Below are 112,951 nucleotides of genomic sequence, written 5' to 3'. Positions count from 1 at the left end.
TGCCTCGGCCAGGACCACTGCGCGACGATCGACTGGTTCCCCGCCGACGTCGTGAAGCAGCTCGCGCCGGACTGGAGCTTCACGCACATCTTCGAGCGCGTGATCCCGCGGCTGCTCAACGGGGGCGTCACGCAGGAGCAGGTCGACGAGATGCTCGGCGCGAGCGTGCGCCGCTGGCTCGGCGCCTAGCGGGAGCCGCTGGCTCGGGGCCTGGCGGGAGCCACGCGCCGCGCCCAGGGCGCCCGCCATCGCCGGCGTGCGGTGTCGTGGGGGATATCCCCCCACAAGGCCGCACGCCGAGCCGGAGGGCTGCGCGCTACCCCCGCAGCGCGACCGCGTCGCCGCTCAGCGCGGTCATGCGCTCGAGGTCGGCGATGCGCTCGTCGATCTCGGGGCCGGTGAGGCGCTCGACGCGCTCGGTCCCGAACTCCTCGACGTTGAAGGACGCGAGCGCGGTGCCGTACGCCATCGCGCGCACGAGGACGTCGTGGGTGACCTCGCCGCCCGCGGCGGCGATCGAGCCGACGAAGCCGCCAGCGAACGTGTCGCCCGCGCCGGTCGGGTCGGCGACCGCGGCGAGGGGATAGGCCGGGAGGGCGAACGTGCCGTCGGCGGTGTAGAGCTGCGCGCCGTACTTGCCCTGCTTGGCGACGACGGCCTTCAGGCCCCAGCCCAGGATCTCGTTCGCGGCGGCGAGCGTCGTCGGCGCGCCCGTGAGCATCTCGAGCTCCTCGTCGTTGAGGATGAGGCAGTCGACCGCCTTGATCGTCCGCTCGAGCGACTCGCGGGCGATGTTGATCCACAGGTCCATCGAGTCCAGGGCGGTGAAGCGCGCGCTCCGGCACTGCTGCAGCACGCCGTACTGCAGGTCGGGCTGGATGTTCGCGAGGAAGAGGACGTCGCAGGCCTGGGCACCGGCCGAGAGCTTCGGGTCGAAGTGCTCGAAGACGTTGAGGTCGGTCTCGAGCGTCTCGCGCGAGTTGAGGTTGCTCGAATAGACGCCCTTCCAGAAGAACGTCTTGCCGCCGGCGACGTGCTCGACGTCGTCGGTGTTGACGCCGCGGGTGCGGAGGGTGGCCCACGAGGCCTCGTCGAAGTCGTCGCCGACCGGCCCGACGACCCGCACCTCATCGAAGAACGAGGCGGCCAGCGCGAAGTGCGTGGCGGCGCCGCCGAGCATGCGCTCGCGCTCGCCCGCGGGGGTCTTGACGCCGTCGTAGGCGATGGATCCGACAACCGTGAGGCTCATAAGGCGCGTGAGGCTATCGGCGCGCGCAGGGGGATGCGTGCAGGAGGCGGGTGGGCGGTGGCGCGCCGGACCCCTATCCTGTGTCTGAATGACATCATTCGCTGATCTCGGGTTGTCCGAGACCACGCTCGCAGCGCTGCAGTCCGTCGGCTACGAGCAGCCCAGCCCCATCCAGGAGCAGTCCATCCCCCACATGCTGCAGGGGAAGGACATCATCGGCCAGGCCCAGACGGGGTCCGGCAAGACCGCCGCCTTCGGGCTCCCGATCGTCGAGTACGTCGATCCGAGCATCCAGGAGGTGCAGGCGCTCGTCCTCACGCCCACGCGCGAGCTCTGCATCCAGGTGACGCAGGCGATCCGCTCGTACGCCACGACGAAGGGCATCGACGTCGTCGCGGTCTTCGGCGGCGCGCCGATCCGCACGCAGCAGGCGCAGCTCAAGGCGGGCGGCCACATCGTCGTCGGGACCGTCGGCCGCGTGAAGGACCTCATCTCCCGGCACTCGCTCGTCCTCCACGACTGCCGCTTCGTCGTCCTCGACGAGGCCGACGAGATGCTCGACCTCGGCTTCCTCGAGGACGTCGAGAAGATCCTCTCGCTCACGCCGAACTCCCGGCAGACCGCGCTGTTCAGCGCGACGATGCCGCCGCCGATCGCGAAGCTCGCGGACAACTACCTCTACGACCCCGTGCTCGTGAAGGTCAAGTCGGCGACGCTCACGGTCGACACCGTCGAGCAGTTCCGCCTCGAGGTGAAGACGGCCGACAAGCCGCAGGCGCTCGTCGACGTCCTCAAGGCCGAGCGCCCCGACCAGGCGATCGTCTTCGTCCGGACGAAGATCCGCTGCGACCAGCTCGGCCGCACGCTGAAGGACAAGGGCCTGAACGTGAAGGTCCTCCACGGCGACCTCTCGCAGGGCACCCGCGACGGCGTGATGCTGAGCTTCAAGGGCGGCCGCGTCCCGATCCTCGTCGCGACCGACGTCGCCGCCCGCGGCCTCGACATCTCGACGGTCACGCACGTCGTGAACTTCGACGTGCCGATCAGCCCCGACGTCTACGTCCACCGCATCGGCCGCACCGGCCGCGTCGGTCGTCAGGGCCGCGCCGTGACGTTCGTCGAGCCCAAGCAGCAGCGCGAGCTGCAGGCGATCGAGGAGCACATCTCCACCGAGCTCACCGAGTGGGCGCCGGGCGCGACGACGAAGGCCGCCAAGGTCGTCGAGGAGCCCAAGCGGCACACGAAGCCGCAGATCACCCGCAGCGCCGACGAGCCCTACCAGCGGCTCATCGCCGGGGTCGGCAGCGCGCAGGGGGTCGAGGTCGCCGACGTCATCGCCGCGGTGACGAAGGCGAGCGGGCTCGAGGGTGAGGCCGTCCGCGACGTGAAGGTCCTCAGCCAGTTCACGCTCCTCAGCGTCCCCGCCGGCGACGCCGCGCGCGTCGTCGAGGAGGTCGACGGTGTCGACGCGAACGGCGTGAAGCTCCACCTCGCCCTCGCCGGGAGCTGACCGCGCGGGCCGCGTCAGCGGCCCGACCTCCGGCGCCGGCCCCGCGGGTGGGTCCTTGAGGTGCCGGCGCGCGATATGCGACCCTGGAGCGGGAGTGCAGACCACCGTCGACCCACAGCAGGCAGGGACCGGACCGGCCCCCGACGACGCCGTCGTCGCGCCGCCGCGTGCCTGCGCCGTCTGCCAGGCCCCGATGCTGCCCGACCAGGACTGGTGCCTGAACTGCGGCACCGCCGCCGCCGGGCGCCTCGGCACGCGCCCGGGCTGGCAGAGCGTGAACACCGTCGCGGCGATCACGCTCATCCTCATCGTCGGTGCCGTCGCCGCCGCCTACGCCGCCCTGTCGGGGGACGCGAACCACGACGCCGGCAAGGCCGCGCCCGCCAGCGCGGTCCCCGTCCCGGGGCAGGTCGCCCAGGTTCCCGACGCCGCGCCGACGACGCCCCCCGTCACGAGCACGCCCGCGACGACGCCGCCGGTCACGCCGCCCGCCACGAAGCCCGGCGCGACCGTCCAGCCCGTCGTACCGGTCGTCCCGCGCGCGCCGGTCGTGCCGATCACGCCCGCGCCGGTGACCCCCGTCACCCCCTCGACCTCGGGCTCCACGACCTCGACGCCGTCGACCTCCACCTCCACCTCGACGACGCCCGCGTCCGTCGCCCTGACGACGATCGACCTCGGCGCCGACGCGATGAGCAAGTACGAGCCGTCGAAGCGCAGCACGTCCTCGACGGACCCGGCCGATGCCTACGACGGCGATCCGAAGACCGCCTGGTCGATCACGACGCCGGCCGACGGCTTCGACATGCAGGTCGGCCTGCTCATCGACCTCGACTCCGCGAAGAACGTCAAGGAGATCGACCTCGGCACGACGACCCCGGGCGGCCGCGTGGAGGTCTACGGGGCCGTCGGCAGCGCGCTGCCGCCCGACATCCTCGACACCCGCTGGGAGCACGTGCTCTCGCGGTCGAAGGTCGACGAGACGGCGAAGTACGGCAACGTGAAGGGCGACGGCGTCGAGAAGCTCCGCCTCCCCGGGCCGGGCGCGACCGGGAGCCGCTTCCGGTACGTCCTGCTCTGGTTCACCACCCCGCCGAAGGCCGGCCCGACGGTGAAGGTCACCGAGGTCACGCTCAAGGGTTGAACCCTGCGGGGTCACGGCGCCACTGCAGGCGCCTGGCATGGATTGCAAGAATTCATACCTTCTTGGTGGACAGAAGCTCGACTGTCGCCCTAAGCTCGTCCTACTACGACATCCCGCTGCGGATGTCGGCCGGCGTGGGGACGCCGGAGGCCGCGGGGACGCGGCCAGGGGACGCGCTCGCCGGGCTCCTGCTGGGGGCAGGAGCCGGCGGCGCGCACCGTCGCCGGTGGCCCGGTCCTGCGGGGGGCCGCGCGCAGGCGGCCGGGTCCGTTGCACTAGCCTCGGGCCGTACGCAACGCAGCCCCCGACCCGAAAGGCCCTGACATGTCCCAGGCCGTGATGAACACCACCGCCGGTCCGATCACCTTCGAGCTCTTCGACGCCGACGCGCCGAAGACCGTGCAGAACTTCAAGGACCTCGCGGGCAAGGGGTTCTACGACGGGCTCATCTTCCACCGGATCATCAAGGACTTCATGATCCAGGGCGGCTGCCCGACCGGCACCGGCACCGGCGGCCCGGGCTACACGTTCGAGGACGAGTTCAACAGCCACAAGGTCGTCCGCGGCGCGCTCGCGATGGCGAACGCCGGCCCGAACACGAACGGCTCGCAGTTCTTCATCGTCACGACGGACGCCGCGCCGTGGCTCGACGGCAAGCACACCGTCTTCGGCCAGGTCACCGACGGCATGGACGCGGTCGATGCGCTCGAGGCGCTGCCGACCGACGGCCGCGACAAGCCGAAGGAGCCGGCCGGCATCGAGTCGGTCACGATCACCGAGTAGCGACGCGGCGCCGCCCCGCCGGGGGCGCGCACGCGTGAGGACCGGGGGCTGGCCCGGGGCCACAGCCCCGGTCCGGCCCCTTGTTCGTGAACCACTAACGCCGGCGACCCCGCCTCCGTAGCGTCGGGGCATGAGTGATCTCGAACTGGAAGGGCGGCGGGCCCACGTCACCGGTGCCGCGAGCGGCATCGGCTGGGCCATCGCCCAACGCCTCGCCGCGGGCGGCGCCCGCGTCGCCATCAGCGACGTGGACGAGGAGGGCGCCAAGGCGCGCGCGGCGGAGCTCGGCTCCGGCCACGTCGGCCTCGGGTGCGACGTGCGGTCGATGAGTGAGGTCAGCGCCGCGATCGACGCGACCGTCGACGCCTTCGGCGGCCTGGACCTCCTCGTGAACAACGCGGGCGTCGAGATCGGCAAGCCGATGGTCGACACCGAAGAGGACGAGTTCATGACGCTCATGGACATCAACGTCAACGGCGTCTACCGCGCGAGCCGCGCGGCGACGGCGGCGCTCGCGGCCGCCGCGGCGGCCGGCAGCGACAGCGCAATCGTCAACATCGCCTCGGTCGCCGGCGTCGGCGGCTGCCCGCTGCTCAGCGCCTACTGCGCCTCGAAGGCGGCGGTCATCCGCTTCAGCGAGGTCTGCGCGATCGAGCTGCGCGAGGCGGGCGTCCGCGTCAACGCCGTCTGCCCGGCGTTCATCGACACGCCGATGGTCCAGCGCCTCGCGCCGGCCGTCGCCGCGATGACGGGTATGGAGTTCGGTGACGTCGTCGCCGTCAAGCAGGGCCGCTACGGCACGCTCGAGGAGGTCGCCGAGGTCGTGGCGTTCCTCGGGTCCAGCGAGGCCGCATGGACGACGGGCTCGCACTATGTCCTTGACGGTGGGATCTCGGGAGGGCTGCTCTGATGGCCGGCAAGCTGGAAGGGAAGATCGCGCTCATCACGGGCGCGGCGCAGGGCATCGGCCTCGCGGTCGCCACGCGGTACGCCGCGGAGGGCGCGACGGTCGTCCTCTCGGACATCGACGGTGACGCGGTGCAGGCCGCGGCCGAGGGCATCGGCGGCAGCGCCTCGGCGATGACCGCCGACGTCACGAGCGAGGAGCAGGTCGCCGCGCTCGTCGGGGAGGTCGTCGCCCAGCACGGCGGCCTCGACATCGCGGTCGCCAACGCCGGCATCGCGACGGTCCAGCCCGCCGTGGGCATGTCGCTCGCGGACTGGCGGAAGGTCACGTCCGTCAACCTCGACGGCGTCTTCCTCACGCTCACCCACGCGGCGGGCGCGATGGCGGCGAGCGGCGGGGGCGCGCTCGTGACGATCGCCTCGGTGACCGCGCAGGCGGGCAGCCCGCTCATCTCCTCGTACGCGGCGGCGAAGGCGGGCGCGGTGAACCTCACCCGGACGATCGCGATCGAGATGCGTGACCACGGCGTCCGGGCCAACGCGATCTGCCCGGGCTTCATCGACACCGAGCTCGTGAAGCCGCACAAGAAGACGTTCGCGGACGCCCTCGGCCTGGAGGCGATGGGCATCCCGGACTTCGACGCGTTCATCGCGATGAAGCAGGGCCGCTACGGCACCGAGGAGGAGGTCGCCGCGCTGGCGACGTTCCTCGCGAGCGACCGCGCGGGCTTCTGCACGGCCGGCGAGTACAACCTCGACGGCGGACTTCGCGCCTCGCTCCTCTAGGGGCGCGCGGGCAGGGCCTTCCGGTGCGCCGCGGCCGCGGCGCACCGGGCCCTGCGGCCGGCGGTCCGCGCGGTGCCGGGGACCGGCGGACGGCGTAACGGCGTCGCGTTTCCGGAGTAATGGGCGGTGAGGCGACGGGTGGCTCCGCTTCCCTCCGCCCCTGCCGCCGTGCAAGTCGTCTCCCATGCCCCCTGTCCGCAGGGGGCTTTCGTGTTGCACGCCGAACTCCCCCTCTGCCACCCCAAGGAGGACTTCAGCCCCATGCCCGGTTTCTGGTCTTTCACGCTCAAGGCTTCGCAGCTGCCCGCCGCCCATCGTCTGGTGTCCCTCACCACCCCCGCCGACGGGAGCCGCGGATGATCGCCTGCGACACCTGCCCCGCCGACCCGGTCGCCCACCCGGTCCTCGAGTTCCCGCGCGGTGCCGTGACGTACAAGGCGCCGGACTTCGCCCGCCGCGACGGCAGGAACTACGTCGCCGCCGGTGACGCGCTCGTCGTGCTCGAGACGAAGGGCAGCTTCGTCCGCGTCCGGGTGACGCGCGGCGACGGGCCGACCTATCGCCGCTGGGTGCTCGCGCGGGACGGGAACCCGGTCCACACGGCCTACTCGCTCGTCGTCCGTCGCAGGGCCCACGAGGTCCTCGTGTTCAAGGACGGCAAGCGGATCCAGCGGATCCAGGCCGCGGTCGGGAAGGGCTCGACCCCGACGCCCCCCGGCATCTTCACGATCTCCCGCAAGATCCACCTGAGCTCCGTCCGCGGCGGCGGGGAGTACCAGACCTACGGCTGCTGCGTCATGGCCCTCGACATCTCCGCGCGGGCGCCGTTCGCCGACCAGGTCTGGGGCACCGTCGCCCTGCACCGCAGCTTCGGCGGTGACCTCGGCCACGCCGTGAGCCACGGCTGCATCCGCCTGCCGCTCGACCGCGTGCGCTGGCTCTACGGCCACCTGCCCGCGGGCACGCTCGTCCGCATCGTCTGACGCGGCGGCGGGCGTCGCTCAGGCGCTGCCGCCGATCTCGTCCACGAGGCGGAGGAGATCGAGCGGCGAGAAGGGCTTCGTGAGGAAGAGGTCGGCGCCCGCGTCACGGGCGGCGCGCTCGCGCTCGGCCCCGGCGGCCGTGAGCATGACGATCGTCGTCGCCTCGGTGCCCGGGAGCGCGCGCAGCTGCGCGGCCGCCCCGATGCCGTCCAGCCGCGGCATGTTCACGTCGAGGAAGACGATCGCGGGCGGGTGCGCCGTCGCGTAGTCGACGGCCTCGACGCCGTCCGCCGCCTCGACGAGCTCGAAGCCGGCGACGTCCTCGAGGGTGGTCGCGATCAGCTTCCGGATGAACGGGTCGTCGTCGACGATGAGGACGCTGCGGCTCATCTAGCGGTGCCGCGCGGCGATCTCGGCGAGGACGGCGTCGTCGGTCGCGGCGAACGCGGCGGCCGCGGCCGGGTCGAACTGCGTGCCGGTGGCGTCGGCGATGATCGCGCGCGCCTCGGGCAGGGAGCGGCCGGGGCGGTACGGGCGGTCGGTCGTCAGGGCGTCGAGGGTGTCGGCGACGGCGAAGATCCGCGCCGCGACGGGGATGGCCTCGCCGGCGAGGCCGTCGGGGTAGCCGCGGCCGTCCCAGCGCTCGTGGTGGGAGCGGACGACGTCCTTCGCCTCGCCGAGGAAGCCGACGTCGCGAAGGATCTCCCACCCGACGAGCGGGTGCTGCTCCATGAGCGTGCGCTCGGCCGCGTTCAGCGGCTCCGGCTTGAAGAGGACGGCGTCGGGGACGGCGACCTTGCCGATGTCGTGGAGGAGGAAGCCGAACTCGGCCTGGGGGTCGTCGGCGAGCCGCAGGCCGGCCGTCCGCGCGATGGCGAGGCCGTAGGCGGAGACGCGCTCGGCGTGCTGCCCGGTGTAGGCGTCGCGGGCCTCGACGGCGTTCGCGAGCGCACGGACGGTCGCGACGTACGACTCGCGCAGCTCGGTGCTGCGGGCGCGCTCGCTCTTGAACGTCTCGCGCAGGTCGGCCGCGTAGCGCTCGAGCTGCTGCTCCTTGTCGTCCGCGAGGGCGTGCTGGGCCGCGAGATCGGCCCGCGCCGCCGCCAGCTCCGCGCGCAGCGCAGCGAGCTCCGCCTCCAGGTGCTGTGCCGCTGCCTCGGCCATCCGTGCGGTCAATCTATCCCGGAACCGGTCGGCCTGCCACGGTGGATCAACGGTTCGAGGAGCCCGAGGATCACCGCGCCGACGTCATCGAGCGTCACCTCGCGCCCCGCGACCGCCGCGGGCAGCGGCGGTCGCGGCCGCGTGTCGTCCACCGCGACGAGCACGCCACGGGTGTGGCGGCGCCCGCGCAGCTCCATCGCGCCGGCGGCGTCGGCGGCGTCGGGAAGGCCCGAGTCGACGACGCCGATCTCGTAGAAGCTCTCCGCGCAGCGGGCGGCGACGTCGGTCGCGTCGGACGCCCAGTCGCAGACGATGCCGACCTCGTCGAGCGCCGTCTCCAGGCGCCGGCGCACGTCGGGCCGGGCGGCGACGACGACGCTCACCCGGCTGGCGAGGAGGGCGGCGCCGAGCGTGTCGGCGAGCTCCTCGGGATCGAGCGGCTTGCCGACGACCCACTCGCCGCTGAGGGCCTCGCGGCCGCTGAACACCGACACGACGACGACGGGCAGGCCGGCGAGCGCCGGGTCCGACCGGATCGCGCGGAGGACCTCGAGGCCGCTCATGCCGGGCATGAGGATGTCGAGCGTGATGGCGTCGAACCGGTCCTCGCGCAGCCGCGCCAGGGCCTCCGCCCCGCTGAGCACCGACTCGGTCTGCACGTCGAGCGCGCCGAGGCGCTCGCTGACGAGCTCGGCGATCTCGGGCTCGTCGTCGACGATGAGGACGCGCTTGCCCCGCAGCGCGTCGCGGGCGGCGGCCGCCTGGCCGAGGACGATCGCGTAGGGGAGGACGACCGTGAAGGTCGTCCCCTCGCCGAGCGCGCTCTGCACGTCGATGTGGCCCCCGTGCAGGTCGACGAGCGACCGGACGATCGCGAGGCCGAGGCCGGTGCCCGCCCCGTCGTCGCCCCCGCCGGCGCGGTAGAAGCGGTCGAAGACGTGCTCGGCGTCCTCGGCCGACATGCCGCGCCCGGTGTCCTCGACGGCGATGCGGATCGTGTGGCGGTCGGCGCGCACGCGGACGGCGAGGCGGCCGCCGTCCGCGGTGTACAGATGGGCGTTGGTCAGGAGGTTCGTGAGGACCTGGCGCATGCGGGCGGGGTCGAGGAGGGCGCGCGGCAGGTCGGCCGGGACGTCGACCGTGAGCTCCTGGGCGCGCTGGTGCAGGCGCGGCTCGAGCAGGCGCGTGACCTCGCCGACGAGGTCCGCGAGGTCGGTCGGGCGGCGGTGGATCTCGACGGCCCCCGCCTCGACACGGGCGACGTCGAGCAGGTCGTTCACGAGGTCGACGAGACGGTCGGTCGAGACCTGCACGATGTCGAGGAAGGAGCGCTGGCGGTCGGTCAGGCCCTGTGTCTCGGCGAGCAGCTCGACGAAGCCCTTGATCGACGTGAGCGGGCTGCGGAGCTCGTGGGAGGCGGTGGCGACGAACTCGCTCTTCAGCCGCTCCAGGCGCGCGCGCTCGGACACGTCGCGGACGGTGAGCACGTGCCCGCCGCCGTCCTCGAGCGCGGCGGCGGTGACGGCGAGCGTGCGCCCGTCGGTCTCCGTCGTCACCTCCTCGCGCAGCGCGGCGTCGAGGGGCACCGGCAGGGCCGCGCCGGCGTCGTCGCCGGCGGTGCGCGTCCCGGGGACGAGCGCGGGGACGAGGACGGCCGCACGCGGGTTCGCCGCCGTCACGGTCCCGTCGCCGTCGAGCTGCACGAGGGCGTCCCCGAGCGAGCGGATCGTCAGGTCGAGGCGGCGGCGCTCGGACTCCAGGCGCTCGGTCGCCGCCTGGACGTCGGCCGCCATCGCGTTGAAGGACCGCGCGAGCAGCTGCAGCTCCTCCGGCCCGTCCTCGGGGACGTGGACGCCGCGGTCGCCGTCGGCGAGGCGCCGGGACGCGGCGACGAGCTCGTCGAGCGGGCTGCGCACCGCCCGGACGAGCGCGGCGACGAGCAGGATCGCGACGAGGACGGCGAGCCCGCCGCCGACGCCGATGGCGGTGAAGGCCCGGCGCGAGGCGTGGCGGGCACTCGCGCGGGCGGCGGCGATGCGGTCGTCCTGGCGCGAGGTGAGGAGGACGAGCGGGGCGCGGGCGGCGAGCGGGGCGTTGCGCGCGCCGGGCGCCCGGCGGAGGGCCGCCTGGGCGCGCGCGGCCTCGGCCAGCAGCGCGAGGCTGCGCCGGTCACCGCGGGCGAGGTCGCGGGCGGCGGCGACCGACTGCACGTAGGCGGCGCGGGCGCGGCGGCGGCGCTCGCGGCCCGCGGCGGTCGACACGGGGGAGAGCCGGAGCGTCGCCTCCTCGACGACGCCGGCCGCGAGGACCCGGCCCGCCGAGGTCTGCAGCTGCAGCGCGTCGGAGAGCCGGTTCTCGTAGTCCTGGCGCGAGCCGTAGAGGGCGGCGACCCCCAGCGCGGCGACGATCGCGAGCACGACGGTCAGGCCGAGGAGGGCGGCCCGGAACGACGTGGCGATGGAGAGGCGGGGCATCGCAGGCGCGACGCTACTGGGCGGGGCCGCGAGGGGGCGAGCGCGGCGGCGGTCCTGCACCACAGCCGGGCGTCCGGGAGTACGCTGCGGACATGTCGCGCGGCAGCTCCGTGGCGGGCCGGATCGTGGGTGCCTCGAGCGCCGCGATCGCCGTGCCCATCGGGTTGCTCGTGACGCTCGGCGTCGTCGCGGCGATCACCGGGAGCAGCGGGTTCGGCGGCCTGGACCAGCTGACCCGCGGGCCCGAGCTGCCCGGGGTCGAGGCGAGCGCGCCGGCGAGCGCGTCGCCGCTGGACGGCGGCCTGCCGGCGCTCCCGGCGGCGCCCGCTCGTCCCGCGACGGCCGCACGCCGCCCCGCGCGGACGGTGGCAGGCGCATCCGCCGAACGGACCGCCGCGCGCCGCCGCCCGGCCGCGCGCCGGCCCGCGACGAGCACGCCGCGCCGCCCGGCGCCGCCCACCGCGACGACCCCGGCCACGACGGCCCCCGCGCCGGCGACGACCCCGCCGGCGTCCGCGGCGGCGCCCCCGGCGAAGCCCGCGACGCGCCCGAACCCGCTGCGGGAGATCGTCCGCACGGTCCAGGGCGTCGTGACGACCGTCCCCGCCGTCGGGCCGCCCGTGGCCGACGCGGTCGGCACGGTGGCGGACCTCATCCTCCCGCCGCTGCCCGGGTCGCGCGTCTCGCAGGGCCAGTGAGCACGGGCGCGACCGTCCTCGGCGTCCTCGGCGGGACCCGGTTCGCCCCGCTCGAGCTCGGCCCGGCGACCCTCTCCGGCTGTCTCTACGCGCTCGGGTGCCACCGGCTCGCGCGGACCTCGCGGGCGGTCCCCGGCTGGCGGCAGGTGTCCTTCTACGCCGGCCTCGTCCTCATCGCGGGCACGCTCACCTCCCCGCTCGGGCGCCTCGCCGACGAGCTCTTCTGGCCGCACATGGCCGAGCACCTCCTGCTCGCCGACGTCGGCGGGCTGCTGCTCGTCCTCGGCCTCACGGGTCCGCTGCTCGCCCCGGTGCTGCGGATCGGCTGGGTCGACCGGCTGCGCGCGCTGTCGCACCCGCTCGTCGCGCTGCCGCTGTGGGCGGCCGACTTCTTCCTCTGGCACATCCCGTACTTCCACGAGGCGGCCGTCCGTCACGACGCCACCCACGCGATCCAGCACCTCTGCTTCATCACCTTCGGGGCGAACATGTGGATGGCGCTCTTCGGGCCCTTCCCGAAGCCCGCGTGGTTCGGGAACGGCTGGCAGTGCGGGTACATCCTCGGCGTCCGCATGCTCGGCGCGATCCTCGGCAACGTCTTCCTCTTCGGCGGGCACGCGTTCTACGGCGTCTACCGGGCGGGCGAGCTGAAGCACGGCATCTCCCCCGACGCCGACCAGAACGCGGCCGGCGCGATCATGATGGTCTGGGAGTCGGTCCTGACCCTGCTGCTCTTCGGCTGGGTCTTCCTCCAGGCCGCGCGGGAGTCGATCGAGCGGCAGGAGCTCATGGAGCTCGCGGCCGCGCGCGGCGTCGAGCTCACCCCCGAGCGGGCCCGCCGCGCGGTCGCCGCGGGGCGCGGCGCCGAGCTGCGCGCCCGGGTCGAGGCGGGAGCCCCGCCGGCCCCTCGGAAGCCTGAATGAAGGTTCACGGTGCTCAGGGCACCGTGAATCTGCATTCAGCTCCCGGTGGGTGGGTGAACGGGTGGTGCGTGGTGGGTGGCGGTCAGCCGCGGCGGAGGGCGGGGCCGAGGATCGCCTCGAGCTCCGCGAGCGTCGTGGCGTTGTCGCGGTGGAGGATCGTGTGGATCCCGAGGGCGCGGGCGGGCTTGAGGTTGCCCGGGAGGTCGTCGACGAAGACGAGCTCCTCGGGCGCCATGCCCATGCGCTCGACCGCCAGGGCGTAGATCCCCGGCTCGGGCTTGCGGATGCCGTGCTCGCCGGAGATGACGAGGACGTCGAAGAGCCGGTGCAGCTCGTCGAGCGGATAGGTCGACGTGCCCCACGAGTTCGACAGCAGGCCGGTGCGCACGCCGGCGCCGCGGAAGGCCGCGACGGCGTCGATGAGCTCCGTGTTGCCCGCGAGCCCGCCGAAGAGGCGGCCGATGAGCCCGGTGGGCTCGGGCACCTCGAGCACGGCGCCGAACCGCGTCTCGAACTCGGCGTCCGGCAGGCGGCCGGACTCGAACTCGGCGAGGAGCTCCCGGGCGCGCGGGTCCTTCATGAACGCGTGGCGCACCGAGTCCGGGCGCAGGCCCTCCGCCTCGCAGAACGCGGCGAAGGACGCGAAGACGTCGGTCGTCAGCACGCCGCCCCAGTCCATGAGCAGGCCGCGGCGCTCACTCACCGCGCGTCACCGCCTCGGCCCGCTGCGCGAGGTCGATGACGCCGTCGCCGAACGTCTTGAGGAACGGGTCGTCCGTCGCGCCGGAGATCGCGCGCTTGTAGTTGCCCTCCATGAAGACGATCGCCTTCCACAGGGCGAGCGCGAGGTACCAGCGCGCGTCCTGCATCGAGCGGCCGCTGCCCGCCTCGTAGCGGGCGACGAGCTCCTCGCGGGTGAGGAAGCCCTCGGCGCGCGTGACGCCGTTCAGCGCCGCCATGCCCTCCGTCGGGTCGCCCTGCTGCGACCACATCATGCAGAGGTAGCCGACGTCCGCGAGCGGGTCGCCGATCGTCGACATCTCCCAGTCGAAGATCGCGTTGCAGCGCGCCGGCGCGTCCTTCGCGAACATGACGTTGCCGAGGCGGAAGTCGCCGTGCACGATCGTCGCCGGGCCGCTGTCGGGGAGGTTCGCGGTGAGCCACGTCGCCACCCGCTCGACCTCCGGGATCTCGCGGGTCCTGTTGTGGTCCCAGAGGCCGAGGAAGCGGCGCACCTGGCGCTCGAGGTAGCCGGTCGGCTTGCCGAAGCCCTCCAGGCCCGCGGCCGCCCAGTCGACGGCGTGCAGCTCGACGAGCGCGTCCACGAGCTCCTCGCTCGTGCGGCGGCGCTCCTCCGGGGTGTCGAGAACGGACGGCATCTCGGTCGTGATGACGTGGCCGTCCATGTGCTCCATCACGAAGAACGGGGCGCCGATGATCGACGGGTCCTCCCCGACGGCGAGGACCCGCGGCGCGCGGACCGGCGTGTCCTGCACGGCGCGGATGACGCGCGCCTCGCGGAGCACGTCGTGCGCGGAGGGCGGCAGCGGGCCGCGCGGGGGACGGCGCAGGACGAACGCGTCGTCCCCGCGGGTCACGGCGTACGTGACGTTCGAGTGGCCGTCGCCGATCGGCGTGATGACCGGGTCCGGGTCACCGGCGCCCAGGCCCTTCGAGTCGAGGAAGGCGAGCAGCGGGTCGAGGACGAGCAGCGGCTCGCGGGCGCCGTCGGCGACCTCCTCGCGGCTGCGGACGATGTCGTCGGGGGCGATCTCGTGGCTCATGTCGCGCGGGTTATCCCAGATCGCCGGTGGCGGTGGTGGTGGACTGGCCCTGCATCGCGAGCTTCAGGCACTCGCGGGCGATGACCATGCGGTGGACCTCGGAGGCGCCGTCGTAGATCCGGGCGGCGCGCGCGTCCTGGTACCAGCGGGCGATCGGGAGGTCCATCGCGATCCCGGCGGCGCCGTGGATCTGGACGGCGCGGTCGACGATCCGGCCGAACGCCTCGGACACGAACGTCTTCGTCATCGCGACCTCCTGCCGGTAGGGCAGGCCGTTCTCGACCTTCCACGCGGTGTGGAGGACCATGAGCCGCGAGGCGTAGAGGTCCATCGCGGAGTCGGCGATCATGAACTGCAGCCCCTGGTGGCGCGCGAGCTCCTTGCCGAACGCCTTGCGCTCGAGCAGGCGCCGGGACGTCATGTCGAGCGCCCGCTGCGAGACGCCGATCCAGCGCATCGCGTGGGCCAGGCGGCCGCCGGCCAGCCGCTTCTGCGCGATGACGAAGCCCTCGCCCTCCTGCCCGAGGAGGTTCCCGAGCGGGACCCGGACGTCCTTCAGCGTGATGATCGGATGCCCGCCGGGCGAGTGGGAGCCCATCCACTCCGGGTGGCGCTCGATCTCCCAGCCGGGCGTGTCGCAGGGGACGAGGATGAGCGAGTAGTCGCGGTGTTTCGTCGGCTCCGACGTGCCGGTCTTCGCGACGACGATCGCGAAGGCCGCGCCCTCGGCGCCGGTGATGCACCATTTCGTCCCGTTCAGGACCCACTCGTCGCCATCGCGGACGGCGGTCGTCTGCAGGTTCGTCGGGTCCGACGACGCGACGTCCGGCTCGGTCATCGCGAAGCACGAGCGAGCGGCGCCCTCGGCGAGCGGCCGCAGGTACTCCTCGAGCTGCTCGGGCGTCGCCGCGATGAGCAGCGTGTGCATGTTGCCCTCGTCCGGCGCCATGGCGTTCAGGCCGAGGGAGGCGAGGCCCGACACGCCGCACGCCTGGTTGATGAGCGACATGCCGAGGATGCCGACGCCGAGCCCTCCCCACTCCTCGGGGAGGTGCGGCGTGTAGATGCCGCGCTCGCGCGCCTTGTCGCGCAGGCGGTCGACGACGTCCCAGCTCGTCAGGATGTCTTCCGGGTCGGTGATCTCGAGCTCGGCGGGGAGGACGTCCTCCTCGATGAACGCGTTCACCCGGCGCAGGAGCTCCTGCAGCTCGGCCGGGATGGTGAAGTCGATCCCGCCGGCGGCGGGCGGGGCGGTGGGGGTGCTCATCGGGGGGGGGATCATCTCCTGGATCAGGGAACGGAAGCCGGCGACCCAGCGACGCTGGGCCGCGGCCGGCTCGAACTGCTGGACGAGGAAGCCGTCGAGGGCGGCGTTCACGGTGAGCCCGAGCGCCTCGGCGTCGAGGTCGGCGCGGATCGAGCCGTCGCGCTGCCCGAGCTGGGCGAGCGCGATCATGTGCTCGCGCTGGCGCCGCTGCACGCGGCGGCCGATGTCGACGAGGCTGCGGCGGTTGGTCGCGGCCTGCAGGTGCAGCTGGATGAGCAGGCCGTAGAAGGGGGTGCGGCTCGTGTAGAGGCGGGCGCTCGAGTCGATGAGCGCGAGGAGCCGCTCGGCGCCGGTGCCGGTCGCGCTCGCGTCCACGACGCGGGCCGCGTGCCGCTGGATCGCCTCCCGGTAGACGGCCTCCACGAGCCCGTCCTTGGAGCCGAAGTGGTGGTACAGCGCGCCCTTCGTCACCCCGACGTCGGCGGCGACCTGCTCGAAGCTCGCCCCGGGCCCGTCGGCGGCGAACCGGGCGATCGCCGCCTCGATGAGCCTGGCGCGTGTCTGCTCGGCGGCGGTGGCACGCGCGGTGGCGGGCGGGGTCGACATACCTACCCAAAGGTATGTGAAACCGCGAAACAGCGCAACCTTCGGGGTGCAGACGGTGTCTGTAGGGGTATCACCGACGTTCCTCCGGTCACGGCCGGCCCCGAATCGCCCCACGTCCGTGTCCCACACACCCCGCATCGCACCCGCTGGAGGCTGGTCCCCATCCCCCGATCGCCCAAGTTCCTCGTCCCGCTCCTCGCCGCCCTCGCGGCCCTGCTCATCCTGGGCGCGCCCGCCGCGCAGGCCTCGCGCAACCAGCTGCTGACCTTCGAGGCGCCCGCGGAGCTGAAGGACCCCGCCACCCGGGACGCCGCCTTCGCCCGCCTGGACTCCCTCGGCGTCAGCGCGCTGCGCGTCGTCATGTACTGGCAGGAGGTCACGCCCTCCGGCGGCGACAAGACCCAGCCGGACATCGACACGACCGACCCCGCGAACTACGACTGGTCCCGCTTCGACCCGATCTTCGCCGCCGCCGAGCAGCGCGGCTGGCCCGTCATCCTCACCGTCTCGGGCCCCGTGCCGCGGTGGGCGACGCGGTCCCGCCGGGACAACGTCACGCGGCCGGACCCGAACAAGTTCGCGCAGTTCATGACCGCCGCCGGGCGCCACTTCGGCAGCAAGGTCGCCTACTGGTCGATCTGGAACGAGCCGAACCACCCGGCCTTCCTGCAGCCCCAGTACGACCGCCGCCACCGGCCGCTCTCGCCCGCGATCTACCGCGACCTCTTCGAGGCGGCCCAGAAGGGCCTGAAGTCCGCGAAGGTCCCGAACCCCCGGATGCTCTTCGGGGAGACCGCGCCGACCGGCACCGGGAGGGACGTCTCGCCGCTGGCCTTCCTGCGTGGCGCGCTCTGCCTCTCCTCGACGTACCACCGCACGTCGAAGCGGTGCGCGAAGCTCAGCATCGCCGGCTACGCGCACCACGCCTACACGCCCAAGGCCGGGCCGAACTTCAAGCACACCGGCAAGGACAACGTCTTCATCGGGCTGCTCCCGCGGCTGACGAGCGCGCTCGACAAGGCCGCGCGCGCCGGGGCCATCCCCGCGCACCTGCCCGTCTTCCTCACCGAGTTCGGCATCCAGTCCACGCCGGACCCGATCTTCGGCGTGCCGCTGCAGCAGCAGGCCGAGTACCGCTCGATCTCCGAGCGCATCGCCTACGACAACCCGCGGGTGAAGTCGTTCTCGCAGTACCTGCTGAAGGACGACCAGCCGCGCAAGGGCCTGACCGGCTCGGCGAGGTACGGCGGCTTCGAGTCCGGCCTGCTCACCTCGTCCGGCAAGGAGAAGCCGTCCTACGACGGCTTCCGCCTCGCGCTCGCCGTGCGCCGGCGCACGCGCTCATCCGCCTCGATCTGGGGCGAGGTGCGCCCGGCCCGTGCCGCCGGCACCGCGATGCTCCAGATCCGCTCGGGCGGCAAGGGCGCCTTCCGGAACTACAAGACGGTGAGCTACAACCGCCTCGGCTACTTCACGGTCACCGCGGGCTACGCGAAGAACCGCCAGTACCGCCTCGCCTGGGCCGCGCCCGACGGGACCGCGTACGAAGGCGCGCCGACGAGGGCGTACGACTACTAGGCTGGCGGCATGGCACGCCAGCTCTGGATGCTCCGCCACGGTGAGGCGGAGCCGCACGGCACCCGCCCGGACGACGACCGCCGCCTGACCGACCGCGGGGTGGCGCAGTCCGCCGCCGCCGGCGCGGCGCTCGCCGCGCTCGGCATCGGGTTCGACGCGATCTTCACGAGCCCGAAGGTCCGCGCCCACGTCACGGCGACGACGGCCGCCGAGCCGCTCGAGACCGACGTCATCGTCCACGCGCCGCTCGCGAGCGGCTTCGACGCCGACGAGGCGCGCGCGCTCCTCGCCGCGGCGGACGACGGCGGGCACGTCCTCGTCGTCGGCCACGAACCGGACTTCTCCCGCGTCGTGCACGAGCTCACCGGCGGCGACGTGGACTTCAAGAAGGGCGGCGTCGCCGCGGTCCGCCTGGAGTCGCTCACCGGCCGCGGCGAGCTCATCACCCTGCTGCGCCCGCGCGAGCTCGGCGCGATCGCCGCCGCGGGCGCCGCGGCCCCGGCCGCCCCGGCGGACTGAAGGCGGGCCCGCCGGTGGACGCCGCCCGCGTGCGCGCCCCGGAGCTCCCCGACGGGGAGTGGGTCGGCAGCGCGCCGCTGAGCCTCGCCGGCCTGCGCGGCAAGGTCGTCCTCCTGCACTTCTGGACGGCGGGCTGCGTGAACTGCGTCCACGTCACCGAGGAGCTGCGGGCGCTCGAGCGCCGCTACCGCGAGGTGCTCGTCGTCGTCGGCGTCCACGCGCCGAAGTTCCCCCACGAGCGGAGCACCGCGGCGGTGCGGGCGGCCGCCGCGCGCCTGCGGATCGAGCACCCGGTCCTCAGCGACCCGGGCCTCCTCGCGTGGGACGCCTACGCGGTGCGCGCCTGGCCGACGCTCGTGCTCGTCGACGTCACCGGCCGTGTCGCGCTGACCGTGGCGGGGGAGGGGCACGCCGAGCAGCTCGCCGCGGCGATCGACGTGCTCGTCGCCGAGGCCGACGTGGCCCGCGCGCTGCGCCGGGGCGCGGTCGCGATCGCGCCGGCGGGGGGTGGCACGGGGGAGCTCGCGTTCCCCGGCAAGGTCGCGGCCTGCCGCACCGGGCCCGGCGACGCCGACGTCGTGATCGCCGTCGCGGACACCGGCCACGACCGCGTCCTCGTCACGCGCCCCGACGGCGAGGTCCTCCACGAGCTCGGCGGCCTCTACCAGCCCCAGGGCGTCGGCTTCGACGGCCCGGACGCGCTGCTCGTCTGCGAGACCGGCGCCGCCCGGGTCTGGCGGATCACGCTGCCCGGCGGGGAGCGGACGCTCCTCACCGACCGCCTGATGTCGCCGTGGGACGTCGTGCGCTGGCATGGCCACGTCGTCATCGCCGAGGCCGGGCGCCACCGGCTGTGGGCGATCGACCGCGACGGCGAGCCGCAGATCATCGCCGGCGCCGGCGGGGAGAACCTCGTCGACGGGCCGGCGCTCGGCGCGCTGCTCGCCCAGCCGTCGGGCCTCGCGGTGACCGCGCGGGACGAGCTCGCGTTCGTCGACGCCGAGGCCAGCGCCCTGCGCGTCCTCGACCGGCCCGGCGGCCTCGTGCGCACGCTCGTCGGCCAGGGCCTGTTCGTCTCCGGCGCCGACGACGGGGACGCCGGGCGCGCACGCCTGCAGCATCCGCTCGGCGTCGCGGTGGCGCCGGACGGCGCGCTGCTCGTCGCCGACACCTACAACGGCCTGCTGCGCGTCTGGCGCGGCGAGCACCTGTGGACGATCCCGGTCGACGGCTTCACCGAGCCCGGCGGCCTGGCCGTGCTCCCCGGCGGGCGGGTGCTCGTGGCGGACACCGGGAACCACCGCGTCGTCGCGGTCGACCCGGTCGGCGGCGACGCGGTCGCCGTCGACGTCGGTCGCGCGGGGTCGGCGGACGTCCCCGCCGGGGGCGGCGCCCCGGCGGCGACCGCGGTCACCCTCGTCGGCGAGGCGGGCGGCGTCCTCGACGTCGAGCTCGACCTCGACCTGGAGGGGGACGAGCTGGACGGCCTCGGGGGATCGCCCGTCCGCGTCACGGCGGAGGCGAGCGACCCGGGCCTGCTGGGCGGCCCGGCGAGCTGGGCCCTCGACGCGCTCCCGGCCCGGGTCGCCGTCCCCCTCGGTCACGGCTCCGGGCGCATCACGGTCGAGCTGCGGGTGGCCACCTGCGACGGCCCGCTGTGCCGCCTGCGGCGCACCCAGCGGGCCTACGACGTCGTGCTCGCGGAGGTCCCGTTGTAAGTGGGACGCATTGTCCGGGTTCGGGACGGCACGTTCTGGGCAACGGTGCAGGGTGCCCGACCCCGGTCCGACCTCGAGCTCCGGCGCGCGCCGCAGCGACGCCGTCGCGAACGTCGCGCGCATCCTCGACGCGGCGGAGGAGCTGCTGCGGCGGCGCCCGCACGTGTCCATCGGGGAGATCGCCCAGTTCGCCGGGGTCGGCCGCAGCACCCTGTACCGGCACTTCGAGACCCGCGAGGCCCTCGTCGAGGCGGTGCGCCGGCGCGCGCGCGACCACGCCGAGCACGACCACGCGCCGTCGCTCCGCCCGGCCGGCGAGCTCGCGAACGTCGCGGTCACCCCGCTCTCGGTCCCCGACGTCCTGAACAAGGTCGCGCCCTTCCAGCTCAGCGAGCAGATCGTCGCCGAGGCCCAGCGCCTCGACGGGATCGAGTCCGCCGCGCTCTACGTCGCCGACCTCGCCGGCGTCGTCCTGCGCAAGCTCGCGGGCGCGCCCGCCTTCCCGGACGAGCTGCGCATCCACGGCACGATCGGCACCGAGATCCCGCGCGAGGCGTACGGCCCCATCCGCGCCGCGGTCACCGCGCGCCTGCCCGGCGCCGTCGTCACACCGCTCATGCTCCGCGGCCGCGCGATCGGGATGCTCGTCGTCGTGGGGGAGGAGAACGACTCCCTCCGCGACCTCGCCCAGGAGGCCGCCGTGGCCCTCGCGCTCGCGGACGGGTACACCGACACGCTGCAGACGGCCAGGCGGGCCCGGCCGACGAGCCCCGCCGCCGAGATCCAGCAGAACCTCCTGCCGGCGCGCATCCACCGCCTCCGCGGGGCGACGCTCGCCGGCAACGTCCTTCCCGGTTACGACGTCGGCGGCGACTGGTTCGACGTGGCCGACAACGCCGACGCCGTGTGGCTCGGCGTCGCCGACGTCGAGGGCAGCGGCGTGCACGCGGCCGGCCTCGCCGCCGTCCTGCTCGGCGCGTTCCGCTCCGCGCGGCACCAGGGGGAGGACCCGGCCGGCGCCGCCGCGCTCATGCACGAAGTGCTGCTGGCCACCGGGCCGGACATCACGGCGACGACGACGATCGGCTGCTGGAACGCGACGACCTCGGTCTTCCGCTGGGTCTCGACGGGCAGCCACGGGCCGCTGCTCGCTCACGCCGACGGCCGGGTCGAGGAGCTCGACCCCGGCGTCGGGCCGTGTCTGGGGAGCCCGGAGCTCGACCCGCCGTTCCGTCTCCAGCAGCGCCGGCTGGACCCCGGACAGCGGCTCGTCCTCCTCTCCGACGGCGGCCTCGAGAGCCAGGACGCGAGCGGCGTGCCGTTCGGCCGCGACGGCGTGGCGGCCGCGCTGCGGGCGACGCGGGGCGCGACCGCGGCCGCGACCGTCCACGCGATCGAGCACGCGATCTGCGTCCGGATCGACGAGCACCTGGAGGACGACGTGACGACGGTGGTGCTTGCGCCACATACGCACTGAGCCTGTTTGTAAACTGACGAACCCAGGCAGCAACTGCCCCGATGTGGGGCATCCAATGTCTCACCTATGCAATGGACGCTCGACACGAACCTCATCGACGGGACCCGCCGCGTCGTCCCGACCGGTGAGCTCGATCTCGTCACCGCGCCGCTCCTCGCCCGTGCGCTCGTCGAGGCCGAGCGTGCGGGCGACGGCGACTCCCCGATCGTCCTCGATCTCACCGGCGTCACGTTCATGGACTCCTCGGGCCTCGCCGCGGTCCTCGAGGCGGTGCAGCGCGGCGAGGAGCACGGAGGTCCCGGACGCCTCGGGATCGTGCCCGGCGAGGGGGTGGTCGTGCGCGTGCTCCAGCTGGCTGACCTCATGGACTCGCTCCCGCTCGTCGCCCCATGACCCCGAGCGACGCCCTGATCGCCGACGGCGAGACCGAGCGGGCCGAGGCGGTCCGCGCCGAGCTCGCCCGCCACGGCCACTCCGTGCGCGTCGTCGCCGACCGCGAGACGCTGCTGGACCACGTCGCCGACGACGGGATCCGGCTCATCGTCCTCGCTCCGACCTTCGGCACCGAGCCGGTCGCCACGATCCTCGAGGCGCTGCGGACCCTCCCGCGGTCGAGCCCGGCGGTCGTCGTCGTCGCCGGCACCCGCGAGGAGCTCGACGAGCAGCTCGTCCGTGAGGTCGTCGAGCTCGGCGTCGCCGATGTGTGGGAGCTCCCCGACGGGGTCACCGCGACCGACGTGCGCCTGCGGCTCGTCCTCGCCGAGTTCTACGCGCGGCTGCAGGCCGAGCACGTCCGCGTGGGCGGCGAGTTCACGATCCTCCGCCGGGCGCTCGACCTCACCGGCACCGGCTTCGTGCTCACCGACCCGGCGCTCGAGGACAACCCGATCGTCTACGTCAACGAGTCGTTCTGCCGCATGACCGGGTACTCGCCCGACGAGATCCTCGGCCGCAACTGCCGCTTCCTCCAGCGTGACGTCACCGACCCCGAGTCGATCGCCATCATGCGCGACGCGATCCGTGAGCACCGGCCGGTCGCCGTGACGCTGAGCAACGTCCGGCGGGACGGCACCGTCTTCCAGAACGAGGTGCACATCGCGCCCGTCCGCGACGGTCACGGGCGCGTCGTCCGCTTCGTCGGCGTGCAGGTCGACGTGACCCAGCACCGCGACGGCCGCGGCGACCGGCTCGCGATGGCCGAGGGGTCGCGGCGCCTCGCCGAGGCGGCGCTGCGGCGCACCCGCTTCCTCTCGGACGCCGGCCCGCGCCTGGACGCGACGCTCGACCGGCGGGCGGCCCTCGACGCGCTCGCGCTGCTCGCCGTCCCCGCGCTCGGGACCGCGTGCGTCGTGCTCTCCGTCGACGGGGACGTCGTGCGTCGCGACAGCGCGTCCGGCGCCGGCTCCGCGATCCAGGAGGCGCTCGACGCGCTGCCCGAGACGCGGCCCGCGACGCCCGGGGACCCGGTGCTCGTCGCGGCCACCGGCGGCGGCCCGCTCGAGCTCGACGGCACCCGGGCGCTGCAGGCGCTCGGCGCGACGAACGGCAACGGCTCCGCCACGCTCGAGGGGCTCCGCGGGTTCGCCATCCCGCTGCCCGCGCGCGGCCGGACGGTCGGCGTGCTCGTCATCCTCGGCCCGGCGCCGCTCGGCGGGGACGACGCCGCGCTCGCGCAGGACCTCGCCGCCCGCGCCGGGCTCGCCGTCGACAACGCGCGCCTGTACGAGGAGCAGCGTCAGGTCGCCGAGCAGCTGCAGCGCGAGACGCTTCCGGAGCGGCCGCTCCGTCTCCCGCGCGCGAGCGTCGCCACCCGGTACCGCGCCGGCGGGGCGGGCATGCGCGTCGGCGGGGACTTCTTCGACGCCTTCCCGATCGAGGACGGCGCGACGCTCGTCGTGATCGGCGACGTCACGGGCAAGGGCGCGCCCGCGGCCGCGCTCGCGACGATCGCCCGCTCGACGCTGCGGACGGCCGGGACCTACGAGGTCTCGCCCGCGGCGATCCTCCGGACGCTGAACCTCACCCTCCTGCGCCACCGCGCCGAGACCTCGCGCGGGCGCTTCGTCTCCGTCGCCGCCTGCCGGCTCGACGAGACGCCGACGGGGCTGCGGGCGACGCTCTGCCTCGCCGGCCACCCGGCGCCCGTCCTGCAGCGCGCGGACGGCACGGTGGAGGTCGTCGGGCGGGGCGGCACGCTGCTCGGCTTCGCGCCGTCGCCGCGGCTGTGGGAGGTCGCCGTCGACCTCGGCCCGAAGGACCGGCTCATCCTCTTCACCGACGGGCTGTCGGAGGCCATCGAGGGCGACGAGGAGGACCGGCCGGTGACCGTCGCCGACCTCGTCGAGGACACGCGCGACACGTCGCTCGACGACCTGGCCGACCGGCTACTCGAGGCGTCGGCCGCCGGCCGGCGCGCCGACGACGTCGCCATCTGCGTCCTCGAGGTGACGCCGAACCGCGATCGGGCCCTGCGCAGTGTGTGACCCCGCACCGAACCGGTGCTTGACAGCTCCCGTTCTGGGGCATGTCGGATGACGTAGCGATGCTGTGGCTCTCCGACATCCGCCTTCCCGCCTCGCCCGTGCACGTGCGGCGCGCGCGCGACGTGGTCGACGTCCTCGCGCCGTCCGTCGGCGGCGAGCTCCGCGACGACCTGCGGCTGCTCATCTCGGAGCTCGCGACGAACGCGATCCGCCACGGCCGCGACGAGAGCAGCCCGGTGCCCGATCCGGACATCCGCATCCGGCTCGGCGTCGAGGCCGACATCGTCCGCGTCGAGGTCCACGATCGCGGCCCCGGCTTCGAGCACGTGCCGCGCGGGCCGCACGCGCAGCCCGGGTCCGGCTGGGGTGTCCACTTCGTCCACACGCTCGCCGAGCGCTGGGGCGCGGGCCACGACGAGTCCGGCACGTGGATCGTCTGGTTCGAGGTCCGGCTGCCCTCGCCGCACCGCTCGACGATGACCTACGGCCAGCGCGCCGTCGACGGCGACCCGCTCCCCGCCGGCGACCGCACCGGCGCCGGGCGTCCGTCCGCGGCGCACGGCGACCACCGCGACGAGTACGCCACCGCCGGCTGACGCGCCCGTGGCCGCGGCGTAGGCTGGGACGGCGATGCCCGAGCTGCCCGAGGTCGAGATCACCGCGCGCCGCCTGAGCGAGGCGCTCGCCGGGGTCACGATCGAGTCCGCGACGGCCCCCGGCATCAACGCGCTCAAGACCTTCGCGCCGCCGCTCGACGCGCTCGCCGGCCGCGAGATCGAGGGCGTCCGCCGGATCGGCAAGCACCTCGTCGTCGACGTCGCGGGGGACCTGCACGTCCTCCTGCACCTCATGTCGGCGGGGCGACTGCAGCTGTACGACAAGCGGGCGACCATGAAGGACCGCACCTCGCGGCTGCTGCTGCGGCTCGACGGCGGTGGCGAACTGCGCCTTCGGGAGTTCGGGACGCGCCAGGCGGCCTGGGTGAAGCTGCTGGACGGGCCGGGCCTCGCCGCCGACGAGGCGCTCGCGACGCTCGGGCCCGAGGCGTGGCCGGACCCGCCGGCCGACCTCGCGGCGCTCCTGAAGCCGCAGAAGGCGCGCCCGCTGCAGGCGGTCCTCCGGGACCAGCGCGTCATCGCGGGCATCGGCCGCTCGTGGGTCGACGAGATCCTCTGGGTCGCCCGGCTCTCCCCGTTCAAGCGCGCCGGCGAGCTCACCGGCGAGGAGGCCGCCGCGCTGCGTGCGGCGATGATCGACCGCCTCGGCGCCGCCCTCGCGCTCTACGAGGAGCGGGTCCACCTGCCGATCCCGGACAAGCTGCCGCTGCCCCTCCAGGTCCATCGCCACCACGGCGAGCCGTGCCCGCGCTGCGGCACCACCCTCGAGGCGATCCACTACGAGGATCAGGTCCTCGCCTACTGCCCCGAGGAGCAGACGGGCGGGCGCGTGCTGAAGGACCGGCGGCTGTCGCGGCTGCTGAAGTAGCGTGCCGGACACGTCCGCACGAGGGCCCCGCCCTAGACTGCGGCCCATGCTCGAGACCGGCGACCAGGCCCCCGCCTTCACCCTCCCGAACCAGGACGGGGAGGACGTCGGCCTGAGCGACTTCGCCGGGCAGACCGTCGTCGTCTACTTCTATCCCAAGGCCGACACGCCGGGCTGCACCACCCAGGCGTGCGGCATCCGCGACGCCTCGGCGGCGTACGCCGAGCGGGGCGTCACGGTCCTCGGCATCTCGCCGGACCCGGTCGCCAAGGTGAAGCGCTTCCACGACAAGCAGTCCCTGAACTTCACGCTCCTCGCCGACGAGGACCACGCGGTCTGCGAGCAGTTCGGCGTCTGGGTCGAGAAGTCGATGTACGGCAAGACGTACTGGGGCGCGCAGCGGGCGACGTTCATCGTCGACGCGGCCGGGACGATCGCGCACGTCATCCCGAAGGCATCCCCGAAGACGCACGACGCCGACGTGCTCGCGGCGCTCGACGCGCTGCCCGCCTGACCGGGTCCCGGGGCCCGGGGACGGCGACCCATGAAAAGCAGAAAAAGGGGTTGACGGGGGTGGCCGGCCGGTTCTAGCGTCTGCGAGCGGCGTGCGGGAAGCCGCCGCACCACCATCCACACACGGGCAGGGGGGAATGACATGTCTCGCAGGACCATGATGCTGGCGGCCACGCTGTGCGCGGCCGCCGCCCTCGAGCTGGGCGCCGGCGCGGCCTTCGCCGGCGAGATCACCGGGAACGGCAAGCCGACGGCCGGTCCGACCCACGCGAACTCGATCTGCGTCTTCTCGGGCCAGAACGACGATCCGGGCGCGCCGCTCGACGGCAGCGGGCCGAACGGGCCGGGGGGCACGTCGCAGTCGTTCGGGCAGGAGAACCGCCTCGGCCTCATCGACCCGCGTCAGTTCAACCCCGGCGACGCATGCGGGCCCGGGAGCAACCCCGACCGCCCGTAGGGCGCGGGGTTACGCCGTCGTCGCCCGGGCCGCGTACATCGCGCGGTCCGCGGCGGCGATGACGTCCGCGGGCGTGAGCGCGTCGTCGGGCCCGAACCAGCTCGTCCCGAGCGTCGCCCGCAGGCGCACCGTCGCGTCCCCCGCCGGAAGCGAGACCTCGTCGAGCACGGCCTGCAGGGTCGCCTGGAACGTCCGCGCCTGCGTCGGCGTCGCGATGGGGAGGAGGACGGCGAACTCGTCGCCGCCCATCCGCGCGACGGTGTCGGTCACCCGGCAGCGGGACCGCATCGCGAGCGCCGTCGCGCGGAGCAGCGCGTCCCCGGCGTCGTGCCCGTAGCGGTCGTTGATCGCCTTGAAGCCGTCGAGGTCGACGTAGACGAGCGCGCCGCCGTGGCCGTGCCGGACGGAGAGGTTGAGCGCCTCGCGCAGCGCGGCGTCGATCCGGCGGCGGTTGGCCAGGCCCGTCAGCGGGTCTTCCTCGGCGAGCCCGCGGAGCTGCGCCTCCAGCGCCTTGCGGCCCGTGATGTCCTGGAACTGGCCGAGCCACGCGAGCGGCCGCCGCTCCTCGTCCCGGAGGAAGGTCATGTTCGCGATCGCCCAGACGACCTCGCCGTCGGGCCGCACGAACCGCTTCTCGACGACCCACGTGTCGAGCTCCCCGCGGAGGATGCGCCACGCGGCGTCGATGTCGGCCTGGCGGTCGTCCTCGTGCGTGAGGTCCGAGTCGCGGAGGCCGAGGAGCTCGGGCACCGGCCGGCCGAGCAGCTCGCTCAGCGCGTGGTTCGCGCGGATGTAGCGGCCCTCGGTGTCGAAGAAGGCCATGCCGATCGGAGCGGTCTCGAAGGCCGCGTGGAGGTGGCGCTGGGACTCCTCGAGGACGAGCGCCTCGCCGACCGGGCGCAGGACGACGACGGCCGTGCCGTCCGCGCAGAGCCGTGCCGTGGCGTCGACGAGGAACGGGACGCCGTCGCGCGAGCGGGCCTCGGTGCGCCAGGCGGCGACGTCGCCGCCCTTGTGCGTGCGCAGGGCGACGTCGCTCAGCACCTCCCCGAGCGGCGTGCCCGTGACGTCGCGGCCGAACACCCCGGCGCAGGCCGGGTTCGCGACGACGACGGTCCCCGCCGCCGAGACGACGAGCGCGGCGACCGGCAGATCGGTGAGCGCGCAGACGTCGTGGGTCGGGGGTTCCGGCTCGGGCATGTGACAGCCGTGCATCGGCGTCGAAGCCCCGCAACTTTACGGTCCCCGCGCGATGTGACTCCGATTCCTGCGTCGTGCGGGACGCGCCTGCGCGGCGCGGGCCCGACAATGCCGGGGTGGCCCGTGCCCGGCTTCCCGTCCTCGTCGTCCTCCTCGGGGCCGCCTACGCGGTCCTCGGGCTCGCGCGTCACGCGACGTTCCGCTCGACCGGGTTCGACCTCGGCCTCTTCGACCAGGTCGTCTGGCACCTCGGGAACCTCGACACGCCGGCGAGCTCGGTCAAGGGCCTGGGCTCGATCTTCGGCGACCACTTCTCGCCCGTGCTCGTCCTGTGGGCTCCGCTGACCGCGGCGGGCCTCGGCCCCGGCGGGCTCGTCGCCGCGCAGGCCGCCCTCGTCGCGGCGTCGGTCTGGCCGGTCGTCCGGTACGCCGAGCGGCGCCTCGCGCCCGGGCCCGCGCTCGCGCTCGGCGCCGCCTACGGCCTCTTCGGCGGCGTGCAGTCCGCCGTGGAGTTCGACGTGCACGAGGTCGCGTTCGCGCCGCTGCTCATCGCGCTCGCGGTGCTGTGGGAGGACGAGGGCCGCCGGCGCCGCGCGGTCGCCGCGGTGCTCGCGCTGCTCCTCGTCAAGGAGGACCTGTCGTTCCTCGTGCTCGCCTTCGGCGTCTGGTTCGCGGTGCGCGGGGACCGCCGGACCGGCGCGGCGCTCGCCGCCGCGGGCCTCGCCTGGTACGCCCTCGCCTCGCGCGTGCTCATCCCGCACTTCTCGGGCGGGCACGCCTACGGCTACTGGTCCTACGGGCGGGTGAGCCACCGGCCGTGGACCGTCTTCCAGACCCTCGTCTCGCCCGTGGTGAAGGTGAAGACGACCGCCGTCCTGCTCGGGAGCTTCCTCGGCCTGTCGCTCCTCTCGCCGCTCTGCCTGCTCGCGGTGCCGCTGCTCGCCGAGCGGCTGCTCTCCGACCACCCGCAGTACTGGACGCTCCAGGCGCACTACTCGCTGACCGTCGCGCCGGTGCTCGCGCTGGCCGCCGCCGACGGGCTCGCGCGGATCGGCGCGGTGCGCCCGCGGTGGACGCGCCCGGCGGCGGGGGCGATGGCCGCGATCGGCGTCGCGGGGTGCGCGCACTTCGCGCTCGGGGACCTCGTGCGCCCGTCGACCTACCGGACGCCGGCGGCCGCCCGCGCGCTGCCCGCGGCGCTGGCGCTCGTGCCCGAGGACGCGTCGGTCGCGGCGACGAACCACGTCCTCCCGCACCTGAGCGAGCGCGACGACGTCGTCCTCCTGGAGGCGGGCGCGCCGCCGACGGACTACGTCGTCGCGCAGACGGGCGACCCGGCGCCGGCGGCGCTCTTCCCGAGCCCGGACCGCGCGGCCCTGCTCGCCGTCCTCGCGGCGCGCCGCCGCGCGGGGATGCGGCTGCTCTTCGACCGGGGCGGGGTCGTCGTCCTCGGTCCGCGCCGCCAGACGCCGCGGCGGTTACACGACCATGCCGTGGCGGACCGTGTTCTCCACGACGACGCGGCCCTCGACGAACGCGAGCAGGTAGTCGGGCCCGCCGGCCTTCGTCCCGCCGCCCGACAGCCGGTTGCCGCCGAACGGGTGGCGCCCGACGCGCGCGCCGGTGATCTCGCGGTTGACGTAGAGCGAGCCGACGGGCGTGCGGGCGGCGACGTGCGCGACGGTCGCCGGGCTGCGGCTGAAGAGGCCGCCCGTGAGCGCGAACGGCGAGGCGTCGACGATGTCGCAGGCGGCGTCGACGGAGGCGACGGGCTCGATCGTGAGCAGCGGGCCGAAGACCTCCTCGTGCAGTAGCGGGCAGTCGGCGGGAAGGCCCGCGACGAGCAGCGGCGCGACGTACGTGCCGCCGGCGGCGGACGCCGCGGCGGGGAGCGGGGCCTGCGCGAGCACGGTCCCGTCGGCGTGGGCCATCGCGGTGTAGCGGGCGATCCGCTCGACCGCCTCGGGATCGATGACCGCGGGGACGTCGACGCCGAAGACGGACGCCTCGCCCACCTCGAGCGTCGCGACCGCGCCGGCCAGACGCTCGGCGAGCGCATCGTACCGGTCGGCGTGCACGAGCACCCGCGCCGCAGCCGAGCACTTCTGCCCGGCGAACGCGAACGCGCTGTGCAGGAGCGCGGGGACGACCTCGTCGACGTCCGCGTCGGCGTCGACGATGACGACGTTCTTGCCGCCCATCTCGCAGACGACGCGCTTGAGGTGGTGCTGGCCGGGGACGACGTCGGCGGCCTTGCGGAGGATGTCGCGGCCGGCCGCGCTCGACCCGGTGAAGGCGATCGTGTGCACGTGGGGATGGACGACAAGGGCCCGCGCCGGCTCGTCCCCGCCGGGAAGGAGGTGGAGCGCGCCGGCCGGGAGCCCCGCGCCGCGGAGCGCGTCGTACAGCGCCGCGGCACACGCGGGCGCCTGCTCGGAGGGCTTCAGGACCACCGTGTTGCCGGTGACGAGCGCGGCGGCGACCATGCCCCCCGGGATCGCGAGCGGGAAGTTCCACGGGGCGATGACCGCGGCGACGCCGCGCGCCGCGTAGGTCATCGTGTTGCGCTCGCCGGTGACGTGGACGAGCTCGCGCGGCTCGGCCAGCGCGACCGCCTGGCGGGCGTAGTACTCGAGGAAGTCGATCGCCTCGGCGACGTCGGCGTCCGCCTCGGGCCACGGCTTCGCCGTCTCGCGCAGGATGAGGGCGGCGAGCTCGTACCGCCGGTCGCGCAGGCGGGCGGCGGCGCGGACGAGCACCGCGGCGCGCTCGGCGGCGGGTGTCGCCGACCACGCCGGGAAGGCGCGGCGCGCGGCGGCGACCGCGGCGGCGGCGTCCTCGGCGCTCGCGTCCCCCGCGCGGGCGAGCACCCGCTCCGGCCGGCCCGGGTCGACCGAGCGCCGCGGCAGCCCGCCACGCTCGGCCCCGTCCACGATGACCGGCGCGCGGAGCGGCAGGTGCGCGTCGAGGTCGGCGAGCGCCTGCGTCAGCGCGGTGCGCTCGGCGCCGCGGCGCAGCTCGAGCAGCGGCTCGTTGGCGAAGGGGGCGAGCGGGGCGGCGGCGGTGAGGGTCACGGGGCTTCCAGGAGGCGGTCGAGGGCGGTCCCGGACGCGTGCGCGCGCAGGAAGGAGTCGTTGGCGGTGTTCTCGAGCAGGCGCCGGACGAGGTAGGCCATGCCGGCGACGAGGTCGCCGATCGGGCAGTACGTCCGCACGCGCAGGCCTTCGGCGGCGAGGGCGGCGGCCAGCGGGTCGCCGAGGCCGCGGAGCACCTGGTACTCGACCGCGTCGGGTTCGAGGCCACGGGCGCGCTGGGCGGCGATCGCGTGGGCGACCGAGCGCAGGTTGTGGCTTGCGATGAGCGGGCGGACGAGATCCGCGTGGTCGAGGAGCGTGTCGGTGAGCCGCTCGTACTCGCGGTCGCAGGCGCGGCGGTCGGTGAAGACCGGGACGGTCCAGCCCGCCTGCTGCGCCTCGACGACCTCGTGATCCCAGTAGGCGCCCTTGACGAGCCGGATCGAGAGCGGCTGCGCGCGGGGCGTGCGGCGGGCCCAGCCGAGGAGGACCTCGAGCTCGGCCGCGGCGTCCGTCAGGTAGGCCTGGTGGACGATGCCCGCCGACGGCCCGGCGGCGAACTCGGGCTCGGCGAGGAGGCTCAGGGTGAGGTCGCGGACGGCCTCGCGGTGGTCGAGCGACTCCATGTCGACGTGGACGTGGGCGTGCAGGTCGCGCGCGACGCGGAGGATCTCCCGCAGGCGCGGGGCGGCGGAGGCCGCGCCGCGCCCGGGGGCGCCGGCGCGCAGGTGCGGCGTGAGGGCGGAGACCTTGACGCTGAGGTTCACGCGCGGCAGCTCGCCGTGCTGGTCGTGCTCGAGCAGCGGGCGGGCGGGGAAGCGGGCGCTGCCGGCGCTCAGGGTCCGGAGGACCTCGATGCAGCGGTCCCGGTAGGCGTCGGCCTCCGCCTCGGAGACGGTCGCCTCGCCGAGCAGGTCGACGGAGGTCGCGATGCCGTCCTTCCACAGGCGGCGCACGGCGGGCAGGGCGTCGGCGGCGTCCTCCCCGGCGATGAAGCGCCCGGCCATCGCGCGGACCCCGGCGGCGCCGGCGACGCCGACGAGCGTGCGGGAGCCGTGGCGGCGGGCGAGGCTCCGGGCGAGGCCCAGCGGCACGGGGAGCTCGCCCCCTGGGAGGTCCCCCGACCGGACGGGCCCCTCCGGGGGCCGTCCGGCGACCTCGTCCAGCAGCGCTGCGAGGTGCTCGGCGATGTCGGGGTAGTCGCGGCAGGCCGGGCGGACGTCGACGAGGCGGAAGATCGCGGCGCGCAGGTCGGGCCGGTCGGCGATCCGGTCCATCATGCGCGCCTCGATCGCGGCGCGGGGATCGTGGTGGCGGCCCATCGCCTTTGCGAGGCGCGTGCCGATCGCCGGGATGGCGGCCTCGACCCCGGCGACGGCCGGGGGCGGCGGGGCCGGGTCGCCCTCCGCGGGGACGGGGCCGGCAGGGGCGGTCGGGGTCGCGACGGGAGGCACGCAGACGACGGTACGCCCGGCCCCGCGGCACGGGCCCGGACAGCTGTCGCACGCTCCTTGCGCGGGGTGAGACGATCGTCTCACCGTGTCCGACGCCGAGCATCTCCAGGAGCTGGTCGACGGGCTCGCCACGCGCATCGCGCGGCCCGTCCTGCTCGACGACCCGCGGCTGCGGCTCATCGCCTTCAGCGCGTTCACGGGCGCCGACGACGACGTGGATCCGGTGCGCCTGCGGTCGATCCTCCGGCGCGAGAGCCCGGAGGACGTGCGGACCTGGCTCTTCGACCACGGCCTGCACGAGCTGCGCGCGCCGGCGGTCCTGCCGCCGGTCGACGACCTCGGGATGCGCGAGCGCGTCTGCTGCCCCGTCCGCCACGAGGACGTCCTGCTCGGCTACCTGTGGGTGCTCGGGACGGGCGACGGCGTCGTCGCGGCGGCCGCGCCGGTGGCCGACGCGGCGGGCGTCGTCCTCTACCGGCGGCGGCTCGAGGACGCGGCGGCGCGGGCGGAGGAGGTCGCCGCGCTCGAGGCGCTCCTCTCCGGCGGCGCGGCGGCGGTCCCGGTCGTCGTGCTGCGGACGACCGGGTGCGACGAGACGGCGGTCGTCGACCGGCAGGCCGCGCTCGAGCACGCGCTGCGGCGGCGCACCGGGGGCGCGGGCGGCCGCTGCCTGCGCCGGGGGGACGAGCTCGTGCTCGCCGGCGCCCCGGCGGACGACCTGCGGGCGGCGGCGCTCGCCGGCGCGCACGGACTGGCCGCCGGGTCGGGCCCGACGCCGTCCGAGGCGCGGCGGGCCGCGCTCGTCGCCGCGCTCTGCGGGCGCGCCGGCGTCGTCGCGATCGCCGACGTCCCGCTGGAGGCGCAGGTCCTCGCGGCGGCCGGGGACGACCCGGCGCGCGTCGTCGTCCCCGCCGTCGCCGCGCGACTGCTCGCCGCGGACGCCGGGCTCGCCGCGACGGTCGAGGCCTACCTCGACCACGGCGGCGACATCGCGGCGAGCACCGCGGCGCTGAGCGTCAGCCGCGCCGGGCTCTACCGGCGGCTGCACCGCGCCGAGGTGGCGGCAGGGGCCGACCTGCGCGACGGCGCGCAGCGGACCCTGCTGCACCTCGGGCTGAAGGCGGCGCGCCTCAGGCCGTGTGGTCGAGGATGAGGTCGACGGTCCGGGCGGGCTGATCCCAGTGGGGGAAGTGCCCGCAGTGGTCGATGATCTCGACCTCGGCGTCGGGGAAGCGCTCCTGCGCGAGGCCGGCCTGCCCGGCGGGCGTGACGAAGTCGCGGCGGCCCCACACGAGGAGCATCGGCGCCGCGATCGCCCCGGCCGGGGCACCCTCCTGCTGCGGCCCCTTCGCGAGGAAGCGGAAGGCCGAGCGGGTCGACGGCGCCGTGAAGCCGCGCAGCTCCGGGAGGACGGTCTCGCGGCTCAGCGCCCACGGCCGCGCCGAGAACTGGGGGAGGAGCAGCGTGCGCGTGACGGGGTTGCCGGTGAGGAGCGGCAGCAGCGGGCGCAGGAGGTTCACGAGGCGGATCGAGAGGCCGACGGAGATCGAGAAGAAGCGCTGCGCGCCGCCGCCCCAGAAGCCACCGGGGTCGAGCGCGACGACCTTGCCGACGACGCCGCGGCGGGCGAGCTCGAGGGCGAGCCGGGCGCCGAGCGAGCTGCCGACGACGTCGACGCCGGTGAGCTCGTGCGCGGCGAGGAAGGACGTCACCGCGTCCGCGTAGGCGGGGATCGTCGCCTCGCCCGGGAGCGGCGGCGTCTCCCCGAAGCCCGGCAGGTCGATGGCGATGACCTCGCGGCGGGTCGCGAGCTCGTCGATGATCGTGTCGAACGAGTTGCGGCTCCCGGCGAGGCCGTGGATGAGCAGCAGCGGCTTCCCGCTCCCGACGCGCTTGTGGTTGAGGTCCATGCGGCGCAGGCTACTTGACAGGTTGTCAACGGTTGGCGGGGTTGGCGCGCGCCCGGGCTGCGATGTCTCCCGAGCACGCGCGGCCCTGACCGCGTCTCACGCGTCCTCGCCGGCGAGCCACCCGCGCCAGAAGGCCGGCAGGGCCGGGGCCTCGAGCAGGCGCGGGCGCAGCGCGGCGTCGTGGAGCAGCGCCTGGCTCATGAACGCCGTCGTGATGTCGTGGGCGGGGCGGAAGACGACCTCGATCGCGTCGCCCGCGCCGACGTCGCCCTCCTCGAGGATGCCGAGGTAGGCACCCGGCCGTCCCGCCTGCGCGAAGGCCTTCGGGAACTGCGGGTTGCCCATCCGCAGGCCGAGCTTGAAGCACGGGATGCGCGTCTGGCGGACCTCGAGGAGCGTCGTGCCGACCCGCCAGCGGTCACCGATGCGGGCGCTCGAGAGGTCGAGGCCGCGGGTCGTGAGGTTCTCCCCGAACGCGCCCGGGCCGAGGTCGGTCCCCACGAGCTCGTTCCACCACGCCGTGTCCTCGCTCGCGTACGCGTAGACCGCCTTGTCGGGCCCGCCGTGGACGGTGCGGTCGGCCTGGTCGTCCCCGGCGAGGTTCACGCCGCGCACGGCGACGCGGCCCTCGACGGGCGCCTTCCAGATGCCCGTCGCGATCGACCGGCGGCCGGTGCCGACCGTCCGCACCGCGCCGACGGAGACGGCGAGCAGCTCGCCGGTGAGCCCGGCCACCTCGGTCATCCCGCGTCGTCCCGGTCGTCGTCGAGCACCTGGATCCCGAGGGCGCCGGCGAAGGTCACCGCCGCCGCGAGGACGTCCTCGTAGGGCATCCGCACACCGCGGAGCGCCTCGACGCCGCGGGCGCCGTCGAGCGTGCAGCCGCGCAGCGCGCAGCCGGCTCCGAACCGCGCGCCGGTCAGGTCGGCGCCGGTGAGGTCGCAGCGCTCGAACGTCACCGCGGCGAGGCGCGCGTCCTGCACGTCGGCCTGCGTGAGGACGCAGTCCTCGAAGGCGACGCGCTCCAGCCGGGTGGAGGCGAACGACGCGAGGTCGACGCGGCAGCCGCGGAGGACGACGTCCCGCAGGACACCCTCGTGCCAGGTCAGGCCGGTCAGGCGGACGTGGTCGAACACCGTCCGCTCCGCCGACCCGCCGCGGACCGCGACGTTCGCGAGGTTGCCGCCGGCGACGAGGCAGTTGCGGAGGGCCAGCCGCGGCAGGCGCGCCCCGCCGAGGTCGACGTCGCGCAGCTCGGCCGCGGCGAGCTCGAGGCCGAGGACGGCCGCGTCGGGCGCCGCGCCGGTGAGCCGGACGGCGTCGAGCTCCATGTCGTCCTCGAACACCAGCGCCGCGAGGTCGAGCGCCTCGAGGTGCGCCGGGACCCGCGGAGGAGTGATCGTCGGCGCCACGATCCCCAGTAAAGCGCCCCGGCGGCGCGCGTGTGACGAGGCGCACGCCCCGTCGCGTTTACCCCTCCGCCTGGCGGGCAAAAGAAGAAGCAGTGGCCGGGTGTCCCCCGCCCCGCCGCCTCACTTCTCCCGAACCCGACCAAGGAGCACCGTATGTCCGGTACCGCCGACAACGTCAAGGGCAACATCAAGGAGACCGCCGGCGCCGTCACCGGCGACCGCGAGCTCGAGCAGGAGGGCAAGAACGACCAGCTCGCCGGCAAGCTCAAGGACGCCGTGAGCGACGTCAAGGATGTCGCCGAGGGCGCGATCGACAAGGTGCGCGGCAAGTAGCCACGCAGCACCCGCAGGATCCGACGCGAACGGGCGGCCCACGGGCCGCCCTTCGTCGTTCCGGGGCGATCCGCCATCATCGGGCGGGATGCCCCGACGCCTTCCGCCCGCCGCGCCCCGCGGCGTGGTCTTCGACAACGACGGCCTCCTGCTGGACACCGAGGAGGCGTGGACCCGGGCCGAGGACGTCCTCTGGGCCCGTCGCGGACTGACCTTCACGGTCGAGCAGAAGCTCCGCCTCATCGGCAGCTCGGGGACCGTCCTGCAGCGCAGCCTCGAGGTGCTCCTCGGCGAGCCGGAGGGCTCCGGGCCGGCGCTCGTCGACGAGCTCCACGAGCTCGTCATGGAGGAGGCGCTGAAGCCCATCAGCCCCCGGCCCGGCGCCCTCGCGCTCATCGCCGTGCTGCAGGAGGCCGGCCTGCCGATGGCCGTCGCGTCCAACTCGCCGCGCGTCTTCCTCGACCGCGTCCTCGGCGGTGCCGGCCTGAACGGCGCGTCCTCGCCGTTCGCCGCGACGGTCGCCGGCGACGAGGTCGCGAACTACAAGCCGGCGCCCGACATCTACCTCGAGGCGTGCGCGCGGCTCGGGATCGCGCCGGCCGACGCCGTGGCCTTCGAGGACTCGCCGCCCGGCGTGGCCGCCGCAGCCGCCGCCGGCATCCATGTCGTCGGCATCCCGTACATCGCCGACGGGGAGCTGCCCGGGGCGGACGCGGTCGCGACCGCGCTCGACGACCCGGCGGTCCTCGCGCTCTTCGGCGCGTAGGCGGGCGGGCGCGGGCCGCGGGCGCCGTACGGGCCGCACGGGCCGCGCTCTCGGGCCGCGCGAACCGCACGGGCTCGCGGGGGAAACGACGGAGGCGTATCTTCTCTGCGGTGAGCCGTCCCGGATCACGCCTGCGCCTCCTCGCGCTGCTCGGCCTCGCGGCCTGGTCGGTCCACGAGCTGCGCTATGCGCTCGCCTACGGCCACGACGCGAGCGGCGCGCTGCGCGGCTCCGGGCACGCGTACCTCGGCGTCGCCGGCCCGCTCGTCGGCCTGCTCGTCCTCGTCGCGGCCGGGCAGCTCGTGCACGCGCTCGCGCGGCGGGGTGGCGGGGGCCACACCGCCGGGCCGGGCGGCGCGCCCCCGATGTCCCTCACCCGGACGTGGGCGGTGCTCACCGGCGCGCTGCTCGCCGCCTACAGCGCCCAGGAGCTCCTCGAGGGCGCGCTTGCCGCGGGCCACGCGTCCGGCGCCGCCGCGCTCGTCGCCCACGGCGGCTGGCTCGCGGCGCCGCTCGCCGCCGCCGCGGCCCTCGCCGTCGCCCTCGTGCTCCGCGAGGCGGAGGAGGCGGTCGCCGCCGCGCCCGTCGCCGCGCCGGCCGCGGGCCTGCTCGTCGCCGCGGCGCCCCTCGTCCGCCTCCGGCCCGCCGCGGCGCGGGCCGCCCGCGCGCCACTCGCGCGTCACCTCGCCGGCCGCGGTCCGCCGGTCCCCGTCACCCCGTAGCGCCCCGTTCGCCCGCGCCGCCCTGTCCGTGCCCGCCACGACGCAGCGCGCCGCGCGCCCGTGACCCGCACGCGTGACCGAAAGGACCCCATGACCCGCAACCACCGCCGGGCGCTCGTCGCGCTCGCCGTCGCCGCCACCGCCCTGGTGGCCGCGACCCCCGCCGAGGCCCACGGCCTCGTCGGCAAGCAGGACCTCCCGATCCCCAAATGGCTCTTCGCCTGGGCGGCCTTCGTCGTCCTCGTCATCTCGTTCGTCGGCCTCGCGACCCTCTGGCAGACGGCGCGCTTCGGCGACGTCACCGAGCGCCGGCGCCTCGCGCTGCCGCGGGTCCTCGACCCCCTGTGCGGCGCGCTCGGCGTCCTCATGTTCGCCGGGCTCGTGTACGCGGGCTACGCGGGCACGCAGGAGTCCGCGGCGAACATCCTGCCGACCGTCGTCTACGTGACGTTCTGGGTCGGGATCCCGTTCGCGTCGCTCTTCCTCGGCGACGTCTTCCGCGCCTTCAACCCGTGGCGCGCGATCGGTCGCGCCGTCGGGACCGTCGTCGCGAAGGCGGGCGGCGGGGCCCAGCCCGAGCCGCTCGAGTACCCGGCGCGCCTCGGGCGCTGGCCGGCCGCCGCCGGCATCCTGCTCTTCGCCGCGCTCGAGCTGACCTACACGAACCGCGACGACCCGAGCACGCTCGCGACGCTCGCGCTCGCCTACGCCGCCGTGCAGCTCGTCGGCATGTCGCTCTTCGGGGTCCGAGCGTGGTCGGACCGGGGGGACGCGTTCAGCGTCTACTTCGGGCTCTTCGCGACGCTGTCGCCGCTGCGCTGGACCCGCGACGCGCTCCACACGCGACCCGTCCTCAGCGGCACGGCCCGGATCGAGCCGGGCGCTGGGCTCGTGCCGCTCGTCTGCGTGATGATCGGGTCGACGAGCTTCGACGGCTTCTCGGTGAGCTCGTTCTGGACGAGCATCGCCGGTGACCTGCAGCCGCGCGTCGTCGACGCCGGCTTCTCGATCGAGCATGCGACCGAGCTCGTCTTCGCCGGCGGGCTGCTCGTCATGATCGGCGTCGTCACGTCGCTCTACCTCCTCGGCTGCCGGGGCATGCACTCGGCGATCACCCGCAGCAGCGACGAGACGACGATGGGCCTCGCGCGCCGGTTCGCGCCGACGCTCGTCCCGATCGCGCTCGCGTACGTCGTCGCGCACTACTTCGGCCTCCTGTCCTACCAGGGGCAGGCGATGGCCTACCTGCTGTCCGATCCGCTCGGCAACGGGCACGACTACCTCGGAACGGCGGGCTCGACGATCGACTACACCTGGATCAGCGCGACGGGCATCTGGTACGTCCAGGTGGCGGCGCTCGTGCTCGGCCATGCGGTCGGCCTCGCGCTCGCGCACGACCGCGCGCTGCTGATGTTCTCCAGCGCGCGGGTCGCAGCCCGCTCGCAATACTGGATGCTGGCGGTGATGGTGACGTTCACCAGCCTGGCCCTCTGGCTCCTGTCCAACACGAACTGAGCACCATGCCCCTTCCTCCGCTCGCCCACGCCGGCCACTGGTTCGTCGGCCTCATCTACCTCGCCCCGGTGGCGATCCTCGTCGTGACGCTGCTCGTCATCGGGCGCCGCGACCGCCTCGCCGAGGCCGAGGAGCTCCGCCGGACCGCCGCCGACGAAGATCGAGAGACCGCCGAATGACGCTCCGAACGCCCCGCCGCCCGCTGCCCGCCGCCGCCGTCCTCGCCGCCGCCCTGCTCGCCGCCGGGTGCGGCAGCTCCGGCGGCAGCTCGAGCGGCTCGGCCCCGGCGCCGAAGGGCCCGTCGTCCGCGAAGCTCCGCGCCGAGCTCGACAAGGCGACCGCGGTCACCGCGGCGTCGTTCACCCCGGCGGGGGGCCGCTCGCTGCGGCAGGTCGCCGACGCGATCGACGGGACCGGCCCGCAGGTCGCGTTCGCCACCGCGACGATCGTGACGGGGCCGAAGCAGCGCCTCGCCTTCGGCGTCGTCGACCCGAAGACCGGGTTCGTCTACGCGCCGACCGCGCTCTACCTCGCGCGCTCCGAGCAGGCGAAGGCGATGGGGCCCTACCCGGCGCCCGCCGACCTGCTGCTCACCGACCCGCCGTTCCGCAGCCAGAACGCGGCGACCGAGAGCGACCCGTTCGCGGCGATCTACGAGACGACCGCGCCGCTGCCGAAGCCCGGCCGCTACTACGTCCTCGCCGTCAGCCTCCTGGGGGGGAAGAAGATCGGCGCCGCCGGGCAGATCACGGTGATCGCGCCGGGGAAGGACCGCATCCCGGAGGTCGGGCAGCAGGCCCCGCGCGTCGACACCGACACCGTCGCGGCGGCCGGCGGCGACATCAAGAAGATCGACACCCGCGTGCCGCCGGACGACATGCACTCGGTGAACCTCAAGGACGTCCTCGGCAAGAAGCCGGTCGCGCTGCTGTTCGCGACGCCTCAGCTCTGCCAGTCGCGTGTCTGCGGCCCCGTCGTCGACATCGCCGCGCAGCTCGAGAAGACGTACGGCTCGCGGATGACCTTCATCCACCAGGAGGTCTACAAGGACAACGAGATCGCGAAGGGCCTGCGCGCGCCGCTGCAGGCCTTCCACCTGCAGACCGAGCCGTGGCTCTTCGTCATGGACAGGACGGGGAAGATCACCGCCCGGCTGGAGGGCTCCTTCGGCTTCCGCGCCTTCGAGGCGGCGGTGAAGACCGGCCTGAGCTGACGCACGCGCGGTCAGGTGAATGAAGGTTCAGGGTGCTCTCAGCACCGTGAACCTTCATTCAGGTCCTGGGCGCGGGTCGGGCCCTCAGCTGACGGCGATGCGGGCCGCCGCGGCGGTCGCGAGCGCGCGGGCGGCGTCGACGTCGCCCGCCGTCGCCAGCGCGACCCCGAGGCGGCGGGGCTTCGGCGCCTCGGGCTTGCCGAACAGCCGCACGCTGACGGCGGGGTCGACCGCGAGCGCGTCGGCGAGCCCGTCGTAACGCGGCGCGCCGGCCGCGGCGCTGAGGATGACCGCGCTCGCGCCGGCGGGCGCGAGCAGCGGGATCTCGTCCGCCTGGACCGGCAGCCCGAGGATCGCGCGGGCGTGCAGCGCGAACTCGCTCAGCGTCTGCGTGGCCATCGTCACCATGCCGGTGTCGTGCGGGCGCGGGGAGACCTCGCTGAAGAGCACCTCGTCGCCGCGGACGAAGAGCTCGACGCCGAAGATGCCGTGGCCGCCGAGCGCATCGGTGACCTTCAGGGCGATGTCCCGGGCCCCCGCGAGCGCGGCCTCCGACATCGGCTGCGGCTGCCAGGACTCGCGGTAGTCGCCGTCGACCTGGACGTGCCCGATCGGGGCGCAGAACGACGTGCCGCCCGCGTGCCGGACGGTGAGCAGCGTGATCTCGTAGTCGAACTCGACGAAGCCCTCGACGATGACCGCGCCCGTGTCGGCCCGGGTCCCGGCCTGCGCGAAGTCCCACGCGGCCGGGCCGCCGTCGAGCGCGTGGACGACCGACTGCCCCTTGCCGGAGGAGGACATGACCGGCTTGACGACGCACGGCACGCCGACGGCGGCGACCGCGGCGGTGACCTCCTCGGCGGAGGTGCAGAAGCGGTAGGGCGACGTCGGCAGGCCGAGCTCCTCCGCGGCGAGCCGGCGGATGCCCTCGCGGTCCATGGTCAGGCGCGCCGCCCGGGCCGTCGGGATGACGTGCAGGCCCTCCGCCTCGAGCTCGACGAGGACGTCCGTCGCGATCGCCTCGATCTCCGGGACGACGAGCAGCCGTCCGTGCGCGCGCTCGCGCTCGGCGGTGAGCAGCGCCCGCAGCGCGTCGCCGTCGGTCATGTCGATCACCGCGCTGCGCTGGGCGACCTGCATCGCGGGGGCGCCGTCGTAGCGGTCGACGGCGAGGACCTCGCAGCCGAGGCGGATCGCCTCGAGGGCGACTTCCCGGCCGAGCTCGCCGCTGCCGAGGAGGATCAGGCGGACCGCCTCAGCGGTGCCCGGGGTGCCGATCGTGGTGCTCATCCGGCGGGCGATGTTGTCAGAGTGGGGGCCGGTGCTGCTCCCACTGGCCTCCCTCGGCGACGACATCTCGGGCTTCACCGACTCGGTCGGGAAGTTCACCCACTCGCTCGGGGAGATCCACCTCGTCTCGCTGCTCATCGCGCTCGTCTCGTTCGGCGTGTACCTGAGCCTGCGCTCGCGGGCCTTCTTCCACGTCCTGCGCGCCGCCTACCCGACCGAGCGGATCGCCTTCCGCCGGATCTGGGGCGCGTACATCGCCGCCTACGGCTTCAACAACGTCGTCCCCGCGCGCGGCGGCGACGTCATCAAGCTCTTCCTCACGCGGACGTCGATCGCCAACGCCTCGTACCCCGCCGTCGCGGCGGCGTTCTTCGTCGAGGCGGGCTTCGACCTCGCGATGGGGCTCTTCATCCTCACCTTCGCCTTCACGCAGGGCGTCTTCCCGAAGCCGCCGGACTTCTCCAAGCTCCACGCCTTCGACCTCAGCCTCCTCGCCTCCCACCCGCGCTTCACGCTCTTCCTCCTCACCTTCCTCGCGATCGCGGGGCTCGCGGGCTTCGCGATCCTCTCGCGCCGGGTGCGGGCGTTCTGGGCCCGCGTCCGGCAGGGGCTGACGATCCTCTGGGACCGCCCGCGCTATTTCCGCGAGGTGTTCCTCGTCCAGTTCCTGGGGTGGGGCTTCCGCTTCACCGCCTTCTGGTTCATGCTCGACGCCTTCAACGTCGGCGGCTCGGTGAAGAACGTCCTGCTCGTCCTGGGGGTGAACGCCGTCGCGGCGGTCGTGCCCTTCACGCCCGGCGGCGCCGGGGTGCAGCAGGCGTTCCTCGTGAAGGTCTTCGCGGGGACGGCATCGGGCGCGACCGTCGCCGCGTACTCGGTCGGGCAGCAGATCGCGATCGCGCTCTTCAGCCTCGCGCTGGGCTTCTTCGCGCTCGTGACGATCTTCAAGTTCCGCTCCTTCAAGGAGGTCATCGCCGCCGGGCGCGAGTCGCGCGCCGCGGAGAAGGCCGGGCCGGCGGTGGTCGCGACGCCCGGCGCCGCCGCGGACGTCGTCCTCCACGAGCAGCCGGCTCCGCGCCGCCGGGCGGCCCCGACGGAGCTCTTCGACGACCGCGACCTCGACTTCGAGCCCGTGACGCGCCGGCCGCCGCCGACGCGCTCCCGCGAGCGGCGCCGCCGCGGCCGCGGCCGCTGACGCCGGGCCGCGTCAGAAGACCGCGTACTCGCGCACGACGGGCGCGAGGCGACGGTCGTCGAAGAGCAGCGAGAGCAGCCCGGCCTGGATCTGGTCGGCGAGGCGGCGCAGCTCGGCGAAGGCCGGGGAGCGCGGGGCGTCGCCCTCGGTGAGCGCCGCGAGATGCGCGCGCACCTCGGGGTCGTCGAGCAGCGCGAGGACCCGATCGTAGGCGGCGAGGACGCGGACGCCGAGGTCGATCGCCTCGTAGCGCAGGAAGGCGGCGGCGATCCGGTCGGTCGCCGGCGCGGCGAACTCGGCGGCGAGCGCGTCGAGCATCTCCCCGGCCTGCAGGCGGTGGCATTCGAGGATCGGGAGCAGGCCGCTCGCGAAGAGGAGCTTGCGCGAGGTGCGGAGCTTCGCGGACCGCAGCCCCCAGCCCTCCGGCCCGCGGCTGCGGTCCTTCCCCTCGAAGTCGACGGTGATCGTGCGCCAGTACCGCACGACGTCGTTGAGGAAGAAGCGCGGCGGCCGGTAGTCGCGCGAGCGCTCGTCGAGGTACCCGCGCAGGACGGCCCGCCGCGCGGCCGACCACGCGGGCTGCCCGGTGACGGCGACCGACTCGAGGACGAGGAGCATCCGGCGGCTGAAGTTCGCGTTCGTGTCGGCGGCGAGGCCGATCTGGTCGCGCAGGTCGTCGCGGAAGGCGACCGAGCCGAAGAGGCCCTCGCCGCCCGGCGGCACCTCGTCGAGCGCGGCGGCGACCGCGGCGGGCAGCGGGCGGACCCCGGGCCGCGCGGCCCCGTCGACGAGGATCCACCAGTCGTCGTCGCTGCTCCGCGTCACCTCGCCGCGACCCCACGAGCCGCACAGGACGACCGCCGTGTCGCGGTCGTGCGCGAGGCCCGCGAGCGCCGCGCGGCGCCGGGCGAGGCGCTCCGCGGTCAGCGCGCGGGCGCCGAGGAGGGCGGGCAGGTCGGTCCCCGCCCGCTCCGCGAGGCGCAGCAGCGCGCCGGAGGCGGGCACGACGGAGGGGTCCGGGGTGGACATCCACCCGGGGTTCGGGGCGGGGGCGCGGGGTCCTGCGTCAGGCGGCGGGCGCTTCGAGCACCCACGGCACGTCGACGCAGCGGCGCAGCACGGGACGGAAGCGCTCGGCGTCCTCGTCCGTGAGCGGGGCGTGCTCGCCGCCGACGAGCGAGGAGACGTGCAGCTGACGCAGCCGGGGCCCGAACGCGTCGAGCAGGTCGTGCGCGAGCTCCATCGTCGGGTCGACCGCCGTGATGTGCGCGACGTCGAGGCAGAAGCCCGCCTCGGGGAGGACGGCGAAGAGGGCGGCGAGGTCGTCGACGCCCTGGCCGCTCGCCTTGCGGTCGTCCATGTTCTCGACGACGAGGCGGCTGCCGACCCGCGCGTAGGCGGCGGGGTCGGCCATGACGTCCGGGTGGACGACGATCGAGCGGACGGCGGCGGGGAGCCCGGCGAGGCGCGCGACGAGGCGCGGCTCGTCGCCGTCGAGCTCCTTCACGGGCGCGTGCACGCTGAGGTAGCGGAAGGGCAGCGGCGGCAGCGTGTGGAGCCACGCCTCGAGCGCGTCGAACTCGGGCAGCGAGAGCGCGGCGAGCTCGGCGGCGAACGACGAGACCGCGGCGGCGGCGCGCGCCTGCGCGGGCCACGTCCCGGCGTCCCGGAGCCAGCCCGTCGACGCGCCGACCGGGTGGTGGGCACCGAGCACGGTCGCGGGGGTGGCGGGGCGGTCGTCCAGGGCGGTCACCATCGGGGATCGCGAAGCTAACAGCGGCCGCAGACGGACCGGGCGGTCCTTCCCGCACGTAGCGGGACGGACCGGGCGGTCCTTCCCGCACGTAGCGGGAAAACGGCGTGACCCGCCTGGAGGCTCGTCACGCTGCGGGTTCCTCGCCCAGAGGCTCGGAACCCCGCGGCCCCGTCCGAGCCGTCCCTACGAGAGGCCGGAGCGGGCCTCACGCACGAGCGTGACGGCCTCGGGGAACACGACGGCCATGACGCGGCGGATCTGCTCCGCCTGCTCCTCGGTCGTGCCCTGGATGTTGATGCGGTTGATCGCGGCGACGGTGAGCGCGACCGCGAGCTGGATCGCGTTGTCGGCGCCGGCCAGCTTCTGCTGCCCCGCCATCGACTCCGCGAACTCGGCCATGCGGCGCTGCAGTTCGTCCGGGTCGCCGAAGAGTCCTCCGAAGCCTTCCATGCGTCCATCCTAGCCGCGTGCGCCGAGTACGCTCGGGCGCGATGACGACGATGGTCGAAGGCGCGGGCGTCGAGCTCGCCGTCCACGAGCACGGCCCGCCCCACGGGCCGCCCGTGCTGCTCGTCCACGGGCTCGCGTCGGATGCGCAGGCGTGGTCCGGCGTCGCCGCGGAGCTCGCGGCCGCGGGGCTCCGGGTCATCGCGCACGACCGCCGCGGGTACGGGCGCTCGGGCGCCCCCGCGCCGTACACCGGGACGACCGTCTCCGAGCAGGCCGCCGACGCGCTCGCGGTCCTCGACGCGCTCGGCGTCGACGCGGCGCTCGTCTCGGGGGACGGCTTCGGCGCGCTCGTCGCCCTCGACCTCGCGCTGCGCTTCCCCGCCCGCGTGACCGCGCTCGTGTGCGTCGACCCGCCGCTCTTCCTCCTCGTCGCCGACGCCGCGCAGACGCTCGCCGCCGAGCGGCAGGCGCTCGAGGACGCGCTGCGCGAGGGCGGCCCGGCGGCGGCCGTCGCCGTGTGGCTCGGGGACGACGGCGCCGCGGACCCCGGTCGCCTCACCCGCGCGCAGGCCGCGGCGACGGCGTGCTTCGCCGACTACGCCGGCCTCGCGACGCTCGCCGTCACCCGCCGGGAGCTGCGCGCCGTCACCGTGCCCGCGCATGTCGTCACCGGGCCGGACGCCCCCGGACCGGTCGTCGAGGCGGCCGACGCGCTCGCCGCCCTGCTGCCCGCCGCCCGCCGCGAGGCGGGCGGCACGCTCGACGGCGCCGTCCGCGCGCTGATGGCGGCATGAGGCGCGCGCTCACCGCGCTCGCCTGCGCGGCGGCGGCCGCGGTCGCGCTCGGCACCGCCGGCTGCGGGTCGAGCGACGGCACCGGCGGCGCCACCGCGACCGGCGGGCCGGCCGCGTCCGTCCCCACCGTGACCGCCCCGGTGCCCACCGACCCGACCGTCAACCCGACGCCCCGCCCGCAGTCCGGTGACGTCCTCGTCGCGGCGCTCGGCGACTCGATCACCGCGGGCTCCCCGCTCTACGACCCCGACCCGGCCGTCCGCGCCCGCATCGGCAGCGCCCTGGACCCGCGGTCGCAGTACGAGTACTGGTTCCACGCCGCCCACCCGCGCTACCGCTTCCGCAACTGCGGCATCTTCGGGCAGCGGACCGACGAGATCGCCGCGCGCCTGGACGCCTGCGCGAAGGGCGCCCAGGTCGTCGTCGTGCAGGGCGGCATCAACGACATCGCGCAGGGCCGCTCGGTCGACGACGCCGCGCGGAACCTCCGCGGGACGTACGTCGCGGCCAGGCGCCTCGGGCTGAAGGTCGTCGCCGTCGAGGTCCTGCCGTGGAACAACGGCTACCCGCGGGCGGCGCCGCTCATCGCGAAGCTCAACGGGCTCATCCACGCGGCGGCCGCCGCGGAGGGCGTGCCGGTCGCGCCGTGGTTCCGCGCCCTGGAGGACCCGCAGGCCCCGGGCCGGATGGCGAAGGCCCTGACGATCGACGGCGACCACCCGTCGGTCGCGGGCTACGAGCGCCTCGCGGACGCGCTGCCGCTGCCCTGACGCCCCGCGCCCCCGCCCCCGCCCCGCCCCCGCCCCGCCCCCGCCCCGCCCCGCCCCTCGGGCAGCGTGCGGTCAAGTGGGGGGATATGACCCACGAGACCGCACGCCGCCCTCGGTGGGCCCTCTTTGCGCGGCGTCGGACGGCCCGGTCAGCGCCGCCGCGCCACCACCGCGACGGTCCCGCCGCGGCGGCACAGCCCCGCGACGAGCTCCGCGGCGATCGCGAGCGGGATGAGCGGCAGCGCCGCGAGCGTCACGAGCAGGTCGCGCGCGTCGAGCGGCGCGTTGCGCTTGAGCAGGTGGAAGAGGTAGGACGGCCGGCGCGTCCCGCGGCTCACGAGCGACTGCCACATGCCGAAGGGGTTGTGCTCGGCGAGGACGTGGACGGTCCGCTCGGCCTCGAAGCCGTGCGCGTCCAGCAGCGCGCGCAGCCCGCGGGCGGTGAAGTGCGTGCGGTGGCGGGGCAGGTCGAGGTGGTACCAGCGGCGGCCCCCGAGGCGCGCCTGCCACGACGCGAGGTTCGGGACGCCGACGACGAGCGCGCCGCCGGGGCGCAGCCAGGCGTGGAGGACGTCGAGCGTCCCGCCGGGGTCGTCGACGTGCTCGAGGACGTGCCAGAGCGTCACCGCGTCCGCGCTCCCCGGCGGGACGGTCGCGGCGGCGATCGTCGCGCGCTCGAGCTCGAGGCCGTGACGCGCCCGCGCCACGTCGACGCCCCGCGCGGTCGGCTCGACGCCGGACGCCGCCGGGTACCCGCTCGCGCGCGCGAGCGCGACGAAGCGCCCGCGGCCGGCGCCCGCGTCGACGAGGCGGACCGCGCCGCCCGGGGGCACCGCCGCCCGCACGAGCCCGAGGCGCCGGCGGTCGAACACGCGCAGCAGCGGCGCGGCGAGCCCGGCCCCGCGCGGCGCCGCCGTCGCGTAGTCCCCGGTCTCGTGGACGTCGCGGTCGTCCGGCACCGGGTCGAGTGTCACGGCCGTCCCGCAGGCGTCGCAGCGGGCCAGCGCGACGTCCGGCAGCCCGAGCTCGGCGGCGGGCGCCGTCCACCAGGGCCGAGTCTGGGCCCCGCAGGCCGGGCAGGGCGGCGGCACCGGCTACCCCGTGACGGCGTAGGCGATGCCGTGCGGCGCGAGCGCGGCGAGAAACGTCTCGGCGTCGAAGGCCTCCGACGGGGCCAGGCCGCCGCGCCGGTCGTAGCCGTCCGCGGCCATGTACTCGACCGCCTGCGCGGTCGTCACCGCGGTGATGCCGTAGATGTCGCTGCCCGTCAGGACGCCGCGGCGCCCCGGGCTCCCGTCGGCCGGCGTCGTCTCGCAGACGATCGTGTAGCGGACGGCGCGGCGCGCCTGCTCGGTCGGGCCCTCGGGCAGGAAGCGGTCCACGCCCCGCATGAGCGCCGCGCGGAGCGGCGTGCGCAGCAGCAGGACCATCCCCGGCAGCAGGGCGGGGACGGCGGCGGCGACGCGCGGGCTCGGCGCGAAGGCTTCCGCGGAGATGAGGGCGGTCACCTGCTCGGTGTCGACGTGGCGCGGGACCATGACGACCTCGCCGGCGGGGTAGCGGGCGACGGGCTTGACCCCGATCCCGGGGCCGAAGTCGAAGCGGCGGCCGACGGGCTGGCGGAGCGTCGCGGGCTGCAGGCGCCCGCCGGTGTAGACGTCCTCGCTGCCGGACATCTGCACGAGCGCGGACTTCGCGGTGCCCCGCGACGGGCCGAAGCCCGCGGGCGCGTAGGCGACCGTCAGGTCCCGCAGGCGCCCGGCGCCCGCCGCGGTGACGTGGCAGAGCAGGTCGCCCGGGAGGTAGTCGAAGCCCATGCCGCTGACGAGCGCGACGCCCGCCCGCTCGGCGGCCGGCCCGTGGCGCTCGATGACCGCCCGGATGAACGGCTGCTCGCCGGTCGTGTCGACGTAGTGCACGCCCGCGGCGATCGCGGCGCGGACGGCCCCTTCGCCGTAGAGCCCGAACGGCCCCGCGCAGGCGATGACGGCCGCGCAGCCGGAGAAGGCGGCGACGAGCGCGGCGTGGTCGTCCGCCGCCGCGGGCCGGACGGCGGTCGCCGGGTCGAGGCCGTGCCGGGCGGCGACCGCGGCGAGCGCGTCGGCGCGCCGGCCGCTGAGGACGACGTCGAGGCCGCGGCGGCGCAGCTCGGCGACGACGAGGTCCCCCGTGTAGCCGGTCGCGCCGTAGACGGCGATGGGACGGGACGTCGGGCGCGCGGGCATCCGCCGGGACCCTAGAGGGTGCGCGCCCGTCCCGGAACCTGAGACGGCGCTCGCGGCGGCCGGCCCCGATCCGGTAGAAGAGCGCTCCAACCACGTCCCAGGGAGAAGCCCCCATGCTGATCGTCCACGCCACCCTCGTCGTCCAGCCCGACAAGCGCGACGAGTTCGTCAACGCCTTCGCCGGACTCGCGGAGACGACGAACAAGGAGGACGGCGTCCTCAGCTACACGCTGTACGAGTCGGCGGCGACCCCGAGCTCCTTCGTGGTCGTCGAGGAGTACAAGGACGAGGACGCCTTCCACGCCCACATGACGAGCGAGCACTTCCAGGCCGCGCTGCCGCTGCTCAGCGGGGTCCTCGCCGCGCCGCCGAAGATCGTCAAGCACGAGGCCCAGGACGGCGTCGAGGTGGCGCTCGGCTAGTCCCCCGGCGACGCGCCCGGCCGAGACCCCTCGGCCGGGCTCCGCGGCCGGGCCCGGGACCGCGCCGACACGCCAGGGTGACGCCGCGCGCCCTGCGCCGTCATCATCTGTCGCCGCATGGCTGACGCTCCCGCCCCCAACGTCGCCGAGACCCTCGCCTGGGAGAAGGCGCAGCGCCTGCCCGCAGGCCTGCTCGGCATCGTCGCCGGCGTCCTGACGCTCCTCGGCGGCATCCTCGCCTCCTCGGCCTTCCAGGACTTCCCGAAGGTCTCCGTCCTCGACGGCCTCCGCGACGCCGCGGGCGAGAAGCTCGCCATCGGGCCCGGCCTGCGCACGACGCAGCTCGTCTTCTACGACGACAAGGCGACGACGCTGCTCATCGTCGCGGTCGTGCTCGCGCTCGGCTCGGCGGCGATGGCCGGCGTGCTCGGCTACCTCTTCCGCGCGACCGCGGCCCGCGGCGGCAGGCTCCCGCGGATCGCCCTCGGCGGCGCGATCATCGGCCCGATCATGCTCGCGGTCGCCGAGCTCACCCTCCAGATCGGCATCTCGGTCAAGGCGAGCGACTTCGTCGGCGGCAAGGACCTCTCGACGCACGCCGCCCACGAGGCGCTGCAGGGCGGCCTCATCCTCGCCTCGCAGATCCTCCGTCAGGTCAGCCTGCTGCTCGTCGCCTTCAGCTTCGTCCTCATCGCGATCAACGCGATGCGCGTCGGGCTGCTCACGCGCTTCATGGGCATCCTCGGCATGATCGTCGGCGCCCTCTTCATCATCCCGGTGGGGTCGAACCTCCCCGTCGTCCAGTCCTTCTGGCTCGTCGCCGTCGGCGTCCTCATCCTCGACCGGTGGCCGGGTCCGCAGGGGCGCCCGCCGGCCTGGGCGGCCGGCCGCGCGATCCCGTGGCCGACCCAGCAGGAGCTGCGCGAGGCCCGCGAGGGCGGCGCGCCGCGGCCGGATCCCGCGAGCGGCATCGTGCCCGCGGACGAGCTCGACGCGGCCGGGGACGGCTCGGCGGCGCGGCCGGCCGGCGGGCTCGCGGGCGAGTCGCCGACGTCGAAGAAGCGCAAGGGCCGCAAGCGCCGCTAGGCCCGGTCGCAGCACGACGTTGCTCGGGCGCGTGGCGGGGGTAGGCTGCGCGCATGCCCTCCGCCCCGGACGAGACCGCCCTCCAGACCCGCCTCGGCGAGCTGCTTGAGCAGGAGCGCTTCGCCCCCTCCGTGCCCTTCGCGGGCAGCGCCCTCATCACCGACGAGTCGGTGCACGCCGCGGCCGCGAAGGACCCCGCCGCGTGGTGGCACGAGCAGGCGCTGCAGCTCCTCGACTGGGACGTCGCCCCGCAGCAGGGCCTCGACGACTCGCAGCCCCCGTTCTACAAGTGGTTCGCGGACGGGAAGCTCAACGCGTCCGCCCAGTGCCTGGACCGCCACGTGGCGGCGGGCCACGGCGACCGCGTCGCCTTCCACTGGTACGGCGAGGAGGGCGAGACGCGGGACATCACGTACGCCCAGCTGCTCGCGGACACGCAGCGGATGGCCAACGCGCTGAAGGCGCGCGGCGTGAAGGCCGGCGACGTCGTCGGGATCTTCCTCCCGATGATCCCCGAGGTCCTCGTCGCGATCCTCGCCTGCGCGCGGATCGGCGCGCCGCACAACGTCGTCTTCGGCGGCTTCAGCGCCGAGTCGGTCCGCGAGCGGATGGAGGTCTCGGAGGCGAAGGCGCTCATCACCGTCGACGGCGCCCGTCGCAAGGGCAGGACCGCGCCGGTGAAGGCGGCGGTCGACGAGGTCATGGGGGAGGTCGGGTCGCTCGAGACGATCTTCGTCGTCCGGCACACGGGCATCGACGTGGCGATGGACCCGGCGCGCGACGTGTGGGTCCACGAGGCGATGGCGGAGGCCGACGCCGACTGCCCGCCGGAGGCGTTCGACGCCGAGCACCCGCTCTTCATCCTCTACTCCTCGGGCTCGACCGCCGCGCCGAAGGGCATCGTACACACGACGGGCGGGTACCTCACCGGGGTCGCCTGGACGCACCGCTACGTCTTCGACCTGCGCCCGGAGGAGGACGTCTGGTTCTGTTCGGCCGACGTCGGCTGGATCACCGGCCACTCGTACATCGTGTACGGGCCGCTGGCGAACGGCGTGACGTCGGTCATGTACGAGGGCGCCCCCGACTACCCGCACAAGGGCATCTGGTGGGAGCTGTGCGAACGCTCGGGCGCGACGGTCTTCTACACGGCGCCGACCGCGATCCGCGCCTGCATGAAGTGGGGCGCCGAGCACGTGAAGAAGGCGGACCTCTCGAAGCTGCGGCTGCTCGGATCGGTCGGCGAGCCGATCAACCCGAAGGCGTGGCTGTGGTACTGGGAGGTCGTCGGCGGCGGCCGCTGCCCGGTCGTCGACACGTGGTGGCAGACCGAGACCGGCGCGATCATGATCACGACCCTTCCCGGCGCCCAGGACGCGAAGCCCGGCAGCGCCGGCACCCCGCTGCCCGGCGTCTCCGCCGCGGTCGTGGACGACGCCGGGGAGGAGCTGCCGCGCGGCGAGCAGGGGCTGCTGACGCTCACGCAGCCGTGGCCGTCGATGCTCCGCACGCTCTACGGGGACGACGACCGCTACGTCTCGACGTACTGGGAGCGGTTCGGGCCGGAGACCTACCTCGTCGGCGACGCCTCGCGCCAGGACGAGGAGGGCTACGTCTCGATCATCGGGCGCGTCGACGACGTCATCAACGTGTCGGGCCACCGGCTCTCCACCGCGGAGGTCGAGTCGGCCCTCGTCTCGCACCCGCAGGTCGCCGAGGCGGCGGTCATCGGGCAGGCCGACGAGGACACCGGGCAGTCGATCGCGGCCTTCGTGACGCTCGAGGGCGACCTTCACGGCGACGACGAGATGGTGGGCGTCCTGCGCGAGCACGTCGCCGCGCGGATCGGCAAGCTCGCCCGGCCGAAGCGCATTCTCTGGGCCGACGACCTGCCGAAGACCCGCAGCGGCAAGATCATGCGCCGGCTCCTGCGCGACATCGCCGAGGGCCGCGCGCTGGGCGACGTCACGACGCTCCGCGACCCCGAGGTCATGAAGGAGCTCGAGGCGCAGGTGAAGGCGGCGCAGGCGGCGGAGAACTGATATGGACGGCCGTTCGTCAACCTAGGGTCGGCGAAGTGGCGCATTAGCGCTCGTTCGTGTCTGTGCTGTCGGCTGGGTTGGTGGCGGTCCGGCAGGCTGTGCGCGACGCGCGGTCAGACTGATATGCGCGGGTTGGGTACCGCAGGACCAGGGGTTCGTCGTGGGGAGCCGCTGTCTAACATCGGGCGTGGCCGGCCCCCTGACGAGGGCGGGTTGCTCATAGTTCAGCCGCGGGTTCCCCGCGCGGTGCCGGGCCGCCACCGACCCAGCCGACGGGATGTCGCCGGGTTCAGGTCACTCGATCTGGCCGATCGCCCACGTGAATCCGGCGAGCTCGCGCGCTGCGGCGACGGCGATGATCGTGCGGCGTTTGCCGCGCTGCTCAAGGCGGTTCCATGTGCGATACAGACGCCGCTGCGCGGTCCAGGCGATCGCGACCGCTTCGGCGGGCTGCCCGTCGTGGCGATCGCTCAGCGCCTTGGTGACCCGCGGCGCCTTGCGGTAGTGCCAGGCAGCCTCGACGAGCAGCCGGCGCGCGTGCCCGGAACCGGTCTTCGTGATCGAGCCGAGGCGGCGACTTGAGCCGGTGGTGTGCTCCGAAGGGACCAGGCCGATGTAGCTCATGAGCTGCTCGGCCCGGGCGAACCGGGCGAAGTCGCCGACCTCCGAGCACAGCCCGGCGGCGGTGAGCGTGTCGATCCCGCGAAGGCACCGCAGCCGGGCGACCTGCACGCCCCACGGTGAGCTCGGAAGCATCCTCGTGATCTGCGCCTCGAGCTGATCGCGGCGATGCACGAGCACGTCGGCCGCGCCGCGCAGGTCCAGCAGCGTCGCCTGCGCCGCGGGCCACACGAGGTCGACCTGATCCAGCCAGTCACGGTGGCGCTGCGTCCATGCCTTGCCGTCATCGAAGCGATGGTCGTGACGCAGCAGCAGCTTCGACAACCGGTGGCGGGCACGCATCAGGTCCACCCGCACGGCCTCGCGCGCCCGGATCAGATCGCGCAGCGCCTCCTCCTCGTGGCCCGGCACCCGCACCGGATGCAGCTTCCCCGCCCAGAGCAAACGCACGAGCAGTTCGGCGTCACGACGATCAGTCTTCACCCGGTCACCCGACGCCCGCGGGATCTTGCTCGGCGCCGCGACCACGCACGACACCTGCCGCGCCGCGAGCTCCCGCGCCAACCCGTACCCGGTCGGCCCGGCCTCATACGCCGCCCGCACCGGCCTGGGCAGTGCGGCGCACAACCTGGCCGCCTCACGCACGTCACCGCGCAACGCGAACCACTGAAGCTCGCCGCTCTCAGCATCGAGCACCGCCGCCACGATCTTCGCGGCGTGTACGTCCAGACCAACGAGGCTTCTAGCCTTCGTCATGGCCGGTCTCCTCCTCTGTGGTTGTGGGCCGCTGCGCGGCTGCAACCGCACAGCTCAAACGTCACCCCACGACCCTTCGCGAGGGACCGGCCACTTCTACCGCCCGCCTCAGACAGACGACTCAGAACCACCGCCGCCAGCGACGGCCCGATCCATATGGTCTAGCCGGGCGTTCGTCGGCGCCGAGGTCCTCCGCCGGACCCTCGACGGGGGGCAGGGTCCGTCGGTCCCTCCTGCCGCTTGACAGTCCGTTCCGATCGGCGTAGACCGAAGAGACCATGTCTTTGTACCACGTGCTCGTGGTCGCCCAGCGGACGGCCGCCACCTCCGAGCTCATCGCGGCGATGGTGCGCCGCCATGAGCAGTCCCCGGTGCGGTTCCGGCTGCTCATGCCGTTCCCGCCGGCAACGCCACGCGCCGAGGCGCAGCAGCAGCTCGCGGAGGCGCTCGAGGCGATGCGCACCCGCGACCTGGCCGTCGACGGCGAGGTCGGCTTCGGTCAGGCGCTCGAGGTCGTCGTCGAGGCGTGGGACCCGCGGCGCTGGGACGAGATCATCGTCTCCACGCTTCCGGGGCCGCTCTCGACGTGGCTGCAGATCGACCTGCCGCACCGCGTCGCCCGCATGACCGGCGTGGAGGTCACGCACGTCGTCGCGCAGCCGCCGCGCCGGACGCCGGTCGGCGCCCCGCCGGCGCCGCACCACGGCCCCGGGGTGCTCGCGCCGCTGGCGGTCATGGGGTGGGGCGGGCATCACCACTGACGGCGGGCGCGCCGCGGGGCCGGCTCACGCGCCGGCCCCCTTGAGCACCCGGAAGGTCCGCGTCAACGGCTTGGCCCTCGACCCGGCGAGCGTGATCGTCACGCGGTAGCGGCCGGGCGCGAGGCGACGGCCCCGGACGATGCCGGTGAACGTCACCCGGTTGACCCCGACCGTCGCGTGCCCGAGCAGCGTGCCGACGCGGAGCGCGCGGGTGCACGCCCGGCCGCCGGCGGGCCCGGTGCGGCACGTGCGGCCGACCTTGCGGCCCGGGGTGAGCCGGGCGAAGGCGACCTTCAGCCCGCCGGCCTGCGCCGCGCGGAAGCGGATCTCGGTCCCGGTGCCGCGGACCCCCGAGGCGGGCGCGCGGGCGGGGGCGGGGCGGAAGGCCGACGGCAGCAGGACCAGGGCGCTGAGCGGTGCCGCGGTCGTCCGGCCCGCCCCGGCCGACGCCGGGCCGCCGGTCGCGGTCCCCGCCGGCGTCGGGGCGCCGGACGAGGCGCCCGCGGTCGTCGAGGGGTCCGGGGCCGCCGTCCCGAAGTCGGTCGTGTAGGTCGCCCCCGGCGCGGGCGCATCGATCGGGGCGGCCGCGGTGACGGCGATGCCGATCTCGTGGTTCTGCGGGTCGAGGATGTTCTCGCGGTGGTGCTGGCTGTTCATCCACGCCGTGACGATGCCGTCGGCGGAGCCCGACGTGCCCGCGCCCCAGCCGATGTTCTCGGCGGCGCCCGGGCCGGGGTAGCGGACCTGCGCGAGACGGCCGGCGAGGTCGGGCTCGCCGTCGCCCTGGTGGCTGAAGAAGCGGTCCACGATCATGAGGGTGTTGTGGACCACCGCCGCCCGGCGCAGCTCGTCGTTCGTCACGAGGGGCGGCAGGCCGGCCTCGGCGCGCTGGCCGTTGAGTGCGCAGAGGGTCGCGGCGGCGACGCGATCGAGGTTCGCCGGCGTGGGCACGAGCGTCGCGTCCGGGCAGCCGGAGGTGACGACGACCTGGGCCGCGTGGGCGGCGAGCGCGCGCCGGCGCCGAGCGGTGGGGTCCCTCAGCACCGTGCGTGCGGCCCGCCTGACGGTGACCGTGAGGGTGCGGACCGTCACCTGGGCCGGCCGGCTGTCGCACGCGTCGACCGTGACGAAGATCCTGATCGTGTGCTTGCCCGGCCTCGTGAAAGCGTGCGGGACCGCGAAGTCCTCGACGCCGCCGGAGCCGAAGTCCTCGGTCGCCCCGCCGCCACCGGTGAGCGTGATCGCGCACGCGCTCAGCCCGAAGCCGGAGTGCGGCTCGCCGAAGGCGACGGTGAGCCCGGCGACGGTGCCGCCGGCGGCGCTCGCCCGGACGCGCAGGGTGCTCGTCCTCCCGACCTGCGGCGCCGGGGAGAGGCCGGCCGACTCGATGACCGGGGGCGACACCGGGGTGGACGCCGGCGTCACCGCGGCCGCGGCGACGGTCGGGGCGGGCGTCGTGACGGTGATGACGGTGGTCGTCCCGGCGGGGCCCGCGGGACCGGCGGGCCCGGCGGGGCCGGCGGGCCCGGCGGGGCCGGTTGCGCCGGTCGGCCCGGCGGGACCGGTCGCCCCGGTCGCCCCGGCGGGGCCGGCGGGACCTTCGGGGCCGGCCGGGCCCGCGGGGCCGGCGGGGCCGGTCGGTCCCGTGGGCCCGGTGTAGCCTTCCGGCGGGTCCGAGGGGGGGTCCGCAGGTGGCGTGTCCGAGGGATTGCCGAGGGACACCACGCCGGCGGCGTGGGCCGTGCCCGGCCCGTGCGGCAGGACGCCGACCGACGCGACGGCGACGGCCGGCACGGCCGCCGCGAACACCAGGCGCCTACCGACGGCGCGCAGGGGCGAACGACGCCCCGACTCCCCAGACATATCAGCACCCCTACCGATTGCTTGATTTACGACAATACAGACGGAGCGGGGAAATGACACCTTCTCGCTGTCTGCGCGCAGACCGGCCCGGGGCGGACCCCCGCCGCACCGCGCCGCACCGCACCGCGGCCCCGGGGCGCTCGCGCCCGCGGCGGTCGTGGGGTGGGGCGAGCACCACCGCTGAGGGGCGGTCTGTCGGTCTGCGGGTCTGCCGCTCAGGTCGCGGTAGTGGCGGTGCGCCTACGGCGTCTGAAGACGGAGACGGCGAACGGAGGTGCGGGTGGCGGCCGTTGCCCGGGGACGCCGTCCCACCGAACGCCGATGCAGCCGGTCAGCCTCAGGCTGACCGGCTGCATTCGTGTTGCCGGCGGCGTCCGTCTCCGCCGTCGTAGACGCCGGCCCCGCCGCTCGCGCGGCGGTGAACGACGAACCCTCAGCCCCGCGCGAACGCCAGCGCCACCAGCACCACGAGCAGTTCGGCGAGGACGACGGTCGCCCCGAGCGTGTCACCGGTGCGGCCGCCGAGCGCGCGCTGCGCCCCCGCGCTCGTCGCCCCCGCGACGACGACGCCGCTCACGACGGCGGGGGCGGCGGCCGTCGGGTCGGCGACGACCGCGACGAGGACGGCGGCGCCGGTCGCCCACGCGACCGCGAAGGGGGCGGGGAGGAACGCGGAGCCGAGGCCGTCGGTCCGCGCGGGCGGCGTCCAGCGCGCGTGCAGCAGCGCGGCCCAGCGGCCGACGGCGGCGGCCGCCACGAGGGCGGCGACCGCCTGCCCGGTGTCGAGCTGCGCGAGCGAGGTCGTGAGCAGCAGCGCCCAGAGGACGAGCGCGAGCGTGCCGAACGTCCCGTTCGCCGGGTCCCGCATGACGGCGAGGCGCCGCGCGCGGTCGCCGCGGACGCCGAGCCCGTCGGCGCAGTCGGCGAGCCCGTCCTGGTGCAGGGCCCCGGTGAGGACGACGACCGCGACGACGGCGAGGATCGACGCCGCGAGCGAGCCGACCGCCGGCTCGGTCGCGGCGAGGACGCCCCCGCCGGCGAGGCCGATCGCCCCGCCCACGAGCGGGTAGAACGCGGGCGCGGCGGCGGTCCCGTCCTCCCCGGCCGGGACGCGCAGCGGCAGGATGGTGAGGAAGGTGACGGCGAGCAGCAGCGCGTCGAGCGCGCGGCGCGGCGTGGAGCGGACGGCGGGCGCCGCGATCACCGGCGCGACCCGTGTCGGCGCCGCGCCCGGGTCCTCGTCCGGAGCGGCCATCTACGGCACGCGCGTCGGGTTCGCGGCCGGGCCGTCGACGCCGGCCTCCGCGAACGTCGCCATGTCGCGGTGCAGCGCGCCGGCCGCCTCGATCATCGGCAGGGCGAGCAGGCCGCCGGTCGCCTCGCCGAGGCGCAGGCGGAGGTTCAGCAGCGGCTCGAGGCCGAGCTCGGCGAGGACGAGGTCGTGGCCGAGCTCCGCCGACCGGTGGCCGGCGACGAGGACCTCGACGGCGAGCGGCTCGATCCGGGAGGCCGCGAGCGCGGCCGCACCGACCGCGTAGCCGTCGAGGACGACGGGCAGCCCCCGGCGGGTCGCCTCCAGGACCGCGCCGGCGAGCGCGGCGAGCTCGAGGCCACCGACCGCCACGAGCGCGGCCCGGGCGTCGAGCGGGCTGCCGTGACGGGCAAGGGCGCCCGCCACGACCGCGCGCTTGCGGTCCAGGCCGGCGGCGTCCATGCCGGTGCCGCGGCCGACGGTCACCTCGGGCGCGGCACCGGTGAGCGCGCTCACGAGGGCCGCGGTCGTCGCGGTGTTGCCGATTCCGATCTCGCCGAGGACGAGGCAGTGCACGCCGCGCCCGGCGAGCTCGGCGGCGAGCCGCGCGCCGCGGGCGAGCGCGTCGTCGAGCTGGGCCGGGGTGAGCGCCGGGCCGTCGAGGAGGTCGGCGCTCCCGGGCGCGATCTTCTCGTCGCGCACGCCGGGCGGCGTGGGGGCGGCGAGGCCGAGGTCGGCGATGAGCAGCTCGTGCCCGCCGCGCGCCGCGAGCACGCCGACCGCGCTCTCGCCGCGGGCGGCCGCCGCCGTCACCTGGGCTGACACGTCGGCGTCGAAGAGGCTCGTCCCGTGGGCGGTGTGGCCGTGGTCGGCGGCACAGACGAGGACGCCGGCACGCAGCGGGGCGGGCGGCGGACCGCCGGTGATCGACGCCCAGCGCTCGACGACGGCCTCGAGGGCGCCGAGCGAGCCGGCCGGCTTGATGAGCTGGTCCGACCGGTCACGCGCGGCGATCGCGGCCTCGCGGTGCAGCGCACCCGCGTCGGTCGCGGGGGCGGCGGCCGGGGGCGGGACGGGCGCCGTCGTCGAGGGCACGAAGCGGTTCGCCGCGGGGGTGACGTCGCGGTCGTCCCAGCGCTCGGCCATGACGACGTCGGCGAGCGGCATGCGCTCCGACCAGCCGGCCGACTCGAGGCCGGGACGCACCGGGCGCTCGTCCGGCCAGCCGACGCAGAGGTAGGCCATCGGCTCCACGCGGTCCGGGATGCCGAGCAGCGCCCGCAGGTCGTCGGGGCGGTAGTAGCTCACCCAGCCGACGCCGAGCCCCTCGGCGCGCGCGGCGAGCCACAGGTTCTGGATCGCGCAGGCGGTCGAGTAGACGTCGGTCTCGCGGATCGTCCCGCGGCCGAGGATCTCCGCCTGCGGGTCGCCGTGGTCGCAGCAGACGACGACGCCGAGCGGCGCCTCGACGACGCCCTCGATCTTCTGGTCGAGGAAGTGGCGCGCGCGCTCGTCGAAGCGGTCGGCCTGGAGGATGCGCTCGCGCTGGGCGAGGAGGCGGACGGCGCTGCGCGTCTCGAGCGCGCGGACGACGATGAGCCGCCACGGCTGCATGAGCCCGACGCTCGGGGCGCGGTGCGCGGCGGTCAGGACGCGCTCGAGGACGTCGTCCGGCACCGCGTCCGGGCGGAAGCGACGGATGTCGCGGCGCTCGGCGATGACCCGGTGCACGGCCTCGCGCGCGTCGTCGGCGTACCGCCAGCCGTGCGGGTCGGCGGCGCGCTCGGCCGCCCGGGAGGCGTCGAAGCCCGCCGGCGTGGCGGGGCGCGGGAGCGGGGTGGACACCGCCTGAGGGTAGATCAGCGCCCGTCCCGGCGCGGCCGCGGCGCGGGCGGTCCCGGCGCCGCCGCGGCCCACCGACGGTGGGCGGGTCAGGCGCGGACGGCGGTGACGACCCAGGTCGACGACCCCGTGAGGACGCCGTCGGGGGTGAGGAGCGGGCGGAAGGCCGCCTTGATCTCCGCCTCGATGAGCGGGCGCAGCGGCTCGGCGGCGGCGCCGTTGACGCGGATGAGCTCGCCGGCCGGGCCGAGGGCCATGACGAAGTCGGTCGCGGCGTCGACGTCGCGGCCGGCGAGCACCGGGAGGTCGACGCGGTGGAGCGTCGTGTCGCGGAAGCCGGCGTGGTGCAGGACGTCGCAGACGGTGTCCGCGTTCGCCATCGAGAAGGGGCCCGGGCCGCAGGTCGGCTCGTCGGTCTCGTCGGGGTGGGTGAGGTGGCGCTCGGCGACCTGCTCGGCGAGGAGGACCCATTCGTTGTCGAGCTTGCGCCGCCACACGACCATGCACAGCCGTCCGCCCGGCTTCAGCGTGGCGGCGACGTTGCGCAGCGCGAGCACGGGGTTCGCGAAGAACATCGTGCCCATGCGCGAGTACGCGGCGTCGTAGGGGCCGCCGAGGTCGCCGACCTGCACGTCCGCGGCGAGGAAGTCGACGTTCGTCACGCCCGCCGCGGCCGCCTCCGCGCGGGACGCCGCGACGAAGCGCGCGGAGGCGTCGACGCCGGTGACGTGCCCGGCCGGGCCGACCGCGGCGGCGAGCTGCTGCGACATGTCCCCGAAGCCGCAGCCGATGTCGAGGAGGTGCTCGCCGGGGCGCGGCGGGTCGAGCTCGAGCGCGCGGTCGCCGTGGCTCCCCAGCGCCGTCACGACCTGGTCGCGGTACTCGACGAAGCGATCGAAGAGGACGCCGTCCCACGCCTCGAGGGCCTCGGCGTTCCCGGGTGTCGTCTGGACCATGTGACGATGGTGGCGCGTCCGGGCCCGCCGGGCAAGCGCACCGGACGTCGGTGCGTCGGTTGACGCGGGCCGCGAAACCGCGGGGGGCGATAGGATCGGGCCAACCGCGCGGCGGTGCGAGGAACCCGGTGGGACTCCGGGACGGTCGCGCCACTGTGACCCGGGCGCTGGCGAAGGCCCGGGGAGTCAGGAACTGCACTGCCGCGAACACCCCCTTCCGATGACGGGACGCCGGATCCCGTGGAGGTCCCGATGGACGGCATCACCCCGTGAGGCGCCTGCTGCTCGTACGGCACGCCGCCACGCCCGCCACCCGCACGCTGACGTTCCCGGCCGACGAGCCGCTCGACGCGCGCGGCCTCGCGGACGCCGAGGGGCTCGCGCGGGCGCTGCCGGCCGATCCCGGCGAGGTGTGGTGCTCGCCGGCCGCGCGCTGCGTGCAGACGGCGGCGGCCGCGGGGCTCGCGGCGCCCACGGTCGATCCGCGCCTCGCCGAGAGCGACTTCGGGACGTGGGCGGGCCGCACCCTCGAGGCGGTCCACGGCGAGGATCTCGAGGCCGCCCGCGCCTGGATGACCGACCCCGACGCGGCGCCGCACGGTGGCGAGTCGCTCACGGCGTTCTCCGCCCGCGTCGCGGGGTGGCTCGACGAGCAGGCGCGGCTCGACGGCCGCGCCGTCGCGATCACCCACGGCGGCGTCGTGAAGGCGGCGGTCGTCCACGCGCTCGGCGCGCCGGTCATGAGCTTCTGGCGGGTCGACGCCGCGCCGCTGTCGATCACGACGCTCCACGCCCACGACGGGCGCTGGACGGTCGTGCGGACCAACGCGCTGAACGCTCGCCCAAAGGGCTCGCGTTCAGTCGGGAGGTCTCGCCCGGAGGGCTCGTCCTCCCCGCCGGCCGGGTCCGTGACCGTGTCGGAGGACGATCGCACATGAGCGGCCCCGCGCTCCTCGGCGGCTACGTCGCCGACGTCCTCCTGGGGGACCCCGCGCGCCGGCACCCGGTCGCCGGCTTCGGGCAGGTCGCGGCGCGGACCGAGGCGGCCGTCTACTCGCCGTCGAAGCTCCGCGGCGTCCTCTACACCGGCGCGCTCGTCGGCGGGGCGGCGGTCGCGGGCGAGGCGGTGGCGCGGGCGGGGTCGGCCCTCGCCGGGCCGCGCGGGCGGACGGCCGTCCTCGCGGCGCTCACCTGGGCCGCGCTCGGCGGACGCTCGCTCACCCGGGTCGCCGCGCGCCTCGCGGACGACGTCGAGCGTGGCGACCTCGACGGCGCGCGGGCACGGCTGCCGTGGCTCTGCGGCCGCGACCCCGAGGGCCTCGACGGGCCCGCGCTCTCTCGCGCGGCGCTCGAGTCGGTCGCCGAGAACACGAGCGACGCCGTCGTCGGCGCCCTCTTCTGGGGGGCGGTCGCCGGGCCGGCGGGCGTGGCGGGCTTCCGCGCGGCGAACACGCTCGACGCGATGGTCGGCCACCGATCGGACCGCTACCGCGAGTTCGGCTGGGCCTCCGCGAAGCTCGACGACGCGCTCGGCTGGCCGGGCGCCCGCCTCGGGGCCGGGCTCACCGCCGTCTGCGCCCCGCTCGTCGGCGGCAAGCCCGACACGACGCTGGAGACCGTCCTGCGCGACGGCGCGGCCCACCCGTCGCCGAACGCGGGCCAGGTCGAGTCGGCCTTCGCCGGGGCGCTCGGCGTGACGCTCGGCGGCCCGCTCACCTACGGCGGCCGCGCGGAGCTGCGGCCGACGATGGGCGAGGGGCCGGCCCCGACGCCGCGCGACGTCCACCGCGCCGCGCGCCTGTCGCTTGCGGTCGGCGCGGCGGCGGCGCTGTCGTGCGGGGCGCTGCGCAGCGTCCTCCACACCGTCCGCCGCCCCCTAACGGCGCCGAGACCCGATAAGAGCCCAATTGGGGGACAGCGGACGGGTCTCGGCGGGGGAGGGGGGTCGCGGTGAAGGGTGCCCTCCTCGTGTGCGGGACGCACAGCGACGCCGGCAAGTCGCTCATCACCGCCGGCCTGTGCCGCTGGCTGAAGCGCCGCGGGGTCTCCGTCGCGCCGTTCAAGGCCCAGAACATGGCGCTCAACTCGGTCGTCGCGCGGGGCGGCTTCGAGATCGGGCGCGCGCAGGCGATGCAGGCGGCGGCCGCCGGCGTCGAGGCCGAGGTCGCGATGAACCCGATCCTCATCAAGCCGAGCGGGGACCGCCACTCGCAGGTCATCGTCATGGGCCGCCCGTACGCGGACGTCGGCGCGCGGACCTACCAGGGGCTGAAGGACGAGCTGCGCCCGATCGTCGCGGACGCCCTCGCCGACCTGCGCGTGCGCTTCGACGTCGTCGTCTGCGAGGGGGCCGGCAGCCCCGCCGAGATCAACCTGCGCGCCGCGGACCTCACGAACATGGGCCTCGCGCGCGCGGCGGACCTCCCCGTCCTGCTCGTCGGGGACATCGACCGCGGCGGCGTCTTCGCGAGCCTCCTCGGCACCGTCGCCGCGCTCTCGGCGGAGGACCAGCGCCACATCGCCGGCTACGTCATCAACAAGTTCCGCGGGGACGCGTCGATCCTCGCCCCGGGCCTGGACCAGATCACCGCGCTCACCGGCCGCCCGGTCTACGGCGTCCTGCCGTTCGCCGAGAACCTGACGATCGACGCCGAGGACTCGCTCGCGATCGAGGCGCCGCGCGCCGACGTGGAGGGCGATGGCGGCACGCTCGACGTGGCGGTCGTCCGCCTGCGCTGGATGTCGAACTTCACCGACCTCGACGCGCTCGCCCGCGAGCCCGGCGTCCGCGTCCGCTTCACCCGCAGCGCCGTCGACATCGCGCGCGCCGACCTCGTCGTCGTCCCGGGGACGAAGGCGACGGTCGCCGACCTGCAGCGCCTGCGCGCCGAGGGCCTCGACGTCGCGCTGCAGCGGCGGGCCGCCGCCGGCGATCCGATCCTCGGCGTCTGCGGCGGCTACCAGCTCCTCGGCACGTCGATCAGCGACGACGTCGAGTCCGGCGCGGGGGAGGTCGAGGGCCTCGGCGTCCTCCCGGTCCGCACACCGTTCGCCCCCGACAAGGTCCTCGCGACGGTGACCGGCCACAGCCCCCTGCTGCGATCGGACGTCGGCGGCTACGAGATCCGGCACGGCCGCCCGGCCCGCACCGACCCGGAGGCCGCGCCGCTCATCGTCACGAGCGGCGGCGACGGCGAGGGCTGCGTCGTCGGCGCGACGCTCGGCACCTCCTGGCACGGCCTGCTCGAGCACGACGACGCGCGCCGCGCCCTCCTGCGCTGGACCGCGGCCACGCGGCGCATCGACTTCGTCCCTGCGACCATCAGCTTCCACGCCGAGCGCGAGCGCCAGCTCGACCGCCTCGGCGACCTCGTCGAGGAGCACCTCGACACCGACGCCCTGCTGACGCTCATCGAGCGCGGCGCCCCGCCCGACCTTCCCGACCTCCTCCTGGAGCGTGCTGCCCCGTGCTGAGATTCATCACGACCGCCGACACCGAGATCCTCGCGACCGCCTCCGCGGTCCGCCGCCTGCCCGAGGACTTCCCCGTCGTCCGCTGCGCGAACCCGAAGGGCACGCGGGACATCGACCCCTTCCTCGACCACGTGCTCGACGGCGCGCGCGTCGTCGTCATCCGCGTCCTCGGCGGCCGCCGCGGCTGGCAGGGCGGCGTCGACCGCCTCGCCGAGCGCTGCCGCGAGGACGGCATCGCCCTCATCGCCCTCGGCGGCGAGTCCGCCCCCGACGCCGAGATGACCGCGCTGTCGACGGTCCCGAGCGGCGCCGTCGCGACCGTCGGAGAGTACCTGCAGAGCGGGGACGTCGACAACATCGAGCAGCTGCTGCGGTTCCTCGCGGACACGTTCCTGCTGGAGGGCTTCGGCTTCGAGGAGCCCAAGCCTGTCGAGAAGCTCGGCGTCTACCTCCCGGGCCGCGGGGACGTCACGATCGACGAGGCGCTCTCAGGCCGGGACCCGATGAAGCCCGTCGTCGGCATCACCTTCTACCGCTCGCACCGCCTCACGGGGAACACGGACTTCATCGACGGCCTGTGCGCGGCGATCGAGCGTCAGGGCGCGATCCCCGTCCCCGTCTGGGCGTACACGATGAAGCGCGACCACGCCGGCGGCCAGGTCCCGGCCCTGGACCTGCTGCGCGGCCGCGTCGACGCGCTCATCACGACGATGCTCGCCACCGGCGGCGCGAACGCCGGCGACGCGGCGGGCGACATCGCGCCGGAGGACGGCGGCCACGAGGAGCAGATGTCGTGGGATTCGAGCGCGCTCGAGTCGCTCGACGTCCCGGTCATCCAGGCGCTGTGCGTGACGATGAGCAAGGCGCGCTGGGCCGAGGGGAACGAGGGGCTGCTGCCGATCGACGCCGCGACGCAGGTCGCGATCCCCGAGTTCGACGGGCGCATCATCGGCGGTCCGATCTCCTTCAAGGAGATGGACGACTCCGACTCGCCGGTGGGGACCGCGGTCCCGCGGTACGTCCCGGACGCCGAGCGCTGCGACCGCCTCGCGGGCCTCGTCGTCCGCCACGCGAAGCTCCGCAAGGGCCCGTGGAACGACGACGGCGCCAAGCCGCGGAAGATCGCGATCGTGCTGACCGCCTTTCCGACGAAGCACGCCCGCATCGGCATGGCCGTCGGCCTCGACACGCCCGCGTCTGCCATCGGCCTGCTGCACCGCCTGCGCGCCGACGGCATCGCGGTCGCGAACATCCCCGCCGACGGCGACGCGCTCATGCACGAGCTCATCGCCGCGGGCGGCCACGACCCCGAGTTCCTCACCGACCAGCTCCTGCAGGACGCGCCGCTGCGCATCAGCGTGAGCGACTACCTCGACTGGTACCGCACGCTTCCCGCCGAGCTCACCGGCGACATGGTCGAGAAGTGGGGCGAGGCGCCGGGCGACCGCTACCTCGACACGTCGGGCACCGCCTCGCCGGGGGGCGGCGACCTCGTCATCGCCGGCGTCGAGTACGGCGACGTCGTCGTCCTCATCCAGCCGCCCCGCGGGTACGGCGACGACCAGGTCGGCATCTACCACGACCCCGAGCTCGCGCCCGCGCACCACTACATGGCCGCCTACCGGTGGCTGAACAAGCACTGGGGCGCGGACGCGATCGTCCACCTCGGCAAGCACGGGACGCTCGAGTGGCTGCCCGGCAAGATGCTCGCGCTCGGCGAGTCGTGCGCCCCCGACGCGGCGCTCGCGGACATGCCGCTCGTGTACCCGTTCGTCGTCAACGACCCGGGCGAGGGGGCGCAGGCCAAGCGCCGCGCGCACGCCGTCGTCGTCGACCACCTCGTCCCGCCGATGATGCGCGCGGAGTCCTACGACGAGCTCGCCGACCTCGAGGCGCTGATGGACGAGTACGCGCGCCTGGAGGTCCTCGACCCGTCCAAGCTCCCGGGCCTCGGCGCGGAGATCTGGAAGGCGATCCAGGCCGCGAACCTCCACGAGGACCTCGGCCTCGACGCCGAGCACGAGCCGGACGACGCGGGGACGCTCGTCGAGCACCTCGACGGCTACCTCTGCGAGGTGAAGGACGTCCAGATCAAGGACGGGCTGCACGTCCTCGGCGTCGTGCCGGAGGGGCCGCACCTGCGCGGGCTCGTCGCGGCGATCGGGCGGCACGGCAGCGGGGACGTCCCCGGCCTGCGGCGGGCGGTCGCGGCCGCGTTCGGGCTGGACGAGGAGGCGCTGGTGGCGGCGCCGGGCGTGAAGGTCTCCGGGGAGCGGTCCGCCGCGCTGCTCGAGCGCTTCCCCGGCACGGCGTACCGTGGCAGCGACCTGCTCGACCGCCTGGAGGAGGCACAGCACGCGCTGCTCACCGAGCTCTCCGAGCACGACTGGGACGTCGAGCGGTGCGCCGAGCTGTGCCGCTCCGTGCTCGGCCGCGACGACGCCGGGGTCGTGTCCGCGTTGCGCTTCGCCGCCGGGCAGATCGTCCCGAAGCTCCGTGCGACGACCGACGAGATGACGAACGTCCTCGGTGCGCTGCGCGGGCGGCACGTCCCGGCGGGCCCGTCCGGCGCCCCGACCCGCGGGCGATTCGACGTCCTGCCGACCGGCCGCAACTTCTACTCCGTCGACCCGCGCGCGCTGCCCTCGCAGCTCTCGTTCGAGACCGGCGTGAAGCTCGCCGACGCCGTCATCGAGCGGTACGTCGCCGACAGCGGCGAGCTGCCCGAGATGGTCGGCCTCGTCGCCTGGGGCACCGCCGCCATGCGGACCCAGGGGGACGACGCGGCCGAGGTCCTCGCGCTGCTCGGCGTGCGACCGACGTGGCACCCCGCCTCGCGGCGGGTCACCGGCCTGGAGGTCATCCCGCTCGAGGAGCTCGGGCGCCCGCGCATCGACGTGACGCTCCGCATCTCCGGCTTCTTCCGGGATGCCTTCCCGCACCTGCTCGGGCTGCTCGACGACGCGGTGACGATGGTCGCCGCGCTCGACGAGCCGGACGAGCAGAACTTCGTCGCCAAGCACGCGCGGGCGGAGGCGGCCAAGCTGTCCGGGGATCTGGAGGAGAGCGTCGCCTGGCGGCGGGCCACGACGCGCATCTTCGGCTCCAAGCCGGGGACGTACGGCGCCGGCCTCATCCAGCTGCTGGAGACGCGCGACTGGCGCGACGACAAGGACCTCGCCGCCGTCTACGAGGCGTGGGGCGGCTTCGCCTACGGGCGCGGCCTCGGCGGGGTGGCGGCGGGCGACGCGATGCGCGCGTGCTTCGAGCGGATCGACGTCGCGGTGAAGAACGTCGACTCGCGCGAGCACGATCACCTGGACTCCGACGACTACTACCAGTACCACGGCGGCATGGTCGCGACGATCAAGGCGCTGAGCGGGCGCGAGCCGGCGGCGTACCTCGGGGACTCGAGCGACCCGAAGAAGGTGAAGGTGCGCACGCTCGCGGAGGAGACGCGCCGCGTCTTCCGCGCCCGCGTCGCGAACCCGGCCTGGATCGGCTCGATGGTCCGGCACGGCTTCAAGGGCGCGGCCGAGCTCGCCGCCACCGTCGACTACCTCTTCGGGTACGACGCGACGACCGACATCGCGAGCGACTGGATGTACGAGACGGTCGCCGAGAAGTACCTCCTCGACGAGGACATCGCGGCGTTCATGGACCAGGCGAACCCGTGGGCGGCGCGCTCGATCGCCGAGCGGCTGCTCGAGGCGGCCGACCGCGGGCTGTGGGCCGAGCCGTCCGCCGAGACCGTCGACGCGATCAAGGCGCGGTACCTGTCGCTGGAAGACGCTCTGGAGGGCGCGACCGCGTGACCCGCGTCCCCTATCCCCTGAGCGCCGTCGTCGGGCAGGAGGACCTGGTCGAGGCGCTGCTCGTCTGCGCCGTGCACCCGGTCGTCGGCGGCGTGCTCGTGCGCGGGGAGCGGGGGACGGCGAAGTCGACGGCGGTGCGCGCGCTCGCCCCGATGCTCGGGGACGGCGCGCCCCTCGTCGAGCTGCCGCTCGGCGCGACGCTCGACCGGCTCGTCGGGACGCTCGACCTGCGCGCCGCGCTCTCGGGCGACCACCGCGTCGACGACGGGCTGCTCGCCCGGGCCGACGGCGGCGTCCTCTACGTCGACGAGGTGAACCTCCTCCCCGATCATCTCGTCGACGCGCTGCTCGACGCGGCCGCGTCCGGCGAGGTGACCGTCGAGCGCGACGGCGTCTCCGTCGTGCAGGCGGCGCGCTTCCTCCTCGTCGGGACGATGAACCCCGAGGAGGGCGAGCTGCGGCCGCAGCTGCTCGACCGCTTCGGCCTCGGCGTCGAGATCCGCGGCCCGCGCGACCCGGCGGTGCGCGCGCAGATCGTGAGGCGGCGGATGGACTTCGACGCGGACCCGTCGTCGTTCGCGGCGCGGTGGGCGGACGCCGAGGCCGCCCTGGCCGCGCGGATCGCGGCGGCGCGTGGCGTCGTCGCCCGCGTGCGCATCGGCGAGCGCGAGCTGCTGCGCATCTCCCGCGTCTGCACCGAGCTGGACCTCGACGGCGTCCGCGGCGACCTCGTCTGCGCGCAGGTCGCGCGGGCGCTCGCGGCCCTCGACGGGGTGGAGGACGTCGACGCTGCGCACGTCGAGCGCGCCGCGCACCTCGCGCTGCGCCACCGCATGCGGCGGGACCCGCTGGCGCCGCCGCCGTCCGGTGGCGAGCGGGACCCGGCGATCGAGGAGGCGCTGGAGGCCGCGGATGAGGCGGCCTCGGAGGGTTCGGGCGACGGAGGCGAGAGGTCCGAGGGCTCGGGCGACGGTGGCGGGTCGAACGGCGCGGAGACGGCGGAGGGAGACGCGGGCGCGGGGGAGGGCGCGGACGCCGGCGCCTCCGAGGCCTCCAGCGCCCCGCCCACACCGCCGGCGTGCGGTCCGGTGGGGGATATGCCCCCACGAGACCGCACGCCGCCGTCGTGGGCGCCGGATCCGGACCTCGTGCCGCCGCCCGCGCCGCCCGCGCCGCCCGCGGCCTCCGACGGCCCGCCGCCCCCGCCTCGCCCCGCGTCGGTCCCCGCCGCGATGGCCGCGCGCCTGCCGGAGGACGCCACGCACCTCGCCCGCGGCGCCGGCCCGCGCGGCACCGCGCGCCGTGGCCCCGCCGGCCGCCGTGCCGCCGCCTCCGACGTCCTGCCCTCGGGCCGCGCGCCCGGCGGCAACCTCGCGCACCTCGACGCGCGGCCGGCCCGCGACGGCGACCCGATCGCGACGCTGCCGACCGTCCTCGCGCGGCTGCGCGGCGACGACCGCCCGCAGACCGCGATCACCGGCGGGGGCCGCGGCGCGTTGCTCTGCCTCGTCGTCGACACCTCCGGCTCGATGGCCGCCCAGCGCCGCCTCGCGCGCGTCAAAGGCGCGCTCGAGGCCGCGCTCCGCCGCGCCTACGCCCGGCGCGACCTCGTCGCCGTCGTCGGCTTCGGCGGGGACGGCGCGGCGACGCTCGTCGCCCCCGGCATGCCGGTCGAGCACGCGGCGGCCGCCTGCCGCGCGCTGCCCGCCGGCGGCCGCACGCCGCTGGCCGCCGGCATCGCCCACGCGGCGGAGCTGCTCGAGTCCCTCGACCGCGACCCGCGGGCGAACCTCCAGGGCCGCGCGCGCGTCGCCGTCCTCCTGACCGACGGCCGTGCGGCCGACCCCGACGGCCACGCCCGCCGCGCCCTCGTCCGCCTGCGCGAGGCCGCCGACCGCACCGTTGTCGTCGACCTCGAGGACGGCCCGGTGCGGCTCGGCCTCGCCGCCGACCTGGCTGCCGCCGCCGGCGCCGACCTCACCCGTCTCCTCACGACCGACCCGCCGAGAAGGAACGCCGCATGAGCGACACGACCGACACGCCGCCCGCCGCCAAGCCCGAGCGTCCCCCGGGCTACGTCGCGAAGTGCTCGCTGCGCGGCGCCAGCCCCGACCCGGACGACGCGCCGATCGAGCGCCAGTTCACCCCGCGCCGGCCGGAGACGGACGCCGCGGCCCTCGCGCGCAACTCCGCGCCCGGCGTCGACGTCCCCCACACCCCGTTCGACAAGGGCACCGCCGAGCCGCGCCGCCGCAAGCCGCGCGACAAGCCGATCCTCGTCGTCGTCACCGGTGACGGGAAGGGCAAGTCGACGTCCGGCTTCGGGATGCTCCTGCGCTCCTGGAACCGCGACTACCGCTGCGGTGTCGTCCAGTTCATCAAGTCGGGCAAGTGGAAGGTCGGCGAGCAGCGGGCCGCCGAGGCCCTCGGCGGCATCGACTGGTACAAGACCGGCGACGGCTGGTCCTGGATCTCCAAGGACATCACCGAGTCCGCCGACCTCGCCCGCGCCGGGTGGGAGCAGGTGAAGCGCTTCATCGCCGAGGAGCGCTACGAGTTCCTCATGCTCGACGAGTTCACCTACCCGCTGAAGTGGGGCTGGGTCGACGTCGACGAGGTCGTCGACGTGCTGACGAACCGGCCGGGCTTCCAGCACATCGTCATCACCGGGCGCGACGCGCCGCAGGCGCTCATCGACGCCGCCGACCTCGTCTCCGAGGTGACCCTCGTCAAGCACCAGATGGACAAGGGCATCCGGGGGCAGCAGGGGATCGAGTGGTAGGCGGGAGCGGCCCTCAGGGCGGGCCGGTCCGGTCGGGGGTGTGCGTCACCGTCATCCTCGACGGCGCGAGCGAGCCCGTCCACGGTGATGCGCCGACGTCGCTCGAGCGCGCGGACACCCCGACCCTGGACGCGCTCGTGGCGCGCGGCACCCTGACCCGGCGCCGGACCGTGCCGGACGGCCTCGCGCCCGGATCCGAGGTCGCGATCCCGAACCTGCTCGGGTGGACGCCGCCCGCCGCCGTCGACCGGGGCGCCGTCGAGGCGGCCGCCCGCGAGATCCCGGTCGCCGCCGGTCACCGCGCCTGGCGCATCGACGTGCGCTGCCCGACCGGCGGCCGCGCCGGGGCCGTCGCGGTCGCCCGCGCCGCCGAGGCGCTGCGCCGCGGCGCCCCGCACCACGCGCTGCACGAGCTCGGCGGCCACCGGCTGCTGCTCGTCGGCCCCGCGCCGCTGCCGGACGTCGCGGCGGCCGCGCGCGGCGTGCACGTCTGGCCCGAGGGGATCGTCCCCCCGCCCGTCCTCGACGGGGGCACCGTCGTCGTCGCGGCCCCTGGCGCCGCCGCGGGCATTGCCGCCCTGCTCGGGGCGCAGGTCGTCACCCCGCCCGGCGCGACCGGCGGGCCGGACAGCGACCTGCGCGCGAAGACCGACGCCGCCCGCGTGGCCCTCGGGCGGCGCGGCGTGTCGCACGTCGTCGTCCACGTCGGTGGCGCCGACGAGGCCTCGCACCTGCACGACGCGGACGCGAAGGTCGCGCTGCTCGAGCGCGCGGACCGCGAGGTCGTCGCGCCGCTGGCCGACAGCGTCCGCGAGCTCGGCGGCACCCTCACCGTGCTGCCCGACCACGGCTGCGACCCGTCCACCGGCGGCCACGACGCGCTGCCGGTCCCGGTGCTCACCTGGCGCCCGGCGGACATGGCCGACCGCGCTCGCGAGGCCGGCGACGACGGCCCGGCGCGTCGCCTCACCGAGCGCGCCGTCGCGGCCCTCCCCGTCCTCGAGGAGGTCCCCGCATGATCCCCCGCATCGTCGTCGCCGGCACCTCGTCCGGCGCGGGCAAGACGACCGTCGCCTGCGGCCTCATCGGCGCGCTCCGCGCCCGCGGCCTGACCGTGCAGGGCTTCAAGGTCGGCCCGGACTACATCGACCCGAGCCACCACGCGCTGGCGTCCGGCCGCCCGGGCCGCAACCTCGACGCCTTCCTCAGCGGCCCCGACCTCGTCGCGCCGCTCGTCCACCACGGCAGCGCGGGTGCCGACATCGCGGTCATCGAGGGCGTCATGGGGCTCTTCGACGGCGCCTCGGGACGCGGCGAGCTCGCGTCCACCGCGCACGTCGCGAAGCTCCTCGACGCCCCCGTACTCCTCGTCCTCGACGCCGCCGCGATGGCCCGCAGCGCCGCCGCGATGGTGCACGGCTTCCGGACGTTCGACCCGCAGGTGAAGGTCGCGGGGGTCATCTTCAACAAGGTCGGCTCGGACATCCACGAGCAGCTGTTGCGCGAGGCGATCGAGGGCAGCGGCCTGCCGGTCCTCGGCGCCCTGCGCCGCGACGAGCGCGTGACGACGCCCGAGCGCCACCTCGGCCTCGTCCCCGTCGCCGAGCGCGAGCACGAGGCACGCGAGGCCCTCGCCGCCCTCGCGGAGGCCGCGACCCGCTACGTCGACATGGACGCCGTCGTCCGCCTCGCGGGGGCCGCCCCCGAGGTCGCGGGCCCGACGTGGTCGCCCGTGGCCGAGCGGCCGGTCGTCCGCGGGACGCGCATCGCCATCGCGCGGGGTCCCGCCTTCTCCTTCCACTACCAGGAGAACCTCGAGCTGCTCGAGGGCGCGGGCGCCGAGCTCGTCGGCTTCGACCCGATGCGCGACGAGGCGCTGCCCGAGGGCGCGGGCGCGCTCGTCCTCGCGGGCGGCTTCCCGGAGGTCTTCGGCGCGGAGCTGTCGGCGAACGCCCGCCTGCGCGCGGAGGTCGCCGCGTTCGCCGCGAGCGGCCGCCCGATCCTCGCCGAGTGCGGGGGCCTGCTGTACCTCTGCGAGTCGCTCGACGGGCACGCGATGTGCGGCGTCCTGCCCGCCCGCGCCGAGATGGCGGGACGCCTGACGCTCGGCTACCGCGAGGCGACGGCGACGACCGCGACGCCGTGGCTCCCCGCCGGCACCGCCGTCCGCGGGCACGAGTTCCACTATTCAAAGGTCCAGTCGCTCGACCCGCGCGCCGAGGCGGCCTGGCAGCTGTCGACGCGCACGTTCGAGCGCCCCGAGGGCATCGTCCGCGGCGCGGTGCAGGCCGGGTACCTCCACGTCCACTGGGGCGCCCACCCGGAGATCGCGCGCGGCTTCGCGGCCGCCGCGGCGCCGCTGCGCGCGGTGAAGGACGCCGTCGCTTGACGCTGACGCTCGTCACCGGCGGCACGCGGTCGGGCAAGAGCGCGCACGCCGAGCGGCTCGCCGCCGCGAGCGGGCTCCCCGTCCGCTACGTCGCGACCGGCGACGCGTCGATGGGGGACCGCATCGCCGCCCACGTCGCGCGCCGGCCCGCCGCGTGGACGACCGTCGAGGCCGGTGGCGACCTCGCCGGCGCGGTGCGCGACGCCGCGGGTACCTGCGTCCTCGTCGACGGCCTCGGGCCGTGGATCGCCACTCGCCTGCACCTCGCCGGGGCCTTCGACGACGCCGCGCGCCTGCCCGAGGCCGTGGCGGAGATCCGCGCCGCCGTCGAGGGGCTCCTCACGGCGCTGCGGGACGCACCCGCCGCGATCGTCGTCGCCGAGCAGGCGGGCTCCGGCGTCCACCCGCCGGACGCCGCCTCCCGCGCCTGGGTCGACCTCCTCGGCGCCGCCACCGCGCGCCTCGCGGACGCTGCGGATGCCGTCGACCTCGTCGTCGCCGGTCGCGTCCTCCCCCTCGGAGGCCGAAACCCGATAAGCGCCCGACTGGGGGACGAAAAACGGGTTTCGGCGATGGACCCGGCCCTCCGCCGCCACGGCGACCGGGACGTGCGCCCGGGGGACGCCGACCACGCCGTGAACGTCGTGGCGGGCGGGCCGCCGGCGTGGCTGCGCGCCGCGCTCGACGCCGCGCTCGACGCCGGCGCGGCGAGCTACCCCCGCGAGGACGAGACGGTCGCGGCGCTCGCCGCCCACCACGGCCGTGACCCCCGGACCGTCGTCCCGGCGAACGGCGCCGCGGAGGCGCTGTGGCTCCTCGGCCCGGCGCTGCGCCCGCGGCTCGCCGTCTGCGTCCACCCGGGCTTCACCGAGGCAGAGGCGGGCCTGCACGCGCACGGCGTGCCGGTGCGCCGCGTCCTGCGCGACCCGGAGGCGGGCTTCGCCCTCGACCCGGGTGCGGTCCCGGAGGACGCGGACCTCGTCGTGCTCGGCAACCCGGCCTCGCCGAGCGGGACGCTCGACCCCGCGAGCGCGATCCTCGCCCTGCGCCGCCCCGGGCGCGTCGTCGTCGTCGACGAGGCGTTCATGGACCTCGTGCCCGGCGAGCCCGGCTCACTGGCGGGGGAGGAGCTCGAGGACGTCATCGTCGTCCGCAGCCTCACGAAGGCGCTCAGCGTCCCGGGGCTGCGCGTCGGGTACGCCCTCGCACCGCCGCCGCTGGCCGACCGCCTGCGGGCCGTGCGCCCCCCGTGGTCGGCGAACGCGCTCGCGCTCGCGACGCTCCACGCCGCGGCGACCCACCCGCACGAGCTGCACGCGATCGCCGCCCGCGCGGCGGCCGACCGCGAGGACCTCGCGGACCGGCTCGCCACCCTCGGCGACGGCGTCCGCGTCTGGCCGGGCGCCGCGAACTTCGTCCTCGTCGCGCTCCCGGACGCCCCGCGCGTCGTCGCCGCCCTGCGGGAGCAGCGGATCGCCGTCCGCCCCGCGGCGTCCTTCCCGGGCCTCGACGAGCGCCACGTCCGCCTCACCGCCCGCGACCCCGAGGCGAACGCGCGGCTCGTCGCGGCCCTCGGCGCCGCGCTCCGCGAGGTGGCAGCGTGCTGACCGTCGTCGGCATCGGCGCCGACGGCTGGGACGGCCTGGGCGGTCCGGCCCGCCGCGCGCTGCAGCACGCCACCCGCGTCGTCGGCTCCCAGCGCCAGCTCGACCTCCTGCCGGCCGACGGGGTGACCGCGGCCCGCACGCCGTGGCCCTCGCCGATGGCCCCGCTGGTGGAGACGCTCGCGCGGGACGCCGCGGCCGCCGACGTCGCCGTCCTCGCCAGCGGCGACCCGATGCTCCACGGCGTCGGCGCGACCCTCGTCCGGGCCGCGGGCGCCGAGCACGTCCGCGTCCTCCCGCACCCGTCGGCCTTCGCGCTCGCCTGCGCCCGGATGGGCTGGCCGCAGCACGAGACGGAGCTCGTCTCCCTCGTCGCCCGCGACCCGCAGGCGCTCGTCCGCGCGCTGCAGCCGGGGCGGCGCATCGTCGCCTACGTCACCGGGGCCGGCGGTGCGGCCGAGGTGGCGAAGGTCCTCACCGCCCACGGCGCGGGTGCGAGCCCGCTCACCGTCCTCGAGCAGCTCGGCGGACCCGGCGAGCAGCGCACCGACACGACGGCCGCCCGTGCGCTCGACCACGTCGCCGACCCGCTCCACGTCGTCGCCGTCCACGTCGCCGGCGGCCGCGCCCACCCGCGCACGCCCGGCCTCCCCGACGACGCGTTCGTCGCCTCCGACGGCCAGCTCACGAAGCGCCATGTGCGCGCCGTCACGGTCGCGGCGCTCGGCCCGCTCCCGCACGAGGGGCTGTGGGACGTCGGCGCGGGCAACGGCTCGATCGCCATCGAGTGGCTCCGCGCGGAGCCGACCGCGACCGCCGTCGCGATCGAGCCGCGCGCCGACCGCCTCGGCCGCATCGCGCAGAACGCGCAGGCGCTCGGCGTGCCGCAGCTCACCGTCGTCGAGGGGCGTGCGCCCGACGCGCTCGCCGGCCTCGGCGCCGCCCCCGACGCGATCTTCATCGGCGGCGGCATCACGACCCCCGGCCTCCTCGACGCCTGCTGGCAGGCCCTGAAGCCGGGCGGCCGACTCGTCGCGAACACGGTGACGCTCGAGGGCGAGCAGGCCGTCGTCGCCGCGCGCGGGACGCACGGCGGCACGCTCACCCGCATCGACATCGCCCACGCGGACGCCGTCGGGACCTTCACCGGCTGGCGCGCGCAGATGACCGTCGTCCAGTGGGCGACGGCGAAGCCGAAAACGGAGCGCCCCGCCTCATGACCGTCCACTTCATCGGCGCCGGCCCCGGAGCCCCGGACCTCCTGACGCTCCGCGCCGCCCGGCTCATCGCGGCGGCGCCCGTCGTCCTCTACGCGGGCGCGCTCGTCCCGCCGGAGGTCCTCGCGCACGCGCCCGCGGACGCGAAGGTCGTCGACACCCAGCACCTCGACCTCGACGCGATCGTCGCCGAGTACGAGGCCGCCCACGCCGCCGGCCACGACGTCGCGCGGCTGCACTCCGGGGACCTCTCGATCTACTCCGCCGCCGCCGAGCAGATGCGCCGCCTCGACGACCTCGGCATCCCGTACGACGTGACGCCCGGCGTCCCGGCCTTCGCCGCCGCCGCGGCCGCGCTCGGCTGCGAGCTCACCGTCCCCGAGGTCGCCCAGACCGTCATCCTCACGCGCTACGGCAGGCTCGCCTCGAAGATCCCCGCGGGGGAGGAGCTGAGCGGCCTCGCCGCGCACGGCACGACGCTCGTCGTCCACCTCGGCACGCAGGCGATCGGCGAGATCGCCGAGACCCTGACGCCCCACTACGGCGCCGACTGCCCCGCCGCCGTCGTCGCCCGCGCGAGCTGGCCCGACGAGCTCGTCCTCCGCGGGACCGTCGGCACGATCGCGCAGCTCGTGACCGCCGCGGGGGTGAAGCGGACGGCGACGATCCTCGTCGGCCCGGCCCTCGCCGCGCGCGGCTTCCGCGACAGCCACCTGTACTCGAAGGCGCGCGACCGCTGATGGCCCGCCACATCGTCCTCGTCGGGATCGGCGCCGGTGACCCCGGCCACGTCACGCAGCAGGCGGTCAGGGTGCTGAACGCCTTCGACGTCCTCTTCGTCGTCACGAAAGCCAAGGGGACCGACGAGCTCGTCGCCCTCCGCCGCCAGATCGTGGACGTCCACCGCGACCCGGACCGCGGCTACGAGGCCGTCGAACTCGCCGACCCGCCGCGTCCCTGGCGCACCGCCGACGACTACCAGGCCGCCGTCGCCCGCTGGCGCGAGCAGCGGCAGGAGCTGTGGGCCGAGGCCATCACCGGCGCCCTGCAGGACGGGCAGACCGGCGCCTTCCTCGTCTGGGGGGACCCGTCCCTCTACGAGTCCACGCTCGCCGTCGTCGCCGAGATCGCCGCGGCGGCGCCCGGCGGCGCGCTCACGTACGAGGTCATCCCGGGCGTCAGCGCCGTCCACGCGCTCACCGCCCGCCACCGCATCCCGCTCAACCGCGTCGGCCGCGCCGTGCAGATCATGCCCGCGCGCCTGCTCGCCGAGGGGATGCCGTCCACCGTCGACGACGTCGTCGTCATGCTCGACCAGGGGGCGACGTTCGGGCAGATCGACCCCGCGGGCCTCGACATCTACTGGGGCGCGTTCCTCGGCACGCCCGACGAGCTGCTCCTCAGCGGGGACCTCGCGACCGTCGGCCCGGAGATCGCCCGCGTCCGCGCGGAGGCGAAGGCCCGCAAGGGCTGGATGTTCGACACGTACCTCCTCCGGCGACGATGACGCCGCCGGCGGACCCCGCGCCCGGCCGCGTCCTCATCCTCGGCGGGACCGCGGAGGCCCGCGCCCTGGCGCAGGCCCTCGACGACGCCGGCGTGGCGGTCGTCTCCTCGCTCGCCGGCCGCGTCGCCCGCCCGCGCCTGCCGGTGGGGGAGACGCGCATCGGCGGCTTCGGCGGCCCGGAGAAGCTCGCTGCCTGGCTCCGCGACAACGCGATCGCCGCCGTCGTCGACGCGACGCATCCCTTCGCCGAGCGCATGTCCGCGTCGGCCGCGCAGGCCGCGCCTGCCGCGGGCGTCCCCGCCCTCCGCCTCGCCCGCCCCGGGTGGACCGAACAGCCCGGCGACCGCTGGACCTGGGTCGACGACCTGCACGCCGCGAACGCCGCGCTCGAGCGCCTCGGTGCGCCCCGCGTCCTCCTCACGAGCGGCCGCCAGGGCCTCGCCGCCTTCGCGGGCAACGGGGACGCGTGGTTCCTCGTCCGCTGCGTCGACCCGCCCGCCCCGGAGGACCTTCCGCCCCGCCACGAGCTGCTCCTCGACCGCGGCCCCTACACGCTCGACGGCGAGCTCGGTCTCGTCGACGCGCACGGGATCGAGGTCGTCGTGACGAAGGACAGCGGCGGCCCGCTCACCGCGGCGAAGCTCGCGGCGGCCCGTGCCCGCGGCCTGCCGGTCGTCGTCGTGCGCCGCCCGCCGCGCACCGGGATGCCTGCGGTCGCCACCGTGGAGGAGGCCGTCGCCTGGGCGCGCGCCCGCGCGACGGGGAACACGCCGGCGTCACCCTGAGCAGAGGCGTACGTTTGGAGGGTCATGTCCCTGCGCCCGACCGCCCTCCCCACCACGGCCGCGGCCGCCACCGCGCTGGCGCTCGCCGCGACCGCGACACCCGCCGCCGCCGCGGCGACGACCTTCGCGACGCGCACGCTCACCGAGCCCGCCGCGACGTCGCTCCCCGTCAGCGGCCCGCTGAAGGCCTACGTCGCGGGCTCGAAGGCGCGCGTCGTCGTCCCGACGGCCTGGGCCGCGGGCCGCGCGTCCGGCGGCGCGCTGCGCTTCACCGCCACGCAGAACTCCGCCTGCCACTACGCGATCACGTACCGCGTGAGGACGGTCGTCGGCGAGGCGGGCGACGCCGGCGCCCGCGTCGCCGCCGAGTTGCCCGCCGCGAACAGCCGGTACCTCCTCGACCAGGGGGCCCGCGGTGCCGGGCGCGCGTTCCGCGTCATCCGCGACCGGGCCACCGGCGACGGGCGCGTCCGCCTGCACGAGCTCTGGGCCGGGGTCCTGACGAGGCGCGCCGACATCGTCCCGGCCGGGAAGGTGGCGTGGACCGAGCTCCGCGTCACGGCGACGTCGGGCGCCGCGGACGAGTGCCACAGCGGGACCTACCGCGACGCGCTCGGGCCGAACCTCGGCGACTCGCTCGCCGTCGCCCGCACCGCGCTGCACTTCACGGGCGCGAGTTGACCGGTAGCCACCCGGCGGACGTGCGAGCATCCCCGCGATGCCGGAATGGACGCGGGCCCTCTTCGGGGGGAAGAAGGCACAGCAGGCGGACAGGGACGCGCGAGCCGCGATCCAGCGCCGCCTCGACGAGGACCCCGGGGCGTGGGCGTACCTCGCGTGCAAGCAGGACGCGCACACGTGCGCGACGTGCCTGCACGCGGCGGGCACCCTCCGCCACGTGAAGCTCACCGATCCGCGGCTGCTCATCATGCTCCGCGGGCACCCGGACTGCTCGAGCCCGGAGGGGTGCCGCTGCGAGGTCACGATCGTCGGGAGCGACGAGTAGCGCCGCGCGCCGGCGTACGGCCCGGATAGGGTCGGCCCATGAGATGGACGCACGTCGCGCTCGTGGCCACCACCGCGCTCGCGATCGCCACCGGCGCCCAGCCGGCCGCCGCCCAGAGCGGCCTCGTCGGGCCGACCCTGCCGACGAACGACCTGCAGAACTTCCTCAAGCTCGACGGCTACCAGACGCCGCTGCGGCTCCCGACGCAGCACAACCCCGAGCCCGTCCTCGCGCCGGTGCCGCGCGCGCAGTGCGGCGCGGGGTCCCGCCCGCTCGCCGGGATGCAGGGCCGGGTCGACACCGCCGCGGCGACCTCCACGGCCGCCGCCGACGGCTGGACGTGCAACACGACGCTCGTCAGCCGCCACCCGACCCCGGGCGGCTTCCGCGTCTGGCGCTACACCGATCCGGCCGGGCACGTCTGCGCCTACTACGACACCTCGCTCTTCTCGCGGCTGAACGTCGTCAGCGCGCTCGGCGGCCCGTCGCCGGGCGTCGTCGTCCTCGACATGGCGGACCCCGCCCATCCGAAGCAGACCGCGATCCTCACCGACCCGGCGATGCTCGCCCCGCACGAGTCGCTGAACCTCAACGCCCGGCGCGGCCTGCTCGCCGCCGAGATGGGCAACGGCGCGACGCTCCCGGGCCTCATGTCGATCTACGACATCGCCGCCGACTGCCGGACGCCGAAGCTGCGGTCGACGTTCCTCGCCGCGCCGTTCGGCCACGAGAGCGGCTTCGCCCCCGACGGGCGGACGTTCTGGATCGGCGGTGGCCAGGGCATCGCCGCCGTCGACGTCAGCGACCCGTCCCGGCCGAAGACGATCTGGACCGGCAACGTCTTCGCCCACGGCCTGAACCTCAGCGACGACGGCAACACGATGTGGGACGCCGACCCGATCGACGGCGACCTCATCACCTTCGACGTGAGCCAGGTCCAGGCGCGCAAGGCGGACCCGAAGGTCTCCGAGATCAGCCGCCTGACGTGGGACACCGTCTCGATCCCGCAGAACACCGCGCCGCTGCGGATCGGCGGCAAGCCGTATCTCCTCGAGTTCGACGAGTTCGCCTTCCGCTTCAACCCGCCGACGCTCGACGACCGGGCCGGGGCCGCGCGCATCATCGACATCGCCGATCCGGCGCACCCGCGCGTCGTCTCGAACCTCCGCCTCGAGGTGAACATGCGCGCCGCCCACCAGGAGGCGGCGACCGCCGACCCGAGCGAGCTGCCCACGTCGAGCGCGTTCCCGTACGGCGCGCACTACTGCGCCGTCCCCCGCGAGGACGACCCGGGCATCGTCGCCTGCTCGTTCCTCAACTCCGGTCTGCGCGTCTTCGACATCCGCGACCCGCTGCATCCGAAGGAGGTCGCCTACTTCGTCTCGCCGCCGACCGCCGCCGCGGCGAGCGGCGCGGCGCCGGCTGACCTCGCCTTCTCGCAGCCGGCCTTCGACCCGGCCCGCCGCGAGATCTACTACACCGACGCGACGACGGGCTTCTACGACCTGCGCCTGGACGCGAGCGCGTGGCCGGACCCGCTCGGCCCGCCCGCCGCGTGCGTCTCCTCGCGCGTCGTCCTCATCCACGTGCCGGGGGCGGGCCGCGTCCGCAGCGCGCGGGTCACCGTCGCGGGCCGGCGCGTGAGGGCGCGCCTCGTCGGCCGCACCGGCGTCCGCGTGAGCCTCGCGAGGCTCCCGCGCCGGACCGTCACCGTCCGCATCGTCGCGCGGACCGCACACGGCACCCGCACGATCGTCCGCCGGTACCACACGTGCCGCCCGGGCACGAAGGCCCCATGACCGACACCGCCGCCCTGAACCACAACCTCGTCCGCCGGGTGAACCTCGGCGACACGCTCACCCGCAGCGCCGCCCGCGCGCCGCGGGCGACGGCGGTCGTCGACGGCGAGCGCCGGCTGACGTACGCCGACCTGAACGCCGCGGTCAACCGCTGCGCGCACGGTCTCGCCGCCCGCGGCCTGGCCCGCGGCGACAGCCTCGCGCTCATGTCCGGCAACAGCGCCGACTTCCTCATCACGTACTACGCGTGCGCGAAGCTCGGCGTCGTCTGCGTCCCGGTGAACCTCAGCTGGCGCGCGGAGGAGACGGCCTACGTCCTGCGTCACTCGGGCGCGCGCGGCATCGTCGCCGAGACGCAGCTCCTCGACGCGGCGCTCGCCGCGCTCGCCGGCGCGCCGGACGTCACCGAGCGCATCCTCGCGCCCGGGACCGTCGACGCGGCCGGGCCCGCGCCGGACGGCTGGACGGCCTTCGCCGACCTGCTCGCCGCAGGCCACGCGGACGAGCCCGAGGTCTATGTCGAGGACCGCGACGCGATCAGCTACCTCTACACGTCGGGCACCACCGCGGCGCCGAAGGGCGTCGTCGGCAGCCACCTCGCGATCACGATGTCGTCGATGAGCGGCGCGATCGACATGCGCCTGACCGCGGACGAGCGCATGGGGGCGATGATGCCCTTCTTTCACACCGCCCAGCTCAACGCGTTCATCACCCCGGTCCTGCTCGTCGGCGGCGCCGTCCACGTGATGCGTGGCTTCGACGCCGCGGCGCTGCTCGAGCGCATCGAGGCCGAGCGGCTGACGCTCGTCTTCGGCCTGCCGATGATGTACCGCGAGCTGCTCGACCACCCGGACGTCGCGGCGCGGGACCTGAGCAGCCTGCGCCTCGCCTTCTACGCGATGGCGCCGATGCCCGACGCCGACGTGCGGCGTGCGCTCGACGTCCTGGGCTGCGACCTCGCGCTCCTCTTCGGGCAGACCGAGATGTCCCCGATCACGACGATCTTCCGGCCCGAGCACCAGCTGAGCCACATGGGCTCGGTCGGGACGCCGGCGCTCGGCACCCGCGTGGCGATCATGGCCGAGGACGGAACGCTCCTGCCGCAGGGCGAGACGGGCGAGATCGTCTACCGCGGGCCGAACGCGCTCGAGGGCTACCTCCACGACGAGGCCGCCACGGACGCGGCGCTCGCGCACGGCTGGTTCCACTCGGGCGACCTCGGCCGCTTCGACGAGGACGGGGTGCTGTGGTTCGCCGACCGCCGCAAGGACGTCATCAAGACCGGGGGCGAGAACGTCGCCTCGATCGAGGTCGAGAAGGCGCTCTACGCCGCGGTGCCCGAGCTCGCCGAGGTCGTCGTCGTCGGCCTGCCCCACCCGCGCTGGACGGAGGCGATCACGGCCGTCGTCGTCCCCCGCCCGGGCGCCGACGTCGCGCCGGACGCGGTCATCGCCGCGGTCCGCGCGCACCTCTCGCCGTTCAAGGTCCCGAAGGCCGTCGTCGTGTGCGACGCGCTCCCCAAGACCTCGACCGGCAAGGTCCAGAAGCACGTGCTCCGCGCGGAGCACGCGGGCCTGTACGACGCCTGAGCGGGATTCCACTCACGGCCCGCCACCGCCCGCGCCGCGCCCACCACCGCCCTCGCCGGGCCCACCCCCGCCCGCGCCGCCGCCCCCGCGACGCGCCCACTGACAACTCACGCAGACCCCTCGTGCGCAGGCTGTCAGTCGACGCACGCCCGCGGCGGAACCTTCCGGCCGCGCCCCGCGTTCAAGCGGCATGTCCCGCCGCCCCGCCACCCTGCTCGCGACCGCCGCGACGCTCGCCCTCGCGCTCCCCGCCACCTCGCTCGCCGCCGGCTTCGGGCCGCCGCGCGGGCTGCGGTACGGTGCGCCCGCCCCGCTCCCGGGCCGCGCCGCCGTCGTCCTGAACGAGGACGCGCTCGGCGTCGCGGTCGCCGACACCGGGGGCACGCTCGCCTCGGGCGCCGCCGGCCCGCACACGCTCGCCACCGCCTTCACGAACGGCGTCTTCCTCGACCGCAAGACCTTCACCCCGACGAACACGGCGGTCGGGCCGGACAACGGGCAGCTCGCGCCCTACGCCCACACGGGCCTCGCGATCGCCGGGCTGCACCGGACCCACACCGCCTCGCAGGCGGTGCTCTCCTTCGGTCGCCTCGGGCCCAACCGCGCCCAGGCGGGGGCGCTGCACCCGGTCGGCCCGGCCGGCCTGCAGGCCCACGCGCCGGTGCTCGCCGCGGACCCCGCGGGGGACCTCGCGATGGCCTTCGCCGTCTGCCGCGACGGCGGCTGCCGCTCCTCGCTCGTCTACCTCGCGACCCGCCGCGCCGGGTCGAGCCACATCACGACGACCCGCGTCGGCACGAGCACCCGCACCCTCCCGCGCGTCGCCGTCGCGATCAACGGCCGCGGCGACGCCCTCGCGGTGTGGACCGACCTCGAGCGCGTGCGCGCCCGTGTCCGCACCGCCGGCGGGACCCTGCGCGCGACGCAGACCGTGGGCGCGACGCAGCGCGGCTCGCTCGCCGCCCCGTCGGCGGCGCTGAGCCTCCACCGCGCCGAGCTCGTCGGCTGGTCCACGCAGGTCGTCCACGAGGGTGACCCGACCGCGGGCGAGGTCCGCGTCGCGCAGTCCCGCGGCGGCGCCTTCGCGCAGACGCGCCTGGCGACGCTCCCCGCGCTGAGCGGCCAGTCGGTCGCGAGCGCTGTCGTCCGCGTCGCCTTCGGCGCCACCGGCCTGCGCCGGCTCGCGTGGACCGGCTACGACGGCGGGCACTTCACCGTGCGCACGGCCCTCCTGCACGGCGCGGCGAACTCGGGCACGGCGTCGCTCGTCGACGCGCAGACGCTCTCGGCGCCGAGGGACGACGCCATCCTCGACGACCTCGAGCTCGCCGGCCCGCGGACGCTCGTCGTCCTGCGCTCGGGCCTCCGCGGCGACGAGCCGCAGCCCGGCGGGGAGGCCGTCCAGGTCGCCGAGCAGCGCACCGCGTCCGGGCCGTTCGCGCTCGCGACGGTCTCCGGCTCCGACCCGGTCGACGGACCCGCCGACGCGGCGCTCATCCCCGGTCGCGCGCTCGTCGTCTACGGCGCGACCTCGATGGGCGCGCGCTACGTCGAGGAGGTCGGCTGAAGGTGAACGAAGGTTCCGGCGGCTCTGGACCCCCTGAACCTGCATTCACCCGCCGGTCGACGCCCGCGCCGCGTCAGCCCGGGTGGCTGCGCGGCGTGTAGACCTGCCCGGTCCCCGCGAGGACCCGGGTCTGCGAGGAGCCGACGATGAGCAGCGTGCGCATGTCGACGACGGCCGGATCGAGCGCGCCGAGCGTCGTCACCGACACGTCCTCCACGTCGGAGCCGACGGCGCGGGCGACGACGATCGGCGTCTCGGGCGCGCGGTACTCGCGGAGGATCTCGACGGCCCGCTCGAGCTGGTCGCGGCGGGTCTTCGACGCCGGGTTGTAGAGCGCGAGCGCGAAGTCCGCCGACGCCGCCGCCGCGAGGCGCCGCTCGATGACCGGCCACGGCTTGAGGATGTCCGACAGCGAGACGACCGCGAAGTCGTGGCCCAGGGGCGCGCCGACCCGCGAGGCCGCGGCCTGCATCGCCGAGAGCCCGGGCACGACCCGCACCTCGACGTCCGCGACCGGGCCCTCGGCGCCGTCGAGCACCTCGAGCACCGCGGTCGCCATCGCGAAGATCCCCGGGTCCCCCGAGGAGACGACGGCGACGCGCCGGCCGCTCGCCGCGAGCTCGAGCGCGTGCAGCGCCCGCTCGGCCTCGACGCGGTTGTCGGTCGCGAAGCGCTCCTGCCCGGCGCGGTGGGGGACGCGGTCGACGTACGTCTTGTAGCCGACGACGGCGTCCGCCTCGGCGAGCTCCGCCTGGGCCTCGGGCGTGAGCCACTCGAGCCCGGCGGGCCCGAGCCCGACGACGCTCACGCGGCCCGCGTGCCCGTTGCGCTCAGGCTCCGCGCCCCACGTCGTCGGCACGAGCACGAGCGACATGTACGGCACCTCGTCGGCGGGGACGTCGCGCAGGGGCGCCACCCGCTCGCGCTCGGACGAGGCCCGCTCGACGTACAGCGCGCGGTCGGCGACGCCGGCCGTCTCGGCGGCGGTGCGCACGGTCTCGAACGTCCGGCCGAGCTTCATGACGACGGCGGCGTCGGCGGTCCGCAGACGGCTCGCGAGGACGTCCGGCGGCAGCGTGCCCGGGAGGATCTCGAGGATGTCGTCGCGCTTGACGAGCGGCGTGCCCGTCGCGGCGGCGGCGGCGCTGAACGACGTGACGCCGGGCACGACCTCGGTCGCGTAGCGGTGCGCGAGCCGGTCGTGGAGGTACATGTACGAGCCGTAGAAGAACGGGTCGCCCTCGCAGAGGACGACGACGTCGCGGCCCGCGTCGAGGTGGACGGCGAGCTCGGCGGCGGAGTCGTCGTAGAACTCGCGGATCGCCGCCTCGTAGCCGCCGGGGTGGTCGGTCTGCTCGACGGTGATCGGGTAGGTCAGCGGCACCTCGATGACGCCGGGGCGCAGGTGCGGCTCGGCGATCGTGCGGGCGACGCCGATCGACGTCGCGCGGCGCGCGACGGTGTAGGCGACGACGTGGGCCTCCGCGATGAGCCGCTGCGCCTTGAGCGTCACGAGCTCGGGGTCGCCCGGGCCGACGCCGACGCCGTACAGGCGCCCGGGGCGGATGGTCATGTCGCTCATTCCTTCGCGCTCGCGAGCGCGTTGACCGCCGCCGACGCCATCGCGCTGCCGCCGCGGCGGCCGTGGACGACGAGGTACTCGAGGCCGAGGACGTTCTCGGCGAGCGCGACCTTCGACTCGGCCGCACCGATGAACCCGACCGGGATGCCGATGACGGCGGCCGGGCGCGGGCCGCCGGCGGCGACGAGGTCGAGCAGGTGGAAGAGCGCCGTCGGGGCGTTGCCGAAGACGACGAGCGCGCCCTCCGTGCGGTCGCCCCACAGCTCGACGGCGGCCGCGGTGCGCGTGTTGCCGATCTGCGCGGCGCGCTCGGCGACGCCCGGGTCGGTGAGGGTGCAGAGCACCTCGTTGCCGGCGGGCAGGCGGGCCCGGGTGACGCCCGACGCGACCATGTTCGTGTCGCAGAGGACCGGCGCGCCGGCCTGCAGCGCGGCGGCGGCGGCGGGGGCGAACCCCGCGGACGCGGCGACGTCGCCGACGAGGTCGACCATGCCGCAGGCGTGGATCATCCGCACGATCGTCCGCTCGAGGATCGGCTCGACGTCGGCGAGGTCGGTCTCGGCGCGGATCGTCGCGAACGAGCGCCGGTAGATCTCGGCGCCGTCGCGGACGTAGTCGGTCTGGGTCACGGGTGGTGCTCCTTCGGGGCGAGGTGGCGCAGCGCCTCGGGGAGGCCGGCGAACGGCAGCGGCTCCGTCCCGGGCGCGCCGGCGCCGGTGACGGTGAGGCCGCCGCCGGCCCGGGCGTGGACGACGACGGCGGGGCCCGCGGGCGTCCCGCAGCCGCGCTCGCACGCCGCCCAGTGCTCGGCCGGGTCCGGCGGACGGCGGACGGCGGCGCGCTCGGAGGCGGCGGCGCGGACGTCGAGCAGGGCGCTGACGCACGCGCCGGCGCCGGCGCAGGCGGTGAGGCCGGCCCAGCCCGAGCCGGCCACGGTGACGAGCCCGAGCTCGCCGAGCGCGCCGGCGACGTCGCCGGCCGCGGCGGCGTCGACGTCGACGAGGGTCAGCGTGCGGTCGGTCGCGAGGCGGACGTCGCCGGCCGCGCGGGCGCGGGCGAGCGCGGCGAGCGGCGCGAGGGCGGCGGCGTCGATCCGGCCGAGCGGCGTGAGGACGGTGAGGGCGACGCGGCCGTCGGCCTGCTCCGTGCGGCCGACGCCGAGCGGCCGCACGGCGGCGAGCGGGGCGCCGCCGGTCATCGCCCCGCCGAGCGCGGTGGCGACGCGGGCGGTCCCGTCCGGGAGGTCGGCGATCCGCCAGGCGCGGCCGCCCGAGGCCTCGGCCGCGGCGCCGCCCTCGAGGAGGTCGAGGAACGCGTGCGCGGCGCGCAGCGCGACGGCCGGCCCGTCCGCGACCGGCGTGAGCAGCGTCGTCGGGGCGCCCGCGAGGTACAGGCGCAGCAGCGGCTTCGGCCCGGCGAGGGCGACGAGCGCGACGTCCGCCCGGTGGCGCCCGAGCGTCCGCGAGCCGTCCTCGACCGCGAAGAGGAAGCGGCCGGGCAGCTCCGCGAGGCGGGCGTCGGCGCAGAGCCCGGCGTCGAGGGCGGCGGCGAGCGCGCCCGCGTCGACGCCGGCGAGCGCCCGCGGGTGGCGCGGGCCGAGCGGCGGGGCGAGGAGGTTGCGCACGCGATCGTGCTCGGGCGACGGCAGCAGGCCCGCGGCGAACAGGAGGTCGGCCGCGGTCGTGGCGCCGGACTCCGCGAGCCCGCGGACCTGGACGCCCGCGCGCGAGGTGACCTCGACGAGGCCGTTGCCGTGGGCGGTCGCGAGCGTGCCGATCGCCTCCAGGCCGTCGGCGGTCAGGCGCCCGCCGGGCACCCGGACACGGGCAAGCGCGCCGTCGGCGGCGGCGTGCAGGCGCAGGACGCCGGGGCAGCGGTCCGCAGGGGGCACGGCGGCTGGGCACATCGGCGGCGGACCTCCTGGGAAGAGCGCGTTCCCGTAGACGGCGGATCGCGCGGGCTCGAGTTCCTGACTCCCGCCCGGCGGCCACCCTGGGGCGGGCCGCGGCGGTCACAGTGGCGCGACCGTCCCGAACTCACATCGGGTTCCTCGTGCCAGCGCGCTGACGGAGGGAGCATAACCCGTGACCGGCGCCGCCGCCCTGCCGCCCGCCGGCACGTCGGCACGTCGGCGGTGACCTGGGGTATGCTGCCGCGCACGTCTGTCAGGACGGAGGAAGCCGGTGCAAACCCGGCGCGGTCGCGCCACTGTGACGCGGCGCCGCCCAGGCGGCCCGCCAAGCCAGACACTCCCCCGCCAGACGGCACCCACATTCGCAACGGGACGCGTGATCCCGAGGAGGCAGTCCAGATGTCCGAAGCAGTTGCAGAGCGGAACGCCGGAGTCGTCGAAGGTCCGATCGCCTCCCCGCGCGAGCTCATGCCGTACGCGATCTTCGCGGGCGTCGTCCTCATGATGCTCGTGTACTTCGTCGGGGCCGAGGAGGGCGCGCTGTCGCTCATCGGCGGGTCGTCGGTCCACGAGCTCGTGCACGACGCCCGTCACCTGCTCGGCTTTCCCTGCCACTAGGCAGACGCCCTTCACATGGTCCGCTCCCTCCTGATCCGGGGGATGCTCGTCGGCCTCCTGGCCGGCGTCCTGGCGTTCGCGTTCGCCTACGCGTTCGGTGAGCCCCAGGTCCAGCACGCGATCGACTTCGAGGACCTCATGGCCGCGAAGGCCGGCGCCGCGCACGAGCACGCGCTCATCAGCCGCGGCACGCAGCGGACGGTCGGCCTGCTGATCGGGACGGTCGCGATGGGCGTCGCCCTCGGCGGCATGTTCGCCCTGGTGTTCGCCTACGCCTACGGACGCGTCGGGTCCTTCGGGGTCCGCGCGACCTCGGCGCTGCTCGCGCTCGCCGCCTACGTCACGATCACGCTCGTCCCCTTCACGAAGTACCCGGCGAGCCCGCCGAGCGTCGGCAACGCCGACACGATCGACCGGCGGACGCTGCTCTTCTTCGCGATGATCGCGATCACCGTCCTCGCCGCGATCGCGGCCGGGCGCGTGCGCCGCGAGTACGCGGAGCGCCTCGGCCCGTGGAACGCCGCCATCGCCGCGGGCGCGGTCTTCGTGCTCGTCGTCGCGGCGGCGCAGCTCATCCTCCCCGCGGTGCACGAGACCCCGGCCGGCTTCCCCGCCGACGTGCTGTACCGCTTCCGCCTCGCGTCGCTCGGGATCAGCGCGACGCTGTGGCTCACGATCGGGCTCGCGTTCGGCGCGACGGCCGAGCGGCTCGTCGCCGCGCAGCCCGGCCGGGCCCGCGCCCGGCGGGCCGGCGCGGCCGCCTGACCGGCGTCCGCACGCATCCGCTTGCAGTCACGCCCCGGAAGGGGCGAGACTCGGTGGGCCATGAGCACCACCACGCGCACGTACGAGCAGGCTGTCGCCGACCACCGCTGGGAGGTCCCGGAGCGCTACAACATCGCGCACGACGTCTGCGAGAAGCATCCGCCCGACAAGCTCGCGATGCTCCACGTCCGCCACGACGGCGTCGAGCGCGAGCTGCACTGGGGCGAGCTGCAGGACCTCGCGAACCGCGCGGCGAACCTGCTCGCCTCCAAGGGCGTGGGCAAGGGGGACCGCGTCGCCGTCGTCCTGCCGCCGACCCCCGAGACCGCCGCGATCTTCTTCGGGACGTGGAAGCTCGGCGCCGTCCTGCTGTCGATGTCCGTCCTCTACGGGGACGACGGCATCCGCTACCGCCTGCAGGACTCGCAGGCCAAGGTCCTCGTGACCGACGCGGCGAACGTCGGGCGGTTCGACACCTCGCTCGTGGAGACGGTCATCGTCCTGGACGCCGACGTCCTCGCGGCCGCCGACGCGACCCCGGTCCTCGCCGACACGGCCGCCGACGACCCCGCGCAGCTCTACTACACGTCGGGCACGACCGGGACGGCGAAGGGCATCGTCCACGCGCACCGCTACCTCATCGCCCACAACGAGTTCGAGTACGCCCACGACGTGCAGGACGGCGAGCGCTTCCACGGCATGGGGGAGTGGGCGTGGGCGGCGGGCATCGCGCCGCTGCTCGGCCCGTGGCGGCTCGGCGCGGTGCAGTGCGTCCTGCAGCGCCAGGGCGGCTTCGACCCCCATCAGCAGCTCGAGTTCCTGTCGAAGCTCGGCGTGACGAACGTCTTCACGACGCCGACGGCGATGCGCTCGATGATGTCGATCGCCGACGCGGGCACGCGCTACCCCCAGAAGTTCCGGATCGTCTGCAGCGCCGGCGAGCCGCTGAACCCGGAGGCGATCCGCTGGTTCCGCCAGCAATACGGCCTCACCGTCCTCGACTACTACGGGATGACCGAGAGCTACCCGATGGTCGCGAACTACCCGTTCATGGAGGTCCGCGAGGGGTCGATGGGCAAGCCGTCCCCCGGCTGGGAGATGGCGATCCTCGACGAGGACTCGCGGCCGGTGACCGAGCCGGGCACCCGCGGCGAGATCGCCCTGAAGGCGCGCTCCAACCCGCACTACCCGCTCGGCTACTGGAACCGGCCGGAGGACACCGAGCGCGTCTTCGGCGGCGAGTGGTTCCGGACCGGGGACGCCGCCTCCCAGGACGCGGACGGCTACTACTGGTACGAGGGCCGCGCCGACGACCTCATCATCGCCGCCGGATACCGGATCGGCCCGTTCGAGGTCGAGTCCGCCTGCCTCGAGCACCCGGCCGTCGCCGAGGCCGCCGCGGTCGCCTCCCCGGACGAGCGCCGCGGCCACGTCGTCAAGGCGTTCATCGTCCTCGCCGAGGGCCACGAGCCGTCCGACGAGCTCGCGAAGGAGATCCAGGCCTTCGTCCGCGAGCGCCTCTCGGCCTACGCCTATCCGCGGCTCATCGAGTTCACGAGCGACCTCCCGAAGACCCTCACCGGCAAGATCCGCCGCATCGAGCTGCGCCAGGCCGAGGAGGCGCGGGTGAAGGGCGGCGGCTGAGCGCGCGGGAGGGAAACCGGCGGTCACGTAGGCCCCGCTCCGGGCGGTGTTGACCGTCCCCGCCCCAGCGCGGGGGTGGCCGGTCAGCGCAGGGTGCGCTCGAGGACGGCCTCGTGCGTGGGCGTCGCCTCCGCGAGGCGCCTGCGCCCCTCGTCGGTGATGACGGCGAAGATGCCGCGACGGTCCTCGGCGCAGCTGCGGCGCTCGACCAGGCCCTCGTCGGCGAGCCGGCCGATGAGCCGCGACAGGGCGCTCTGGCTCATGTGGACGTCGTCGACGAGCTGCTGCAGGCGGCAGCCGTTGTCGTCGCTCTCGGCCAGGTGGCGCAGGGCCTCGAACTCGGTGACGGACAGGCGGTGATGGCGCTCGAGCTCGCGCTCGAGGGCTTCGCTGACCCTGGCATGACGGGCGAGCAGCTGACGCCACTCCCCCATGAGGGACGACCCGGTGGTGCTCATGACGACCTACAGCGTAGCGGTTTCGATGCATCTGGTGTCAATGTGTGTTCAGACAATGAATGTGGTGGCATTGTATGCGCATGCATGTATAGTGCCGACCCATGACCTCCACCCACATCACCGACGACCGCTTCGACCGGCGGGCCTGGGCCCTCCTGCTCGTCGTGTGCGGCGCGGTCTTCCTCGACGGGCTCGACGTCTCGATGGTGGGCGTCGCCCTCCCGTCGATCGACGCCGACCTGCACCTCTCGACCACCAGCCTGCAGTGGATCGTCTCCGGCTACGTGCTGGGCTACGGCGGCTTCCTGCTCCTGGGCGGACGGGCCGCCGACCTCCTCGGCCGCCGGCGCGTCTTCCTCGCCGCCCTGACGTTGTTCGCCATCGCCTCGTTGCTCGGCGGCCTCGTCAGCGACGGCACCCTGCTCATCGCCACCCGCTTCCTCAAGGGCACCGCGGCCGCCTTCACGGCCCCGGCCGCGCTCTCGATCGTCACGACGACGTTCGCGGAGGGGCCGGCCCGCAACCGGGCGCTCGCGATCTACGCAGCCACCGGCGCGACCGGCTTCTCCAGCGGCCTCGTCTTCGGCGGCGTCCTCACCGAGCTCGGCTGGCGCCTGACGTTCCTCGTCCCGGTCGTCCTGACCGCAGGCCTGATCGTGCTCGCGCTCAAGCACGTCCCCCGCGGCGAGTCCCAGGCCGCGGGCCTCAGCGCCCGCACGTTCGACCTCCCCGGCGCGACCCTCATCACCGGCTCGATGCTCCTCGCGGTCTTCACGATCGTCCAGGCGCCCACGGCCGGCTGGGGCTCGCTGCGGACGCTGCTCTCCCTCGCGGCGGCCGTCGCCCTCATCGCGACGTTCGTCCGGGTGGAGCTGCGCAGCAGCCACCCGCTCGTCCGGCTCGGGATCCTGCGCTCCGCGAAGCTCCGCCGCGCGAACCTCACCGCGATGACGGTCTTCGGGGCGTGGATCGGCTTCCAGTTCGTCGGGACGCTGTACATGCAGCAGCTCCGCGGCTGGTCGGCGTTCGAGATGGCGGGGGCGTTCCTGCCCGCCGGCCTCATCGTCGCCTTCGGGTCGCCGCGCTCCGCCGCGCTCGTGAGCCGCTACGGCAGCGCGCGGGTCGTCGCCGTCGGGATGCTCGCGTTCGTCGGCGCCTACGCGCTGTCGACCGGCATCGCCGAGGACTCGGCGTACGCGACGAGCATCCTGCCCACGATGGTCCTCGCCGGGATCGGCTTCATGCTCACGTTCGGCCCCCTGAACATGGCCGCGACCGACGGCATCGCCGACCACGAGCAGGGGCTCGCCTCCGGGCTGCTGTTCACCTCGCTGCAGTTCGGCGGGGCGGTGACGCTCGCGGTCGCCACGGCGGCGATGGACGCGGGGACCCGCGCCTCGTCCGCCGCGGACGGCTCCGCCGGCGCCCGTCTCGACGGCTTCCACGCGGCGCTCGTCGTGTCGGTCGTCGTCGCGATCGGGGGCGCCCTCATCGCCGCGGGCGGGGTCCTGCCGGAGCTCCGCGCCTGGGGTGCCCGGTTCCGGAGCGCCTGGCAGACCGCCTACGCCGCCGCGGGGGACCGGTCATGACCGCCGTCGCCGCGGCCGCGCGGCTGAAGCGCATCCTCGCGGCCGCCGAGGGCGCGTACGTCCGCGAGCAGGCCGGCGCCGCCGTCTGACGCCGGGGGCGTGACCGCCCACGGCGCCAATGCCACCCGGGACGGTCACACCCCCACCGGCGCCGCGCCCCCTCCCCGGGGGCGCGGCGCCGCCCTTTGCGCCCCGGCCCGCCGACGGGCGATACTGCGCCCGATGACCGATCGCAACGTGCTGGGCGGCGAGCTCGAGCTCTGCGGGACCGACCCCGTCACCGGCTTCTACCGGGACGGCTGCTGCACGACGGGGCCGGAGGACCTCGGGAGCCACACGATCTGCGCGGTCGTCACCGCCGAGTTCCTCGACCACCAGCGCTCGATCGGGAACGACCTCTCGACGCCGCTGCCCGCCTACCACTTCCCCGGGCTCGTCCCGGGGGACCGCTGGTGCGTGACGGCCGCCAACTGGCTGCGCGCCCACCAGGACGGCGCGGCGGCGTTCGTCGTCCTCGCCTCGACCCACGAGCGCGCGCTCGACATCGTCCCGCTCGACATCCTGCGCGAGCACGCGGTCGACGTCCCGGCGGACCCGGGCGAGCTCACGAGCTGATCGCTCCTCTAAGGTTGCCCAGCCATGGGCCGCCGCTCCCGCCAGCGCTCCGACGCGCCCCCGCCCCGTGCCGCCGCCCGCAAGGCCGCCGCGTCCCCGCGACCCGCCGCGGGGGGCCGCGAGCGCGCGTTCGACCGCCTGCCGCCCGCCCGCCGCGTCCTGGCGAAGTTCCTCATCTGGGCGACGGCGCAGGCCCTCGCGGTCATCGCCGGCATCGTCGTCCTCGGCGGCTCGCTCGGCCCGTTCGTCGTCCTCGCCTACACGATGCTCGGGGTCGGCGGCGCGTTCGTGTGGGTGACGCCGCGGCTCCGCGTCCTCGAGCTCTCCGACGAGGACCGGCTGCTGCAGACCGTCGCCGGCGGCCTGCTCGTCATGAGCCTCGCCTTCGCGGTCGCCGGCGCGGTCCTGCTCTGAGGCGCCTCGGCCTCAGCCGCTGAAGCGGTAGCCGACCCCGGGGTCGGTCCGCACGAGCCGCGGCGGCCCGCCGCCGCGCTCGATCTTCCGGCGCAGGTTCGCGACGTGCGTGCGCAGGACGGCGGTGTCGTCCGCGTAGCCGGGGCCCCAGACCTCGACGAGCAGCGCGCGGTGGGTGAGCAGCCGTCCGCGGTTGCGGGCGAGGTGGCGCAGGAGGTCGAACTCGATCGGCGTGAGGTGCACCTCCTCGCCGTCGCGGCGGACGACCCGTGCGGCGAGGTCGATCGTCAGGCCGTCGGCCTCGATGAGCGGCTCGTCGGGGGTGCCGTTCGTGCGGCGCAGCGCGGCCTCCAGGCGGGCGACGAGCTCGCGGGGCCCGAACGGCTTGGTGACGTAGTCGTCCGCGCCGGCCTGCAGCGCCTGGACCTTCATCTCCTCCTCGTCGACGGCGCTGAGGACGATGACCGGCATCTGGCTCCACTCGCGCAGGCGGCGGCAGAGGTCGACGCCGGTGCCGTCGGGGAGGACGAGGTCGATGATCGCGCCGTCCGGCGGGCGGATCGACGCGCGGTCGAGGGCGGTCTCGACGTCGGCGGCCTCGACGACGTCGTAGCCCGCCTCGCGGAGGATGACGCGCAGGGCCCGGAGGATCTGCGGCTCGTCGTCGACGACGAGGATGCGGCGGGCGCCGGGTCCGCCGCTCACGCCGGCCTCCGCGCGGTGTCCTGCGGGACCGGGGCGACGGGGAACGTCACGACGAAGCTCGACCCCTGGCCCGGCAGGGACTCGACGCCCACCTCGCCGCCGTTGGCCTCGACGAAGCCCCGGACGATCGCCAGGCCGAGCCCGCTGCCGGCCGGCCGCGCCGGGTCACGCGGGCCGCCCCGGAAGAACGGCTCGAAGATGCGGGCCTGGTCGGCCGCCGGGATGCCCGGGCCACGGTCGACGATCCGGACGACGAGCCGGGCGCCGACGACCCGCGCGCGGACCGACACGGGACGCCCGGCGCCGTGGACGTCGGCGTTCGCGATGAGGTTCGTGAAGGCCCGCTCGAGCTGCGCGGGGTCGGCGCGGACGAGCGGCAGGTCCGCGTCGAGCGCGAAGCGCACGTCCCCGCCGGCCTGCTCGGCCGCGGTGTGCAGCACCTCGTCGATGGCGCACCAGTCGGTGCGCGGCGCGGCGGTTCCGGCCTCCAGCCGCGAGAGGTCCAGGAGGTTGTCGACGACGTGCGAGAGGCGCTCGGCGTCCGCGACGACCCCGGCGGCGAGCGCCTCGCGGTCCTCGGGGCCGAGCGACGCGGAGCCGAGCGCCGTCCCGGCGGTGAGGATCCCGGTCAGGGGCGAGCGCAGGTCGTGGGAGACCGCGCGCAGGATCGCGGTCTTCACGACGTCGCTGCGGCGCAGGGCCTGGGTCTCGACGACCTCGGCCTGGAGCGCATCCCGCTCGAGGGCGGCGGCGAGCAGCGCCTCGAGGGACGGGAGGACGTGGGCGACGAGCCGTGTGCGCAGCGCCGGGTCGAGTCCGGCGGGAAGCAGGAGCGTCGCCACGGTGCGCTCGCTGTCGCGCAGCGGGAACGCCTCGCGACGCCCGTCCGCACCGGCCGGGACCTCGCCGCGCTCAAGGGTGACCGCGGGCACCGCGAGCGCCTCCGCGACCCGTCGCGACGCGGTCCGCAGCAGGTCGCCGGGGTCGCCGCCCGCGAGCAGCCCGCGGGCGAGCTCGGCCGCGAGGTCGGCCTCCTGCCGGCGGGCCTCGGCCTCGGCGGCCCGCGCCCGCGCGAGGTCGGCGACACGGCTCGTGACGAACGCGACGACCATGAACGTCCCGAGGGCGGCGACGTTGCGGTCGTCGGCGACGGTCAGGCGCCCGGTCGGCGGCAGGAAGAAGAGGTTGAAGGCGAGCGCGGACCCGATCGCCGTCGCGAGGGCGAGCACGAGCCCCCAGGAGGTCGCGACGAGGAGCACCGGCAGGATGTAGAGGACCGACAGGGAGGCCGCCGGCGTCAGGCCCCGCAGCGCGGCGACGGCGAGCGTGCAGCCGGCGACGCCGAGGACGGCGACGGCGAGCCCGAAGCGCGCCGGCGGCCGCTGCGCCGAGAGCAGCCGCGGCGTCGGCGACGGCGGCGGCGTCGAGGTGGGGGCGGCGGGGCGGTCCATCGCCCCGCTAGCGTACGACCGTCGGTCAGCCGCGCGTGGGCGGCAGCAGCTGGTCGAGCTTGTTCTGGGTGCGCATCTCGGACAGGATCCGCTCCAGCCGCGGCTCGACGTCGCCGTCGACGTGGATCATCGTCCCCGCGACGGCGGGGTGCACCGCCGCGATGTGGCGGTGCATCTCGTGCGCGACGGCGCGGTAGGACGGGTGGCCCTCGCGGCCGGAGCGCAGCTCGATGAGCTGCATCGCCTCGCGGGCGTTGAGGTCCAGGACGTAGCGGATGCGGTAGCCGAGGCACAGCGCGTACATCGCGACGCGCGAGTCGTGCCCGTCGTCGAGCAGGCGCTGGTGGGCGACGCGGGAGAGCTCGAGCGCGTGGCGGTACTCCCCGCCGGCGCCCGCGAGGTCGATCTCCTCGGGCACCCCCGCGCCGAGGCCGGGCGTGAGCTTCTGCCACTGCACGGTGAGCATGCGGTGACGCTGCAGGTCGCGGAAGGCGCCGTAGTCGGAGACGATCTCGAAGCGGTAGCGCAGCGCCTCGTACCCGCGCCCGGGCCGGTGGCGGCGGTTGCGGCGCTCGCCGACGAGGTCGGTGAGCAGCGCGATGCGCTCGTCCGTCGAGAGGGCGGAGAGGCGGATGCGCGCGTCCTCCTCCGAGACCCCGGAGGCCTCGAAGAGGAGCGCGGCGAGGAGGGCGTCCTCGTCCCCGTCGACGTGCAGCAGGCGCACCGACGGGCGGCCGGAGCCCTCCGCGGCCGTCGGCCGGTCGAGGCCGAGGCGCGTGACCCAGCGGGCGGCCGCCTCGTCGCGCTGCTGCAGGTAGCCGATCCACTCGCCGCCGCGGTCGGGCCGGGGGATGCGCGACACGAACGACGGCATGACGTGCTGGAGCGCGTCGAGGATCTGAGTGCCGCACTCGCGCGCCTCGGGCAGCGGGTGCGCGAGGAGGTGGAGGATGAGCTGCTCGTACGTCTGGCCCGTCGCGTAGATGCCCATGTGCGACAGCGAGGCCGCCGGGAGGAGGCCGCGGACGAGGTCGAGGGCCTTCGCGCCGATCGCCCGGTCGCGGGCGGGGCCCGGGTCGCCGGGAAAGGTCCCGTCGACCCACGTGCGGACCTTCGGCAGCAGGCCGGAGTAGACGCCGAAGATCTCGTCCATCGTCTGCTCGTAGACGGGGCCGAGCGACGGGTCGCGGTAGTAGCGGTAGCGCGGGTGCCTGGAGTCCGCGCCGCCCATCGGCGTGTCGTACGGGATGTAGCGCGTGGACTGCTCGAGGTAGGCGCCGAGGCGCGGGCGCTGGAGGACCTTCGTCAGGACGTTCGAGACCCATTCGCAGGCGACGTGCGCGCCCCCGAGCTGCGCGACGCTGTCATCCCCGTAACCGACGAAGATCCGCTCGTAGAGCTCCGCCGCGCGCGTGCCCTCGGTGTCGTCGGCGCCGGCGGCGATCTCCGGGAGCGAGTCCGCGAACTCGTCGAGGAACATCCGGCGCAGCGTGCCCTGATAGCGCGAATAGCGGGCGAACATCGCGCCCTTGACGGTCTCCGGGAGGTTCGTGAGCGCGAAGACCGGGCGGTCCAGGTTCGTCACGTGGGGCGCGAGGCGCGCCTGCTCGGCGGGGGTGAAGCTCTCGACGGGGTAGTCCATACGGGGTCGATGACCCTACCGCGCCGAGCGGCGGCCGCGGTGTCCGGACCCCTCGCGAAGACGCTCGCCTGCTTGTACATCAAGGCTGTAGGCAAAGAGGGGACCAAGTCGGTGGGATTTGTGTATTCTGCCGAATCCCGACTGACAAACACCTGTTTTGGAGAAACCCTGATGAAGCGCACGCTGCCGACCCTGACCGCCCTGCTGGCCACCACGCTCGTGGCCGCCGGCTGCGGAGGCGCGTCGGACTCGACGGACGGAGGCGGAGGGGCGGCGAGCGCGAGCGGCGGCAAGGCCACGCTCGACCTCGTCGCCTACTCGACCCCGCAGGTCGTCTACGACGAGCTCATCCCCGCCTTCGGCCGGACCGCCGCGGGGAGGGGCATCGGCTTCAAGTCGAGCTACGGCGCCTCCGGCGACCAGAGCCGCGCCGTCGAGGCCGGCCTGCCCGCCGACGTCGTGACGTTCTCCACCGAGCCGGACGTCACCCGGCTCGTGAAGGACGGCCTCGTCGCCGCCGACTGGGACAGGACGCCGACCAAGGGCCTCGTCACGACGTCGCTCGTGTCGTTCATCGTCCGCAAGGGCAACCCGAAGCACATCAGGACGTGGGCGGACCTCCTGAAGCCCGGCGTCAAGGTCCTCACGCCGAACCCGTTCACCTCGGGCGCGGCGAAGTGGAACATCCTCGCCGCCTACGCCCAGGCGTCGGACGGCGGCAAGGACCCGGCCAAGGGCCTCGCGTACGTCAAGGAGCTCGTCGCCAGGCACGTCGTCGTCCAGGACAAGTCCGGGCGCGAGGCGCTGCAGAACTTCGTCTCCGGCCACGGCGACGTCCTCCTTTCCTACGAGTACGAGGCGACGACCGCGCAGCGGAAGGGCGAGAAGGTCGACGTCGTCACGCCCGGCGACACGATCAGGATCGAGATCGACATCGCGAAGACGAAGAAGGCCCCGGCGGCGGCGCAGGACTTCATCGACTACGTCCTCTCGCCCGCCGGGCAGGAGAGGTTCGCGTCCTGGGGCTACCGCCCGGTGAACCCGGCCGTCCTGAGGGCGAACGCGGCGAGGTTCCCGGAGCCCCGGACGCTGCGCACGATCGCCGAGCTCGGCGGCTGGACGACGGTCAACGACACCCTCTTCGACCCGGACAAGGGCTCGATCACGAAGATCGAGCAGGGCGCCGGGGTGTCCACGAGCAAGTAGATGGCGACCGTCGCGAGCAGCGAGCGCGGGGCGCCGGTGCGCCGCCGCGCGGGCGTGCACCGGCGCGCCCGCGCGGGCGGGACCGGCGCGCTCCCGATGGGCGTCGTCACCGTCTGGCTCAGCGTCATCGTCCTGCTCCCGCTCGCGGCGCTGACGGCGAAGTCGCTCGGGGACGGCACGGGCTCCTTCTGGCACGCCGTCTCCAGCCGGGCGGCGGTCGACGCGCTCGCCTTCACCCTCGTCGTGTCGCTGATCGCGGCGGCCATCAACGCCGTCACGGGGACCCTCGTCGCCTGGGTCCTCGTCCGTGACGACTTCCGCGGGAAGGGCGTCGTCAACGCCCTCATCGACCTGCCGTTCGCGCTCCCGACGATCGTCGCCGGCCTGACGCTCATCGCGCTCTACGGGCAGGACTCGCCGGTCGGCATCGACGTGACGTACACGCGCACGGCGGTCCTGCTGGCCCTGCTGTTCGTGACGCTGCCCTTCGTCGTGCGGTCGGTGCAGCCGGTCCTCATCGAGCTCGACCGCGAGATGGAGGAGGCGTCGACGTCCCTCGGGGCGACGCCGGGGCAGACGTTCCGGCGGATCGTCCTGCCGAACCTCCGGCCGGCGATCCTCTCGGGGGCGGCGCTGAGCTTCGCGCGGGCCGTCGGCGAGTTCGGGTCGGTCGTCCTCATCAGCGGCAACGTGCCGTTCAGGACCGAGGTCAGCTCGGTTTACATCTTCAAGCTCCAGGAGTCGAGCGACAGCCCGGTCGCCGCGGCCGCCGTCTCGGTCGTCCTGCTCGCGGTCTCGCTGACCGTGCTCGTCGGCATCCGCGTCCTCGAGCGCCGGGGCGGTGACCGCGGCCATGCGTGAGCAGTCCCGCACCACCCGCCTCGGCCTGCGCGTGCTCGCCCTCGGGTACCTCGCGCTCCTGCTCGGCATCCCGGTCGGGCTCGTCCTGTACCGGACCTTCGAGCACGGCGCCGGCGCCGTCTGGTCGTCGGTGACGACGCCCGCGGCGATCCACGCGTTCCAGCTCACCCTGGAGATCGCGGCGATCGCCGTCCCGCTGAACACGGTCCTCGGCGTCCTCACCGCGCTCGTCCTCGTACGCGGCCGCGTCCGCGGCAAGCCGGTGCTCGAGGCGATCGTCGACCTCCCGTTCGCGATCAGCCCGGTCGTCGTCGGCCTGAGCCTCGTCCTCGTCTACGGGCGGACCGGCTGGCTCGGCCCGTGGCTCACCGACCACGGCATCCAGATCATCTTCTCGCTGCCGGGCATGGTCATCGCGACGGTCTTCGTGTCGCTGCCGTTCGTCGCTCGCGAGGTGACGCCCGTCCTGCGCGAGATCGGCGACGAGCAGGAGCAGGCCGCGGCGACCCTCGGCGCCTCCTCGTGGCAGGCCTTCTGGCGCATCACGCTCCCGGCGATCCGCTGGGGCGTCGCGTACGGCGTCGTCCTCACCGTCGCACGCTGCATCGGCGAGTTCGGGGCGGTGAGCGTCGTCAGCGGCAAGGTCGCCGGCGAGTCCGAGACGCTCACGCTCCTCGTCGAGAAGCGCTTCGGCAACTTCGACCTCGCGGGCGCGTACGCCGCCTCCGCGCTGCTCGCCCTCATCGCGCTGGCGACCCTGCTGCTGATGACGAGGCTCAACCCCCGCAAGGAAGGCCGGCCATGATCACCGTCGAGTCCGTCGACAAGCACTACGAGGACTTCCACGCGCTCAGGGGCGTCGACCTCGAGATCGCGTCGGGGTCGCTCACGGCGCTGCTCGGCCCGTCCGGGTCGGGGAAGTCGACGCTCCTGCGCGTCATCGCGGGCCTCGAAGTCCCGTCCTCGGGCCGCGTGATCCTCGACGGCGAGGACGTGACGAACCTCGCGCCCCAGCAGCGCGGCATCGGGTTCGTCTTCCAGCACTACGCGGCCTTCGAGCACATGAGCGTGCGCGACAACGTCGCGTTCGGCCTGAAGATCCGCCGGCGCCCGAAGGCCGAGGTCAAGGAGAAGGTCGACGAGCTGCTGCGCGTCGTCGGCCTCGACGGCTACCAGCAGCGCTACCCGTCGCAGCTCTCCGGCGGCCAGCGGCAGCGCATGGCGCTCGCGCGCGCCCTGGCGATCGAGCCGGCGGTCCTGCTGCTCGACGAGCCCTTCGGCGCCCTCGACGCGAAGGTCCGCGCCGAGCTGCGCACCTGGCTGCGCCGCCTGCACGACGAGGTCCACGTCACGACCGTCCTCGTCACCCACGACCAGGAGGAGGCGCTCGACGTCGCGGACACGATCGCGGTCATGGACGCCGGGCAGATCGCGCAGGCCGGCCGGCCTCGCGACCTCTACGACGCCCCCGCGTCGGAGTTCGTCATGTCCTTCCTCGGGCCGGTCGCCCGCCTCGGCGGCGGCCTCGTGCGGCCGCACGACCTCGACCTCTCGCTCGAGCACCGCGAGGGCGCCACCGAGGCCCAGGTCCAGCGCGTCGTCCACCTCGGCTTCGAGGTCCGCGTCGAGCTCCTGCCCGCCGACGCGCCCGCCGGCGCCGAGCCCGTCGTCGCGCAGATCACCCGCGCCGAGGCGGAGACCCTCGAGCTGCAGGCCGGCGACATCGTCTGGGTCCGCGCGCCGTTGGGCCAGGTGCCGGGAGTGGTGGCGGCGTAGGGCTTCGGGCCGGCGCGCCTCGGGCCGGGGCGCGGTCGCTGCTGACGCTGACGCGAGCGGGCCGTACGGGTGCGGGCGCTCGAACAGCGGGCTGGTTACGGGGGAGGGAGGTGCCCTCGGGTGCTGGGTGGTGGATCGCGGTTGCTGTGCAACCGTGATCTGCCATCCACCGGCGTTCCGGGGGGACTCCGGCGAGGTGTGACCGCTGAGCGTCGCCCTGGTGAGGTGGAGGACACACCTGGCCGCGACCCGCCCCGGCGTGTGACCTGATGCAGCCCATAGCTGGATCAGGTCGCACGCCGACCACCGAAGCGCCGACGGCACCTCCCCCGCCCCGCACCACCCCCACGTCCGTCCGCCGTAACCAGCCGCCGTAAACCCCTCGGCCCGCCGCCGCCCCCCGGCGTTTCCGCGGAAGCACGACATCACGTAGCGCTTCCGCGGAAGCGCAACGCGTCCTACCGCGTGACCCAGGCCTCCGGGTCATCGGCGAGCTTCACGATGTCCGCCGGCAGCTCCCCCGAGGCGAGGTCGGCGAGCGTGACGGTCTCCAGGACCGCGCGGAGGTTGTGGCGGACGGCGATCCAGACGCGCTGGAGGGGCTCCGCGGCGCCCTCGTAGGGGACGTCCTCGGGGCGCTGGCCCCGGACGGAGGCGAGGGGACCGTCCACGGCGCGAATGACGTCGGCGACGGAGATCGCGTCGGCCGGGCGGTTGAGCCAGTAGCCGCCGTCGGCGCCGCGCTGGCTGCGGACGAGGCCCGCGTGCCGCAGGTCGCCGAGGATGTTCTCGAGGAACTTCATCGGGATGCCCTGGCCGGTGGCGACCGCCTCGCCCTTCGTCGGCCGCTCGCCTGCGGCGTTCGCCGCGAGGTGGATCGCCGCCCGGACGGCGTAATCGGCTTTCGCGGAGATGCGCATGTGCTCGGGATCCTGCCGGACGCTGCGGCGCACCGCGCCGCAGCGCCGCCTCAGATGAGGTTCGAGAAGGCGCTGCCGGCGCGGGCGACGAAGTCGAAGAGCGGCTGCGGGATGACGCCGAAGACGACGATCGCGGCGCCGAAGACGACGGCGACGAGCGTGACCTCCCACGCGGGCCCGGCGGCCGGGCCGGTGACCTCGGCGTCGGGGGAACCGCCGGCGAGGGCCGGAAGACCGGTCGCGACCTGCGCGGACTCGACGGCGTCGCCGGTCCACACCGCGGCGATGACGCGGAGGTAGTAGCCGAGCGAGATCATCGAGCCGATGACGATGACGATGCCGAGCCACGCGTAGTGGCCGTCGACGGTCGCGCGGATGAGCTGGAACTTGCCGATGAAGCCGGCGGTCGCGGGCACGCCGGCGAGGGCGAGCATCGAGATCGTGAGCGGCCACGCGAGGAGCGGGCGGGAGGCGCCGATGCCGGCGACGGCGGAGATGTCGTCGCCGCGGCCGGTCTCGCGCTCGCGGGCGATGACGACCCCGAACGCGGCGAGGTTCATCAGGAGGTACGCGGCGAGGTAGAAGACCGTCGCCCGGACACCGAGCGAGGTGGAGACGACGACGCCCGCGAGCATGTAGCCCGCCTGCGCCACCGACGAGTAGGCGAGCATCCGCTTCAGCGACGACTGCCCGAGCGCGCCGACGTTGCCGACGATGATCGTGATCGCCGCGAGGGCGGCGAGGGCGGGGCCCCAGGTGCCCTGCGCGTCGATGAGCGCGGTGTCGAAGAAGCGCAGGAAGACGCCGAACGCGGCCGCCTTCGTCGCCACGGCCATGAACGCGGTGACCGGGGTGGGGGAGCCCTCGTACACGTCGGGCGTCCACTGGTGGAACGGCGCCACGGAGCACTTGAAGCAGAGGCCGACGACGACGAGCGCGATGCCGGTGAGGGCGAGCGTGTCGGTCGACAGCGAGTGCGTCGAGAAGGCGGCGGCGGTCTCGGCGTAGCCCGTGCTGCCGGTCGCGCCGTAGATGAGCGCGAGGCCGTAGAGCAGCGTCGCGGACCCGACGGACCCGACGATGAGGTACTTCAGGCCCGCCTCGAGCGAGGTGGCCCGGCGCATCTCGGTCGCGCACAGGACGTACAGCGGGATCGACAGGAGCTCGAGGCCGAGGAAGAGCGAGATCGTGTCCTGCGCCCAGGTGAGGACGATCATCCCCGAGATGCTCGTCAGGAGCATCGCGAAGAACTCGCCGTGGGCCGACTCGCGGGGGGCCATGGCCCGCCAGGACAGGAGCGTCGTCCCGATGCCGGCGGCGAGGAACAGGCACGTGAGCGTCGTCGAGAGGCCGTCGAGGCGCAGGGCCCCGGCGACGAGGGACTTGTTGTCGTCGAGCTGCCAGATCGTGAGGCCGAGGGCGGCCCCGAGCGAGACGAGCGTCAGCCCGGGGACCAGCTGCTCGCGGGCGAAGCGCGGGCGCAGCAGGCCGGCCATGAGGACGACGACGATGCCGCCGAGGATGGCGAGGAGCGGCGAGAGGCCGGCCCAGTCGATGTGCGGGCCCTTGACCTTCGTCGTGGACGCGGCGAGCGTGAGGAGGGCGGTGTGCATCAGGGAGTGCCTCCGGTCGCGGGGACGGGGGTGCCGGCGGGCACGGTCTTCACGGTGTTCAGGACGCTGCCGTTCTGCGCCGCGGCCGCCGTCTTCGGCGGGTGCGTCATGGCGCGCGCGGCGGCGACCGAGCCCTTGACCGTCTGCTCGCCCTTCTTCAGCGCGAGCTGCGGGTAGAGCGCGAGGCCGAGGATGCAGAGCACGAGCGGCACGAGGACGACCGCGTCGCCCAGCGACACGTCACGCGAGGTGACATCCTGCCCGACACGGTTGTGCATCGCGCGGATGAAGAGGCGCAGCGTGTAGACCGAGGCGAGCGCGACGCCGGTGAAGGCGATGCACGCGATCGCGAGCTTCGCGTTGAAGACGCCGAGCAGGATGAGGAACTCGCCGACGAAGTTCGACGAGCCCGGGATGGCGAGGTTCGCCATCGCGACGATGAGGAAGATCGTCGTGAGCACCGGGGCGCGGAAGGCGATGCCGCCCATGTCCCGCAGGTCCTCCGAGCCGCCCGACCGCACCGCGGCGGCGCCGGCGAGGAAGAAGGCGGGCGCCACGACGAGCCCGTGGTTGACCGACTGCAGGATCGCGCCCTGCGCGCCCTGCTCGGTGAGGGAGAAGATCCCGAGCACGATGAAGCCGAGCTGCGCGAGCGACGAGTACCCGAGGATGAGCCGGGTGTTCGTCGTCGTGAAGGCCATCACCGAGCCGTAGAGGACCGACGCCAGCGCGATGAGCAGCATGAGCGTCTGGAAGTGGACCGCGGCGTCCGGCAGCAGCGGCACGACGATCCGCAGGAACCCGTACGCGGCGACCTTCGAGAGCACGCCGGAGAAGACCGCCAGCACGGGCATCGGCATCGCCTTGTAGCCGTCGGGCATCCAGCCGTGGAACGGGAAGGACGGCATCTTCACGAGGAAGGCGGCGGCGAAGCAGAGGAAGATCCACTCCTGCGAGCCCTTCGTGAGCGTCACCTTCTGCAGGTCGGTGAACGCGAAGCTCAGGTCGTTGCCCGACTGCGACGCGCTGAGCACGGCGAGCGCGATCGCGGCGGTGAGCATGAGCAGCGACCCGACGAGCGTGTAGATGACGAGCTTCGTGATCGCCGCGATGCGCTCGTCCCGCCGGCCGCCGCCCCAGCCGAGGCTGAGGAAGAAGAACGGGATGAGCATGAGGTCGAAGAAGGCGACGAAGAGCGCGAGGTCCTGCGCCATGAGCGAGCCGAGGACGAACGAGTGGGCGAGGCCGAGCTGCAGCCAGTACTGGCCCTCGCGGGCCCGCTCGGACGAGAGCGACCACAGCGTCGTCGCCGTGAAGAGCACCGACGTCAGGAGGATGAGGAAGAGGTTCAGCCCGTCGACGCCGAGCTTGTAGTGGATGCCGAGCTCGCGGATCCACATGCGGTCGGTGACGTACTGCAGGCCGCCACCGGACTTGTAGTCGGCGACGAGGGTGATCGCGTAGCCGAGGGCGATGAGCGTCCCGACGCCGGCGAGGGCCCGCGAGACGGTCCTGCCCCCGGGGATCAGCGCGCCCGCGAGCGCGAGGGCGGCCGGCGCCCAGAGCATGATGGAGAGATGGATCGTCATGCGCTCAGGAGGAAGTAGAGGCCGACCCCGGTGAGGCCGACGAGGAGCAGGGCGGTGTAGGAGCGCAGCAGGCCCGTCTGGATCGCGCGGACCGCGGACGAGGAGGCCTTGACGACCCCGGTGGACCCCCCGACGAACGCGCCGTTGACGACGATCCGCTCGAAGGAGTTGCGCGAGGCGCGGCCGAGGAAGGCGAAGGGGCGGACGACGACGAGGTCGATCGCCTCGTCGAAGTACCACTTGTTCACGAAGACGCGGTGCACCGGGCGGAACCTCCCGAGGACCGCGGCGCTCGTACCCGGCTTGACGACCCAGACGCGGTAGGCGATCGCGATGCCCGCGAGGCCCAGCGCCGTGCCGAGGACGAGGCCGAAGTAGAGGAGGCCGTCCTTGCTGTCCGGACGGATCGCGGAGTCCGCGAACGTCGGGTCGAGGAACGAGTCGAGGTGGTGGTTCACCTTCGGGATCTGGAGGAAGCCGCCGACGACCGCGAGGATCGCGAGGACGCCCATGGCGAGCTTCATCTCGATGGTCTGCTCGGCGATGTGGTGCTCGGCGCCCGGGAAGCCGACGTCGGTGTCCTCGACCTCGCCGTTGGCGGGGTTCGTGTGGACCTCGGCGTGGAACAGGTGCCCGTGCTCGAGCTCCTTCGCCTCGGGGCACGCCTCGCCGAAGAAGGCGCGGAAGATCATGCGCCACGTGTAGATCGCGGTGAGGAACGCGCCGACGTAGCCGGCGACGTAGAGCGCCCAGTGCCAGCCGCCCTGCTCGCCGATGACGAGCAGGATCTCGTCCTTGGAGAAGAAGCCGGAGAAGGGCGGGATGCCCGCGAGCGCGAGGCCGCCGATGACGAAGCACCCGAAGGTGAACGGCATCGCCTTGCGGAAGCCGCGCATCCGGTCGAGGTCCTGGTTGCCGGCCGTCGCGCCGATGACCGAGCCGGCTGCCATGAAGAGCAGCGCCTTGAAGAAGGCGTGGGTCATGAGGTGGAAGAGGCCCGCGACGTACGCGCCGGAGCTCACGCCCATGATCATGTAGCCGATCTGCGACATCGTCGAGTAGGCGATGACCCGCTTGAGGTCGGTGACGCAGAGGCCGATCGTGCCGGCGACGAGGAGCGTCACCGCGCCGATGACCGCGCCGGTGTCGGCGGCGGCGGGCGCCTGCTCGAAGAGCGGGTGCATGCGGGCGATGAGGTACACGCCGGCGGTGACCATCGTCGCCGCGTGGATGAGGGAGGAGACCGGCGTCGGGCCCTCCATCGCGTCCGGCAGCCAGGTGTGCAGCGGGATCTGCGCGGACTTCGCGCAGGCGCCGACGAGGAGCAGCAGGCAGCCGGCGGTGAGGTCGGCCGAGCCGTGGTGGCCGAGGGCGCCGGCGTCCGCCGCCTTGAACGTCGTGAGGAAGTCCAGCGAGTGCGAGTGCCGGAAGATGAAGTACGTCCCGAGCACGAGGCCGATGTCGCCGACGACGTTGATGACGAACGCCTTGATGCCCGCCGCGGTCGCCGTCGTGCGGCGGTACCAGAAGCTGATGAGCAGGTAGGACGCCGCGCCGACGAAGGCCCAGCCGACGATGAGCAGGAGGAAGTTCCCGGCCATCACGAGCAGGAGCATCGAGAAGACGAAGAAGTTCAGGTACGCGAAGAAGCGCGCGTAGCCCTTGTCGCTGACCATGTACCCGATCGAGTACAGGTGGATGAGCGTCGAGACGCCGGTGACGACGCACATCATCAGGAGCGACAGCGGGTCGATGAGGATCGACAGCTGCGCGTCGAGGCCGACGGTCTTCGCGTAGTCCCACGCGACGAAGACGACCTGGCGGTGTGCCTCGCCGCGGTCCTGCAGGGAGAGCAGCGTGAGGACCGCGCACAGGAACGACCCGGCGAGGAGCGTGGTGCCGAGGTAGCCCGCGGTCTTGCCGGGCAGCCTCTTGTGGAGGAGCCCGATCGTGATCGCGCCGAGGAGGGGGAGGCCCAGGACGAGCCAAGCGGTGGTCTGCATCAGGTCTGCCTGCCTAGCCCTGGAGCTCGCGGAGCTCGTCGACGTCGATCGGGACCCGCCGGCGGTACATCGCGACGATCACGCCGAGGCCGACGGTGACCTCGCAGGCGGCGACGACCATGACGATGATCGCGAAGATCTGACCGTCGGAGTTGCCGTGCATGCGGGAGAAGGCGATGAGCGCGAGGTTCGCCGCGTTGAGCATGAGCTCGAGACACAGCAGGACGACGAGCGGGTTGCGGCGGGTGAGCACGCCGAAGGCGCCGATGCAGAAGATCAGCGCGCTGACGACGAGGAACCAGGACATGTCCATGGTCAGACCACCTCTTCCGGGGCCGGGGCCTCGAGACGGCGCGCGCCGCCGACGCCCTCGGCCATCGTGCCGGTGATCTTCGGGCGCGTGATGTCCAGGACGCTGAGGCGGCTGAGCTCCTCCGGCGTCTCCAGACCGCCACGGCGGCGGGCGAGCGTCACCGCGCCGACCGCCGCGATCAGCAGCAGGAAGGAGGCGACCTCGAAGGGAAGGAGGTAGTCGGTGAGGAGCAGCTTGCCGATCTCCGCCGGCGAGCCGAAGCCCGCCACGTACGGCGCGCCCTGCGAGCTGACGGCCTGCAGGCCGGTTCCGAGGATCGCGATCGACAGCTCGACGAACAGCGCGAGCGCGAAGGCCACCGACGCGAGCTTGAAGCCGCGGCCGGTGTTCGCGCTGATGGGCTCGTCGCTGCCGCCGACGTACGAGACGACGAAGACGTAGAGCACCATGACGGCGCCGGCGTAGACGATCACCTGGGCCGCCGCGACGAACTCGCTGCGGAGCAGGAGGAAGAGCATCGCGAGGCTGATCAGGTGGCAGACCAGCGCGAGCACGCTGTAGAAGGGGTTCCGGACGGCGATTACGCCGACGGCGCCGGTGATCGCGCCGATCGCGGTGATGAAGAAGAGGACCTCGGCCATGACGATGCGCGGGGAAAGCTACTCGCCCTCGGCCCGGAGCGGCGTGCGCTCGACGGGCTCGGCGAGGAGCATCTCCTTCGTGAAGATCAGGTCCGAGCGCTGGTAGTCGCTCATCTCGTAGTCGTTGCCCATGGTGATCGCGTCGAACGGGCACGCGACCTCGCAGTAGCCGCAGAAGATGCAGCGCGAGAGGTTGATCTCGTACACCGCGGCGTACCGTTCGCCGGCGGACACGCGGTGCTCCGGCGTGTTCTCGGCGGCGACGACGCGGATGCAGTCGGCGGGGCAGGCGGCGGCGCACAACGAGCAGCCGACGCACTTCTCCAGGCCGGTGTCCTCGAACTTGTGGAGGCGGTGACGGCCGCGGAAGCGGGGGTACACCGGCACCTTCTGCTCGGGGTACTGGATCGTGTGCACGCCCTCGGCGACACGGGCGAAGGTCGTCTTCAGGCCGCGGAGCGTCTCGGCGAACACGCGATACGTGCCGCCGGCGGCGCCGGGGGCAGGGGGGCGGACGACGTGGATCGCGTCGTCTCCAGGGGTCCAGGACATGCGGGGCCTCTCAGTCCGTCGCGACGATGATGATCGCCGTCACGAGCGTGTTCAGGGTGGCCAGGGGCAGGAGGATCTTCCAGCCGAAGCTCATCAGCTGGTCGTAGCGCAGGCGCGGGAGCGTCGCGCGGACCCAGATGAAGAAGAAGATGAAGAGACCGGCCTTGCCGAGCACGATGAAGGGGTCGACCCAGCCGGGCGGGTGGATGCCGAAGGGCAACAGCCAGCCGCCGAGGAACACCGTCACGCAGATGAGCGAGACGACGCACATGTTGATGTACTCGGCGAAGAGGTAGGCGGTGAAGCGCGTCCCGCCGTACTCGGTGAAGTAGCCGCCGACGAGCTCGGCGTCCGCCTCGACGAGGTCGAAGGGCGCGCGGTTCGTCTCCGCGAAGGACGCGGTGAGGAAGATGAGGAAGCCGGCGAACTGCGGGACGATGTACCACATGCCCTGCTGGGCGTGGACGATCTCCGTCAGCGACAGCGTCTGGGCCGTCATGACGACGCCGACGAGCGCGAGGCCCTGCGAGACCTCGTAGGAGATGAGCTGCGCCGCGGCGCGCATCGACCCGAGGAACGAGTACTTCGAGCCCGAGGAGAAGCCGCCGAGCATGATCCCGTAGAAGGCGACCGCGCCCATGGCGAAGACGAAGAGCGGGCCGATCGACACGTCGATGCCGTAGAGGCCGACCGGCGTGCCGAAGATGTCCTGCGTGTCGCCGAACGGGATGATCGCGATCGCGCCGATGGCGGTGACGCACGAGATGACCGGCGCGAGGGCGAACATCCAGCCGATCGAGCTGTCCGGGCGGAACTGCTCCTTCGTCGCGAGCTTGATGATGTCCGCGAGCGGCGTCGCGAGGCCGAAGGGGCCGACGCGGTTCGGCCCGTAGCGGCCCTGGAACCGGCCGAGGCCCTTGCGCTCGCCGACGATGATGATCGGCTGGACCTGCAGGATCACGGCGAAGATGACGATCGCCTTGATGATCTGGATCCACCAGGGCTCGTAGTAGCTGACCTCGGCCAGCGGGCCGGAGAGGGTGTTCATGCCTTGCGGATCTCCACGAGCGGGCCGTCGAGGACGTTCGCTGCGTTCGTCGTGATGCCGGTCTGGAGGAAGACGCTGCCGGGCAGCGCCGCGTCGCGCAGGGCGACGATCGCCTCGACGCTCGCGCCGTCGCCGCCGACGAGGACCTTCTCGCCGTGGCGCACGCCGAGGCGCTGCGCGTCCGACGGGGCCATCTCCACCATCTGGCGGGGGGCGAGGAACTTCAGGGCGGGGGACGCCTCGACGTCGGCGCCGACCCAGATCGAGCGGAAGGTGCCCAGGCGCAGCGCGCCGTTCGGCTCGGCGGCCTCGGCGTAGACGGCGTCGCGGCGCGCCTCGGGGGCGGCCGGGTACGCCGCGGCGAGGGCGGCGTCGGCCGGCCAGCGCACGCCCTTGCCGCCGATCGTGTCGAGCGTGAGCCCGTTGTAGAACGGGACCGCGGCGAAGAGCTGCTGCGAGGCCATGGCGCCCGTGAGGACGCCGAAGTCGGTGCCGAGGCGCTTCGCGAGCTCGGTGAGGACCCACCACTCGGCGCGGACCGAGCCCTGGCGGCCGATCGCGGGGCGCAGGCGCTGCACGCGGCCGTCGGGGTGGGTGATCGTCCCCTCCTTCTCGGCGTACGACTCGGCCGGGAAGACGACGTTCGCGTGCTCGAGGAGCCCCGCGGTGAGGAACTGCGAGTGGGCGATGACGGCCGTCGTCTTCTCGAGCGCGTGGTCCCACCCGTGGGTGTCGGCGCGCGTGACGAGCGGGTCGTCGTGCAGGAGGTACAGCGCGGTGAGGTCACCGGCGCGGAGCGCGGCGGCGATGCCGGCGACCGCGTGGGCCTCGCCTTCGCCGTCCGTCTCGCCGAAGCCGGGCGCCATGCCCGGGGCGAACCCGGCCTCCAGGAGGCCGCGCTCGTTCGCCGCGGCGGGGACGGCGAGCAGGCCGCCGCCCTCGCGGCCGGAGAGGTTCAGGCCGGAGGCGAGCTTCAGCAGCGCGGGGGCGACGGCGCCGCCGTCGGCCGCGAGCATCGAGGTGCCCCAGACGATGACCACGTCGCCCGGCGCACCGTCGCCGCCGGTGCGCAGGAGCTCGGCGAGCGCGCGGATCTCGTCGACGGACGCGTCGGCGGCCGCGGCGGGGGCCTCGATGTCGCCGCCGTAGACGGCGGCCGTGAGGGCCGCGACGAACGCGCCCTCGCCGCCCGGGGCGTAGCGCAGCGACAGCGCGGCGTTCGCGTCGAGGGAGGACGGGCGCGGCGTGGCGACCGCGAGCTTCACGCGGTTGCGGCGGACGCCCTTGCGGATCCGCAGGTCGAGGATCGGCATGTCGTCGACCGGCTCCGTGCCGACGACGAGGACCGTGTGGGCGTACTCGACGTCCTGCATCGAGGCCTGGAGCGCGGGGTCGAGCAGCGTCCACGCGTCGACCGGGTCGATCCCGGCAGCGTCGAGGTGCTCGGAGCCCGCGACCTCGCGGACGAGGCGCTGGAGGAGGAAGCCCTCCTCGTTCGTCGTGCCGCCGCCCGCGAGGGCGCCGACGCGGGAGCCGGCCTTCTTCAGGAGCGACGCGGCCTCGTCGAGGGCGCGCTCCCAGGAGACCGGGCGCAGCGTGCCGCCGTCGCGCAGCAGCGGCTCGGTGATGCGCTCGTCGACGTGGATCGCCTGGTAGGCGAAGCGCCCGCGGTCGCAGAGCCAGCCGTCGTCCACGCCGTCGTTCTGACGGGCCAGGACGCGCAGGACGCGGTCGTCGCGGACGGTGAAGGTGACGTTGCACTGCGACGGGCACAGGCCGCAGACCGAGCCGGAGCCCTCGATGTCCCACGGCCGGGCGCGGAAGCGGTACGGGCGCGAGGTGAGCGCACCGACGGGGCACAGCTCGATGATGTTGCCGCTGAACGGCGCGACGTACGGGTGCCCGTCGAAGGTGCCGACGAACGTCTGGGCGCCACGCTCGTGGAGGATGAGCTGGTAGTCCTCGGAGACCTCCTGCGAGAAGCGCACGCAGCGGTAGCAGAGGATGCAGCGCTCGCGGTCGATCGCGATGAGCGGGCTGAGCTCGAGCGGCTTCTGGAAGTGGCGCTTGGGCTCGATGAAGCGGGACCGGCCGCCGCCCCAGCCGAAGGAGATGTCCTGCAGGGGGCACTCGCCGCCCTTGTCGCAGACGGGGCAGTCGAGCGGGTGGTTGATGAGGAGGAACTCGACGACGGCCGCCTGCGCCTCCCTCACCCGGTCGGTCTGGGTGTGGACGACCATGCCGTCCTTCACCGGCGTGGAGCAGCCGGTCTGGAGCTTCGGGATGCCCTCGATCTCGACGAGGCACATGCGGCAGGCGCCGACGGGCGCGCCGAGCTTCGGCTCGTAGCAGAAGACGGGGATCTCGACGTCGCCGAGCTTGGCGGCGTCGACGAGGATCGTGTTCTCGGGGGCCTGCACCTCACGACCGTCGATCGTGAAGGTGATGGTCTTCGGCTCGGGGCGGGGCATCTAGGCCGCGACCGGGTGGTGGGGCTGGGCGGCCGGAGCGGAGGACAGGCCGGCCATGAGCTCGCGCTCGGCGCGCGCGCGGGCCATCTCGATGTACTCCTCGAACTCGGTGCGGAACTTCTTCACCATCGAGCCGATCGGCATCGCCATCGCGTCGCCGAGGACGCAGAGGCAGTGGCCGATGATGTTCTCGCAGACGGAGGCCATGAGGTCGAGGTCCATCGGGGTGGCCTCGCCGCTCTTGATGCGCTCGAGCATCTTCACCGTCCAGTTCGTGCCCTCGCGGCAGGGGGTGCACTTGCCGCAGGACTCGTGGCGGTAGAACTGGGCGGTCTTCAGCGCGACGTCCACGACTGAGGTCTGGTCGTCGACGATGATGATCGCGCCGGAGCCGAGCATCGTGCCGGCCTTCGCCATCGAGTCGAAGTCGTAGGGGAGGTCGAGGTCGTCGCCCGTGAGGACGGGGGAGGACGAGCCGCCGGGGAACCACATCTTCACGCTGCGGCCATCGCCCGGGCCGCCGGCGAGGCCGTAGATGATGTCCCGCGAGGACATGCCGAGCTCGATCTCGTAGTTGCCCGGCCGCATGACGTGGCCCGAGATGGAGATGAGCTTCGTGCCGGTGGAGTTCTGCACGCCGATCTTCGCGTACTCGCTCGCGCCCATCTCGATGATGTGGGGCAGCGTCGCGAGCGTCTCGACGTTGTTGATGAGGGTCGGGCCCTGGTAGAGGCCCTGGTTGGCCGGGAACGGCGGCTTCAGGCGCGGGTTGCCGCGCTTGCCCTCCAGCGAGTCGAGCAGGCCGGTCTCCTCGCCGCAGATGTAGGCGCCGGCGCCGCGGT

101 protein-coding genes, 2 pseudogenes and 2 riboswitches (2 of these 105 running past the window's edge) are annotated in these 112,951 nt (G+C 74.8%); of the genes and pseudogenes, 62 read left to right on the top strand and 41 right to left on the bottom strand.

Features of this window, described 5'->3' with window-relative positions:
- Positions 1–189, top strand: partial view of a phosphotriesterase family protein gene (locus tag NBH00_RS22955; RefSeq protein WP_254570897.1) — the 3' portion only. The gene continues 759 nt to the left of window position 1, outside the view; only the last 189 of its 948 coding nucleotides appear in the window; its start codon lies beyond the left edge, outside the window; it ends in the stop codon at positions 187–189.
- A gap of 127 nt (positions 190–316) precedes the next feature.
- Here NBH00_RS22955 and NBH00_RS22950 read toward each other — a convergent pair whose 3' ends face one another.
- Positions 317–1,249, bottom strand: coding sequence for a PfkB family carbohydrate kinase (locus NBH00_RS22950; protein WP_254570896.1), 933 nt, complete (start codon positions 1,247–1,249; stop codon positions 317–319).
- Positions 1,250–1,361: 112 nt separating this feature from the next.
- Here NBH00_RS22950 and NBH00_RS22945 point away from each other — a divergent pair, with 112 nt between their 5' ends.
- The 6 genes from NBH00_RS22945 to NBH00_RS22920 all read left to right on the top strand — a co-directional run bounded on the left by NBH00_RS22945 (position 1,362) and on the right by NBH00_RS22920 (position 7,361).
- Positions 1,362–2,759 carry a DEAD/DEAH box helicase gene (locus NBH00_RS22945; RefSeq protein WP_254570895.1) on the top strand — a complete coding sequence of 466 codons (1,398 nt, stop codon included), beginning with the start codon at positions 1,362–1,364 and terminating at the stop codon, positions 2,757–2,759.
- A 94-nt stretch (positions 2,760–2,853) separates the two neighbouring features.
- Entirely contained in the window at positions 2,854–3,903 is a 1,050-nt protein-coding gene (locus NBH00_RS22940) for a hypothetical protein (protein WP_254573768.1), read from the top strand.
- Positions 3,904–4,227: 324 nt separating this feature from the next.
- Positions 4,228–4,686 carry a peptidylprolyl isomerase gene (locus NBH00_RS22935; RefSeq protein WP_254570894.1) on the top strand — a complete coding sequence of 153 codons (459 nt, stop codon included), beginning with the start codon at positions 4,228–4,230 and terminating at the stop codon, positions 4,684–4,686.
- A gap of 130 nt (positions 4,687–4,816) precedes the next feature.
- Complete coding sequence (locus tag NBH00_RS22930) at positions 4,817–5,596, top strand: SDR family NAD(P)-dependent oxidoreductase (protein WP_254570893.1); 780 nt, start codon at positions 4,817–4,819, stop codon at positions 5,594–5,596.
- On the top strand, positions 5,596–6,378 hold the full coding sequence (locus tag NBH00_RS22925; protein WP_254570892.1) for an SDR family NAD(P)-dependent oxidoreductase: 783 nt from the start codon (positions 5,596–5,598) through the stop codon (positions 6,376–6,378). The genes NBH00_RS22930 and NBH00_RS22925 overlap by 1 nt, the downstream gene beginning before the upstream one ends.
- Before the next feature lie 356 nt (positions 6,379–6,734).
- Positions 6,735–7,361, top strand: coding sequence for a L,D-transpeptidase (locus NBH00_RS22920; RefSeq protein ID WP_254570891.1), 627 nt, complete (start codon positions 6,735–6,737; stop codon positions 7,359–7,361).
- An 18-nt stretch (positions 7,362–7,379) separates the two neighbouring features.
- Here NBH00_RS22920 and NBH00_RS22915 read toward each other — a convergent pair whose 3' ends face one another.
- From NBH00_RS22915 to NBH00_RS22905, 3 genes are read right to left on the bottom strand one after another with little or no spacing between them, the layout of a single operon-like run.
- Entirely contained in the window at positions 7,380–7,751 is a 372-nt protein-coding gene (locus tag NBH00_RS22915) for a response regulator (RefSeq protein WP_254570890.1), read from the bottom strand.
- On the bottom strand, positions 7,752–8,525 hold the full coding sequence (locus NBH00_RS22910; protein ID WP_254570889.1) for an HD-GYP domain-containing protein: 774 nt from the start codon (positions 8,523–8,525) through the stop codon (positions 7,752–7,754).
- Positions 8,526–8,533: 8 nt separating this feature from the next.
- The gene (locus NBH00_RS22905; RefSeq protein WP_254570888.1) at positions 8,534–10,999 is read right to left on the bottom strand and encodes an ATP-binding protein; all 2,466 of its coding nucleotides are present in this window, start codon (positions 10,997–10,999) and stop codon (positions 8,534–8,536) included.
- Positions 11,000–11,091: 92 nt separating this feature from the next.
- On the opposite strand from NBH00_RS22905, the gene NBH00_RS22900 reads away from it, so the two are divergent.
- Both NBH00_RS22900 and NBH00_RS22895 read left to right on the top strand, forming a co-directional pair.
- Positions 11,092–11,697, top strand: a complete 606-nt coding sequence (locus tag NBH00_RS22900) for a hypothetical protein (RefSeq protein WP_254570887.1) — start codon at positions 11,092–11,094, stop codon at positions 11,695–11,697.
- Entirely contained in the window at positions 11,694–12,620 is a 927-nt protein-coding gene (locus NBH00_RS22895) for a cytochrome c oxidase assembly protein (protein WP_254570886.1), read from the top strand. Before NBH00_RS22900 ends, NBH00_RS22895 begins: the two co-directional genes overlap by 4 nt.
- An 82-nt stretch (positions 12,621–12,702) precedes the next feature.
- On the opposite strand, the gene NBH00_RS22890 is transcribed toward NBH00_RS22895, so the two are convergent.
- The 3 genes from NBH00_RS22890 to NBH00_RS22880 are packed head-to-tail and all read right to left on the bottom strand — an operon-like array spanning position 12,703 to position 16,277.
- On the bottom strand, positions 12,703–13,323 hold the full coding sequence (locus NBH00_RS22890; RefSeq protein ID WP_254570885.1) for an HAD family hydrolase: 621 nt from the start codon (positions 13,321–13,323) through the stop codon (positions 12,703–12,705).
- Positions 13,316–14,404, bottom strand: a complete 1,089-nt coding sequence (locus tag NBH00_RS22885; protein WP_254570884.1) for a phosphotransferase family protein — start codon at positions 14,402–14,404, stop codon at positions 13,316–13,318. The genes NBH00_RS22890 and NBH00_RS22885 overlap by 8 nt, the downstream gene beginning before the upstream one ends.
- A gap of 10 nt (positions 14,405–14,414) precedes the next feature.
- On the bottom strand, positions 14,415–16,277 hold the full coding sequence (locus NBH00_RS22880; protein WP_254570883.1) for an acyl-CoA dehydrogenase family protein: 1,863 nt from the start codon (positions 16,275–16,277) through the stop codon (positions 14,415–14,417).
- A gap of 360 nt (positions 16,278–16,637) precedes the next feature.
- On the opposite strand from NBH00_RS22880, the gene NBH00_RS22875 reads away from it, so the two are divergent.
- The 10 genes from NBH00_RS22875 to NBH00_RS22830 all read left to right on the top strand — a co-directional run bounded on the left by NBH00_RS22875 (position 16,638) and on the right by NBH00_RS22830 (position 26,507).
- Complete coding sequence (locus tag NBH00_RS22875; protein ID WP_254570882.1) at positions 16,638–17,855, top strand: glycoside hydrolase family protein; 1,218 nt, start codon at positions 16,638–16,640, stop codon at positions 17,853–17,855.
- Between the two features lie 9 nt (positions 17,856–17,864).
- Positions 17,865–18,374, top strand: a complete 510-nt coding sequence (sixA, locus tag NBH00_RS22870) for a phosphohistidine phosphatase SixA (RefSeq protein ID WP_254570881.1) — start codon at positions 17,865–17,867, stop codon at positions 18,372–18,374.
- 14 nt (positions 18,375–18,388) lie between these two features.
- Positions 18,389–20,092: a redoxin family protein gene (locus NBH00_RS22865; protein WP_254570880.1), complete on the top strand. Its 1,704-nt coding sequence runs from the start codon at positions 18,389–18,391 to the stop codon at positions 20,090–20,092.
- A gap of 52 nt (positions 20,093–20,144) precedes the next feature.
- A complete protein-coding gene (locus tag NBH00_RS22860) occupies positions 20,145–21,569 on the top strand; it encodes a SpoIIE family protein phosphatase (RefSeq protein ID WP_254570879.1) in 1,425 nt (474 codons plus the stop codon).
- Positions 21,570–21,635: 66 nt separating this feature from the next.
- Entirely contained in the window at positions 21,636–21,962 is a 327-nt protein-coding gene (locus tag NBH00_RS22855) for an STAS domain-containing protein (RefSeq protein ID WP_254570878.1), read from the top strand.
- Positions 21,959–24,052 (top strand): SpoIIE family protein phosphatase, encoded by a 2,094-nt coding sequence (locus NBH00_RS22850; protein ID WP_254570877.1) that lies wholly within the window; start codon positions 21,959–21,961, stop codon positions 24,050–24,052. Before NBH00_RS22855 ends, NBH00_RS22850 begins: the two co-directional genes overlap by 4 nt.
- Positions 24,053–24,111: 59 nt before the next feature.
- Entirely contained in the window at positions 24,112–24,648 is a 537-nt protein-coding gene (locus NBH00_RS22845) for an ATP-binding protein (protein ID WP_254570876.1), read from the top strand.
- A gap of 34 nt (positions 24,649–24,682) precedes the next feature.
- The gene (locus tag NBH00_RS22840) at positions 24,683–25,537 is read left to right on the top strand and encodes a DNA-formamidopyrimidine glycosylase family protein (protein WP_254570875.1); all 855 of its coding nucleotides are present in this window, start codon (positions 24,683–24,685) and stop codon (positions 25,535–25,537) included.
- Between the two features lie 46 nt (positions 25,538–25,583).
- Positions 25,584–26,051 carry a thioredoxin-dependent thiol peroxidase gene (bcp, locus tag NBH00_RS22835; RefSeq protein ID WP_254570874.1) on the top strand — a complete coding sequence of 156 codons (468 nt, stop codon included), beginning with the start codon at positions 25,584–25,586 and terminating at the stop codon, positions 26,049–26,051.
- Between the two features lie 141 nt (positions 26,052–26,192).
- Positions 26,193–26,507 (top strand): hypothetical protein, encoded by a 315-nt coding sequence (locus NBH00_RS22830; protein WP_254570873.1) that lies wholly within the window; start codon positions 26,193–26,195, stop codon positions 26,505–26,507.
- Positions 26,508–26,516: 9 nt separating this feature from the next.
- On the opposite strand, the gene NBH00_RS22825 is transcribed toward NBH00_RS22830, so the two are convergent.
- Positions 26,517–27,707, bottom strand: a complete 1,191-nt coding sequence (locus tag NBH00_RS22825; protein WP_254570872.1) for a sensor domain-containing diguanylate cyclase — start codon at positions 27,705–27,707, stop codon at positions 26,517–26,519.
- Positions 27,708–27,781: 74 nt separating this feature from the next.
- Here NBH00_RS22825 and NBH00_RS22820 point away from each other — a divergent pair.
- Positions 27,782–28,984: pseudogene (locus NBH00_RS22820) on the top strand (DUF2079 domain-containing protein); the annotation flags it as partial.
- Between the two features lie 201 nt (positions 28,985–29,185).
- Here NBH00_RS22820 and NBH00_RS22815 read toward each other — a convergent pair.
- Together NBH00_RS22815 and NBH00_RS22810 are read right to left on the bottom strand one after the other, a co-directional pair.
- The gene (locus NBH00_RS22815; protein WP_254570871.1) at positions 29,186–30,781 is read right to left on the bottom strand and encodes an aldehyde dehydrogenase family protein; all 1,596 of its coding nucleotides are present in this window, start codon (positions 30,779–30,781) and stop codon (positions 29,186–29,188) included.
- Positions 30,778–32,235, bottom strand: a complete 1,458-nt coding sequence (locus tag NBH00_RS22810; RefSeq protein ID WP_254570870.1) for a proline dehydrogenase family protein — start codon at positions 32,233–32,235, stop codon at positions 30,778–30,780. Before NBH00_RS22810 ends, NBH00_RS22815 begins: the two co-directional genes overlap by 4 nt.
- 85 nt (positions 32,236–32,320) lie before the next feature.
- Here NBH00_RS22810 and NBH00_RS22805 point away from each other — a divergent pair, with 85 nt between their 5' ends.
- Complete coding sequence (locus NBH00_RS22805; RefSeq protein WP_254570869.1) at positions 32,321–33,388, top strand: helix-turn-helix domain-containing protein; 1,068 nt, start codon at positions 32,321–32,323, stop codon at positions 33,386–33,388.
- On the opposite strand, the gene NBH00_RS22800 is transcribed toward NBH00_RS22805, so the two are convergent.
- From NBH00_RS22800 to NBH00_RS22790, 3 genes are all read right to left on the bottom strand, one after another.
- Entirely contained in the window at positions 33,366–34,145 is a 780-nt protein-coding gene (locus tag NBH00_RS22800; RefSeq protein ID WP_254570868.1) for an alpha/beta fold hydrolase, read from the bottom strand. The genes NBH00_RS22805 and NBH00_RS22800 overlap by 23 nt on opposite strands.
- 96 nt (positions 34,146–34,241) lie before the next feature.
- Positions 34,242–34,889: an MOSC domain-containing protein gene (locus NBH00_RS22795; RefSeq protein ID WP_254570867.1), complete on the bottom strand. Its 648-nt coding sequence runs from the start codon at positions 34,887–34,889 to the stop codon at positions 34,242–34,244.
- Entirely contained in the window at positions 34,886–35,557 is a 672-nt protein-coding gene (locus NBH00_RS22790; protein WP_254570866.1) for a pentapeptide repeat-containing protein, read from the bottom strand. The genes NBH00_RS22795 and NBH00_RS22790 overlap by 4 nt, the downstream gene beginning before the upstream one ends.
- A gap of 153 nt (positions 35,558–35,710) precedes the next feature.
- On the opposite strand from NBH00_RS22790, the gene NBH00_RS22785 reads away from it, so the two are divergent.
- From NBH00_RS22785 to NBH00_RS22760, 6 genes are all read left to right on the top strand, one after another.
- Complete coding sequence (locus NBH00_RS22785) at positions 35,711–35,890, top strand: CsbD family protein (protein ID WP_254570865.1); 180 nt, start codon at positions 35,711–35,713, stop codon at positions 35,888–35,890.
- 88 nt (positions 35,891–35,978) lie between these two features.
- Positions 35,979–36,656: an HAD family hydrolase gene (locus NBH00_RS22780; RefSeq protein ID WP_254570864.1), complete on the top strand. Its 678-nt coding sequence runs from the start codon at positions 35,979–35,981 to the stop codon at positions 36,654–36,656.
- Between the two features lie 110 nt (positions 36,657–36,766).
- Positions 36,767–37,378, top strand: a complete 612-nt coding sequence (locus NBH00_RS22775; protein ID WP_254570863.1) for a hypothetical protein — start codon at positions 36,767–36,769, stop codon at positions 37,376–37,378.
- 90 nt (positions 37,379–37,468) lie between these two features.
- Positions 37,469–38,893, top strand: coding sequence for a fenitrothion hydrolase (locus NBH00_RS22770; protein ID WP_254570862.1), 1,425 nt, complete (start codon positions 37,469–37,471; stop codon positions 38,891–38,893).
- Between the two features lie 5 nt (positions 38,894–38,898).
- Entirely contained in the window at positions 38,899–39,072 is a 174-nt protein-coding gene (locus NBH00_RS22765) for a hypothetical protein (RefSeq protein WP_254570861.1), read from the top strand.
- Positions 39,069–40,106 carry a hypothetical protein gene (locus NBH00_RS22760; RefSeq protein ID WP_254570860.1) on the top strand — a complete coding sequence of 346 codons (1,038 nt, stop codon included), beginning with the start codon at positions 39,069–39,071 and terminating at the stop codon, positions 40,104–40,106. The genes NBH00_RS22765 and NBH00_RS22760 overlap by 4 nt, the downstream gene beginning before the upstream one ends.
- Before the next feature lie 84 nt (positions 40,107–40,190).
- Here the strand turns inward: NBH00_RS22760 and purT are convergent, their stop codons facing one another.
- Positions 40,191–41,396, bottom strand: coding sequence for a formate-dependent phosphoribosylglycinamide formyltransferase (gene purT, locus NBH00_RS22755; RefSeq protein WP_254570859.1), 1,206 nt, complete (start codon positions 41,394–41,396; stop codon positions 40,191–40,193).
- A gap of 31 nt (positions 41,397–41,427) precedes the next feature.
- On the opposite strand from purT, the gene NBH00_RS22750 reads away from it, so the two are divergent.
- A complete protein-coding gene (locus NBH00_RS22750) occupies positions 41,428–42,591 on the top strand; it encodes a lysylphosphatidylglycerol synthase transmembrane domain-containing protein (RefSeq protein WP_254570858.1) in 1,164 nt (387 codons plus the stop codon).
- A gap of 12 nt (positions 42,592–42,603) precedes the next feature.
- Here NBH00_RS22750 and NBH00_RS22745 read toward each other — a convergent pair whose 3' ends face one another.
- From NBH00_RS22745 to NBH00_RS22735, 3 genes are all read right to left on the bottom strand, one after another.
- Positions 42,604–43,620: a hypothetical protein gene (locus tag NBH00_RS22745; RefSeq protein WP_254570857.1), complete on the bottom strand. Its 1,017-nt coding sequence runs from the start codon at positions 43,618–43,620 to the stop codon at positions 42,604–42,606.
- 37 nt (positions 43,621–43,657) lie between these two features.
- Positions 43,658–44,347, bottom strand: a complete 690-nt coding sequence (locus NBH00_RS22740; RefSeq protein WP_254570856.1) for a hypothetical protein — start codon at positions 44,345–44,347, stop codon at positions 43,658–43,660.
- A gap of 183 nt (positions 44,348–44,530) precedes the next feature.
- A complete protein-coding gene (locus NBH00_RS22735; protein ID WP_254570855.1) occupies positions 44,531–44,797 on the bottom strand; it encodes a hypothetical protein in 267 nt (88 codons plus the stop codon).
- A 41-nt stretch (positions 44,798–44,838) separates the two neighbouring features.
- On the opposite strand from NBH00_RS22735, the gene NBH00_RS22730 reads away from it, so the two are divergent.
- Together NBH00_RS22730 and NBH00_RS22725 are read left to right on the top strand one after the other, a co-directional pair.
- Complete coding sequence (locus NBH00_RS22730) at positions 44,839–45,591, top strand: alpha/beta fold hydrolase (RefSeq protein ID WP_254570854.1); 753 nt, start codon at positions 44,839–44,841, stop codon at positions 45,589–45,591.
- A complete protein-coding gene (locus tag NBH00_RS22725) occupies positions 45,588–46,361 on the top strand; it encodes an SGNH/GDSL hydrolase family protein (RefSeq protein WP_254570853.1) in 774 nt (257 codons plus the stop codon). Before NBH00_RS22730 ends, NBH00_RS22725 begins: the two co-directional genes overlap by 4 nt.
- Before the next feature lie 149 nt (positions 46,362–46,510).
- On the opposite strand, the gene NBH00_RS22720 is transcribed toward NBH00_RS22725, so the two are convergent.
- Both NBH00_RS22720 and NBH00_RS22715 read right to left on the bottom strand, forming a co-directional pair.
- Positions 46,511–47,452: a class I SAM-dependent methyltransferase gene (locus NBH00_RS22720; protein WP_254570852.1), complete on the bottom strand. Its 942-nt coding sequence runs from the start codon at positions 47,450–47,452 to the stop codon at positions 46,511–46,513.
- A gap of 3 nt (positions 47,453–47,455) precedes the next feature.
- On the bottom strand, positions 47,456–48,586 hold the full coding sequence (locus NBH00_RS22715; protein WP_254570851.1) for a saccharopine dehydrogenase family protein: 1,131 nt from the start codon (positions 48,584–48,586) through the stop codon (positions 47,456–47,458).
- A gap of 113 nt (positions 48,587–48,699) precedes the next feature.
- On the opposite strand from NBH00_RS22715, the gene NBH00_RS22710 reads away from it, so the two are divergent.
- From NBH00_RS22710 to acs, 3 genes are all read left to right on the top strand, one after another.
- A complete protein-coding gene (locus tag NBH00_RS22710) occupies positions 48,700–49,008 on the top strand; it encodes a putative quinol monooxygenase (RefSeq protein ID WP_254570850.1) in 309 nt (102 codons plus the stop codon).
- Between the two features lie 117 nt (positions 49,009–49,125).
- Positions 49,126–50,094: a hypothetical protein gene (locus NBH00_RS22705; RefSeq protein WP_254570849.1), complete on the top strand. Its 969-nt coding sequence runs from the start codon at positions 49,126–49,128 to the stop codon at positions 50,092–50,094.
- 53 nt (positions 50,095–50,147) lie between these two features.
- Positions 50,148–52,136: an acetate--CoA ligase gene (gene acs, locus NBH00_RS22700; protein WP_254570848.1), complete on the top strand. Its 1,989-nt coding sequence runs from the start codon at positions 50,148–50,150 to the stop codon at positions 52,134–52,136.
- A gap of 294 nt (positions 52,137–52,430) precedes the next feature.
- On the opposite strand, the gene NBH00_RS22695 is transcribed toward acs, so the two are convergent.
- Positions 52,431–53,513, bottom strand: coding sequence for an IS110 family RNA-guided transposase (locus NBH00_RS22695; protein ID WP_254570847.1), 1,083 nt, complete (start codon positions 53,511–53,513; stop codon positions 52,431–52,433).
- Positions 53,514–53,791: 278 nt separating this feature from the next.
- Here NBH00_RS22695 and NBH00_RS22690 point away from each other — a divergent pair, with 278 nt between their 5' ends.
- Entirely contained in the window at positions 53,792–54,274 is a 483-nt protein-coding gene (locus NBH00_RS22690; protein WP_254570846.1) for a hypothetical protein, read from the top strand.
- A gap of 24 nt (positions 54,275–54,298) precedes the next feature.
- On the opposite strand, the gene NBH00_RS22685 is transcribed toward NBH00_RS22690, so the two are convergent.
- The 4 genes from NBH00_RS22685 to NBH00_RS22670 all read right to left on the bottom strand — a co-directional run bounded on the left by NBH00_RS22685 (position 54,299) and on the right by NBH00_RS22670 (position 60,187).
- Positions 54,299–56,083 carry a CAP domain-containing protein gene (locus tag NBH00_RS22685; protein WP_254570845.1) on the bottom strand — a complete coding sequence of 595 codons (1,785 nt, stop codon included), beginning with the start codon at positions 56,081–56,083 and terminating at the stop codon, positions 54,299–54,301.
- Between the two features lie 487 nt (positions 56,084–56,570).
- Positions 56,571–57,392 (bottom strand): adenosylcobinamide-GDP ribazoletransferase, encoded by an 822-nt coding sequence (cobS, locus tag NBH00_RS22680; protein ID WP_254570844.1) that lies wholly within the window; start codon positions 57,390–57,392, stop codon positions 56,571–56,573.
- Positions 57,393–59,234: a nicotinate-nucleotide--dimethylbenzimidazole phosphoribosyltransferase gene (gene cobT, locus NBH00_RS22675; protein WP_254570843.1), complete on the bottom strand. Its 1,842-nt coding sequence runs from the start codon at positions 59,232–59,234 to the stop codon at positions 57,393–57,395.
- Positions 59,235–59,320: 86 nt separating this feature from the next.
- On the bottom strand, positions 59,321–60,187 hold the full coding sequence (locus NBH00_RS22670) for a class I SAM-dependent methyltransferase (RefSeq protein ID WP_254570842.1): 867 nt from the start codon (positions 60,185–60,187) through the stop codon (positions 59,321–59,323).
- A 119-nt stretch (positions 60,188–60,306) separates the two neighbouring features.
- A riboswitch (cobalamin riboswitch) is annotated at positions 60,307–60,382 on the top strand.
- 74 nt (positions 60,383–60,456) lie between these two features.
- Between NBH00_RS22670 and NBH00_RS22665 the strand changes: the two genes are divergently transcribed.
- The 18 genes and pseudogenes from NBH00_RS22665 to NBH00_RS22580 all read left to right on the top strand — a co-directional run bounded on the left by NBH00_RS22665 (position 60,457) and on the right by NBH00_RS22580 (position 83,721).
- Complete coding sequence (locus NBH00_RS22665; protein WP_254570841.1) at positions 60,457–61,125, top strand: histidine phosphatase family protein; 669 nt, start codon at positions 60,457–60,459, stop codon at positions 61,123–61,125.
- Positions 61,122–62,141, top strand: a complete 1,020-nt coding sequence (locus NBH00_RS22660; RefSeq protein WP_254570840.1) for a cobalamin biosynthesis protein — start codon at positions 61,122–61,124, stop codon at positions 62,139–62,141. Before NBH00_RS22665 ends, NBH00_RS22660 begins: the two co-directional genes overlap by 4 nt.
- Positions 62,138–63,661, top strand: a complete 1,524-nt coding sequence (locus tag NBH00_RS22655) for a cobyric acid synthase (protein WP_254570839.1) — start codon at positions 62,138–62,140, stop codon at positions 63,659–63,661. The genes NBH00_RS22660 and NBH00_RS22655 overlap by 4 nt, the downstream gene beginning before the upstream one ends.
- Complete coding sequence (cobN, locus tag NBH00_RS22650; protein ID WP_254570838.1) at positions 63,655–67,476, top strand: cobaltochelatase subunit CobN; 3,822 nt, start codon at positions 63,655–63,657, stop codon at positions 67,474–67,476. Before NBH00_RS22655 ends, cobN begins: the two co-directional genes overlap by 7 nt.
- 17 nt (positions 67,477–67,493) lie before the next feature.
- A complete protein-coding gene (locus tag NBH00_RS22645) occupies positions 67,494–69,500 on the top strand; it encodes a VWA domain-containing protein (RefSeq protein ID WP_437126631.1) in 2,007 nt (668 codons plus the stop codon).
- 227 nt (positions 69,501–69,727) lie between these two features.
- Positions 69,728–70,258: pseudogene (cobO, locus tag NBH00_RS22640) on the top strand (cob(I)yrinic acid a,c-diamide adenosyltransferase); the annotation flags it as partial.
- Between the two features lie 38 nt (positions 70,259–70,296).
- Entirely contained in the window at positions 70,297–71,277 is a 981-nt protein-coding gene (locus tag NBH00_RS22635; protein WP_254570835.1) for an alkaline phosphatase family protein, read from the top strand.
- A complete protein-coding gene (locus NBH00_RS22630) occupies positions 71,274–72,647 on the top strand; it encodes a cobyrinic acid a,c-diamide synthase CobB (protein WP_254570834.1) in 1,374 nt (457 codons plus the stop codon). Before NBH00_RS22635 ends, NBH00_RS22630 begins: the two co-directional genes overlap by 4 nt.
- Positions 72,644–74,254 (top strand): bifunctional adenosylcobinamide kinase/adenosylcobinamide-phosphate guanylyltransferase, encoded by a 1,611-nt coding sequence (locus NBH00_RS22625; RefSeq protein WP_254570833.1) that lies wholly within the window; start codon positions 72,644–72,646, stop codon positions 74,252–74,254. Before NBH00_RS22630 ends, NBH00_RS22625 begins: the two co-directional genes overlap by 4 nt.
- Positions 74,251–75,471 carry a precorrin-6y C5,15-methyltransferase (decarboxylating) subunit CbiE gene (gene cbiE / locus NBH00_RS22620; RefSeq protein ID WP_437126630.1) on the top strand — a complete coding sequence of 407 codons (1,221 nt, stop codon included), beginning with the start codon at positions 74,251–74,253 and terminating at the stop codon, positions 75,469–75,471. Before NBH00_RS22625 ends, cbiE begins: the two co-directional genes overlap by 4 nt.
- On the top strand, positions 75,468–76,208 hold the full coding sequence (cobM, locus tag NBH00_RS22615; RefSeq protein ID WP_254570831.1) for a precorrin-4 C(11)-methyltransferase: 741 nt from the start codon (positions 75,468–75,470) through the stop codon (positions 76,206–76,208). The genes cbiE and cobM overlap by 4 nt, the downstream gene beginning before the upstream one ends.
- Positions 76,208–76,975 carry a precorrin-6A synthase (deacetylating) gene (gene cobF / locus NBH00_RS22610; protein WP_254570830.1) on the top strand — a complete coding sequence of 256 codons (768 nt, stop codon included), beginning with the start codon at positions 76,208–76,210 and terminating at the stop codon, positions 76,973–76,975. The genes cobM and cobF overlap by 1 nt, the downstream gene beginning before the upstream one ends.
- Positions 76,972–77,760 carry a cobalt-precorrin-6A reductase gene (locus NBH00_RS22605; protein WP_254570829.1) on the top strand — a complete coding sequence of 263 codons (789 nt, stop codon included), beginning with the start codon at positions 76,972–76,974 and terminating at the stop codon, positions 77,758–77,760. Before cobF ends, NBH00_RS22605 begins: the two co-directional genes overlap by 4 nt.
- Positions 77,761–77,784: 24 nt before the next feature.
- Positions 77,785–78,441 carry a hypothetical protein gene (locus tag NBH00_RS22600; RefSeq protein WP_254570828.1) on the top strand — a complete coding sequence of 219 codons (657 nt, stop codon included), beginning with the start codon at positions 77,785–77,787 and terminating at the stop codon, positions 78,439–78,441.
- Between the two features lie 37 nt (positions 78,442–78,478).
- A complete protein-coding gene (locus NBH00_RS22595; protein ID WP_254570827.1) occupies positions 78,479–78,766 on the top strand; it encodes a hypothetical protein in 288 nt (95 codons plus the stop codon).
- A 38-nt stretch (positions 78,767–78,804) separates the two neighbouring features.
- Complete coding sequence (locus tag NBH00_RS22590; RefSeq protein ID WP_254570826.1) at positions 78,805–80,565, top strand: LVIVD repeat-containing protein; 1,761 nt, start codon at positions 78,805–78,807, stop codon at positions 80,563–80,565.
- Positions 80,562–82,154 (top strand): AMP-binding protein, encoded by a 1,593-nt coding sequence (locus NBH00_RS22585; RefSeq protein WP_254570825.1) that lies wholly within the window; start codon positions 80,562–80,564, stop codon positions 82,152–82,154. Before NBH00_RS22590 ends, NBH00_RS22585 begins: the two co-directional genes overlap by 4 nt.
- Positions 82,155–82,344: 190 nt before the next feature.
- The gene (locus tag NBH00_RS22580) at positions 82,345–83,721 is read left to right on the top strand and encodes a hypothetical protein (RefSeq protein WP_254570824.1); all 1,377 of its coding nucleotides are present in this window, start codon (positions 82,345–82,347) and stop codon (positions 83,719–83,721) included.
- 73 nt (positions 83,722–83,794) lie between these two features.
- Here NBH00_RS22580 and NBH00_RS22575 read toward each other — a convergent pair whose 3' ends face one another.
- The 3 genes from NBH00_RS22575 to NBH00_RS22565 are packed head-to-tail and all read right to left on the bottom strand — an operon-like array spanning position 83,795 to position 87,209.
- The gene (locus NBH00_RS22575) at positions 83,795–85,294 is read right to left on the bottom strand and encodes a precorrin-2 C(20)-methyltransferase (RefSeq protein WP_254570823.1); all 1,500 of its coding nucleotides are present in this window, start codon (positions 85,292–85,294) and stop codon (positions 83,795–83,797) included.
- Between the two features lie 5 nt (positions 85,295–85,299).
- Complete coding sequence (locus tag NBH00_RS22570) at positions 85,300–85,932, bottom strand: precorrin-8X methylmutase (protein WP_254570822.1); 633 nt, start codon at positions 85,930–85,932, stop codon at positions 85,300–85,302.
- A complete protein-coding gene (locus NBH00_RS22565) occupies positions 85,929–87,209 on the bottom strand; it encodes a ferredoxin-like domain-containing protein (protein ID WP_254570821.1) in 1,281 nt (426 codons plus the stop codon). The genes NBH00_RS22570 and NBH00_RS22565 overlap by 4 nt, the downstream gene beginning before the upstream one ends.
- A gap of 268 nt (positions 87,210–87,477) precedes the next feature.
- Positions 87,478–87,554: riboswitch (cobalamin riboswitch) on the top strand.
- Positions 87,555–87,614: 60 nt separating this feature from the next.
- Between NBH00_RS22565 and NBH00_RS22560 the strand changes: the two genes are divergently transcribed.
- Genes NBH00_RS22560 through NBH00_RS22550 form a run of 3 tightly spaced genes read left to right on the top strand, consistent with a single transcriptional unit; the run spans position 87,615 to position 90,242 of the window.
- Complete coding sequence (locus tag NBH00_RS22560) at positions 87,615–87,833, top strand: CbtB domain-containing protein (protein WP_254570820.1); 219 nt, start codon at positions 87,615–87,617, stop codon at positions 87,831–87,833.
- Positions 87,834–87,848: 15 nt separating this feature from the next.
- Complete coding sequence (locus tag NBH00_RS22555; RefSeq protein WP_254570819.1) at positions 87,849–88,598, top strand: CbtA family protein; 750 nt, start codon at positions 87,849–87,851, stop codon at positions 88,596–88,598.
- 60 nt (positions 88,599–88,658) lie between these two features.
- The gene (locus tag NBH00_RS22550) at positions 88,659–90,242 is read left to right on the top strand and encodes an acetate--CoA ligase (protein ID WP_254570818.1); all 1,584 of its coding nucleotides are present in this window, start codon (positions 88,659–88,661) and stop codon (positions 90,240–90,242) included.
- An 83-nt stretch (positions 90,243–90,325) separates the two neighbouring features.
- Here NBH00_RS22550 and NBH00_RS22545 read toward each other — a convergent pair whose 3' ends face one another.
- Positions 90,326–90,700 (bottom strand): MarR family winged helix-turn-helix transcriptional regulator, encoded by a 375-nt coding sequence (locus NBH00_RS22545; protein ID WP_254570817.1) that lies wholly within the window; start codon positions 90,698–90,700, stop codon positions 90,326–90,328.
- A 101-nt stretch (positions 90,701–90,801) separates the two neighbouring features.
- Here NBH00_RS22545 and NBH00_RS22540 point away from each other — a divergent pair, with 101 nt between their 5' ends.
- The 3 genes from NBH00_RS22540 (at position 90,802) to NBH00_RS22530 (ending at position 93,318) form a co-directional block, all read left to right on the top strand.
- A complete protein-coding gene (locus NBH00_RS22540) occupies positions 90,802–92,289 on the top strand; it encodes an MFS transporter (RefSeq protein WP_254570816.1) in 1,488 nt (495 codons plus the stop codon).
- A gap of 222 nt (positions 92,290–92,511) precedes the next feature.
- Positions 92,512–92,904 carry a DUF2237 family protein gene (locus NBH00_RS22535; protein ID WP_254570815.1) on the top strand — a complete coding sequence of 131 codons (393 nt, stop codon included), beginning with the start codon at positions 92,512–92,514 and terminating at the stop codon, positions 92,902–92,904.
- A gap of 24 nt (positions 92,905–92,928) precedes the next feature.
- Positions 92,929–93,318, top strand: coding sequence for a hypothetical protein (locus tag NBH00_RS22530; RefSeq protein WP_254570814.1), 390 nt, complete (start codon positions 92,929–92,931; stop codon positions 93,316–93,318).
- A 12-nt stretch (positions 93,319–93,330) separates the two neighbouring features.
- Here the strand turns inward: NBH00_RS22530 and NBH00_RS22525 are convergent, their stop codons facing one another.
- The 3 genes from NBH00_RS22525 to NBH00_RS22515 are packed head-to-tail and all read right to left on the bottom strand — an operon-like array spanning position 93,331 to position 97,116.
- Positions 93,331–94,023: a response regulator gene (locus NBH00_RS22525; protein ID WP_254570813.1), complete on the bottom strand. Its 693-nt coding sequence runs from the start codon at positions 94,021–94,023 to the stop codon at positions 93,331–93,333.
- The gene (locus NBH00_RS22520) at positions 94,020–95,474 is read right to left on the bottom strand and encodes a sensor histidine kinase (protein WP_254570812.1); all 1,455 of its coding nucleotides are present in this window, start codon (positions 95,472–95,474) and stop codon (positions 94,020–94,022) included. Before NBH00_RS22520 ends, NBH00_RS22525 begins: the two co-directional genes overlap by 4 nt.
- Positions 95,475–95,499: 25 nt before the next feature.
- Positions 95,500–97,116: an FAD-dependent thymidylate synthase gene (locus tag NBH00_RS22515; protein WP_254570811.1), complete on the bottom strand. Its 1,617-nt coding sequence runs from the start codon at positions 97,114–97,116 to the stop codon at positions 95,500–95,502.
- A 171-nt stretch (positions 97,117–97,287) separates the two neighbouring features.
- Here NBH00_RS22515 and NBH00_RS22510 point away from each other — a divergent pair, with 171 nt between their 5' ends.
- The 4 genes from NBH00_RS22510 to NBH00_RS22495 are packed head-to-tail and all read left to right on the top strand — an operon-like array spanning position 97,288 to position 100,959.
- Positions 97,288–98,322, top strand: a complete 1,035-nt coding sequence (locus tag NBH00_RS22510) for a sulfate ABC transporter substrate-binding protein (protein WP_254570810.1) — start codon at positions 97,288–97,290, stop codon at positions 98,320–98,322.
- Entirely contained in the window at positions 98,323–99,183 is an 861-nt protein-coding gene (gene cysT / locus NBH00_RS22505) for a sulfate ABC transporter permease subunit CysT (protein ID WP_254570809.1), read from the top strand. It begins immediately after the preceding gene.
- Positions 99,176–99,988 carry a sulfate ABC transporter permease subunit CysW gene (gene cysW / locus NBH00_RS22500; protein WP_254570808.1) on the top strand — a complete coding sequence of 271 codons (813 nt, stop codon included), beginning with the start codon at positions 99,176–99,178 and terminating at the stop codon, positions 99,986–99,988. Before cysT ends, cysW begins: the two co-directional genes overlap by 8 nt.
- Positions 99,985–100,959, top strand: a complete 975-nt coding sequence (locus tag NBH00_RS22495; protein WP_254570807.1) for a sulfate/molybdate ABC transporter ATP-binding protein — start codon at positions 99,985–99,987, stop codon at positions 100,957–100,959. Before cysW ends, NBH00_RS22495 begins: the two co-directional genes overlap by 4 nt.
- A 458-nt stretch (positions 100,960–101,417) precedes the next feature.
- Here the strand turns inward: NBH00_RS22495 and NBH00_RS22490 are convergent, their stop codons facing one another.
- The 10 genes in view from NBH00_RS22490 to nuoF are tightly spaced (at most 50 nt apart) and all read right to left on the bottom strand, a layout consistent with a single transcriptional unit that may run on beyond the window.
- Positions 101,418–101,879 carry an RrF2 family transcriptional regulator gene (locus tag NBH00_RS22490; RefSeq protein ID WP_254570806.1) on the bottom strand — a complete coding sequence of 154 codons (462 nt, stop codon included), beginning with the start codon at positions 101,877–101,879 and terminating at the stop codon, positions 101,418–101,420.
- Between the two features lie 50 nt (positions 101,880–101,929).
- The gene (locus tag NBH00_RS22485) at positions 101,930–103,492 is read right to left on the bottom strand and encodes an NADH-quinone oxidoreductase subunit N (RefSeq protein ID WP_254570805.1); all 1,563 of its coding nucleotides are present in this window, start codon (positions 103,490–103,492) and stop codon (positions 101,930–101,932) included.
- The gene (locus NBH00_RS22480) at positions 103,492–105,081 is read right to left on the bottom strand and encodes a complex I subunit 4 family protein (protein WP_254570804.1); all 1,590 of its coding nucleotides are present in this window, start codon (positions 105,079–105,081) and stop codon (positions 103,492–103,494) included. Before NBH00_RS22480 ends, NBH00_RS22485 begins: the two co-directional genes overlap by 1 nt.
- A complete protein-coding gene (gene nuoL, locus NBH00_RS22475) occupies positions 105,078–107,084 on the bottom strand; it encodes an NADH-quinone oxidoreductase subunit L (protein WP_254570803.1) in 2,007 nt (668 codons plus the stop codon). Before nuoL ends, NBH00_RS22480 begins: the two co-directional genes overlap by 4 nt.
- Before the next feature lie 13 nt (positions 107,085–107,097).
- A complete protein-coding gene (nuoK, locus tag NBH00_RS22470; protein WP_254570802.1) occupies positions 107,098–107,397 on the bottom strand; it encodes an NADH-quinone oxidoreductase subunit NuoK in 300 nt (99 codons plus the stop codon).
- A 2-nt stretch (positions 107,398–107,399) separates the two neighbouring features.
- Complete coding sequence (locus NBH00_RS22465; protein ID WP_254570801.1) at positions 107,400–108,038, bottom strand: NADH-quinone oxidoreductase subunit J family protein; 639 nt, start codon at positions 108,036–108,038, stop codon at positions 107,400–107,402.
- 18 nt (positions 108,039–108,056) lie between these two features.
- A complete protein-coding gene (nuoI, locus tag NBH00_RS22460; protein ID WP_254570800.1) occupies positions 108,057–108,590 on the bottom strand; it encodes an NADH-quinone oxidoreductase subunit NuoI in 534 nt (177 codons plus the stop codon).
- A gap of 10 nt (positions 108,591–108,600) precedes the next feature.
- Positions 108,601–109,638, bottom strand: a complete 1,038-nt coding sequence (gene nuoH / locus NBH00_RS22455) for an NADH-quinone oxidoreductase subunit NuoH (protein ID WP_254570799.1) — start codon at positions 109,636–109,638, stop codon at positions 108,601–108,603.
- Complete coding sequence (gene nuoG / locus NBH00_RS22450; protein ID WP_254570798.1) at positions 109,635–112,109, bottom strand: NADH-quinone oxidoreductase subunit NuoG; 2,475 nt, start codon at positions 112,107–112,109, stop codon at positions 109,635–109,637. The genes nuoH and nuoG overlap by 4 nt, the downstream gene beginning before the upstream one ends.
- Positions 112,110–112,951, bottom strand: the 3' portion of a protein-coding gene (gene nuoF / locus NBH00_RS22445) for an NADH-quinone oxidoreductase subunit NuoF (RefSeq protein ID WP_254570797.1). It continues 484 nt past the right edge of the window; only the last 842 of its 1,326 coding nucleotides appear in the window; its start codon lies off the right edge, out of view — the gene reads right to left on this strand; the stop codon is at positions 112,110–112,112.

The sequence above is a fragment of the Paraconexibacter antarcticus genome, from assembly GCF_024220175.1.
GTDB lineage: Bacteria > Actinomycetota > Thermoleophilia > Solirubrobacterales > Solirubrobacteraceae > Paraconexibacter > Paraconexibacter antarcticus.
Note: the sequence above shows the minus strand (reverse complement) of the source record. Positions and strands in the feature narration are given on the sequence as shown.

Bases quoted from the DNA above. Each gene is read 5' to 3' on its own strand.
- NBH00_RS22950 (WP_254570896.1), bottom strand. From the start codon at position 1,249: ATGAGCCTCACGGTTGTCGGATCCATCGCCTACGACGGCGTCAAGACC.
- NBH00_RS22935 (WP_254570894.1), top strand. From the start codon at position 4,228: ATGTCCCAGGCCGTGATGAACACCACCGCCGGTCCGATCACCTTCGAG.
- NBH00_RS22930 (WP_254570893.1), top strand. From the start codon at position 4,817: ATGAGTGATCTCGAACTGGAAGGGCGGCGGGCCCACGTCACCGGTGCC.
- NBH00_RS22925 (WP_254570892.1), top strand. From the start codon at position 5,596: ATGGCCGGCAAGCTGGAAGGGAAGATCGCGCTCATCACGGGCGCGGCG.
- NBH00_RS22920 (WP_254570891.1), top strand. From the start codon at position 6,735: ATGATCGCCTGCGACACCTGCCCCGCCGACCCGGTCGCCCACCCGGTC.
- NBH00_RS22915 (WP_254570890.1), bottom strand. From the start codon at position 7,751: ATGAGCCGCAGCGTCCTCATCGTCGACGACGACCCGTTCATCCGGAAG.
- NBH00_RS22910 (WP_254570889.1), bottom strand. From the start codon at position 8,525: ATGGCCGAGGCAGCGGCACAGCACCTGGAGGCGGAGCTCGCTGCGCTG.
- NBH00_RS22905 (WP_254570888.1), bottom strand. From the start codon at position 10,999: ATGCCCCGCCTCTCCATCGCCACGTCGTTCCGGGCCGCCCTCCTCGGC.
- NBH00_RS22900 (WP_254570887.1), top strand. From the start codon at position 11,092: ATGTCGCGCGGCAGCTCCGTGGCGGGCCGGATCGTGGGTGCCTCGAGC.
- NBH00_RS22885 (WP_254570884.1), bottom strand. From the start codon at position 14,404: ATGAGCCACGAGATCGCCCCCGACGACATCGTCCGCAGCCGCGAGGAG.
- NBH00_RS22880 (WP_254570883.1), bottom strand. From the start codon at position 16,277: ATGTCGACCCCGCCCGCCACCGCGCGTGCCACCGCCGCCGAGCAGACA.
- NBH00_RS22875 (WP_254570882.1), top strand. From the start codon at position 16,638: ATGTACTGGCAGGAGGTCACGCCCTCCGGCGGCGACAAGACCCAGCCG.
- sixA (WP_254570881.1), top strand. From the start codon at position 17,865: ATGGCACGCCAGCTCTGGATGCTCCGCCACGGTGAGGCGGAGCCGCAC.
- NBH00_RS22855 (WP_254570878.1), top strand. From the start codon at position 21,636: ATGCAATGGACGCTCGACACGAACCTCATCGACGGGACCCGCCGCGTC.
- NBH00_RS22850 (WP_254570877.1), top strand. From the start codon at position 21,959: ATGACCCCGAGCGACGCCCTGATCGCCGACGGCGAGACCGAGCGGGCC.
- NBH00_RS22845 (WP_254570876.1), top strand. From the start codon at position 24,112: ATGCTGTGGCTCTCCGACATCCGCCTTCCCGCCTCGCCCGTGCACGTG.
- NBH00_RS22840 (WP_254570875.1), top strand. From the start codon at position 24,683: ATGCCCGAGCTGCCCGAGGTCGAGATCACCGCGCGCCGCCTGAGCGAG.
- bcp (WP_254570874.1), top strand. From the start codon at position 25,584: ATGCTCGAGACCGGCGACCAGGCCCCCGCCTTCACCCTCCCGAACCAG.
- NBH00_RS22830 (WP_254570873.1), top strand. From the start codon at position 26,193: ATGTCTCGCAGGACCATGATGCTGGCGGCCACGCTGTGCGCGGCCGCC.
- NBH00_RS22825 (WP_254570872.1), bottom strand. From the start codon at position 27,707: ATGCCCGAGCCGGAACCCCCGACCCACGACGTCTGCGCGCTCACCGAT.
- NBH00_RS22800 (WP_254570868.1), bottom strand. From the start codon at position 34,145: ATGGACCTCAACCACAAGCGCGTCGGGAGCGGGAAGCCGCTGCTGCTC.
- NBH00_RS22795 (WP_254570867.1), bottom strand. From the start codon at position 34,889: ATGACCGAGGTGGCCGGGCTCACCGGCGAGCTGCTCGCCGTCTCCGTC.
- NBH00_RS22785 (WP_254570865.1), top strand. From the start codon at position 35,711: ATGTCCGGTACCGCCGACAACGTCAAGGGCAACATCAAGGAGACCGCC.
- NBH00_RS22780 (WP_254570864.1), top strand. From the start codon at position 35,979: ATGCCCCGACGCCTTCCGCCCGCCGCGCCCCGCGGCGTGGTCTTCGAC.
- NBH00_RS22770 (WP_254570862.1), top strand. From the start codon at position 37,469: ATGACCCGCAACCACCGCCGGGCGCTCGTCGCGCTCGCCGTCGCCGCC.
- NBH00_RS22765 (WP_254570861.1), top strand. From the start codon at position 38,899: ATGCCCCTTCCTCCGCTCGCCCACGCCGGCCACTGGTTCGTCGGCCTC.
- NBH00_RS22760 (WP_254570860.1), top strand. From the start codon at position 39,069: ATGACGCTCCGAACGCCCCGCCGCCCGCTGCCCGCCGCCGCCGTCCTC.
- purT (WP_254570859.1), bottom strand. From the start codon at position 41,396: ATGAGCACCACGATCGGCACCCCGGGCACCGCTGAGGCGGTCCGCCTG.
- NBH00_RS22745 (WP_254570857.1), bottom strand. From the start codon at position 43,620: ATGTCCACCCCGGACCCCTCCGTCGTGCCCGCCTCCGGCGCGCTGCTG.
- NBH00_RS22740 (WP_254570856.1), bottom strand. From the start codon at position 44,347: ATGGTGACCGCCCTGGACGACCGCCCCGCCACCCCCGCGACCGTGCTC.
- NBH00_RS22735 (WP_254570855.1), bottom strand. From the start codon at position 44,797: ATGGAAGGCTTCGGAGGACTCTTCGGCGACCCGGACGAACTGCAGCGC.
- NBH00_RS22730 (WP_254570854.1), top strand. From the start codon at position 44,839: ATGACGACGATGGTCGAAGGCGCGGGCGTCGAGCTCGCCGTCCACGAG.
- NBH00_RS22725 (WP_254570853.1), top strand. From the start codon at position 45,588: ATGAGGCGCGCGCTCACCGCGCTCGCCTGCGCGGCGGCGGCCGCGGTC.
- NBH00_RS22715 (WP_254570851.1), bottom strand. From the start codon at position 48,586: ATGCCCGCGCGCCCGACGTCCCGTCCCATCGCCGTCTACGGCGCGACC.
- NBH00_RS22710 (WP_254570850.1), top strand. From the start codon at position 48,700: ATGCTGATCGTCCACGCCACCCTCGTCGTCCAGCCCGACAAGCGCGAC.
- NBH00_RS22705 (WP_254570849.1), top strand. From the start codon at position 49,126: ATGGCTGACGCTCCCGCCCCCAACGTCGCCGAGACCCTCGCCTGGGAG.
- acs (WP_254570848.1), top strand. From the start codon at position 50,148: ATGCCCTCCGCCCCGGACGAGACCGCCCTCCAGACCCGCCTCGGCGAG.
- NBH00_RS22695 (WP_254570847.1), bottom strand. From the start codon at position 53,513: ATGACGAAGGCTAGAAGCCTCGTTGGTCTGGACGTACACGCCGCGAAG.
- NBH00_RS22690 (WP_254570846.1), top strand. From the start codon at position 53,792: ATGTCTTTGTACCACGTGCTCGTGGTCGCCCAGCGGACGGCCGCCACC.
- cobS (WP_254570844.1), bottom strand. From the start codon at position 57,392: ATGGCCGCTCCGGACGAGGACCCGGGCGCGGCGCCGACACGGGTCGCG.
- NBH00_RS22670 (WP_254570842.1), bottom strand. From the start codon at position 60,187: ATGGTCCAGACGACACCCGGGAACGCCGAGGCCCTCGAGGCGTGGGAC.
- NBH00_RS22660 (WP_254570840.1), top strand. From the start codon at position 61,122: ATGAGCGGCCCCGCGCTCCTCGGCGGCTACGTCGCCGACGTCCTCCTG.
- NBH00_RS22630 (WP_254570834.1), top strand. From the start codon at position 71,274: ATGATCCCCCGCATCGTCGTCGCCGGCACCTCGTCCGGCGCGGGCAAG.
- cobM (WP_254570831.1), top strand. From the start codon at position 75,468: ATGACCGTCCACTTCATCGGCGCCGGCCCCGGAGCCCCGGACCTCCTG.
- cobF (WP_254570830.1), top strand. From the start codon at position 76,208: ATGGCCCGCCACATCGTCCTCGTCGGGATCGGCGCCGGTGACCCCGGC.
- NBH00_RS22605 (WP_254570829.1), top strand. From the start codon at position 76,972: ATGACGCCGCCGGCGGACCCCGCGCCCGGCCGCGTCCTCATCCTCGGC.
- NBH00_RS22600 (WP_254570828.1), top strand. From the start codon at position 77,785: ATGTCCCTGCGCCCGACCGCCCTCCCCACCACGGCCGCGGCCGCCACC.
- NBH00_RS22595 (WP_254570827.1), top strand. From the start codon at position 78,479: ATGCCGGAATGGACGCGGGCCCTCTTCGGGGGGAAGAAGGCACAGCAG.
- NBH00_RS22590 (WP_254570826.1), top strand. From the start codon at position 78,805: ATGAGATGGACGCACGTCGCGCTCGTGGCCACCACCGCGCTCGCGATC.
- NBH00_RS22585 (WP_254570825.1), top strand. From the start codon at position 80,562: ATGACCGACACCGCCGCCCTGAACCACAACCTCGTCCGCCGGGTGAAC.
- NBH00_RS22580 (WP_254570824.1), top strand. From the start codon at position 82,345: ATGTCCCGCCGCCCCGCCACCCTGCTCGCGACCGCCGCGACGCTCGCC.
- NBH00_RS22575 (WP_254570823.1), bottom strand. From the start codon at position 85,294: ATGACCATCCGCCCCGGGCGCCTGTACGGCGTCGGCGTCGGCCCGGGC.
- NBH00_RS22565 (WP_254570821.1), bottom strand. From the start codon at position 87,209: ATGTGCCCAGCCGCCGTGCCCCCTGCGGACCGCTGCCCCGGCGTCCTG.
- NBH00_RS22560 (WP_254570820.1), top strand. From the start codon at position 87,615: ATGTCCGAAGCAGTTGCAGAGCGGAACGCCGGAGTCGTCGAAGGTCCG.
- NBH00_RS22555 (WP_254570819.1), top strand. From the start codon at position 87,849: ATGGTCCGCTCCCTCCTGATCCGGGGGATGCTCGTCGGCCTCCTGGCC.
- NBH00_RS22550 (WP_254570818.1), top strand. From the start codon at position 88,659: ATGAGCACCACCACGCGCACGTACGAGCAGGCTGTCGCCGACCACCGC.
- NBH00_RS22545 (WP_254570817.1), bottom strand. From the start codon at position 90,700: ATGAGCACCACCGGGTCGTCCCTCATGGGGGAGTGGCGTCAGCTGCTC.
- NBH00_RS22540 (WP_254570816.1), top strand. From the start codon at position 90,802: ATGACCTCCACCCACATCACCGACGACCGCTTCGACCGGCGGGCCTGG.
- NBH00_RS22535 (WP_254570815.1), top strand. From the start codon at position 92,512: ATGACCGATCGCAACGTGCTGGGCGGCGAGCTCGAGCTCTGCGGGACC.
- NBH00_RS22530 (WP_254570814.1), top strand. From the start codon at position 92,929: ATGGGCCGCCGCTCCCGCCAGCGCTCCGACGCGCCCCCGCCCCGTGCC.
- NBH00_RS22520 (WP_254570812.1), bottom strand. From the start codon at position 95,474: ATGGACCGCCCCGCCGCCCCCACCTCGACGCCGCCGCCGTCGCCGACG.
- NBH00_RS22515 (WP_254570811.1), bottom strand. From the start codon at position 97,116: ATGGACTACCCCGTCGAGAGCTTCACCCCCGCCGAGCAGGCGCGCCTC.
- NBH00_RS22510 (WP_254570810.1), top strand. From the start codon at position 97,288: ATGAAGCGCACGCTGCCGACCCTGACCGCCCTGCTGGCCACCACGCTC.
- cysT (WP_254570809.1), top strand. From the start codon at position 98,323: ATGGCGACCGTCGCGAGCAGCGAGCGCGGGGCGCCGGTGCGCCGCCGC.
- cysW (WP_254570808.1), top strand. From the start codon at position 99,176: ATGCGTGAGCAGTCCCGCACCACCCGCCTCGGCCTGCGCGTGCTCGCC.
- NBH00_RS22495 (WP_254570807.1), top strand. From the start codon at position 99,985: ATGATCACCGTCGAGTCCGTCGACAAGCACTACGAGGACTTCCACGCG.
- NBH00_RS22490 (WP_254570806.1), bottom strand. From the start codon at position 101,879: ATGCGCATCTCCGCGAAAGCCGATTACGCCGTCCGGGCGGCGATCCAC.
- NBH00_RS22485 (WP_254570805.1), bottom strand. From the start codon at position 103,492: ATGCACACCGCCCTCCTCACGCTCGCCGCGTCCACGACGAAGGTCAAG.
- NBH00_RS22480 (WP_254570804.1), bottom strand. From the start codon at position 105,081: ATGACGATCCATCTCTCCATCATGCTCTGGGCGCCGGCCGCCCTCGCG.
- nuoL (WP_254570803.1), bottom strand. From the start codon at position 107,084: ATGCAGACCACCGCTTGGCTCGTCCTGGGCCTCCCCCTCCTCGGCGCG.
- nuoK (WP_254570802.1), bottom strand. From the start codon at position 107,397: ATGGACATGTCCTGGTTCCTCGTCGTCAGCGCGCTGATCTTCTGCATC.
- NBH00_RS22465 (WP_254570801.1), bottom strand. From the start codon at position 108,038: ATGGCCGAGGTCCTCTTCTTCATCACCGCGATCGGCGCGATCACCGGC.
- nuoI (WP_254570800.1), bottom strand. From the start codon at position 108,590: ATGTCCTGGACCCCTGGAGACGACGCGATCCACGTCGTCCGCCCCCCT.
- nuoH (WP_254570799.1), bottom strand. From the start codon at position 109,638: ATGAACACCCTCTCCGGCCCGCTGGCCGAGGTCAGCTACTACGAGCCC.
- nuoG (WP_254570798.1), bottom strand. From the start codon at position 112,109: ATGCCCCGCCCCGAGCCGAAGACCATCACCTTCACGATCGACGGTCGT.